Here is an 85,531-nt window from a genome sequence, read left to right on the forward strand (position 1 = left end):
CCGGCGGTGTCAGGAAGATGTTCACGCAACAGCTTTCGGAGGGTGGGTGGCCTGCCAGACCGCCATGACGGCGAAAAGCAGGAGGGAGATGACATTGAGCACGCCGCCGGCGACCCACGCGCCGTGGATGCCGGCGGCGTCGCCCAGGCCCAGCCGCAACAGCAGCGATGCCTGCAGCAGCACCGCCGGGACCCAGAACAGCTCGGTGTACGGCAGCGGCTTGCGCAACACGGCCGGCAGGATCACGGACGCGTGGGCCATGATCATGGAAATGGTGAAGCCGAGGAACACCGCGTGGAGCACCGCGTCATAGGCGGCGCCGTCCAGCGTCCGGTCATGGAGCGCCAGCACGACGCCGGCAATCGCCAACCAGCCGTAGCCCGCCAGCAGGCACGCGGCAATGTAGCGCGGCAGGCCCTGGCCGCGGATGGTCTTGCGGGCGGCGTCATAGCCCGCCAGCCAGGCCACGATGGCCAGCAGCGAGAGCCCGAAGAGCGGGTAACCTCCGGCGGGCCACAACAGCGTGGCCACCGTGGAGATGGTCATGGCGAACGCCAGCAGCGTCAGGATGGGTTCAGCCCGCGGACTGGTAATGCCGATCCTGGCCAGTTCCAGCCGTTCCCCGGCAATGGTAAGCACCACGAAGCCGATCAAAAACGGCAGCAGGACTGCGACGTCGGGCACGCGCACCCACAGCGCCGCCGCACCGACGGCCGCCACCCCGCCAAGGACCTGGATCAGCACCACGTTGTCGCGCTGGCGCCGCCACAGCGGGACATACACCAGCAGCATGGCGATGGTGCCGGCCAACAGCACCAGCTTGCCCACGGGCAGGGGCAGCGGGGAGATCATGAACAGCCCGGACAGGCCCAGCAGCGCCGGGGAGAGGTAGCCGGCGGCCCGGCCCAGCGCCACGGAGCGTTCCAGGGCAATCACGGTGCCCACAAAGCCCAGGACCAGCAGCATGCCGTGGATTTCCGGGAACCTGTCCAGCTTCAGCGGCGCGTCGGCACCCATCAGCTGCAGGCCGGCGTTCAACCCCACCAGCAAGGCCGCCCCGGCGGGCAGCAGGAAGAGCATCCTGAAGCCGGGCCGGCGCAGAAACGCCCGGGTCCGGCGTTCCCGGCCGGCCTTCGACTTTCGGGGTTTCGGCGGCCGGCTTCCCGGCGGCACAGCGGCGGGCACCGCGGCTCCGGTCTCCTGCGGGGCGCCCGGCCGGCGTCCGGCACTCACGTGGCGGCAGCCGACGGCAGGCGCAGGGTGCAGATCCCCGGGGCGGCAAAGGGGACCAGCTCAACCCCGTCCTCCGGGACGCCGCTGCCTTCCAACAGGCCCTTGACCAGCCCCAGGTGCACGGCACAGACCACGGCCGGGTTTTCCCGGGCCGCCGCCACGATGGGGCAGGTGGTCAGGGTGAAGTCGGTGGCGTCGGCATTGCCCTGGATGCCAAAGCCGGCATCCCGCAGCGATGCCGCAACGTTCAGGCGCGTCCTGCGCCGCCGGGCGGGACCGGGCACTGTGCGGCAGGTGCCGGCCGCGCCCGTTCCTGCAGATCCGGCAGATCCTGCAGTTCCGGCCCCGGCGCGGCCGGACAGGACATGGGCCCACTGCCTGCCGGCAAGGTCCCCGGCGGCGGCTGGGTCGTCGCTCGTGGAGGCAATGTGGCGGGCCAGCGCTGCGGCCAGGGCGGCGTAGCCGGCAGGCCGCTGCTCGGGCACGGCGGGGGCATAAAGGGAGGCGGGCCGCCCGCGGCCGGAACGGTGCGCCGTCGTCCTGGTGGCAAAGCCGGCGGCCACCAGGGCGTCCAGGTGCTCACGGGCCGTGTTGGGGTGCTGGCCGGTTTCGGCGGCCAGGGCGTCCACGGTGAGCGGGACGGCGGAGGAGCGGAGACGTTCGAGCACCGCTGCGCGCGCCTTGGAAATGGGGGCGACGGGCTCCGTGCCGCCCGGTTTGGGCCCGCGCAGCGGTGGTCCCGAAATATTATTTTCCACGGAATTTATTGTAGTAATATAAGCTCAGAATCGCCATTCCATCCACCGTCAAAAGGAAAAATGCCGTGAACAACCTGGTCCTTGCTTCCTCTTCCGCCGAGGCCGCCGCATTGGAAGAAGTCAACAACCGTCTGGCGGAAGCCGGTGGAACGCTGGGCACGCTGGGCAAAAACCTGCTGTCCGCCGCATCGAACGCGGGCGGTGAACTGGCCGGCGGGGACCAGGCAAAGCTGGTGGAATTCACCGAAACGGAACTGCAGCCGCTGGCCGCAGCCTTTGCACAGGCGCTCTCCGGCGCCACCGGCAAGGACGCCGTGGTGGCCACGCTGGCCGCCGGGCACAGTGCGCGGCTGGCCGAGGCCGCCAAGGCCCTGGAGGAACAGGATGCGCCGGCCCGGATCATCCACGCCGGTGCGCGCCTCCAGGAAGCCGGCGCGGCGTTCCTGGACCAGGCCACCGCGCTGGTGGTTCCGGCCCTGGCCCAAAACCCGGCATTCACCCTGTCCGGCATCCTCCCCGAGCGCGCCTCCGCACCTGCGGCCGCGGCACCGGCCACGGGCGGCTGCGCCTGCGGCGGCCATGACGAGCCCGGCCTGTCCGAGCTGGACACCCGGGTCATCCCGCACGCCATCCGCCACGCCACCATCTTTGGCGCACTTGAGGGCCTGTCCTCCGGCAAGGGCATCCTGCTCATTGCCAACCACAACCCGCTGCCGCTCCTGGCCCAGCTGGAACAGCGCGCCGCCGGCAAGTTCGCCGTCGACTATGTGGAGAACGGCCCGGAGACCTGGAAGCTGAGCATGGTCCGCAACTGACCCTCCAAGCCCCAACTAGGTCGCAGTTGTTACCGAAAAACCCCGGAAAATCGCGGGAAAACGGTAACAACTGCGACCTAGTTGCTGCTAGAGCGCCGCTTCGATCGCGGCCGCGGCGGCCGGGTCCGAATCGTTGAGGAACGTCGAGATGCGGGCGGCCTCGTCGGCCTCGCCAATGGCACCCGCGGCCCGTCCCAGCGCATAAAGCGCACGCAGGAAACCGCGGTTGCCCTCATGCGACCACGGCACGGGCCCGGTCCCACGCCAGCCGTTGCGGCGCAGCGCGTCCAGGCCGCGGTGGTAGCCCGTGCGCGCATAGGCGTAGGACTCGATGGTCCGGCCCTCCACGTAGGCCTCGTCGGCCAGGATGGCCCACAACAGCGACGACGTCGGATGGACGGCCGCGAGGTCAACCGCCTCATCCCCGGCATCCAGGCGCGCCTGGACATCCTCCTCGGCCGGGAGCAGCGTGGGCTCGGGGCCAAGGAGGTTTTTACGGAATGAATCAGACATCTACTTGAACGTCTTGCCGGCGGAACCGAGCTGCTGCGCGGCTTCCACCACACGGGCCGCCAGCCCCTTTTCGGCAGCGGCACCCCAGACACGGGGGTCGTAGGTCTTCTTGTTCCCGACGTCGCCGTCCACCTTGAGCACACCGTCATAGTTGGCAAACATGTGCCCGGCCACCGGGCGCGTGTACGCATACTGGGTGTCCGTGTCGATGTTCATCTTGATGACACCGTAGGAAACGGCATCGGCAATTTCCTGCGCGGAAGAGCCCGAACCGCCATGGAAAACGAGGTCGAACGGGCTGTCCTTGCCCACCTTCGCACCCACCGCGGCCTGGATTTCCTTCAGGATCTCCGGACGCAGCTTCACATTGCCCGGCTTGTAGACCCCATGCACATTGCCAAACGTCAGCGCCGTGATGTACCGGCCATTCTCACCGGAACCCAGCGCCTCCACCGTGGCCAGGCCATCGGCCACCGTGGAATACAGCTTGTCGTTGATGGCGTTCTCCACACCGTCCTCCTCGCCGCCCACGGCCCCGATCTCCACCTCGAGGATGATGTGCGCGGCGTGCGTGCGGGCCAGCAGCTCACGGCCGATCCGCAGGTTTTCCGCCAGCGTCTCCGCCGAACCGTCCCACATGTGCGAGTTGAAGATCGGGTCCCGGCCCGCCTTCACCTCCGCCTCCGACGCCGCCAGCAGAGGCAACACAAAACCGTCCAGCTTGTCCTTCGGGCAGTGGTCGGTGTGCAGTGCCACGTTGACCGGGTACTTCTTCGCCACCTCACGGGCGAACGCGGCAAACCCCAGCGAACCGGCCACCATGTCCTTCACCCCCGCGCCGGACCAATACGCGGCACCACCGGTGGAAACCTGGATAATGCCATCGGTGCCGGCATCGGCAAAACCCTGCAGCGTCGCATTCAACGTCTGCGAAGACGTCACGTTGACCGCAGGATAGGCAAACCCCCCAGCCTTCGCACGATCAATCATTTCGGCATACTTGTCCGGTGTTGCAATGGGCATGAAAAGCTCCTTGGGGCTATACGGTACAAGGTGGCAGCGCTGTTGGCCGCCTCCAGCATGGCTACCTCCATCTTAGCGATGGGCGCCATTGTGGCGAAGTAGATGAAGCCCTGTCTCTGCAGCGGACCCTTGACACGCACGACGGCGGGCCCTGGCCGGGTGCCGGACGCTGGCCGGTCGCCGGTTTCCTGTGGAATATCCGCAGGAAGTTGCTCAGGCCACGTGCTGGTTGAAGACGTGGCGGCGGATCCAGGCGTGCATGGCAATCCCGGCCGCCGCAGCCGCGTTGATGGAGCGGGTGGAGCCGAACTGCTCAATGGACAGGGTGGCCTGGGCCGCGGCGTGCACCTCGGCGCTCAGGCCCGGCCCCTCCTGGCCGAACACCAGCACGCAGTTGCGCGGCAGTTCAAACGTTTCCAGTTTCTGGGAGTCGGGGAAGATGTCGATCCCGATGATCGCCAGGCCCTCGTCCGTGGCCCACGCGACAAAGTCGTCCACGGTGGGGTGGTGGCGGACGTGTTGGTAGCGGTCGGTGACCATCGCACCCCGGCGGTTCCACCGGCGTCGTCCGATGATGTGCACTTCCTTGGCCAGGAACGCATTGGCGGTGCGCACCACGGTGCCGATGTTCATGTCGTGCTGCCAGTTTTCAATGGCGATGTGGAAGTCGTGCCGGCGCGTGTCCAGCTCGGCGACGATGGCGTCCATCTTCCAGTAGCGGTACTGGTCCAGGACGTTGCGCCGGTCGCCCGCGGCCAGCAGTTCCGGGTCCCAGTGCCCGCCGTCCGGCCATGCCCCCTCCCAGGGGCCGACGCCCACCTCGTGGTGCAGCTCCGGGTGGTCGGTGGATTCCGGGGCGGGGGCGTTGGCGGGAGTGGTCACCGTCCAATTTTAGCGGTCCGGCCGCGGCGGTGGGTGCCGCACGCCCACCGGCGCGCGCCCATCTGCCAGACTGAGACACGAAGGAACATCCAGCCCCAGGAGGCACTGTGACCAAGGCGACCCACCGCAAGCCCGCCGACATTGAATGCTGGCTCACCGACATGGACGGCGTGCTGGTCCATGAAAACCAGGCCGTGCCCGGCGCCGCCGAACTGATCCAGCGCTGGGTGGACACGTCCCGGCGCTTTTTGGTGCTGACCAACAATTCCATCTTCACCCCGCGGGACCTCGCCGCACGGCTGCGCGCCTCCGGGCTGGAGGTGCCGGAGGAAAACCTGTGGACGTCGGCCCTGGCCACGGCGCAGTTCCTGAAGTCGCAGATGCCCCACGGGCGGGCCTTTGTCATTGGCGAGGCGGGGCTGACGACGGCGCTGCACGAGGCCGGCTTCATCCTCACCGACCAGGACCCGGACTATGTGGTGCTCGGCGAAACACGCACGTATTCCTTCGAGGCCATCACGCGCGCCATCCGGCTCATCGGTGACGGCGCGCGCTTCATAGCCACCAACCCCGACGCCACCGGCCCGTCCGCCGAGGGCCCCCTGCCGGCCACCGGCGCCATTGCCGCACTGATCACGAAGGCCACGAACCGGGAACCGTATGTGGTGGGCAAGCCAAACCCGATGATGTTCCGTTCGGCCATGAACCGCATTGAGGCCCACTCGGAGACCACCGCGATGATCGGGGACCGCATGGACACCGACATCATCGCCGGCATGGAGGCCGGGCTGCACACCGTGCTGGTGTTCACCGGCATCACGCGGCCGGAGGACATTGACGCCTACCCGTTCCGCCCGGACCAGGCGCTGGGTTCCGTGGCGGACCTGCTGGAGCAGATCTAGCGCCCGGGCAGCCGGCCGCCGGAGGCTTCGAGGTAGCAGTTTCCGCACAGGGACTCGTACCAGACGTCGGCGCCGTCGATGGCGACCTGGTCGCCGTCGAACACGATGTCCGCCCCGACCCGGCGGGTGTTGAACAGCGCCTTCCGGCCGCACCGGCAGATGGTCTTCAGCTCTTCCAGGGAATGGGCCATCTCCAACAGCCGTGCCGCGCCCGGGAAGGCGCGGGTGCGGAAGTCGGTGCGCAGCCCGTACGCGATGACCGGCACGCGGTCCAGGACGGCGATGCGGAAGAGGCCGTCCACCTGGGCAGGGGTCAGGAACTGGGCCTCGTCCACGAGCAGGCAGGCCACCGGCGCCACCTGGACATGCTCCAGCAGGGCATCCGGGTCGTCGCCGGCGGCGTGGGCGGCAAAGACCGCGCGGGCGTCGTCGCCGGGCTGGATGAGGAAGTCAACGCTGCGCGTCATCCCCAGCCGGGACACAATTTCGCCGGCGCCCTTGGTGTCGATGCCCGGCTTGGCCAGCAGCACCCGCTGCCCGCGCTCCTCATAGTTGAACGCCACCTGCAGCAGGGCCGTGGACTTGCCGGAGTTCATGGCACCATGACGGAAGTAAAGCTTGGACAAAAGGGACCTTTCAAGAATTAAGGTGTCCGGCACCACGGCCGGCCGCAGGCGTCAGTCGAGGCCGAGCTCGTCCTTGCCGAAGGCGAACAGGTAGGGGACGCCGGCTTCGCTTTCGATGCGTTCCTTGGCGCCCGTGTCCCGGTCCACGATCACGGCGACGGCCTTGATGTTGCCACCGGCCCTGCGCACGCCTTCGACGGCGGTCAGCGCTGAGCCGCCCGTCGTGGAGGTGTCCTCCAGCACCACAACGTCGCGCCCGTCCACCCCGGGGCCTTCCACCTGGCGGCCCATGCCATAGGACTTTTGGGCCTTGCGCACCACGAACGCGTCGATGGCCCGGCCGGCGTCGGCGGCGGCATGCATGAGGGCGGTGCCGACGGGGTCCGCCCCCATGGTCAGGCCGCCGGCCGTCTCAAACTCAATCCCGGCGTCGTCCAGCATGGCCAGCATGACGCGGCCGGCCAGGCGGGAGGCCTCGTGGTGGAGCGTGATGCGGCGCAGGTCGATGTAGTAGTCGGCTTCCTTGCCGGAGGACAGGATCACCTTGCCGCGGACCACGGCCAGTTCCTTGATGAGTTCGAGCAGGCGGGCGCGGTCGGCAGCGGGAGTCTGGGTCATGGCCTCCATTCTAAATGCTTTGCCCGGCGTCCGGTTCTGCACACCTTCCGTTGGGCGCGGCGCTGCGCACCACCCCGGTGGGGTGGTGCGCAGTGCGGTACCGGCTGTGTCAGCCGTCGGCGCCGGCGGGCGTCGTGGTGGTGGCGAAGCCTTCGAGCTTGTTGGCCGCGAGGGCGTACTTGTTGGTGAAGGTGCCGGCAATGCTGACCTTGGAGGTGTCCACGCCGTTGCCCTTCTCCATGGCGAAGATGACCTTCGGGCCGCCGGCAGGCATGATCCCGTCCGGCAGGAACTGGCCCTTGTCGGTGGTCAGCCCGGCGATGTACTGGTCCTTGCTGATGGTGCTGTTCTGCACGTACGACGACGGCAGCTTGTTGGCGATGTCCGCTGCGGAGTGCGTGTTGATCCAGTGCATCGTCGCGACGAGCGCGTCCACCACCTTCTGGGCGGCGTCCTCGTGCGTCTTCACCCAGCTGGCGTTGGCCAGGACACCGGCTGCGGGCCAGTCGCCGCCGAGCGTCTTTGTGGCGCCGGCGGCCGTTGCCAGGTCGACGGCGGTGTAGGCGAGCTTTTTGCTTTCCAGCGCCCCGACGGTGGGCTGGGTGGTCATGACGCAGTCAGCGGACTTGCGCTGGATGGCGGCGATGGCGGTGGCCCCTGCCCCGACGGCGAGGGTGTGGTAGTCCTTCTTCGTGACGCCGGCCTGCGAGGCGACGAACTGGGTCAGCTCGTCGGTGCCGGAGCCAAGGTCGGTGACGCCCATCGTCTTGCCCTTGAAGTCCGCCGGCGAGTGGACCCCGCTGTCCGTGCCGCACATGATGCGTTCGCCCGGTGCACCGGAGAGCTGGACCAGGTTGATGACGTCCTTGCCCTTGGCCTGGAAGTCAACCGTGTGGACGTACCAGGCGCCGGCCATGTCGACCTGCCCGGAGGCCATGGCGTCCTCGGCTCCCACACCGCCGTTTTGCTCCGTGGAGAGCTGCATGTTCACGCCGTACTTCTTGTAGAAGCCCAGTTGTTGGGCCAGTTCGTAGGGCAGGTAGATTTGCTTGTCGATGCCGCCCACCATCATCGTGACGGTCGGCATGGACGCGGCGCCGCCATTGGCCCCGGCGCTGCTGCCGCTACCCGCGGTGCCAGTGCCCCCACAGGCTGCGAGGCTGAGGACGATGGCCCCGGTGGCCGCAGCCGCGTAGATCTTGTGCTTGATCATGATTTTTCCTTTTGTGTTTGTCCCGAAAACCGGGCGTTTGCCTAATTCAGTGAATGGAAGGAAGGTTCCTAGATGGCCTGTGCTTCCGAGCGGCTCGGCGGCCGCCACTTGAGCAGGGAGTGCTCCAGGAGGCTGATGAGGTATTCGGCGCCGAGGGTGACCACCGCGATGATCACCATGCAGGCGAAGACCGTATTCGGGTCGAAGGTCCCCTGCGCCTGGGTGATGATCAGCCCGACGCCGTGCTGGGCCCCGAGCACCTCTGCCACCAGCGCGCCGATGATCGCGAAGCCGAAGGCCGTGTGCAGGCTGGCGATGATCCAGGTCATCGCCGACGGGATGGTCACGTGCATGGCCACCTGAAGCGGTGAGGCCCCCAGGACCCGCACATTGGAGATGAGGTTCTGGTCCACCTCACGGACGCCCTGGAAGGCGTTGAAGAAGACCACGAAGAACACCAGGACTGCCGCGAGCAGCACCTTCGGGCCCATCCCGAGGCCGAAGGCCACGATGAAGATTGAGCCGAGCACGATGCGTGGAATGGAGTTGACGATCCGGATGTAGGGTCCCACCACGTCGGAGAGGTAGCGGTTTGACCCCAGGAGGATGCCGAGGATGACGCCGGCGAGCGTGCCGACCACGAATCCGCCCAGCGCCTCCTGCACCGTGATCCAGAGGTTTTCCCAGATGGTGCCGAAGGCGGTGCCTTCCGTGAAGAGCCGGACCAGGCTGTTCCAGACTTCCGTCGGCTGGCCGAAGAAGAACTTGTCCACGAGCCCGACGGCGGTGAACCACTGCCAGCCGCCGATGACGACGACGGCGAGCAGCGCCCGGCCGACCCAGATCCAGGTCTTGCGCAGCGTCATGGCTCGGTGCGCGTCGGCCTTGAGTTGGGCCTCCTCCTCGTGGACCAGCGGTGCCTTGTGCGTTATCGATGTCATGCCGGCACCCCTGCCGTCTGCTTGTAGGCCCGGGTGACTTCGTCCTTCAGGGAGGACCAGATCTGCCCCTGCAGTTCAAGGAAGCGTTCCTCGTGCCGGATTTGCTGGACGTCCCCGCGCGGCCTGGGCAGGTCGATGTCGAAGACGTTTTTGATGGAGCCGGGACTGCTGGTCATGATGACCACCTTGTCTGCGAGCGCCACGGCCTCGTCGAGGTCGTGGGTGATGAACAGGACCGAAGGCCGCAGGCCCTCCCAGAGCTGGAGCAGCTCGTTCTGCATGATGGCCTTGGTCTGCACATCAAGTGCACCGAACGGCTCATCCATGAGCAGGATCCGCGGGTTGTTGATCAGTGCCGCCGCCATGGCGACGCGCTTGCGCATGCCGCCGGAAAGCTGGTGGGGGTAGCGGTCCTCGAAGCCGGCCAGGCCCACGCGGCGCAGCCAGTCCATGGCGAGCTCGGTGGCCTCGCGCTTGGGCGTGCCGAGGAGGACGGGGCCGATCAGCACGTTGTTGAGCACGGTTTTCCAGGGGAACAGCGCGTCCGCCTGGAACATGTAGCTGACGCCGTTGGTGATGCCTTCGACGGTGCGGCCGCCAACGGTCACGGAGCCGGCACTCGGGTGTTCCAGTCCGGAGACCTGGGCCAGCGTGGTGGACTTGCCGCAGCCCGTCGGTCCCACGATCGCGCAAAACTGGCCCGGTTCGACGGTGAGCGACACGTCGCGGATGGCCGTGAACGTCTCGCCCTTCGGGGTGAGGTAGCGCTTGGTCAGGCCGTGGATTTCGATGCGTCCGCCGTTGTCTCCCCCACCTCCACCGTGGTCCGTGGGCGAGCCGCCCCTTCTGTGTAATTCTGACACCGTTGTCACTGTTTCCCTTCCTGGATTTGGTTCGCATGCGTGAGTCGGATCACATAAGCTAAGACGAGCTTAGAAAGTGACAGCCAGTGCCAAAAGACTTCAGTAAGTTGTGCAACTTAACCGCAAAAATGCACGTTTTGTGCGTTTTCTGCAATGGGCATCCGCACCGGTCCGGGGGCCGGGTCCGGTGAGCCGAATTCCGCCGGCACGCGCCCGCCGGGTGCGGCACCGGTCGATGACCCTGACCACGCAGATCCTGCTCAGCATGCTCTCCCTGCTGCTGCTCGCCGTGGTCCTGGGCGCGTTCCTGTTCACGGTTGTCAGCAACCAGACGCTGGACCGGCAGTACCAGCTCCGTGCGCTGGGCATCGCCACCACCACGGCCGCGATGCCCGAGGTGCGCTCCGCATTGGAGGCCAAGGACCCCCACCACACCATCGCGGCCCTGGCCAGGGAGATTGTGGCCACGGCCAATCCCTCCTACGTGGTGGTCACCGACCGCAACGGGATCCGCTACTCCCACCCGAACCCCGCCCTCATCGGCAAGAAGCTGGAGGAACCGGTGGCCGTCCTGGACGGGAAGACCCACCTTGGCTTTGACCCGGGCAGCCTGGGGCTGTCGGCCAACGCCAAGGCCCCGATCTTCTCCGCGGACGGCGCCGTGATCGGCGAGGTCTCGGTGGGCATCCTGGACACCCGGGAACGGGACGAACAGGCGGCGAACATTTGGCTCATTGCCGGCTTTTCGGCGCTGGTGCTGCTCCTGAGCATCGCCGGGTCACTGCTGCTGTCCCGGCGCATCAAGCGCGTCACGTTCAACCTGGAACCGTCGGAGATCGCCTTCCTGTTGCAGGAGCGGGAGGCGCTGCTTCACGGGATCCGGGAGGCCGTCATCGGACTTGACGACGACGGCCGGGTGACCGTCATCAACGAGGAGGCGCGGCGGCTGCTGAAGGTGGAAGGGACCGCCCTGGGCATGCCGGTGGCGGAACTGGTTCCCGACGGCCGGCTGCGCCAGCTGCTCACCGGCAGGCTCGACGGCGTCGACCAGGTGGCGCTGACGGAGGACGCCCTGCTGGTGGTCAACCGCATGCCCGTTTCCATTGGCGGGCGGAGCATCGGCTCGGTGGTGACGCTGCGGGACCGCACCGAGATCGAGGGGCTGGTGCGGGACCTGCATTCCGTCCAGGGCCTGATGGAGGCGATGCGGGCCCTGGAGCATGAATATGCCAACCGCCTGTACGTGGTGGACGGGCTGCTGGAGCTTGGCGATGTGGCCCAGGCCCGCACGTACGTCTCGCAAATCTCGGAGTCCTCGCGTTCCCTGGGCGAGGGGCTGCGTTCGCGGATTGCCCCGCCGGAACTGGCTGCGCTGCTGCTGGCCAAGATCACGGTCGCGGCCGAACAGGACGTGCAGATCAAGGTCACGGCCGAGTCCCGGCTGGAACGGCCCCTGGTGGACGCAGCCGAACTGCTCACCGTGGTGGGCAACCTCCTGGACAATGCCGTGGACGCCCTGGCCGGGTCTCCCCGGCCCCGCACTGTGACGGTCCAGCTGGACGACGCGGACGGGGTGTTCATCGCCGTCCGGGACAACGGCCCCGGCGTGCCGGCGGACAGGATCGACGCCGTGGTGGTTGACGGGTACTCCACGAAGGACACCCGGCCCGGGATGCGCCGCGGGATCGGCCTGGCCCTGGTGCGCCGGATCGTGCACCGGGCAGGGGGCACCCTCGACGTTTTCCCGGGTCCGGGAGGTAACTTTGAGGTGTGGCTGCCGGCGCAGGCAGACGTGGCGGGCACGTCGGGCACGGCAGGCACGGAAGCGAGGGACACGCAGTGATCAGGACGTTGGTGGTTGACGACGACTTCAGGGTGGCCCGCATCCATGCCGCCCGGGTGGCCCGGGTCGACGGCTTTGAATGCGTCGGCGAGGTGTACAGCGCCGCGTCCGCGCGGGAGGCCATTGCCCGGCTGTCCCCGGACCTGCTGCTGCTGGACGTGCACCTGCCGGACGAGGACGGGCTCTCGCTGCTGCGGTCGCTGCAGGCCGCCGGAACCGAGGTTGACTGCATCATCATCACCGCCGCCCGGGACCTGGCCACGGTGCGCTCGGCCATGAGCAGCGGCGCCGTCTATTACCTGGTCAAGCCCTTCAGCTTTGAGCAGCTGCGCACCCAGCTGGAGGCCTACCACCGCTGGCGGCAGGAACTTGACTCGGCGCCGTCGGCCAGCCAGGCCGTGGTGGACAGCCTGTACAACACCCGCTCCGCTGCCGTGCGTGCCGCGGCCCCCGCGCCCCGCCTGCAACCGACCATGCAGAAGGTGCTCGACGCCGTCAGGACCGCCGGCGGGCCCGTCGGCGCCGCGGAAATCGCCGACACCCTCGGCGTCAGCCGGCCCACGGCCCAGCGCTACCTCGGGGCGTTGGAGCGCAAGGGCCTGGTGGTCCTTGACCTCAGCTACGGGACCACGGGCCGCCCGCTGAACTCCTACACGATCGCCTAGCGCACAGGCCTAGCGGTCCGTCGCGCCGCTTTCCGTCGCGTCCAGGAGCCCCAGCTCGTGCCGTTGCGGCAGCCCCTCCCAGTCACCGGCGGTGCTCACGGCGAAGGCGCCCATCAAGGCCCCACGCCGCAGCCGCGCGGCAACATCACCGCCCTCAAGCAGCCCCGAGAGGTAGCCGGCCGAGAACGCGTCCCCGGCACCCACGGTGTCCACCGCATCCACGGCGACGGCCCCGGCACGGCTGGTCCCGGCCGCCGTGTACGCCTCGGCGCCCCGGGCACCCAGCTTGACGACGACGTCGCGCACGCCGAGCCCGAGCAGCTCCGCGGCCGTGCCGGCAACACCGTCCGTGGCGCGCCGCGGGACCAGCAGGTCCAGTTCGTCGTCCGAGGCGATGACGACGGCGGCATGCCGGGCCACCGGGGCAAGGGCCGCCCGGGCTTCCTCCCGGGACCACAGCTTGCCGCGGTAGTTCACGTCCAGAGACACCACAATGCCGCGCGCGGCGGCTGTTTCGGCGGCGAAGGCAAAGGCGTCCAGGGCCTTGGCCGAGAGCGCCGGCGTAATCCCGGTCAGGTGCAGGATCCGCGCCCCGTCCTCGAGCGGGCCTTCAACGTCCGCCCGGCTGAGGCCGGAGCCGGCCGAGCCGGAGCGGTAGTACCAGGCCCTGTTGACGTCGGCGGTGCGCCGCTCCAGGAACATCACGCCTGTGGGCCGTACGGGGTCGCGGCCCACTGCCAGGTCCACGCCCTCGGCGCGCAGCGCCCGTTCAACGAAGTCGCCGTGCGGGTCGCAGCCCAGGCGGCCGGCCCACCGCACCGGGTGGCCCAGGCGGGCCAGGCCCACGGCCACGTTCGACTCCGCGCCGGCCGCGTGCATGGCCAGGGAGCCGCCCTGGGCCAGCGGGCCTGCCGAGCGCAGGGACACCATGGTCTCGCCGAAGGTCAACACGTCCACGGAAACCATCCCGCGCTCAGCCCTGCCGGCGGGAATGGTCCGCCGCCGTGCGCAGGTAATCGCGGGCACGGGACCGCATCGCTGCCAGGTCCCCTCCGGCCGAGGCCGCGTCGCCCACCAGCGGGCTGCCGGGCCCGACGGCGGCGGCCCCGGCATCCCAGTAGTCGGCGGCGTCTGCCGCGCCCACCCCGCCGACCGCCACCAACGGGACGGCCGGGAACGGATCCAGCAGCGCCTTGAGGTAGCGCGGCCCGCCGATGAATGCCGGGAAGAGCTTGACCAGGGTGGCGCCGCGGTTCATGCCCTCGAGCACCTCGGTCGGTGTCAGGGCGCCCGCCAGGACCGGCAGGCCGCGCCCTGCCGCCACACGGATGGACTCCGCGAGGGCAGGGGTGACAATGAACTGGGCCCCTGCCGCTTCGACCTCCCTGACGTCGGCGGCGGTCAGCACCGTGCCCGCCCCCACCAGCGCACCAGGGGGCGCCGCGGCACGGACGGCCGCAATGGCACCGGGCGCGTCCGGCGTCGTCAGGGCCACCTCAACGTAGCGGAACCCCTCCTCCATCAGTGCCAGGGCGGCGGCCGCCGCGGCCGTGCTGCTGGTGCCGCGCACAATGGCGATGAGCTTGGCGGCCCGCACCCCGGCCAGGAACTCCTCCGGTGCCTGGTTCATGGCAGCCTCACCATTCCGCAAAGGAGCCGTCGGCGTGCCGCCACACGGGGCCGCGCCAGGCATGCCCGCGCTTGTCGGCCTCGCGCACGGCACGCTCGTCAATGTCGATGCCCAGGCCCGGGCCCGGCAGCCGCTCGAAGTGCCCGTCCACAAATTTCAGCGGGCCCTTGTCCAGCACATAGTCCAGCACCTCGGCCCCCTGGTTGTAGTGGATGCCGATGCTTTGCTCCTGGATCAGGTAGTTCGGGGTTGCGAACCCCACCTGCAGGCAGGCGGCGAGCGCCAGCGGACCGAGGGGGCAGTGCGGGGCCAGCTGGACATCGTAGACCTCGGCCAGGGCGGCGATCTTGCGCACCTCTGTGATGCCGCCGGCATGGGAAAGGTCCGGCTGCGCCACGGCAATGCCTGCCTGCAGCGCCGGCAGGAACTCCTGCCTGCAGTACAGCCGCTCCCCCGTGGAGACGGGCGTGGTGGTGGACCGGGTGAATTCACGCAGCAGGTGCGTGTTTTCCGGGACCACCGGTTCCTCGAGGAAAAACGGCCGGTACGGTTCCAGCAGCGGGGCCACACGGCGCGCATTGGCGAGCGTGAACCGGCCGTGGAAGTCGACGGCCACGTCGCGGTGCTCGCCGAGGACCTCGCGGGCGGCCGCCACGCGGCGCACCACGCCGTCGATCTCCGCGACGGACGCCACGGGGGGCATTCGCCCGCTGGCGTTCATCTTCACCGCCGTCAGCCCCACGTCCAGCTGGGCCTGGATGGACTCGGCCACCTCCCCCGGCTCGTCGCCGCCCACCCAGCCGTAGGCCCGGATGCGGTCGCGGACGGGCCCTCCGAGGAGTTGGTGGACAGGGGCGTTGAAGTGCTTGCCGGCTATGTCCCAGAGCGCCTGGTCCAGGCCGGACACTGCGCTGGCGAGGATGGGGCCGCCCCGGTAGAACGAGCCCTTGGTCATGACCTGCCAGTGGTCCTCAATGCGCAGCGCGTCGGCGCCGATGAGGACTTCGGAGAGTTGTTCGACGGCGGTGCGCACCGTTTCGCTCCGGCCCTCACAGGTGGCCTCCCCCCACCCCACAATCCCGCCGGCCGTCTCGATGCGCACAAACAGCCAGCGTGGCGGGACCAGGAAGGTTTCAACCTTGACAATACGGGTCATGACGGTGCGCCTATCCCTTGGTTGCGCCGGCAGTCATGCCGGAGACGATGTATTTTTGCGTGAACAGGGCAATGACCATGATGGGAACGGTGACCACGGTTGCCGCTGCCATGAGCCCGCCCCAGTCGATGCTGGCGTAGGAGACGAAGTCAAAAATGGCCACGGGCAGCGTCTTGGTGTCGGCGCCGGAGAGCACCAGGGCGAACATGAAGTTGTTCCAGGAAAAGATGAACGCCAGGATGCCTGCCGTGGCCATCCCGCCCGCGGAAAGCGGCAGCGTGATTTTCCGGAAGGCGCCGATGGGGGTCAGCCCGTCAACCTGCGCGGATTCCTCAAGCTCCAGCGGCATGGAATCGAAGTAGCTCATCATGATGTACACAATCAGCGGCAGCGCCACAAACATGTGGCTGAGGATCAGGACGGTGAAGCCGCCCACCATGTGCATGTTGGAGAACACGTAGTACCACGGCACCAGCAGGGAAATGCCGGGGATGACGCGGGCCATCAACACCACGAGGGCGGAACGGTGCATCGTGAACCGGCTCATGGCATAGGCGGCGGGGACACCCAGCACCAGGGACAGCACGGTGGAGACAAACGCCACCCAGAAGCTGTTGAAGATGTACACGAAGTAGTTGTTGCGGGTGATGACGTTGACGTAGTTCTCCAACGTGGGGGTGAAGATGATCGTCTTGGTGGCGTCGTAAATGTCCACATTGGTTTTCAGCGACGACGCGAAAAGCCAGGCCAGGGGTGCCAGCAGGGCCAGCACCACCACGGTGAGCGCAGCAAAGCGGAACCAGGTGTAGGCGCGCACGGACAGCGGCTTGCGGCGGGCCGGCACCGGGGCGTCCGACCGGGCCGCCCGGGCGGCCCCGGCGGGCAGAAGTGACGGGGTCATTGGCTTGCACCTTTCCTGCGGCGGGTCAGAATCCACATGAACGCGATGATGATGAGGAAGAAGATGATGAGCACGGCCGAGGCAAGGCCGTATTCGTTGTAATCGAAGCTGAGCCCGTACGCGTACACATTCAGCGTCTCCACTTCATGGAAGGACCCCCCGCCCTTGCCCTTCGTGGCGTAGAGGATGTCAAAGGTCTTCAACGCGTCAATGCTGCGCAGCAGGATGGCGACGATGACGGTGGGCATCATCAGCGGCAGGGTGATGTAAAAGAAGCGCTGCCAGGCGTTGGCCCCGTCAACGCGTGCGGCCTCGTCGGGTTCGTCGGACAGCGAGGTCAGCCCGGCCAGCAGGATCAGCACCACCATGGGCGTCCACTGCCAAATGTCCATGAAGATGGTGGTGGGCAGGGCCGTGTATTGCCCCGACAGCCACGGCTGCGGGGGGATGCCCACCCAGCCGAGCATCTGGTTGGCGAAGCCGATGTTGGGGTCAAAGATCAGCCGCCACATCATGCCGACGGCAACGGGCGTGGCCACGAGCGGCAGGAGAATGGCGACGCGGACCCACTTTTCGCCGCGGAACGGGCGCCACAGTAGCAGGGCGATGGCCATGCCCAGGACCATTTCGACGGCGAGCGCGGTGAACGTGAAGTACGCCGTCCGCCCCACGGCGGGCCAGAAGCGGTCGGTGTCCGAGAGCACCGTCAGGTAGTTTTTCAGCCCGATGAAGTCAGACGGCGCGCGCACCGACCCGTGGGAGTCGGTCAGGCTCAGGTAGACGGTCCAGGCGAGCGGGAAAATGATCAGCAGGCCCACAAAGATCATGGCCGGTGAGGCAAACAGCCATTTTCTGTGCTGGTTGGCCCAGTCGGAGAACGATCGTGGCGGGGGTGCCGTCCGGCGTACGGCCGGGGTCTTTACGGAAACAGACATGGTTCACCTAGGGAATCGAAAGGGGGCATTCTTCGCGCCGGAGCTGCACGCGGCCGGCGCGGCCGGGGACCGGGCGGCCGGGACGGCCGCTGCCGTCCCTGCCGCCCGGAAGGGGCATTACTTGTCGCTTGCCAGGAACTTTTGGAAGGCGTCGTTGGCTGCCGTGGCGGCCGCGGCGGAATCGCCGCCGGTGATGGCGGTGACAATCGGCCCGCCCACAATCTCCCGCGCCTTGCCCACGGCAATCACGAGGGGCCGGTCGTGGCCCACGCCGTGCTCGGCGCTGAAGGCAATGGCCTGGGCCAGGTCCTTCGGGTACGTCGAGGTGCCGTCGGCGTCCGCCCACACGGAACTGCGCGGGCCCGGGACACCGGCCTTCTGCGCCGCCAGGGTCCGTTCCTTGGACGTGGCCCACTGGATGAACTTCCAGGCGTTTTCCTGGTTGCCCGAGGCCGAGTTGATGGCAAGGCCCCATGACGGGATGTTGTAGGGCTTGGCGCCGGCGGGGCCTGCCGGCAGCGCTGCGAAGCCCACCTTGTCGGCAACCTTGGATTTCGCCGCGTCGGTGGCGTTCTTGTACAGGGAGTCGGCCTCGGTGTAGAAAGCCGCGTTGCCCTGCGTGAAGATGGCCATGGCCTCCGGCCAGCTCATGTCGGTGCTGACGTTGGCGGGGCCGTACTTGTTGATCAGGCCGCCGTAGAAGGCGTAGGCGGCCTTGGCTTCAGGCGTTGCGATGCTCGATTTGCCGGATTCGTCCATGAAATCCCCGCCGAAGCTGTACAGGAAGCTGGAGAACTGTGTGACGGCCGCGGACTTGTTGGTGCGGGCCACGAAGCCGGCAATGCCCTTGTTGGCCCCGGAAATCTTCTTGGCCGCCGCCTCGAGCTCCGCCATGGTCTTGGGAACCGCCACGCCGGCCGCTTCGAGCAGGTCCTTGCGGTAGTAGAGCACCTCGCGCTCGGTGATGATCGGCACGCCCACCACCTTGCCCTCAAAGGTGCTGGCCGTGACCGGTCCCGGCTGGAAGTCCTTCCAGTCCCAGGACGCGTCCGAGGTGACATGCGCGGTCAGGTCGGCCAGGTAGGTGTTTTTGGCAAACTGCTTGCCTTCCTGGAGCGGGCGGTACATCATCACGTCAATTTCGTCGCTGCCCGCGTTGAGCTTGACGTTGTACTGGTCGGAAAGCTGGTCTTCGCCAAGCTGGGTCAGCTCGACCTTGAGCCCCGACGCTTTTTCAAATTCAGGGATGGCAGCCTTGATGCCGTCGGTCCACACGTGGTTGGCGAGCGTGACGCGCACCGTGTTGGACGCCTTTCCCCCGCCGCCGCCACCGCAGGCCGCAACACCGAATGGAACCACTACTGCAACAGCCAGGAGCTGGAGTACTGAGCGTCGCTTCATTACGACTTCCTTTTCTTTTTGGCAGGAACCACAGGGTTCCGAATGACAATGCGGCACCGAAACACATATGCCGTATTGGAGATGCTAATCACATAAAACATACTTATCAATGGTTGAGACCAAATCGGTATGATGCATCCATGACCGCCTCCCGGACAGCTGGACCGCCGCCACCCGCCCCCGACCACGGCGCGGGCACCGCTGGCGGCGTGCCGTCCGCCGGCCTTCCGCGCGAGTACCTGCACTCCGCCCTCGTTGACAAACTCGGGCTGGCCGTTGTGACCAGGGAATTTCCGCCCCACGCCGTGCTGAGCATCGAGGAACTGGAAGTGCGCTATGGCGTTTCGCGCTCCGTCATCCGCGAGGTCATCCGGGTGCTGTCGTCGCTCGGGCTGCTCGCCTCAAGGCGTCGTTTGGGAACGGTCGTCCAGCCGGCCACCGCCTGGAACCTCTACGACCCCCATGTCATCCGATGGCGGCTCGCCTCGGACGACCGCATAGACCAGCTTCGCAGCCTCAGTGAGCTGCGCTCCGCCATCGAACCCCAGGCAGCAAAACTGGCGGCCCAACGCGCCAGCTTCGCCGACGCCAGTGAACTGGTGTACCTGTCCGCGCAGATGTGGGCCAGGGGCCATGATTCGGACATCGCCGAATTCCTCAAGCTCGATGTGCTCTTCCACGCGAAAATGCTCGAATGCTCCGGCAACGAAATGTTTGCCCAGCTCAACTCCCTCGTCACGGAGGTCCTCAAGGGCCGCATAGACCATGGGCTCATGCCGCGCAGCCCCAACCACGAGGCCATGCGGTTTCACGTGGACGTTGCCAACGCCATCCAGCGGCGCGACGGCGATGCGGCGCAGGCCGCCATGACACGGATCGTGGAACAGTCCATGGATGAGATGGGTGTCATCTGGGAAACCGGCCTCCCCAAACCGGCGCCGTAGCACCGGTCCGCGTAACACCCTTGTTACACCGAGGCGCTAGCCTTGGATCCATGCGCGAACTCCAGGCACAGATCATTGCAGAACTGGGCGTCAGGCCCACCATTGACCCGGCGGCGGAAATCACCCGCCGCGTGGAATTCCTCAAGGGCTACCTCAAGGCCACGGGCACGAGGGGCTATGTGCTGGGCATCAGCGGCGGCATCGACTCCACCCTCGCCGGCAGGCTGGCCCAGCTCGCCGTGGAAAGCCTGGCCCGGGAAGGCATTGAGGCCGACTTCATCGCCGTCCGCCTGCCCTATGGCATCCAGCACGACGAGGACGACGCACAGGCGGCCCTGGACTTCATCCGTGCCAAGACCGAACGCACCTTCAACATCGCCGCCGCCGTGGACGGCTTCGAGGCGGAGTTTGCCAGGACCGCCACGGAGGACGTCAGCGACTTCAACAAGGGCAACATCAAGGCCCGCTCCCGCATGATCGCCCAGTACGCGCTGGCCGGCCACGACAACCTGCTGGTGGTCGGCACCGACCACGCGGCCGAATCCGTGACGGGATTCTTCACCAAGTTCGGCGACGGCGGGGCGGACATCCTGCCGCTGTTCACGCTGAACAAGCGCCAAAACCGCCAACTGCTCCAGCACCTGGGCGCACCCGAAAAACTCTGGGCCAAGGTGCCCACCGCCGACCTGCTGGACGGCAGGCCGGGGCGCACCGACGAGGACGAGCTCGGCATCAGCTACGAGGAAATTGACGACTACCTGGAGGGCCGGGAGATCGGCGACGTCCCGGCGTCGGGCATCGAGCGGCGGTACCTGGCGACCCGGCACAAGCGCACCACGCCGGTGTCGCTGCTGGACACGTGGTGGAAGTAGGGCCCGGCCGCACCGCCGTCGCGTATATTTCACAGTGAGGCCTGTTGTTCCCCGGGCCGATCATCCTGGCAACGAAGCCGAAAGGTGGCCCCATGACCGTCACTGAAGAATTCCGTGAGGCACGCAACCGCCTGCTGGAGATGCGCCTGGACAACGCCCGCGCCCAGCGCGAATTCACCTGGCCGGCGTTCACCGAATTCAACTTTGCCCTGGACTGGATCGACCAAATCGCGCAGGACCCGGCCACCGGCAACAACCCGGCACTGGTGATCGTGGAACAGGACGGTTCCGCCACCCGCCGCAGCTTCAAGGACCTGTCCCTGCGTTCGAACCAGGTGGCGAACTGGCTGCGGCACAAGGGCATCCGCCGCGGCGACCACATGGTCATCATGCTCGGCAACCAGGTGGAGCTGTGGGAACTCATGCTCGCCTGCATCAAGCTCGGCGTGGTCATGATCCCCACCACCACCATGATGGGGCCGGCGGACCTCCGCGACCGGGTGGCGCGCGGCGCAGCCCGCTGGATCGGCGTGCGGGCGGACAACCTGGCCAAGTTTGCCGATGTCCCGGGCGACTACACACTGGTGGGCATCGGCCCCGATCCCGCGGCGGCCGCAGCTGCGGGCCGGCCCGTCCTCGACTACGCCGACGCGGACGGCGCCCCGGAGGACTTCACGCCGGACGCGCCCACCCGGGCGGATGAAACCATGCTGCTGTACTTCACCTCAGGCACCACCTCCAAGGCGAAGCTGGTGGAGCACACGCACACCTCCTACCCCGTGGGCCACCTCTCCACCATGTTCTGGATCGGCCTGGAGCCCGGTGACGTCCACCTCAACGTCGCCTCGCCGGGCTGGGCCAAGCACGCCTGGTCCAACGTGTTCACACCGTGGATCGCCGAGGCCTGTGTGTTCATCTACAACTACACGCGCTTCGACGCCAAGGCCCTCATGGCGCAGATGGATGCCGAGCATGTCACGAGCTTCTGCGCCCCGCCCACCGTGTGGCGCATGCTCATCCAGGCGGACCTCACGCTGCTGAAAAACCCGCCCACCAAGGTGGTTTCGGCCGGCGAGCCGCTCAACGCCGAGGTGATCGACCAGGTGGAGCGTGCCTGGGGACAGCTGATCCGGGACGGCTTCGGCCAGACGGAAACCACCGTCCAGGTCGCTAACACGCCGGGCCAGCCGATCAAGATCGGCTCCATGGGCCGGCCGCTGCCCGGCTACGACGTGGTCCTGTTGGACCTTGTGACCGGGGAGGAAACGGACGACGGCGAACTGTGCCTGCGCCTGGACCCCGCCCCCGTGGGGCTCACCAAGGGCTACTTCGGCGACCCCGCCAAGACGGCCGAGGCCTTCCGTGGCGGCTTCTACCACACGGGCGACGTGGCCAGCCGGGACGAAAACGGGGTCCTGACCTACGTGGGCCGCAGCGACGACGTGTTCAAGTCCTCCGACTACCGGCTCTCCCCCTTTGAGCTGGAAAGCGTGCTGATTGAACACCCGGCCGTGGCGGAGGCGGCCGTGGTGCCCTCCCCAGACGCCCTGCGCCTGAACGTGCCCAAGGCGTACGTGGTGCTGGCGGCGGCCTATGAGCCCAGCGACGAACTGGCCGGGGAGCTCTTTGCCTTCTGCCGCGAGCACCTGCCGGCGTACAAGCGGATCCGCCGCCTGGAATTTGCCGAGCTGCCCAAGACCATTTCCGGGAAAATCCGCCGCGTGGAGCTGCGGGCCAACGAGGAGGCACGCCACGGCGACGGTTCCGGCCAGGCGTCGGGCACCCCCGCCGCGGCCGGCCTGGGCCGCGAGTACGCCGATTCGGAGTTCCCCGCTGCCGACGCAGGCTGACCCGGGGCGCGGCGGCGCCGCCCTTTGCACGGCTTAACTTGATAGCTTGGGATACGTGAAGATAGCTACCTGGAATGTGAACTCGCTGCGCGCCCGTGCCGACCGCGTGGAGGACTGGCTGCACCGCGCCGGTGCCGACGTCCTGGCGATCCAGGAGACCAAGTGCAAGGACGAAAACTTTCCATGGGAGCTCTTTGAGAGCAACGGCTACGAGGTGGCGCACTTTGGTTTCAGCCAGTGGAACGGCGTGGCGATCGCCTCCAAGGTGGGGCTGACCGACGTCGAACGCACGTTTTCCGGCCAGCCGGCCTTTGGCAAGGGCGGCAAGGACCCCGTCCAGGAAGCCCGCGCCATTGCCGCCACCTGCAACGGGGTGCGGATCTGGAGCCTGTACGTGCCCAACGGCCGGGCCCTCGACGACGAGCACATGCCCTACAAGCTGCAGTGGCTGGCCGAGCTGAAGGACCAGGCGGCAGGCTGGCTGGCGGACGACCCCCAGGCGCAGATCGCGCTGATGGGCGACTGGAACATCGCACCCCGGGACGAGGACGTCTGGGACATGGACTTCTTCATCGAGCAGGGCCTGACCCACGTCAGCCCGCCCGAGCGCGCCGCCTTTGCAGCGTTTGAAAACGCAGGCTTCTCCGACGTCGTGCGCCCCCTGCACCCGGGGCCCGGCACCTACACCTACTGGGACTACACGCAGCTGCGCTTCCCGAAGAAGGAAGGGATGCGCATCGACTTTGTCATGGCCTCCCCGGCCCTGGCTGCGCGGGTGACGGGTGCGGAAATTGACCGTGAGGAGCGCAAGGGCAAGGGCGCCTCGGACCATGCACCGGTGATCGTGGAGCTGGGCTAGGCCATGCGCAACGGGCTGTATCTGGGCGGGCTCCAGCTGCCCTTCGTCTCCAGCCTGCGCGTTTACCTGCCGCGCGAGTCCTACACGGACGAACAGTTCAGCTACCTGCGCGGCCGTCTCGAGGAGGAGCAGAACCCGGTCACGGTTGATGCCCAGGAGCTGGCCGATTCGCTGGGGCGCGTCAGCCGCTCCTCCCCCAACCCGCTGCCGACGCCGGCCGTGGACCGGGTGCGCGTGTTCCAGGCCGGCGAGGGCGCCCCGCTGCTCTACGCCCCGAACCAGGTGGTGGCACGCTCCCTGTCCGCCACCACCGAACTGCTCAGCGGCCCGCTGGCCCCCCTCGCCCGGCTGGTGGTGCCGGACACCGAATGGGACCTCCACCTGGAAAAAATGGCGACGGTTCCGGTGCCCGGCACGACCCTGCAGACCCGCACGTCCACGTGGGGCATCCCGTTCAGCTGGTTCACCCTGGTTTACGCCAATGACCGCATGGAGGTGGTGGAGGCCAACGGCCGCGTGCTGACCGTGCGCATCCAGGTGCCGCTGCCCCTGGCGGTGGAACGGTCCGGGCAGACGCTGAAGATGCTGGCCGAGATGGCCCCCGAGCTGGACCTCTTTGAGGAACTCGACGAGCTGCACGGCTGGCTGGACGCCTTCAGCAACGAGGGCATGGTGGAACTTGACTACGGACCCGTGGCCAACCGCGTGCACCCCGACGACTCCCCGGCGGACGTCCACGCCGGCCTGCAATGCCTGGCCGAGGGCGACCTGACCGGCGCCGCGGCAGCCTACCGCCGGCTGGCCCGACGCTGGATGCCCATCCGCCAACTGGCCCGCGCGAACTAGCCGTGCAGCCCGGCCGCCGCCGCCGATTGAGCCTGCCGAAATCAAGCCTCGCGCGGCGGCGGGGCGGTGCTGCGCCGGACCTTCAGCTCGAACGGCATGGTCACATCCCGCACGGCGCCTGCGGTTCCGCCGAGTTCTGCCAGCAGCATGCCGGCCGCCGCACGGCCGTGCTCCCAGGGCTGCTGGGCGATGGTGGTCAGGCCGGCCGGGGCTGAAAAATCGTGGTCGTCGATCCCGATGAGCGAGAGCTCTTCCGGGATGCGGATCCCGCGGCGCTGCGCCTCAAACATGGCGCCCAGTGCCATTTCGTCGGAGCCGCAGAAAAGGGCCGTGGGCCGCTCGCCGGGCGCTTCAAATATCCGCGCCGCCGCCTGCATGCCGTCGGAAACGGTGAATTCCCCGGCCGCGTTCCACCCCGGGCGGGGCTCCAGCCCGGCGCGTGCCATGGCCGCCTCAAACGCCACCGTGCGAAGGGCGGGGACCCTGAAGGTCTGCTCATCCTGGACGCCGCCGCGCAGGTGCCCGATCCGGCGGTGCCCCAGCCCGATCAGATGGTCCATGGCGGCCGTGGCGGCGGCGACGTCGTCAATGTAGACGCCGCGGCAGCCGTTCACGGGACCACCCACCGAGAGCAGCGGGATGTCGGTGTGGTGGAGCTGGCGCAGTTCCTCCTCGGAGAGGCCCAGGGACAACACCAGCAGCGCGTCGATCTGCTTGCGCACCATGCTTTCGGTGAAGCTGCGTTTCTGGCCGTGGAGGTAGCCGCCCAGGCTGAACAGCAGCAGGTTGTAGCCGTTCTCCCGCAGCACCTGGTCAATCCCCTCAATGGCGTGCCCAAAGTACCAGCGGTCCACAAACGGCACCAACACCCCCACGGTCCGGGTGCGCCCGGTGGCGAGCCCGCTGGCCGAGCGCGACGGCACGTAGCCCAGCTCCGCAGCCACCGAGAACACCTTCGCCCGGGTCGCCTCGCTGACGCGCGGCAGCCCCCTGAGTGCACGTGACACGGTGGCCGTTGAAACGTGTGCCTGCGCGGCAACATCGTCAATGCTGACGCCCATGTTCGCTCTCTCCCCCCTTGGCTGCGCCTACGATTCTGCCGTGGCGCCCCTCAGCGGGGCCGCCGTGCGATGCGGGCCGGCAGTTTCCGGCGGAGCCGGACCATGCCCCAGAGCCCCAGCACCAGCGCCAACAGGCCCAGGGCCCACAGGAGCGCGGGCTGCCCGGTCACCTCCAGCCAGACGGTGATGCCAAGGACCACCAGCGCCCAGAACCCGAGGAAGCCGATGATCAGGTCAAAGTCCTCCGCACTGCGCTGCCGGGACGCGGGGGCGTGCAGCCCCGAACCCTTCGGTTGGCGGCCCCGCACCTACTTCACCGCCCCCGCCGTCAGGCCGGCCACGATCTTGCGCTGGAACACCAGCACCAGGATCACGAGCGGAATGGTCACCACGGTTCCGGCGGCCATGACGGCCGTGTACGGTTCCTGGTGCGGCTGCGAACCGGCAAAGTAGGCGATGGCCACCGTGACGGTCTTGGTGGCGTCGCTGGAGAGCTGGCTGGCGATCAGGAACTCGTTCCAGGCGCCGATGAAGGCCAGGATGGCCGTGGTGAAGACGGCCGGGGCGGCCAGCGGCATGATGACCTTGCGGAACGCCTCCCCCTGGGTGCAGCCGTCGATCCGGGCCGCCTCCTCCAGCTCCCACGGCATTTCGCGGAAGAAGGACGTCAGCGTGTAGACGGTCAGCGGCAGCACGAAGGAGATGTTCGGGATGATCAGCGCCTGGTAGGTGCCCATCCAGCCGATGTTGGTGAACAGCTGGAACAGCGGGGTGACGATGGCGACGCCGGGGAACATCGAGGCGCCGAGCACAAAGCCAAGCACCAGGAACTTGAAGCGGAACTCCAGCCGGGCCAGGGCATAGGCGGCAAACACGCCAAACAGCAGGGCCACGGCGGTGGTGACGCCGGAAACAATCAGCGAGTTCAGCAGGTTCTGCGCAAAGTGGTTGCCCAGGCTGGTGGAGAACACGGTGCTGAAGTTGTCCCAGGTGACGTGCGTGAACCAGGGCGTCGGGTCAAAGGTGTAGCCGACGTCCCGGAACGCCGTGACCAGCATCCAATAGAACGGCAGCAGGCACCAGATGAGGATGACGGCGGCACTGACGTAGGTGCGCGAGCTGACCCAGCGCTCGCGCCGCCGGGCCACGGACTTTGCAGCCGCCGGATCAAGGGTTGCAACGCTCATTTCACTTCGCCTTCCCCGAGTTGGTGGCCGATTCGACGGCGTTCGCCCCCAGGAAGCGGACAAAGATGAACGCCACAATGAAGATGATCAGGAACGTGATGGTGGACAGCGCGGCGGCCGAGTTGAAGCCGATCCGGATCTGGTTCACCACCAGGATCGAAAGCGTGGTGGTTCCGTTGGCGCCCGCCGTCATGATGGCCGGGAGGTCGTACATGCGCAAGGCGTCCAGGGTGCGGAACAGGATCGCCACCATCAGGGCCGGCTTGACCAGCGGCAGCGTGATCTGGGTGAACCGCTGCCAGGCCGTGGCACCGTCCACCTTGGCCGCCTCGTACACGTCGTCCGGGATCATCTGCAGCCCTGCCAGGATCAGCAGTGCCATGAACGGCGTCGTTTTCCAGACGTCGGCAATGATGATGGCCGTCCGCGCCGGGACTTCGGACCCCGTCCACAGGATCGAGGTGTGGAACAGCGTATTGGCGATGCCGTCGAAGGCAAAGATGAAGAACCACAGCTTGGCCGTCACCGCCGTCGGAATGGCCCACGGCACCAGCACGGCCGCGCGCAGTGCGCTGCGCCCGCGGAACGTGCGGGACATGATGATCGCCATCCAAAAGCCAATCACCGTCTCCAGCGCCACCGTGATGACGGTGAGCAGGAAGGTGGTCCCGGTGGCGGACCAGAACTGCGAGCCGAGCGTGCCGGCCGGGCAGGACGCCTGTCCGTTGGGCGTGTTGCACTGCTCGAAGATCCAGTGGATGTAGTTGTACAGCCCGGCAAAGCCGCCCGCCACGAAGGATCCCGTCACGGGGTCCAGGCCGGCGTCCTTTTGCAGCGACATGACGATGGCGTCGATGACGGGGTAGACAATCACGATGCCCAGCACAATCAGCGAGGGCACAATGAGCAGCAGCGCCACCTTGCCCTGCGTCTTCTGCTTCCGGTCCTGGCCCACTTCCTTGTTCTCAAGCCCCGCGCCTGTGCCCTTCTTGCCGCGGCGGGTCTGCGGCTCCACTTGCATTGACATTCCCTGGTCCTTTCCTCGGGTGTCGGCTGCATGGGTGTATGGCGGGGACGACGGCGGCCCGGGCACCCAGGTGCGCGGGCCGCCGTCGTCCGTGGTTGCCGTGGCCGGTGGCCGCGGCGGGGCCGGGCCTACTGGGAGCCGGCCGCCCCCAGGGCCGCCTGCATGTCGGTCAGGGCCTGGTCAACTGTCTTGTCACCCTTCAGGGCGGCGTAGGCGTTGACCTGCACGGCCTGGGTCACGGCCGGGTAGAACGGCGAGACCGGACGCGGCACGGCGTTCTTGATGGAGGTCAGCAGGACCGGCAGGTAGGGCAGCTGCTTGACGAGGTCGGCGTCGGCGTAGAGGTCGGCACGGACCGGTGCCAGCGAACCCTGCGTGGCGTAGAACTTCTCGGTTTCCTGGCTTGTCATGAACTTCATGAAGTCCATGGCCGTCGCCTTGTGCTTGCTGTAGACGCTCATGGCGATGTTGTGCCCGCCCAGGGAGGAGGCGCCGGGGCCGTCCTTGCCGGGCAGCGGGGCGATGCCGAACTTGTCCTTCACCACGGAGGAGCCGTCGGTCTTCGCCAGGTTGTACACGTAGGGCCAGTTGCGCAGGAACAGCAGCTTGCCGGCTTCAAACGACTGGCGGCCCTGCTCTTCCTGGTACGTGATGGCCTGCTTGGGGATGTTGCCGTCCTTGAATGCCTGGACCAGGTTGTTCAGCCCGGCCTTGGCTTCGGGGGTGTTGACGGCCGGCTTGCCGTCCTTGCCGACGATGACGCCGCCGGCGGTGTTGATGGCCTCGGCCGCGTTGACCGTCAGGCCCTCATACTGGGCAAACTGGCCTGCGTAGCAGTCCATGTTGTTCTTCTTGGCGATGGGGCACATGCCCATCATCTCGTCCCAGGTCTTGGGCGGGGTGGGGACCAGGTCCTTGCGGTAGTACAGGATGCCGCCGTCGGAGGTTTGCGGGGCCGCGTACAGCGTGTCCTTGTAGGTCGCCGTGGCGACGGTGGCCGGCAGGAAGCCGGTGGTGTCAAAGGCCGTCTTGCCCTTCAGCGGCTGCAGCCAGCCCTTGGCCGCAAACTCCGCCGTCCAGACAACGTCCACGTCGACGACGTCGTAGCTGGCGTTTTTGGCCTGGAAGTTCTGGACGAGGTCGTCGTGCTGCTGGTCCGCCTTGTCCGACTGCTCCTTGAAGGTGACCTTCTCATTCGGGTGCGACGCGTTCCACTTGTCCACGAGGGGCCGGACCACGTTCGAGTTGTCCTTGCCCTGGACGTAGGTGATGGGTCCGCGCGCGTCCAGGTTGGCGGCCGCATCGCCGCTGAGGCCGCCGGAGTTTCCGCCGCCACCGCCGCCGCTTCCCCCGCCGCCGCAGGCGGCCAATGTCATCGCCAGGACCGAGGCTGCCGCCAGGGCTGCAAACTTCCTTGAATGTTTCATTCCACGCTCTTTCCCGTCAGTGAAAACGTTCAATCATGAAGTTCAATCATGAAATTGGCGGGCCCAGGCATGCGCCGGGCCCTGTGGTGATGTGGATCACTCTAAGCAGGGACCGGGCCGGAGTGCAAGCGCTTACGCACGATTGTGACCATTTCCTTATCGAAAGCCCGGACAGCCGTTTCCGTGCCTCGGGGCGGGCAGGCAGCAAACAGGGAGGGTGGCCCGTCCAGAAACTGGACGGGCCACCCTCCCTTTTTACTGTCACGGAACGGTTCCGCGGCACCTCCCGGGCCGCGGCGCAGCGAGCTATTTGTCGTGCTTGAACAGGCCGGCGATCTTGGCGCCGAGCCCCTTGACGCTTTCCGAGGCGTCCTCGGCAAAGTGCTTGACGTTTTCCGAGGCGTCCTCGGCAAAGTGCTTGACGTTTTCCGAGGCGTCCTCCGCAAAGTGCTTGACGTTTTCGGCGGCCCCGCCGGCAAATTCCTTGAGGTTTTCACCGCCCTCGCCGGCAAATTCCTTCGCCTTGGCAGCCGCGTCGCCGGCCAGGTCCTTGGCCTTTTCTGCTGCGTCTGCGGCCAGGTCCTTGGCCGAATCCAGCGGGTTCCCCGAGTCGTTCTCACTCATGTGCTTCTCCCTTTCGCAGTGGTTGCGCGCCCCCAGGCGTGAATTGCACCCGTGGGTGATGGGACCCAAGACTAGCGGACGCGTTCGGCTTTCGTGAAGCGCGCCCTGGTCCCGGACCCGAGGCTGACAAGCACCGGGACCTGCACCCCGAGCAACGCATCCAGGGCATCCACGAGGGACGCGATGTCCGCGGCAACTTCGTGCGGTGCCACACCCTGCCGGGGCAGGACCCGGACCCTGACGGCCGGCTGGCCACGGAAGGCATAACTCGTCACAGAGACGCCCAGCAGGTCCCCGCGCTCCAGCAGCGCCGCCTTGAGTGACTGCTCCGCCACCGCGGTACTGAGCACCACCTTGCCCGCGGCACCGTCGTCGGCGGCAGTCCCCTGGCGCTGAAAGAGGACGTTGGTGCGCCCCTTGCCTTGGTTGGCCACCCACGACACCATGAAGATCACCAGCACCAGCAGGCAGGCGGCCACCACCAGCCAGATCCAGCTGCCGCCGCCGGGTGCCAGGCGCGTCCTGGCGGCAAGGCCGCTAAGGCGGCCCATCTGCGGGCCGGCCCAGTCCTGCCAGAGACGTCCGGCCGCGGGGACGACGGCCAGGGCTGCCAAGGCCGCGCCCAGTGCCAGCAGCACCAGGCCGGCGATGGCCAGCACCACCCTGTTCACTGCGCGGGGGGTGCCGTTCATACGCCAATCACCCCGGATCCGGACAGGTTGACGGTGACGTCCGGCGCCGGTTCCAGCGCCATCTGCTCCAATTCGTCTTCAACGGCGGCCCGGATGTGGGACTCGTCCAGGGGGATGCCCGACGTCGGGCGGACATTGACCTGCACCGCCTTGGTGGACACCACCACAATGACCTGCTCACGGGTCACGCCAGCCGCGAGCCGTGCACGGCGTGCCAAGGCCGAGGCGATGACTTCATCGTCCACCACAATGGCCAGGCGCGGATCGGCAATGGTGTGGCGGGCGCGGCGGCCGGGCAGGAATGCGTGCCCCAGGCAGACCAGCCCCAGCAAGGCCAGCAGGACGCCAATGGCGCCGAGCAGGACCGGCGAAATCCCCTCGGGCAGGCGCGCCAGGCGCCGGGCTGCCGTGAGCGGGTCAATCAGCCAGGGCCGCTGGCCCACCGCCCGCAGCACGGCCTCCAAGAGCCCGTAGACAGCCAGCAGCCCGATGACCATGGCGGCCGCAACAGACAACGGCGCCCTGGAGGAATGGCGCTCCCGCTTGAGGATGCGCCCGATCAGCTCGCTCATTGCACCCGCCCTTCATTGGTGGACTGGATGCCGGAGATCCGGACATCGACCCGGCTCAGCTGCGATCCCGTCAGGTGCTCCACCTGCTCCAGGATGCCCCGCTTGGCCGCCGTGGCACGGTCCGCCACCGTGCCCCCGGTGTTGGCAACGCGCCCTGGCTGCCGGCGCACCGCCGCCAGGGAGGGCACGCTGATGGGTGAGGAGACATTCAAGGCCAGGGATCCGGCGTCGTCCGACCAGGACACACGCACGGCGGCGGGTGCGACGCCAAAAACCGCGGCAGCGGCCGCCCGGGCCACGGACGTCAGTGCCTGGGTGCTGATGCGGGTATGTCCGGACAGCCCGCGCCCGGAGTCCACGGCGATATCCGTCACCGCGACGAACGCCGGCCGGTGAGGGCGTCGAGCACCCCGCGCCAGTCCAGCTTGCCTCCGGCGGCCCGGCCCACAAACGCGCCGATGGCGATGAACACGGCGCCAATGATGAAGCCCCAGAAGCCGAACCTAAAGGCCATGTAGGCCAGGAAGGCGCCAAATGCTGCACACACTACGGTCAGGTTCACGGCTGGCCCTTCTCATGGCCCACAGGGGCTGCGGACGGGTTCGGCGCTGCCGGGCGCACGGGCGCACCGAGGCGCTCGGACAGCTTGGTCCGGGGCTGCTGGCGCTCCGGTTCGGCGGACGGGATGAAGACGTCCGTAATTTCGATGTTCACCTCAATGACGTCGCGGCCCACCAGGCCCTCCACGGCACCGTAGACGGCGGCCCGGACGGCGTCTGCCAGCTGCTGGAGCGGGTAGCCGTAGATGGCCACCAGCACCAGGTCGACCGCCACCTGCGATTCCCCCACCTCGACGCGGACGCCCTGGGTCAGGTCCGTGGCACCCACCACGTCCCGGATGGCGCCAATGGACCGCGAGGCGCCGGAGCCCAGGGCATGGACCCCTGCCACCCCGCGGGCGGCAACGCCCACCACCTTGGCCACCGCGTTGTCAGAGATGACGGTGCGGCCCTGTGCCTGGTCCAGGGGCAGCCCTGGTGAGTGGATTGCCTGCGGCTGGTCTCGCCCGTCCATGAAAGCTCCTTGTCCCGTTATTACTTACGGTAAGCCTATGCACCGACAAGATGAGGGGCAACGCCATGACAGTTAAAGCAAAAACCCCTTATTGCTAAGGGGTTTTATGTGGTGGCTCCGACCGGCGTCGATCCGGTGACCTTTCGATTTTCAGTCGAACGCTCTACCAACTGAGCTACAGAGCCTTGGTGAACTGCACAAGCCTTTGTCACCAGATCCCCCGAAATGAATTTCAGGAAACCTAAGCGACCCTGACGGGACTTGAACCCGCGACCTCCGCCGTGACAGGGCGGCGCGCTAACCAACTGCGCTACAGGGCCATACTATTTTTTTATTCTTTCATTCTTATCGCGCATTCACGCGAAATTCACGAGTAATAGCTTACCAGCCTTTTCCGGCCGGAATTACCACTTTTCCCGCAAAGTACCCCCAACGGGATTCGAACCCGTGCCGCCGCCGTGAAAGGGCGGTGTCCTAGGCCGCTAGACGATGGGGGCATCGTCACTCACGTCCAGCCCACGGTTTCCCGCGCGCCGTCCGCAGTGGACTTGAAAAACTATAGGGCCTATTTGTCCAGAACACAAAACGGGGGCGGCGGCTGTGCGGCAGGACACACCGCGGCGGTTGGACACTAGGCTGGAGGGCATGAACCGCGACCCGCTGGCGTCCATTCCCTCCTTTGGCCCGTTCAGGATGGATGCGGCGGAATTTGATGCCGCCGTGGAGGCGGCCCTGGCCCGAATCCCCGCTGACATCAGGGCGCAAATGGACAATGTGGCGGTCTTTGTCGAGGACGACCATGTGCCGCGTGCGGGCGGGCATCCGGACACCGTGCTGCTGGGCCTGTACGAGGGGACGCCGTTGACCGAGCGTGGCTCCTGGTGGGGCTCCGGTTCCCTGCCCGACCGCATCACCATCTTCCGCCGGCCCATCCTGGGCATCTGCTCCACGCGCGAAGAGGTCATCCATGAAGTCGCCGTGACCGTGGTCCACGAGATTGCGCACCACTTCGGCATCAGCGACGAGAGGCTGCACGAATTGGGCTGGGGATGACCGCCGCGGCGTCCCTGCCCGGCATGTGGACCTGAACCGTGCCCGGGCGGCGCAAGCCGGATAAACACGGCCCGATAAACGCAGCCTGATCAGCAAAAGCCACTATTGCCTTGAAATAACACCGCTGTGGTTACAACTTTGTAGTTTATGTTGCTGGTGTTACTGGTGTTGCCAAAGAGATCAATGGGGCCGTAATGTCAGCTGTGCTGTGTAAATATGTGCGTCTTTATCGGCGCACCGGGCACGGACTCGCGCCCGAGATTTACCTAACCAAACTGCAATGAGGTCTTGAGGATGCGCATTCCCTTCCTGGTACGCGGGACGACCGCCTTCGCATGCGCGGCGTTGGCGACCACCGCCGTGCTCTCCCCTGCCGCCGCGGCACCCGCCCCCGGTGCGTTGACTGCCGGGCCTGTTCCGGCGTCGTTCCTTGGCCACCTGGCCACTGCCCCGGCCGTGCCCAGCACCGGCGACATCGCCAACGCCAAAAAATCCGAGGCCGCAACAAAGGCGGAGTCGGCCAAGATCGACGGCATGCTCAGCGCGGCCAACGAGCGCCTGCAAGGCTCCCTCACGGGCACGGTGAGCGCCAACAACGCCTATACCAACGCACTCGTCACCCTTGACAAGCGCAAGGCGGACGCGCAGACCGCCAAGGCCAAGGCGGACGCAGCCGCTGCCGAGTACAAGTCCGCCAAGTCGCAATTGGGCCAGCTTGCCGGCAATCTCTACAAAAACGGCGGGCTCAACCTGAGCGTGCAGGCCTTCCTCACCAGTTCCAACGCCAGCGACACCATGTACCAGGCCTCCACGCTGCAGGCGCTGTCCGACGAGCGGGCCAACACCTTTGACTCCGCTGCAGCAGCCTCCGCAACGTCCACGGCCCTTCAGGCGCAGGCCGCCGCGGCCCAGCAGGCGGCGGACCAGGCAGCAACGGCGGCCGAGGCCTCCCGGCAGGCAGCACAGTCCGCCACGGATGCCCTGACGGCCGTGGTCAAGGAAAACCAGGCCCAGCGCAGCACCCTCCTCCGACAGCTGGCCACCTTGCACAACACCACCGTGGCCCTGGAAGGAGCCCGCGTGGACGGCCTGGCGCGCCAGGCACGTGAAGCGGCCCTCGCCCAGGAAATCAGGAATTCGGCGGCCGCCCCTGCACCGGTGGTTCCGGCAGCCTCCTCGGTGACACCCTTGAACCCGGCCAGCCAGCCGCAGCAGCCTGCCGCCCCGGCACCGGCACCGATTGCAGCGCCTGCTCCCGCACCGGCGCCTGCCCCCGCACCGGTCCGACCGGCACCAGCTCCGGTCCCCGCACCTGCTCCCGCACCGGCACCAGCGCCAGCGCCAGCGCCAGCGCCTGCTCCGGCCCCGGCTCCGGCCCCCGCGCCTGCACCGGCACCGGCTCCTGCCCCGTCCGGGTCCTACATCCAGGTCATGGTCAACTACGCCATGGCCCAAAGCGGCAAGTCCTACCAGTGGGGCGGCACCGGAAATCCGGGCTTTGACTGCTCCGGGCTGGTCATGACCTCGTTTGCCGCTGCCGGCGTCTCCGTGCCGCGCACCGGAACGGCCCAATTCTGGGGGGCGCCGACCCGCGTGCCGCTGTCCCAGATGCGCTACGGTGACCTGCTCGTCTTCAACGAATCCCCCGCCGGCTCGGGCCAGTTCGAGCACATTGCCATTTACATCGGCAACGACCAGGTGGTGCAGGCCCTGGCCCCTGGCTATCCCGTCGGCGTCTATTCGCTCTCCGACATGGCGCTGGGCGGCATGCAGCTTTACCCGTACGCCGCCCGGTACTGACCACCGGAACTCCACGAACGTACGGCTCTGGCGGCTTCCCCGTGGGGGGAAGCCGCCAGAGCCGTACTCTCGAGCGGGCGGGGCGGGCCCGCGGTCCGGTGCCGGACCGGTCAGGCCTGCAGGAGCGGGCCGAACGCCGAACGGTCGTCCTGGCGGGGGTCTTCACGGTCCCGGACCACCATGATGGGCCCCTTGGCGTGGTGCCGCACGCCGTCTGTGGTGGAACCGAGCATCATGCCGGCGAAACCGCCGCGGCCGCGGGTGCCCATGACCAGCAGCTCCGACGTTTCCGAGGCCTTGACCAGGACATCCACGGCAGATCCCTCCACGAGCTTGACCTCAATGGGGAGCTGCGGAAAATGGTGCCTCAGCCACTTTTCACCGGCGTCGAGCTGTGTCTGGATCTCCGCGAACAGTTCCTCGCGGTCCACGGGGGCCGGCATCCATGACAGGGAGCCGGTGTACGGCTGGATGGCGCAGATGATGCGCAGGGCGGATCCGGACCGTTGGGCCTGCTCCGCGGCGACCAGAACCGCATAGCGGGCCTGGTCGGAGCCGTCGACGCCCACGGTGACAACCTTCTCGATCACGGGGGCCTGCGCTTCCCGGCCCGGGTCCTCGCCCAGGCGCGTGGCGCAGCTCAGCGGAACCGTGACCGTGGGGCACTTGGAGTGTGCCGGCAGGGCCGAACTCACGCTGCCGAGCAGCCGGCCGAGGAAACCGCCGCGGCCGCGCGTGCCAAAGACCAGCAGCTCGGCCGTCTCGCTCAACTCCAGCAGGACCCCGGCAGCGTCGCCGTTTTCCACCCGGGCATCGACTTCCACGTCCAGGTGCGCCACCTTGGCTGCCGCCTCGCGAAGGACGGCCTCCGCGCCCTGGCGGATGACGTCGTCGTCCACGGTGGCGTACCCGCCGTCGAGCCCGGAGGCGGCAAAGATGGGCACGGTGTAGGCGGTGACAAGGTGCAGGGGCGACCTGCGGAGCTTGGCCTCTCGGGCGGCCCACACCACGGCATAGTTGCTCTGGTCGGAACCGTCCACGCCCACAACAATTCCGGTCGGTGCGGGAATGGGGTCGGGCTGGGCAACCGGGGATGCTTGGTCAGGACTGCTCATGCTGCGCCTCCTTATATAGGTGGCCGCCAGGGGGCGTCGAGCACTGCTGCCCGCCTCCCCCTCGAGGCCTATACCTGTGACTATTGTCGTTCCCAGGTAGTGCGTCAAGTGACACGCGCGGGGGCGTGCCCAGGTTGCGGCGCAACCGCCCATGGGCGGCAAAATCCACTCCCAGGGGGCATTGGTGCAGGCACGGCAGGGCCCGAATGGCGGCTGCAGAAGCGCCGGCGGCGGCGACTGCACCGGGGAAGCCGCACCGGCCGGCCAGCCGGCGGCACCGGCACCGGACGGCCCCGGCGCGACGCAGGGCATTTTCTCCATTCGCAGGACTTTAGATGACCCTATCCATACCCTGCATTGTTCGGTAGGGTTCCAAAGGAAGCCGGATCACACCGCGTGTTTCACCGTGCCAACGAGGATCGTGTGCCCGGCCCCACCCTGACGACACCGCCCGCTCCCGGACTGTTGCCGCCTGAAAAATTTCTCCCACCGTTCGAGGAGGCATTGCCGTGACGGCTGCGCCACAAACCGCGCCCGCAAGCAGACCGGGCGCCGGGGCCGCCAGCCCCGGCGCACCGGGCATCGAAGCCACCAACACCGTTGTGATCGGTTCCGGCTTCTCTGGACTGGCCATGGCGGCGGAGCTCAACCGCCAGGGCATCAAGGCAATCGTGGTTGACTGCCCCGCCCCTCCCGCCAGCCAGGGCTCCCCCGCCACCGGCGGCGTCAGCCTGGACGCCATGGACCGCCGGACCGAAATCATGCGGCTTCTGGAGCACTATGCCCGCCGGCATGAACTGGACATCCGGCCGGCCACCGCCGCCCTCCACATTGAAAGCAAGGCCACCCCGGCGGGCCGGCTGTGGGAGATCCGGACGGCCACGGGCATCCTGACCGCACACAGCATTGTCTTCACCCGTGGCGCCCTGAACCAGCTGCGGCGCATGCTGCACGGTGTCGGCATCGGCACGGGCCAGGGCCTGGGCAGCGCCATGCAGGCGCTGGGCCTGTACCTGGTGGGCGTGGGAGAGCTGCTCACCCCTTCCACGCAGGAGATACTGCACCAGGCCAAGCATGCCGGCCAGTGCATCTCGGCCCGGGCGGCGTCGAGGCAGGCCGGCACCCTCCCCGGCCTCGCCTGAGGGACCCTTCGGCCAGGCGTCAGTCGGCCTGGTTGAGCCTGCGGCGCGCCAACACGACCATCGCGATGACCACGACCGCCAGGACGCCGATCAGGCCAAAGACGCTCCACGGAATGCCGCCGCTGTCCGCCGCGGGCTGCGCGGCGGCCTCGGTGACCTGCTGCGCCGAATGGGCCGGCCCGGCCACGGCGCCCGCGCTGGACCCGGCCCTTGCCGTGAACGTGAACGCCCCCTCCACAGGGTGCGAATCGGAGGAGACCAGCCGCCACTCCACGGTGTATTTCCCCGCCGGGGCCCCGGACTTCAGCGGCTGCGTTGCCACGTTGTCCAGCACGGAAACCGGACCCGAGGCCCAGTTGGTGCCGCCGGCATCCAGCACCTTGACCTCCGCCCCGATGGCTGCCGGCGTGTGGGACATGGCCAGCGTCACGGCCTGCGGCACCGCGGCCACCGTGGACCCCTGCACCGGCGAGGTGGCATCGAGCTGATCGTGTGCCTGCGCCGCGGCCGGTCCTCCCAGCAGGGCCAGAAGCACGACGGCGGCGCCCGCCAGGGCCCGCCAGGCGGCTCCGCGATGGCGGACCACGCGGACCGGTTTTTGCCCTGCGGCAAGTCCCCGCGGTGTCATGTTCGTCTCATCGGCACGCGGCGGGACAGGGGGAATCACGGTTCTGCTTCCTTAGGTCAGGGAAAGGGTGGTCCAGCCCACCTTAGTGCAGGATGGTGGGAGAATCCCTCGAGACTGCGGGAAATTTCCCCCAGCGGCCGGTGCGCCGAACACCTGCGGCGGGGAACGGCGTCGCACCTAATAAACGGGCCATAAACGGCCACATGCCCAGGACCCCGCCTCCCGAAAACCGGCTAGTATCGTCTCGACTGGATATCCCCCTTTTTCATCGCCCGGAGGGCCCCCTATGGCAACCACGACGGCTACCCGCCTGTCTGCGGTAGACAAATACTTCAAGATCACCGAACGCGGCTCGACCTACTCCCGCGAGATCCGCGGCGGCTTCGCCACGTTCTTCGCCATGAGCTACATCGTGGTCCTCAACCCGCTGATCCTCGGCGGCGCGGATTCGACCGGCGGCATCCTGGGCCCGGCCCGCGTGGCCGCCATGACCGCGCTCGTGGCAGGCCTGCTGACCATCATCATGGGCGCCTGGGCCAAGCACCCGTTCGCCCTGGCCACCGGACTGGGTGTCAACGCGTTCGTGGCCGTCACGGTGGCCTCCCACCCGGGCCTGACCTGGCCGGACATGATGGGCCTGGTGGTGCTCTCCGGCATCACGATGTTCATCCTGGTGCTGACGGGCTTCCGCACGGCCGTGTTCAACGCGGTGCCGGCGGGGCTGAAAACCGCCATCGTGGTGGGCATCGGGCTGTTCATTGCCCTGATCGGCCTGGTCAACGCCGGCTTTGTGCGCCGCATCCCCGACGTCGCCGGCACCACCGTCCCGGTGGGCCTTGGCTTTGACGGCAAGCTGCTCGGCTGGCCCACCCTGGTATTCGTCGCGGGCCTCGTGCTGACGATTGCCCTGGTGGTCCGCAAGGTCAAGGGCGCCATCCTCATCGGCATCATCGCCGCCACCGTTCTGGCCAACATCCTGCAGGCAGTGTTCAACATCGGCCCCAGCTTTGACGGCAAGACCGCCAACCCCGAAGGCTGGTCCCTCGTGGTCCCGCACTTCTCCGGGCTGACGCCGCCGGACCTTGGCCTGTTCGGCCGGTTCAACCTGTTCGGCGCCTTTGCGAACCTGGGCGGGCTGGCCGCAACGCTGCTGGCCTTCAGCATCCTGCTGAGCATCTTCTTCGACGCCATGGGCACCATGGTGGGCCTGGCCAACGAGGCCGGCACCGTTGACAAGGACGGCAACATCCCGAACGTGGACCGGGTGCTGCTCGTTGACGCATTCGGCGCCATCGCCGGCGGCGGCACCTCGGTGTCCTCCAACCAGATCTTTGTCGAGTCCGGCGCCGGCATCGGCGAGGGCGCCCGCACCGGCCTGGCGTCCATCGTCACCGGACTGCTGCTGATCGTGGCCATGTTCTTCACGCCCCTGATCTCCCTGGTCCCGTTTGAGGCCGTTGCGCCCGCACTCGTGGTGGTCGGCTTCATGATGGTCTCCCAGGTCGGCAAGATCGACTGGTCCGACTGGGGCATCGGCATCCCGGCGTTCCTGACGTTCACGCTCATGCCGTTCACGTACTCGATCGCCAACGGCCTGGGTGCCGGCTTCATCGCCTTCGTGCTGATCCGCCTGTTCCAGGGCCGCGCGAAGGACATCCACCCGCTCATGTGGGCCGTGGCCGCCGCGTTCGTCATCTTCTTCGGCATCGGCCCGATCGAGCAGCTCTTCGGCATCAAATAACACCCTCCCGGACGGGCACCTGGCGGCAATGTCGCACGGCATTGCCGCCAGGTGCCCGTTCGCGCGTTAAGGGGGCGGCGTCTGCCATGCCAGACGCCGCCTGTGCCCTGCGGCTGGCATTTGCGGCCCCGCTGCTGTTGTCTGGAAGCATGGACTTCACTTCCCTCACCGTTGACACTGCCCCTGCACCGTGGTCCGGAAGGGACGACGGCGACGGACCGGCCCACCGGCGCTGGTGGCAGGCGGTGGCCACTCCGCCGACGGCCGTGCCGGACTCCTCCGCGGCAGCCGCCGGCCCCGCCGCACTGCTGGGCTTCTGCTCCGACGAAGGCGTGCGGCGCAACAAGGGGCGCACCGGTGCCACGGCAGCCCCGGCCGCGATCCGCGCCGCACTCGGCTCGCTGGCCTTCCATGGCTCCCGCGCGGTCACGGACGTGGGCGACGTGGTGGTGGCCGGCGGGGCGCTGGAGGACGGCCAGGCGCGCGCCGGCCGCGCCCTCACGGCCATGCTCGACGCCGGACAGCTCACCTTTGTCCTGGGCGGCGGGCACGAGACCGCATTTGCCAGCTACCTGGGCGTTGCGGGCACCGCGGCCGTGTCGAACGGCGCCCGGCTGGGCGTGCTGAACCTGGACGCCCACTTTGACCTGCGCGAGGCCCCCGTGCCCAGCTCCGGAACACCGTTCCTGCAGATGGCCCGCGCGGAAGCCGCCGCGGGGCGCGAACTCAACTACGCCGTCGTCGGCATCAGTGAGCCGAACAACACCCGCACCCTCTTTGACACGGCGCACCAGCTGGACGTGAAGTACCTGCTGGATGAGGACTGCTCGGCGGAGCGCACGGCGGCGTTTGTCTCCGCCTTCCTGGAGACGGTGGACGTCGTCTACCTGACGATCGACCTGGATGTGCTGCCCGCCGCCGTGGCGCCCGGCGTCAGCGCCCCGGCCGCGTACGGCGTGCCGCTGCCGGTCATCGCGGGCGTGTGCCGGCAGGTGGCGGCGAGCGGCACGCTGTTCCACTTCGACGTCGCCGAGCTGAACCCGGAGTTCGACATCGACAACCGCACGGCCAAGGTCGCCGCCCGGCTCATCGACACGCTGCTGCGGTAGGTTCCGGCAGCCGGGCCGCGGGTCTCGCCACACTCGGCCACCGCCGGGCGCCGCCGGGCTGCCACGCCCGGCGGCGGGACCGTCAGTTCAGCGGGCCGGTGGCCTTCTCCGCCGCCGCGCGGATGGCGCCGGAGCCCACGAGGCGGTCGGCCTCCTCAAGTTCCGGCGAGAGGAAGCGGTCGCTGCCGGGACCCGGGACCGTGGCGCGGAGCAGCTCAAGCACGGCGGCGCCGGCCGGGCCGGGGACCAGTGCGCCGTCGGACAGGGACGTGCGCATGTCAATGGCGCGGGTGGCCGTGACCAGCTCGATGGCGAGGACGCGGCGCAGGTTTTCCACGGAGCGGCGCAGCTTGCGGGCGGCGTGCCAGCCCATGGACACGTGGTCCTCCTGCATGGCGGAGCTGGGGATGGAGTCCACGGAGGCGGGCACGGCCAGCCGCTTGGAGTCGGAGACGAGCCCGGCCTGCGTGTACTGGGCGATCATGAGGCCGGAGTCCACGCCCGGGTCGCCGGCCAGAAAGGCGGGCAGGCCGTGGCTGCGGGCGGGGTCGAGCATCCTGTCGGTGCGGCGTTCGGCGATGGAGGCGACGTCGGCGGACACGATGGCCAAAAAGTCCAGCACGTACGCCACGGGGGCGCCGTGGAAGTTGCCGTTGGAGGAGACGCGGCCGTCGGGCAGCACCACGGGGTTGTCAATGGCGGCGGCCAGCTCGCGGGTGGCCACCATCAGCGCGTGGTCCACGGTGTCGCGCGCGGCGCCGGCCACCTGCGGGGCGCAACGCAGCGAGTAGGCGTCCTGGACGCGGGAATCCCCCACCCGGTGCGAGGCCACAATGGGCGAGTTGGCGAGCACGCGCAGCATGTTGTCGGCGCTGAGGGCCTGGCCCGGGTGCGGGCGCAGCTCCATGTGCAGTTCGGGCAGGAACACCTGGTCGGTGCCCAGCAGGCCCTCCACGCTCAGCGCCGCGGTAATGTCCGCCGTCGTCAGCAAAAGACGAAGGTCTGCGATGGCCATGAGCAGCATCCCGAGCATGCCGTCGGTGCCGTTGACCAACGCCAGGCCCTCCTTCTCGGCGAGCTCAATGGGCGTGATGCCGGCCTCGGCGAGCAGTTCGGGCACGGGGCGGACGGTGCCGTCCGGGCCCGCCGCCTCGCCCTCGCCCATGAGCACGAGTGCGCAGTGCGAGAGGGGCGCAAGGTCGCCGGAGCAGCCGAGCGAGCCGAATTCGCGCACCACGGGGGTGATGCCGGCGTTGAGCACGTCCACCATGGTCTGCACGACGACGGGGCGCACGCCGGTCCGCCCGCTCGCCAGGGTCTTGGCGCGCAGGAACATCAGGGCGCGCACCACCTCGCGCTCCACGGCCGGGCCCATGCCGGCGGAGTGCGAGCGGATGAGCGACTTCTGCAGCTGCGTGCGCATGTCCTCGTGGATGTGCCGGTTCGCCAGGGCGCCGAAGCCCGTGGAGATGCCGTAGGCCGGGATGTCGGAGTGCGCCAGCTTTTCAATGTGTTCGCGCACGCGTTCGACGCCGGCCAGCGCCTCCGCGCTGAGCACCACCTTGGCATTGTGGCGGGCCACGGCGATGACGTCTTCGGGTTTTACCCCCGAGGAGGAGAGGAGTACTTCTTGGTTCAATACGGCGGTGCTCATGGCGGGTTCCTTTGCTGTGCAGTGGTCTCGCTTTCCACTATTCCGCTTAACGGCAGGGAAATCCGGCCCCCGGCCGCCGCAGTGTCCGGGATTCCAGACAGTCGGCCGGGGCCCCGGCGCGGGCCGGCTGCGGCGCCCGGTTCAGCCTTCGCGGCGGCCGTAGATCCGCACGGACAGTTCGCCGGCAACCTTGGTGACACGCCGGGCCAGGGCCGGCCACTCCCCCGGCGGCACCTTCTCGGCCAGGAACGTCACGGCCACGGCCGCCACGGGCCAGCCCACGTGGTCCGTCACGGCCGCGGCGACGGAGCCGAAGCCCTCGGTGATCTCGCCGTTTTCCGTCGAGTAGCCGCGCTGGCGGACCTGCTCCAGGTGGGCGGAGAGGGTGGAGTACTTGCCGATGGGGTCCGGGACCTCGGTGCGCGAGGTGAACGCGGCGGCGTTGGGGTACAGGGCCCGGACCTGCGACTTGGGCAGCGCCGCCAAAATGGCGCGGCCGCTGGCGGTGAGGTGGCTGGGGAGGCGGACGCCGACGTCGGTCACGAGGGACGGGCGGTGCTTGGCCCGCTCCTCCACGATGTACAGCACGTCGCGCCCGTGCAGCACGGCCAGGTGGGCGCTCTCGCCTATCCGGTCAACGAGCGCGGCCAGCAGCGGCCGGCCCAGCCGGGACAGCGGCTCCTGCCGCGAGTAGGCGCTGCTGAGCTCGAAGGCGGCAATGCCCAGGCCGTAGCGCTGTTCCTCCGGCAGGTGCATGACAAAGCCGGAGGCCTCCATGACCCCCAACAGGTGGTACACGCTGGAGCGCGGCAGGTCCAGGGTGGTGGCGATGGTGGATGCGGCCAGCGGCCCGCGTTTGGCGGAGAGCAGCTTGAGGATGCGCAGCGTGTTGTCCGCCGCGGGAACCTTGGAGGGGGACCGCCTGGTGGGCGGGGCCTGCATTGCATCTGTCATGGTTCCTCGCCGGCGATCTGCGTCCATTGCTTCCTCTACACTGGCCGATCCGGCCGGCGCAGCGGGGCCGCTGTGGAACATTCGAGTCTCTAATCCCAGATTACCGGCTTTTTGCGGGCGGTCTCCAATCCGAGACAGCAACACCTGGTGAGGCGCGTCACGGCGGCTCGCGGCGTGATGTGCTGGAGGCCACTCCTGGACCGCCAGGCCCCCACACCAAAGGTTTTTGCATGCAAAGCGCAGGCTTCTCGCTGACCCGCGGGCTCAACGCCCGCCACATCCGCTTCATGGCACTCGGCTCGGCCATCGGAACGGGCCTCTTTTACGGCTCCGCCTCCGCGATCCAAAAGGCCGGACCGGCCGTGCTGCTGGCCTACATCGTCGCCGGGGCGGCCGTTTTCATGGTGATGCGGGCCCTGGGCGAGATGGCCGTGCGCCATCCGGTCTCCGGCTCCTTTGGCCAGTACGCCGGCCGGTACCTGGGGCCCCTGGCCGGGTTCATCACCGGCTGGACGTACGTGTTTGAAATGGCCATTGTCGCCATTGCCGATGTCACCGCGTTCAGCATCTACATGGGATTCTGGTTCCACGGGGTGCCCCGCTGGATCTGGGTGCTGGCCATCATCTTCTTCCTGGCCGCCTTGAACCTGCTCAGCGTGAAGGTGTTCGGCGAACTGGAATTTTGGTTCTCGCTGATCAAGGTGGCGGCGATCATCGCCATGATCGCCGGCGGCGCCGCCATCATCGTCTTTGGCTTCCACGTCGAGGCCGCGCAGTCCGCCCCGGGCCTGGGGAACCTGGTGGCGCACGGCGGTTTTCTGCCGCACGGCTGGGGCGGGCTCATGGCCGCGTTCGCCGTCGTCATGTTTGCCTTCGGCGGGATCGAGACGATCGGGGTGACAGCCGGCGAGGCGGCGGACCCGGTTAGGTCCATCCCGTCGGCCGTGAACACCGTCCCGGTGCGCGTGCTGCTGTTCTACGTGCTGACCATCGGCGTGCTCATGAGCCTGTTCCCATGGGACCGCATCACGGGCGAGACCAGCCCGTTCGTGCAGATCTTCTCCTCCCTGGGCATCCCGGCGGCCGGCAACATCCTGAACGGCGTGGTCATCACCGCCGCCCTCTCCGCCGTCAACAGCGACATCTTTGGCGCCGGCCGCATCCTCTTCGGCCTGTCCCGCCAGGGCCACGCACCGGCCGTCTTCGGGCGGATTTCACGCACGGGCGTGCCGTGGATGACCGTGGTGATGATGACCGGCGTGCTGCTGGTGGGCGTGGTGCTCAACGCCGTCATCCCGCAGGAGGTGTTCGTGGTCATCGCCTCGATCGCCACCTTTGCCACCGTCTGGGTGTGGGTCATGATCCTGGCGTCGCACGTGGCGATGAAGCGCGAAATCGCCCGCGACTCCCTGGCCCCCTCCGCCTTCCCGGTTCCGCTCTGGCCCCTCGCCTCCGCCCTGACCATCGTGTTCATGGCAGCGATCGTGGTGGTGCTGGGCGCTTTCCCGGACACCCGCGTGGCCCTGTGGGTGGGCGGGGCCTGGCTGGCCGTGCTGGTCCTGGCGTTCCGCCTGTGGGTCCGCGGCGACGGACGACGCCGGACCCTCCTTCCCGACGAAACCGCGCCCGCCGCCGTGGCCGGCCTGGACGCGGGCACTGCCGCGTACCGCTAACGGCAGGGCCTGGTCCGCGTCACCCGGCGGCGTCGGTGAGGACCACGGAGCTGTGGCCGAATTGGCGCACCTGGGCGTCGTCCCAGAGCCGGGCGGGCATGGCGCCGCGCAGCAGGGCCCGGGGCAGGCCGGCACCGCCGCCCAGGGGTGCGTCGCTGCCGGCGATGATGATGTTGCCGGAGCGGCGGCCCTTGAGCATGGGCGGGTCCGCGATGATCGCCGTGTGGGCAAAGGCGGCCGCAATCGTGGCAGCCTCGCGCCGGGCCGTGGCGAGCGCCGGCGAGTCCCCGCAGTTGACCACGTAGACGCCACCGGGGCTAAGCACGTTTTTCGCTGCGGCGGTGAACTCGGCGGTGGTCAGGGCGTGCGGTGTTGTGGCTCCGGCAAACACGTCCCGGATGATGAGGTCCCGGCTGCCGGCCGTCAAGGATTCGGTGACCTGCCGGGCCTCGCCCACCCGGATCTTCAACAGCGGTGCCCGGGGCAGCCCAAACCAGTCGCGGACCAGGGCGGCCAGCTTCCCGTCAATCTCCACCACCACATTGCGGGAGCCCGGGTAGGCGGCCACCAGGAAGCGGGGCATGGAGCAGGCCGCGCCGCCAAGGCTCAGCGTCCGCAGCTTCGCCTCCGGGGGCCAGCGGTCCTGGACCAACGCCATGATCCAGCGCATGTACTCAAATTCCAGGCGCAGCGGGTCCGCCAGGTCCACGTGCGAGCTTTGCACGCCGTTGAGCATCAGCAGCCAGCCGTGGGGGTTGTCGCCGTCAGGGACCAGCTCCGCCGTACCGGTGTCGGTGGCATGCAGGCCCGCAACGGGCCCGGCCAGGGAGGCATCCACGGGGGCCGTTGCAGTGCGCGGGGCGCGCTTGCGGCCCATCAGCCCTCCACCGCGGGCCGGACCATGCGGATCTCGGAGAGGTGGTGCCAGTCGGCACCCAACACGTCGCGGGCGTCGTACGCCAGCACGGGGGCGCGTCCCTCCGCGATCGCCTTGCGGAGGTTGTCCACGCGCCCGGGCAGCGTCTGGCGGCGCCGGGCAAAGAACTCCGGCGGCAGGCGCCGGCCGTACGCCTCCTCGTGGCAGCGCAGGTGCAGGCGCATGGCAGCTTCGGCATCGTCGGTGGTGGCGGGGCGCAGCTCGATGCTCATTCTGCCAGCGTAGTGCAGCGGCTACTTCACCACGGCAATCGCGAAGCCGTCCCAGCCCTTCGAGCCCGCGGTCTGGATGGCGGTGGCCTCCAGGGACGCGTTGGCGCCCATGAAGTCGAGCGCGGCGCGGATGGCGGCGGCGTCCGGGTCATCGCCGGGGTCCAGGATGGTGCCCTCCCAGACGACGTTGTCCATGACGATGACGCTGCCGGGGCGGGTCAGCTTCAGCGCCCATTGCAAATACGCCGTGTCGTTGCCCTTGTCCGCGTCGATGAACACAAAATCGTACGGCTCCCCGCCCGCCAGCGTGGGCAGGGTCTCCAGCGCCGGGCCCACCCGGATGTCCACCATGGCGCCCACCCCGGCGGCGTCGAGGTTTTTGCGGGCCACGGCGGCGTGCCCGGGCAGGAACTCGCAGGTGGTGACGTGGCCGTCGGCGGGCAGCCCGCGGGCCAGCCAGATGGTGCTGAACCCGGCCAGCGTGCCGATCTCCAGCACGCGCCGGGCGCCCTGGATCCGGGCCAGCAGCATGAGCAGCTTCCCGGCCGTGGGCGCCACCTCGATCCGGGGCATGCCGGCGGCGTCGATGCTGGAAATCACCGCCTCCATGCCTTCGCCGCCCCGCACGAGCGTGGTGGACAGGTATTCCTCGACCTCGGCCCAGCCGGGGCCGCGCTGATGCTCAACCATGGTCCCAGCGTAGGCCCCCGGGCGCCGTTCGGACAGGTCCCGGCCGCTGCGGGACGGTCTGCGCCGGCTAGCCCCGCAGCGATCCCAGCGCGTTTTCCAGCCGCGCCACCTTGCCGGTGAGCTCGCCCGTGTGGCCGGGGCGGATGTCCGCCTTCAGCACCAGGGACACGCGGCTGCCGAAGCGGCCCGCCGCCTCGGTGGCGCGCTTGACCACGTCCATGACCTCGTCCCACTCCCCTTCGATCTCGGTGAACATCGAACTGGTGCGGTTGGGCAGGCCGGACTCACGCACCACCTTGACGGCGGCGGCCACGGCCGTGTGGACCGAGGCGTCATCGCCCGTGCCGGCCGGCGTGTCCCCTGGCGTGCCGCTGGGTGCCACTGAAAATGCCACGATCATGGGTTTCTCCTCAACATTGGGTGTTCCCTCCATTATTGCCCCGGCCGGCATCCGGCGCCCGTGTCCCAGGGCCGGGCCCTGCCTCAGGGCCAGCCGAGCAGCCGCAGCCCGGCGGCGGCCAGGCCGCCGACGATCACCACCACGAGGAACGGCGCCTTGAGCCACAGCGCCACGGCCGCCGCCACCAGCGCCCCCGCGCGCGCATCCAGGACGACGGCGGTCCCGCTCGCCGCCGCGTTGACCACGGTCAGCGACGCCAGCAGCCCGATGGTCAGGGTCCCCGCCACGCGCGACATCCGGGGGTTGGCCAGCACCTTGGCCGGCACCAGGTAGCCCAGGAGCTTGGTGGCATAGGCCAGGACAACGGCCACCAGCAGCCACAGCCACAGGTTCACTGCGCACCCCCTGCCCCGCCGGCCGGTTTGCCGGCCGCGAGCCCATCGCTTTCGCCACCACGGTTCGCGGCGTGCCGGTACGGCTCAATGTCCGGTTCCATGCCGTCGCCAACATGCCCTGGGGCATGGCCGGGGGTGCCCCCGCGCCGGAACCAGCCGATCAGCCCGGCCACCAGCGCCGCGACCAGGATCGGCACGCCCGGGGCAACAAACGGCACGGCCAGCAGCGTCACCACGGCGCAGACCGCCGCGATCGCCGCCGGCTGGAACGCGCGGATCCGCGGCCACAGCAGGCCCAGGAACGCCGCCACGGCGGCCCCGTCCAGGCCCCACTGCTTAGGGTCGCCGAGGGCGTCGCCCAGGAAGGCGCCCGCGGCCGTAAAGACATTCCATAGCAGGTATATGCCCAGACCGGCCACCCAGAAGCCGCGCCTTTGCTCCGCCGGATCACTTTGGCCGGTGGCGGTGGCCGTGGATTCGTCGATCGTGACCTGGGCGGCGGCAAAGCGGCGCCACCCGGTGGGGCGCATCAGCGCGTTCAGCTGCATGCCGTACACGCCGTTGCGGATGCCCAGCAGCGCGGAGGCGCTCATGGCCGCAAGGCCCGTGCCGCCGCCGGCCACGACCCCGATGAAGGCAAACTGCGAGCCGCCGCTGAACAGCAGCAGGCTCAGCGCCATGGTCTGCCAAAAGTCCAGCCCCGACGCCACCGACAATGCCCCGAAGGAGATGCCGTACAGCCCCGTGGCGATGGCAATGGACGCGCCGATCTTCGCGGCGGGTGAGTCCCTGAGCCTCATGGCCGGCGGACGCCCGGGGCCCTGTGCCCGGCGGCAGGGCGCCCAACAATTCTTTTTTTCACCGTTCCATGGTTACACGTCAGGACGCCGTCTCCTGCCGCGCCGGCGCCGGGCGGCCCGATTCCCGCGCGCCGTCGCCGCCATCGGACGCCATGCTCAGCTGCTCGGTGCCGTGCAGCGCATCGGCCGCCCGCACCAGCGCCAGGTGGGAGAAGGCCTGGGGGAAGTTCCCGGCCATCCGTCCGTCCTCCACCGAGTACTCCTCGCTCAACAGGCCCACCTCGTTGGCCAGGCCCACGAGCTTGTCCATGAGGGCCACGGCGTCGTCGTTCCGGCCGGAGTGTGCATACTGTTCCACGAGCCAGAACGAGCAGGCCAGGAAGGGGTGCTCCCCCGGGGCCAGTCCGTCCAGCCCAAACTTCGTCTCGTAGCGCAGGATCATCCCGTGGCTGTCCACGAGCTCCTTCTCCAACGCCGCCACGGTGCCGAGCATCTCCGGCGAATCGTAGGCCACAAACCCCACCTGCGGAATGACCAGCAGCGAGGCGTCGGTGGCCGTGCCGCCGTAGGTCTGGGTAAAGCTGTTGAGTTCGGCGTTGAAGCCGTTTTCCATGATTTCGGCCCGCAGCTGCCCGCAGAGTTCCTCCCACCGCTCCACGGGCCCCGTCAGCCCGTGGTCCCGGACGGCGCGGACGCCGCAGTCAAACGCCGCCCACATCATGACCCGTGAATGGGTGAAGTGCTGGAGGTCTCCGCGCATCTCCCAGATGCCATGGTCCTTGTCGGCCAGGTGCCGCTCCACAAACTTCAGCATGGCCAGTTGCAGGGGCCAGGAGAAGTGGTCCTCCTCGCCGCCGGCCCGCCGCAGCTTCTCCAGCGCCACCAGGACTTCACCGACGACGTCGGCCTGGTACTGCCCCACGGCCCCGTTGCCAATGCGGACGGGGCCGGCGCCCTCGTAGCCGGGCAGGTGGTCCAGGACCGCCTCGGGCAAGTCACGTTCCCCTCCCACCCCGTACATGATCTGCAGGTCCTCGGGGTCCCCGGCCACGGCGCGCAGCAGCCAGTCGCGCCACTTCAGGGCCACTTTTTCGTAGCCGTGCGTGAGCATGGCCTCCAGCGTCAGGGCGGCGTCGCGCAACCAGCAAAAACGGTAGTCCCAGTTGCGGGGCCCGCCAAAGTCCTCAGGAAGCGAGGTGGTGGGGGCCGCCACAATCCCGCCTGTGTCCTCGTGTGTCAGTGCCCGCAGCACCAGCATGGAACGTTTCACGAGGTGGGCATACTTGCCGTCCTGGTTGTACTTGGCCGCCCAGTCGTTCCAGTAGTCAAGCGTCGAGGCCAGGGCGGAGTCCAGGTTGATGTCACGCGGGACGGTCCGGTGGGAGGGGTACCAGACCAGTTCCTGCTCCACCCGTTCGCCGGCAACCACCGTGAAATTGCCGCCGTGCTTGTGGTCGACGGCGCGCGGCAGCTCCTGGCCGCGCAGCAGCAGTGCGTCCGGTCCGGCCACGGCAACGATGACGGAGCGGCCCGCGGCATGGTGGACGCGCCGCACCCAGGGCAACACCTTGCCGTAGCCCGGGCGGATGGTGATCTCCTGGGTGAATTCCACGGTCCCGGTGATGCCGTCGATCCGGCGCACCACGGAGGCGCGGCGGTCCCCGATCGGCATGAATTCGGTGACCACGGCGGTGCCGGTGGCGCTTTCCCACAGCGTTTCCAGCACAAAGGTGTTCTCCACATAGTGGCGCGAGACCACCCTGCCCTTCGTGGGGGCCAGCCGCCAGCGGCCGTTTTTTTCATCCCCCAGCAGGGCCGTGAACACCGCCGGGGAGTCAAAGCGCGGAAAGCACAGCCAGTCCAGGCTGCCGTCCCTTCCCACCAGGGCGCCGGTGTGGAGATCGGAAAGCAATGCGTAGTCTTCAATCCGTGAGGCCATGTGTCCATGCAACCACACGCGGCCCGGTTCAAACAGGGCGCCTGCCCCGGCTCAGGCGGTCTCGACCGCCCGCCCCAGCATGGCCCTCATTTCGGCCGGACGGTTGGTGGTCACCTCGGCCACGCCGGCTGCCAGGCACAGCCGGAGGTCCTCGGCGGAGTCCACGGTCCACACGCGCAGGGTCCGTCCCGCGGCCAGCCAGCGGGCCGCGTTTTCCGGGTTGGCGCGCAGGTAGTCCACGCCGGGCCCGGCCAGCCCGGCCGTGCCGTCGTCCAGCAGGCCCTCGCCCGCCGCCTGGGCACGGCCCAGGATGAAGGCCAGGGTGTGCCCGGCGATGGGGCCGACGTCGAGCTCCTCGCGCAGCTCAGCCACCTCCACTTCCTCCAGCAGCTGGCACAGCTGCGCCGCCGGGACCCGTTCGGCCAGGTACTTCACGGCCTCGGGATGAAAGCTCATGAAGGACACCTCCACGTTGCCGGCCACGGAATCCGTGGCGTTCCAGCCGCGGGCCGCCAGCCGGTCCAGGGCGGCGTCCACCAGGCCGGCGTCAAAGAACGCCCCGTACTTGAACTCTATGGCCAGCCGCACCGCCCGGCCGGCGCCCGCCAGGATGTCCAGCAGCTCGTCCAGCGTCAGCAGCTGCCCGGCGGTGCCACCGTATTCGGGCGGGATGGTGGCGCCCTTCCAGGAGGCAAAGTCCAGTTCGCGCAACTCCGCCAGCGTGCGGTCCGCCACGGGGCCGGTGCCGTTGGAGGTGCGGTCCAGATCGTCGTCGTGGATCAGCACCAAGGCGCCGTCGGCGGTGAGGTGGAGATCGCACTCCACCCCGTCGGCGCCGTCGGCCAGGGCCTGGAGGTAGGCGGCGCGGGTGTGTTCGGCATAGGTGCTGCTGGCTCCGCGGTGGGCAAATATCTTCACGTCCATGGCATCACGCTACGCTTGCAGCATGGCGCAAACACAACAGCCCGGCACGCTCCCGTCGCCGGTTCCGGACCCCGACGCAGTCAAGGCCGCCGCGCTGCGCCGGATGAAGAACATTGCCCTGGGGCTGCTGGTCGCCATGGCCGTGGTCTTTTGCCTGGCCTTCGCCTTCCGGCGCGACTACCCGTGGCTGGCGTATGTGCAGGCGGCCACCGAGGGCGGCATGGTGGGCGCCCTGGCCGACTGGTTTGCCGTCACCGCGCTGTTCAAGTACCCCATGGGCCTGAAGATCCCGCACACGGCCATCATCCCCAACCGCAAGGATGAGATCGGCGCGTCGCTGGGCGAATTCGTGGAGACAAACTTCCTCTCCGAATCCGTCGTGGCGGAGAAGCTGGCCAAGACGCAGATTGCCCAGAAGGCGGGCGCCTGGCTGTCCCGTCCCGCCAGCGCCCAGCGCGTGGCCACCGAGGGGGCGGCCGCGATGCGCGGCGCCATGGCCGTCCTGAAGGACGACGACGTCCGCGACATCATCGAATCCATGGTCCGCAAGCACCTGGTCGACCCGCCGTGGGGCCCGCCCATCGGGAAGGTCGCCGAGCGGGTCTTCGCCGACGGCCACCACCACGCCCTCGTGGACCTGCTCGTGGACCGCTCCACCCTGTGGATCCAGGCCAACCACGACACCATCGCCGGACTGGTCTCCGACCGGTCCCCCAGCTGGGTGCCGCAGTTCGTGGACGGGCTGGTGGGCGACAAGATCTACACCGAGCTGTACAAGTTTGCCCGGGCCGTCCAGCATGACCCCCACCACGACCTGCGCGTCCAGCTGGACAAGTACCTGGCCGAGCTCGCGCAGGAACTCCAGCACGATCCGGCCATGATCGCCCGGGCCGAAAACATCAAGGCGCAGGTGCTGGGCGATCCCGAGGTCCGCGACCTCGCCGGGCGCACGTGGGAGACCATCAAGACGGCCCTGTTTGACGCCGTCGAGGATCCGGCGTCGGAGCTGCGGTTGAAGTTCACCGCGGCCGTGCAGGAGTTCGGCACCCGCCTGGCCACCGACGAGGAACTGGCCGGCAAGGCCAACGCGTGGATTTCCGACGCCGCCTCCTACCTGGTGCGCACCTACAAGCACGAGATCGCCTCCATCATCACGGACACCGTGGAGCGCTGGGACGCGGTGGAAACCAGCGAGAAAATCGAGCTGCAGGTGGGCAAGGACCTGCAGTTCATCCGCATCAACGGCACCGTGGTGGGCTCCCTCGCGGGCCTGGCCATCTTCACCGTCGCGACCCTGGTTTTCCGCTGATCCAACTGGGTCGCAGTAGTTACAGAATTCGGGCCAGTGCAACCGTTTTCCGCCGCATTTACTGCGACCTGGTTGCCGGGACAGGCCGGCTGCGGCACGCGGGTCAGCGCCGGCGCAGGGCCTTCCGCGGCCTGCCGGTGTCGAGCTCGGCCAGCAGCCCTGCCGGGATTTCCAGCGGGGCGGGGCCGAACGCGCGCTCCGTGGACCGGATGACGGCCCGGCCCATCATGTAGTTGCCCGCCCCGCCCACGGCGGCGCCGATGCCAAACGGCAGGGCCTTGCCCACCACGGACGCGCCGCCCCTGACCGCGACCTTCTTCAGGAACTTCTTCTGCATCGAGGCGATGACCCCCTTGACGGCGGAGAGCGGCATGGACTTGCTGACCGCCCTGCCCCACGCCTGCATGGGCGTCTTGCCGTTGCCGAGGGCGTGGCCGGTCAGCCCGGAGAGCAGGGCCGTGCCCTCGTCGCCGAGGATGATCGCCATGACGGTCAGTTGCGCCCGTTCTGGGTCGGCGAGCCGGACCCCGTGGAGTTCGGCCACGGACTGGGCATACAGGGCGGTTGCCTCCAGGAACACCACGGTGGCCGCGGCGGAGATGGACAGCGCCGCCACGGTGCCCACGCCGGGGATGATGGCCGTGGCGCCGATGGCCGCGCCGCCCGCGCCGACCCCGTTGAGAAACTCCCGCCCGAGCCGCTGGCTGAGCTCATGGGCCGTGGCGTCCGGGTGCCTGGCGTGCAGCCGCCGCAGGTTGGCCAGCACGAGCGGCCGCTGGACCTCGACGGCCTTTAACAGCATCCCGTGCACGGCCGGGCGCGGCCTGCCCTTTGCATCAAAGGCGGCCGCCGCGGCCAGCCCGACGGCGGGATTCGGCTTCCCGTCGGAGCTGCCCCTTCCGGCGCTTTCCAGATCCTTGCGTGCCATGGGTTCCCCTGACTGTTGACGTGTTCCCAGCGTAGCCGCCCTTGCTTGGCGGACGTCGGGAACGGGCCGGACCGCCGCCCCGGCCGCCCCCTCGGGACTCAGCCTGCGAGCGCGGCGGGGGTTCCGGCGTCGTGCTTCACGGTGGCACCGGACAGGCGGCTGCGCAGGGCCGGGAACAGCAGCACCATGGCGGTGGGCAGGATGTGACCCAGGCACGCGGTGCCCGCGATGGCGGCGGAGACGGTTGCGGCGCCGTCGACCTGGAGCATGCCGTGGACCAGCGGCATGGCACAGGTCAGCACGGGCCCGGCGTTGTAGGTGGCGAAGAACCAGCTGAACAGGTGCGATCCGGACGGCGTGAACAGCTTCTCCAGGATGAGCACTGCCAGCAGCACGATGAAGCCAAGCGTGGGCAGGTGGGTGTGGACCACGGAAAGCTGCGTGAAGCCGGTGACGTCCTTCCCCATGGAGAATTCGCGGTAAAACAGGCCGGAGAGCATGCCGGGGACCAGGTCGGCGAACGATGCGTAAAAGAGCTTCTTCATGGGGGTGTCCTTTGCTGGAGGGCCCCTGGTCGGGCCTTTGCTTCCAGCCTTAGGAACGCGCCCGACGCCGGCCATCCACCTTTTGGTTGAGCCGCCGTGCCGCACACCCTACCCGCGGGGCACGAACGGGCCGGGGACGAGGCCGGCCAGGAACGCGGCGGCATCGCGGAGTTCCACGGGGCCGGTGTTGTGGCCCAGGCCGGGATAGTGCGCCTGGGAAAGCTCCGTGTTGGCGGCCAGCCATTCTGCCGTGAACGCCGTGGCGTCGGGGTTGATGACCAGCTCCGCCGTGTCCCTGGCCCAGTAAAACGGGACCTTCGGCTCGAGCGGTTCCAGCGCGCCGAGCAGTTCGTTGTGCAGCACAAAGCCGGAAAGCCCCACGCCGGCCGCGAACGCGGCAGGCCGCATCAGCGTGGTGGCCATGGCCATGCCCTGCGAAAAGCCCAGGAGGGAGACGGAACTGAAGCCGTGGGGGCATGGCATTGAAGAGCGCAGCCATGCGGGCCTCGCTGGAACCGCAGCCCTGGAGCATGAGCAGCAACGGCGTGCCGCCGCGCTCCGCTTCCGGCCGCGACCAGGCGGTTTCCGGCCGGGACGGGCAGGCGCCGTCTTTCATGGGGCCAGCCTACGCACTGCGCCTCCCGGCTGCCCGCTCCAGCAGCCGGATCCGCGAAGCAGGGGACAACCCGCGAGAAAGGGGTTGCTTCACACCTTCCTCACCGGTTGGCCCCTTCCTCGGCGGAAACGGCCCCGAGAAACCCGAATCTGTGTTTATGTGGTTTCATGTTGACAAACAAAGATGAACGCAGATAAAGTGATCTGAAACAACATCACGTGATGCCCGTCACGTGACAGGGAAGGGAAGAAGGAGCGCCATGTTTGCAGAAGAACGGCACCAGCGCATCGCCGAACTTGTCGACGAGCAGGGCCGCGTCGGCGTCAACGAGCTGGCCGGACTTTTTTCCATCACCCAGGAAACCGTCCGCCGCGACCTGGCCACCCTCGAGGACGGCCGCATCCTGCGGCGCGTGCACGGCGGCGCCGTGGCCCTGGACCGGCTCAGCCGCTCCGAATCCAGCCTCACCGAGCGCCAAAGCCGGCGGCTGGATGAAAAGCAGCGGATCGCGGACGCCGCCCTGGCCCTGATCCCCCACGCGGAGACCGTGTCCATCCTGCTGGATTCCGGCAGCACCACGGCAGCCCTGGCCGACAAGCTCGCCGGCTGGACCCCCGCCAACAGCGGCGACGAACTCCTGGCCATCACCAACTCGTTGCCCATCGCCACCACGCTGGGCAACAACAGCCACCTGCTGCTGGACATCCTCGGCGGCCGCGTCCGCGGGCTGACCAGCGCCGTGGTCGGGGCGCGTGCCACCGAACAGCTCGGCGCCCTCCGCCCCGACATCGCGTTCCTCGGCGCCAACGGCGTCCACGCCGACTTTGGCCTGAGCACGCCGGACCCCGTCGAGGCCGCCACGAAGACAGCCATGGTCCGGGCCGCGCGCCAAATTGTCATTCTCGCCGACGCGTCCAAGCTCGGCGCCGAAACCCTTGTCCGCTTTGCCACCCTTGAAGAGGTCGACACCCTGATCACCACAGCAGCCCCCGCCCCCGATCTCGCCGCGGCACTGGAAGCCGCCGGCGTCGAGGTGGTCGTGGCATGATTCTCACCCTGACCCCCAACCCCAGCCTGGACCGCACCATCGAACTTTCCGGCCGGCTCGAGCGCGGCGAGGTGCAGCGTGCCGTTGCCGCCTCATCGCACCCGGGCGGCAAGGGCGTGAACATTGTCCGCGCCCTGACCGTCTCCGGTGCCGACTCCCTGGCCCTGCTGCCGGGGGACGCGAGCGATGACGTGGTGCTGGCCCTGCTGCGGGAGGACATCCCGCACTTGTCGCTGCCCATCGGTGCGCCGCTGCGCAGCAACGTGGCCGTCACCGAGCCCGACGGCACCACCACGAAGGTCAATGAGCCGGGCCCGGCGCTCTCCGCCATCCAGCTCGCCTCGCTGCTGGACCTGGCCGTGGAGAAGTCCGACGGCGCCGCCTGGCTGGTGCTGGCCGGTTCCCTCCCGCCGGGGGCGCCCAGCGGTTTTTACGCCCAGGTGATTTCCGCCGTCCGTGCCCGGTACGGCGCAGCGGCGCCCCGCATCGCGGTGGACTCCTCCGGCGCACCGCTGGCGGACAGCGTGGCCGCGGCCCCCGACCTCCTCAAGCCCAACGCCGAGGAGCTGGCCGAACTGACAGGAATTGGCGACGGTCCGTCACTGGAGGAGGATCCCTCCCTGGCGGCCGCCGCCGCGCAAGCCCTCGTGGACCGCGGCACGGGCGCCGTGCTGGCCACACTGGGATCAAAGGGGGCCGTGCTGGTCACGGCCGCCGGCAGCTGGCTGGCCGCAGGGCCGGCAATCGTTGCCCGAAGCACCGTCGGCGCAGGCGATTCCGCCCTCGCCGGATATCTGTTGGGCACGCTGCGCGGGGACTCCCCCGAAGCATGCCTGCAGCAGGCAGTGGCCCATGGGGCGGCCGCTGCTTCCCTCCCCGGAACCCTGGTTCCCGCATTGCACCAAACCCACCCCGACGCCGTCACCGTGACGGCCCTGGACGCACGTCTTGGAGAACTCTCATGACCACATTGATCAACACCGACCTGGTGGTGCTGGACGCCAACCTCGGCGCCGACACCTCTGCCGTGATCCGCAACCTTGCCGGCATGGTGGCCGGCGCCGGCCGGGCCACCGGAGTCGACGGGCTGTACGCCGACGCCCTGGCCCGCGAACAAAAAACCGCCACGGGCGTGCCCGGCGGCATCGCCATCCCGCACTGCCGCTCCGAGTCCGTCCTGGAAGCCACCCTGGCCATGGCCCGGCTGGCCCCGGCCGTGGACTTCGGCGCCAAGGACGGCCCGGCGGACATCGTCTTCTTCATCGCCGCCCCCGCCGGCGCGGACAACGAACACCTCAAGCTGCTGTCCAAGCTGGCCCGCTCCCTCATTAAGAAGGACTTCACCGCGGCCCTGCGGGCGGCCGCCACCCCGGCCGAGATTGTGGCCCTCGTGGACGGCGCCCTGGCCGAGAAGCCGGCCGACGTCCCGGCGGCGGCCCCCGCAGCTGCCGCCGCCACCCCGGCACCGGCCGCCGCGGCACCCAAGCGCCTCGTCGCCGTGACGGCGTGCCCCACGGGCATCGCCCACACCTACATGGCCGCGGACTCGCTGGTCGAGGCGGCCAGGGAGGCCGGCATCGAACTGCAGGTGGAAACGCAGGGCTCCGGGGCCGTGACCCCGCTGGACCCGGCCGTGATCGCCGCGGCGGACGCCGTGATCTTCGCGGTGGACGTGGACGTGCGCGGCAAGGAGCGCTTTGCCGGCAAGCCCGTCATCAACGCCCCGGTCAAGCGCGGCATTGACGAACCCGCCAAGATGATCCAGGAAGCCCTCGCCGCCGCCACGGACCCGCACGCGCACCGTGTGCCGCACTTTGGCGCCGAAGAGGCAGCCGAGCACAATGCGGAAGTGGCCGGCGAACACCTGGGCACCAAGGTCAAGAAGGTCCTGCTGACCGGCGTCAGCTACATGATCCCGTTCGTGGCCGGCGGCGGGCTGCTGATCGCCCTCGGCTTCCTGCTGGGCGGCTACGGGCTGGGCCTGAACGGCCAGGCGGACCACATCCTGGCCAACAACACGCTGCTGAACCTGCCCGACGGCGGCAACCTCCTGTTGTATTTGGGTGCCGTGGCGTTCAAGATCGGCGGGCTCTCCATGGGCTTCCTGGTCCCGGCGCTGGCAGGCTACATCGCGTTCGGCATCGCAGACCGCCCCGGCATCGCACCAGGCTTCACCGCCGGTGCCGTGGCCGTGTTCATGGGCGCCGGCTTCCTCGGCGGCCTGGTGGGCGGCCTGCTGGCCGGCCTCGCCGCCTACTGGATCGGCACCTGGCAGGTGCCACGCTGGCTGCGCGGCCTCATGCCCGTGGTCATCATCCCGCTGCTGGGCTCCATCATCGCCTCCGGAGCCATGCTGTTGTTCCTCGGCGGCCCCATCGCCGCGCTCTCCAACGGCCTGAACCACTGGCTGACAGGCATGTCCGGCGCGTCCGCCGTCGTGCTGGGAATCATCCTGGGCCTCATGATGTGCTTCGACCTTGGCGGCCCGGTCAACAAGGTGGCCTACGCGTTCGCCGTCGCCGGACTGGGTGCCGGCTCGGCCCTGAACCACGCCCCGTGGGAGATCATGGCAGCCGTCATGGCCGCCGGCATGGTCCCGCCGCTGGCCATGGCCCTGGCCACGGTGCTGGACAAGAAGCGCTTCTCCCTGGCCGAGCGTGAAAACGGCAAGGCCGCCTGGCTGCTGGGCGCATCGTTCATCTCCGAAGGAGCCATCCCGTTTGCCGCCGCGGACCCGTTCCGCGTCATCCCGGCCACCATGCTCGGCGGTGCCGTCACCGGTGCCCTCTCCATGGCCTTCCACGTCACCTCGCAGGCGCCGCACGGCGGAATCTTCGTCTTCTTCGCCATCGGCAACGTGGGCATGTTCTTCGGCTCAATCCTGGTCGGCACGGTGGTTGCCGCCCTCGCCGTGGTGGCCCTCAAGCGCTGGGCAGTGCGCAAGCCCGTTGATAGTGTGGCCGCACCGGAGCTTGTGCGCCAGGGCAGCTACTAACCACTCGAAGGAGCAACTCATGCAGAGCTATGTTGGAGTCGGCGTCACCCCCGGCCGCGTGGTGGGGCCCGTGCGCCTCATGCCGCCGGCCCTGGCCGAGCCGCCCGCCGGGGAACGGCTGCCCGCCGCCGACGGGTCGGGCACCACTCCGGAGGAGGCTGCCGCCGCCGCGCTGAAGGGCGCGGCGGCCCAGGTCAAGGCCGAGCTGGCGGACCGCGCCTCGCGGGCCTCCGGCGACGGGAAGGCCGTGCTGGAGGCCACCGCGCAGATGGCCGCCGACCCCATGCTGCTCAAGGCCGCCGTGAAGCTGGTCAACGCCGGCTCCTCGGCGCAGCGGGCCATCTGGGACGCCGGCAACGACGTCGCGGCCATGCTCACCGGCCTGGGCGGCTACATGGCCGAACGCTCCCACGACGTCCTGGACGTGCGCTCCCGCATCGTCGCCGCCCTGCGCGGCGTCCCCGCCCCCGTCATCCCGGACTCCGCGGAACCGTTCATCCTGGTGGCGGAGGACCTGGCCCCCGCGGACACCGCCACCCTGGACCCGGCCAAGGTCATCGCCCTGGTCACGGCCGGCGGCGGGCCCCAGTCCCACACGGCCATCATTGCCCGCAACCTGGGGCTGCCAGCCGTGGTGGCCGCCGCCGGGGTGCAGGAACTGGCCGAGAACACGGTCGTCTACGTTGACGGGGCCAAGGGCCTGGTCAGCTCCGAGCCCGGCGACGCCGAGCACGCCGCGGCCGCCAAATGGCGGGAGCAGGCCTCCCTGCTGGACACGTTCGACGGCGTGGGGCAGCTGGGCGACGGCACGCGCCTTGACCTGTTGGCCAACGTGGGCGGCACCAAGGATGCCCAGGCCGCGGCTGCCGCCGGGGCCCAGGGCGTGGGACTGCTCCGCACCGAGTTTTGCTTCCTGGGCCACGACACCGAGCCCAGCCACGACGAACAGGTGGCCGCGTACAAGGGCGTGTTTGACGCCTTCCCCGGCAGGAAGGTGGTGGTCAGGACGCTGGACGCCGGCGCGGACAAGCCGCTGCCCTTCCTGACCGACTCCTCCGAGCCCAACCCCGCACTGGGCGTGCGCGGCTACCGCACGGACACCACCTCCCCCGGGGTGCTGGCCCGGCAGCTGGCCGCCATCGCCGACGCCGCGGCCGCCTCCGGGGCCAAGGTGTGGGTCATGGCCCCCATGATCGCCACGGCCGCCGAGGCTGCCGCCTTTGCCGCGCTGTGCGCCGATGCCGGGCTTCAGGTGCCGGGCGTCATGGTGGAGGTCCCCTCCGCCGCGCTCACCTCCCGGCACCTGCTGGACCGGGTCGAATTTGCCAGCCTGGGCACCAACGACCTCACCCAGTACACCATGGCCGCCGACCGGCAGCTGGGCCCGCTGGCCGCACTCAACGACCCCTGGCAGCCAGCCGTGCTGGCACTGGTCCAGGCCACCGTTGACGGCGCCGCGGCCCAGGCCTCGGCCGCGGGGACGGCGCCCAAGCCGGTGGGGGTGTGCGGCGAGTCGGCCGCGGACCCGGCCCTCGCCGTCGTCCTGGCCGGCCTGGGCGTCAGCAGCCTGTCCATGACGGCCCGCGCCCTCCCCGCCGTCAGCGCCGTGCTCCGCTCCGTAACCGCGGCGCAGGCCCGGGAACTGGCGGGCCGGGCCGTGGCCGCCTCCTCCGCCGCCGAGGCACGCGAACTGGTCCGCGCCGGGCTGCCCGTCCTGGCGGAACTGGGCCTGTAAACCCGGCTGAACGGGCGCGAGCACCCCTGATCGGGTCTGTCGGGACCACGGTTTCGGCAGGCCCGGCCAGCGCGCACAAAACCCTTGAAAGAACCCGCTTCCGGGGGCTAGAATGCCCCGTCTGCTAGAATTGACGGTCTGCCCGTAGCAACGACGCTAAAAGCCGCAAGCAAATGACCTCCGTAGGGAGCTGGACAAATGCCCATGGACCGAAGCATGATTCAACCGGAAAAAGGTGTTGAGGACACCGCAGAAGGACCGCAGGCCGCACCCAAAAGGCCCCGCCTGCCAAAACTCAAGCGACGCCGGCTCGACGTCGGCCACGTCAATGTCGTGGACACGCCAATGCTCAAAAAAGCACTTGGCGGCACCGTGGTCGGCAACACGATGGAATGGTACGACGTCGGCGTGTTCGGCTACCTGATCGCCACCATGGGACCGGTGTTCCTGCCCGAGGCCGATCCGGCCGTGCAGACACTGTTCCTGCTGGGCACCTTCGCCGCCACGTTCCTGGCCCGCCCGCTGGGCGGCGTCGTGTTTGGCTGGCTGGGTGACAGGATCGGCCGGCAGAAGGTGCTGGCCACAACACTGCTGATCATGGCCGCCTCCACGTTTGCCGTGGGCCTGCTGCCCGGCTACGCCCAGATCGGCATCTGGGCGGCCGTGCTGCTCGTGGTGCTCAAGCTCGTCCAGGGCTTCTCCACCGGCGGCGAGTATGCCGGCGCCACGACCTTCGTCAGCGAGTACGCCCCTGACAGCCGCCGCGGCTTCTTTGCCAGCATCCTTGACCTGGGCAGCTACCTCGGCTTTGCCATTGGAGCCGCACTGGTTTCCGTGCTGCAGCTGACCATCGGCCAGGACGCCATGGAACAGTGGGGCTGGCGCCTGCCGTTCCTGGCCGCCGGGCCGCTGGGCGCCATTGCCATCTACTTCCGGATGAAGATCGAGGAGTCGCCCCAGTTCCAGGCCACCCTCGACGCCAACGAGGAAAATGCCAAGTCCGCCGCAGCCGGCGACGAGGACACCGCCAACGGCCCGGTCCGCCTGGTCAAGGTGTACTGGCGCCAGATTGTGCTGGCCATGGTCCTGGTGGCCGCCGCCAACACCGTGGGCTACGCGCTGACGTCGTACATGCCGACCTACCTGACAGATTCCAAGGGCTACGATCCCGTCCACGGGACGCTGCTGACCATCCCGGTGCTGGTCATCATGGCCCTGTGCATCCCGCTGACCGGCAGGCTCTCCGACAAGGTGGGCCGCCGCCCCGTCCTCTGGGTGGGTGCGCTGAGCACCGTGGTGCTGTCCCTGCCTGCCTTCATGCTGATCGGCGTCGGCGCGATCTGGTCAACGCTCCTGGGCCTGGCCCTGATCGCCTTCCCGGTGACGTTCTACGTGGCCAACCTGGCCTCCTCGCTGCCCGCCCTGTTCCCCACCTCCAGCCGCTATGGCGGAATGGGCATTGCCTACAACTTCGCCGTGGCCATCTTTGGCGGCACCGCACCGTTCATCATCCAGGGCCTGATCACGCTGAGCGGCAATGACATGATGCCGGCCTATTACCTGATGTTCACCTCCGCCATCGGCGCGGTGGCCATCTACTTCCTGCGCGAATCGGCCCAGAAGCCGCTGCCCGGTTCGATGCCAAGCGTGGCAACCATCGAGGAGGCGCAGGAACTGGTGGCCACGCAGGATGAGAACCCGCTGCTGGACATGGACTACCTGCCGTTCGACGACTCCTACGAGCCGGCCACGCCGGGCACGGGCATTCCGATCACGGTGGGCCGCCCGGAATAGGGCGCCTGCCGCCCCCGCAAAAACCCCGCGGGATGCCGCCCCCGGGATGCCGTGGAGGCCGGTTCGGCCTCCACGGACACGGCTACCGGCCGCGGTTCCCGGCGGCCGCCGCCACCCGGTCCGGGACCAGGCGGCTGAGCGCGATGAGCGTGGAGTATCGCCGTGAGGGGATGGACACCGACTTGCCGCGGGCGGAGTCGGCCAGGCCTTCGCGCACCACCGGTTCCGGGTCCAGCCACATCCACTTCGGGATGCGCCCCATGTTGGCACCCATCCGCTGGTGGAATTCCGTGTGTACAAAGCCCGGGCAGACCGCCGTCACGTGGACGCCGCGCGGCCCGTACCGCAGGTTCGCGAAGCGGCTGAAACTGATGACCCACGCCTTGGCCGCACCGTAGGAGCCTCGCGGGATGAACCCTGCCACGCTCGCCACGTTGATGATCCGACCGCTGCCGCGTTCCAGCATCCCCTCAAGGGCCGCGTGCATCAGCTGCATGGGCGTGCGCACCAGGATCCGCAGCTGGTCCGTCTCCTCCTTCACGCTGCTGTGCTCAAACGCCGTCACCAGGCCAAAGCCGGCGTTGTTCACCAGCACGCCGACGGGCCGGGCGCGGTCCGCCAGCCGGGCACCCACGCGGGCAACGCCGTCGTCCGTCAACAGGTCCGCGGGCAGGACCTCCACGTCCACGCCAAAGTCCTGGCGCAGGCGGGCCGCCTTCGCCTCGAGCCGGGCAACGTCGCGTGCCACCAGGACCAGGCTGTGCCGGGAGCGGGCCAGCTGCTGGGCAAATTCCGCCCCCAGCCCGGATGTGGCTCCCGTGATGAGCGCGGTGGGCGGCACCTACAGCTCGGCGGGGAGGTCGGTGTACTGCGCGTAAAGATCCGGGTTCTTCTCCACGAACCGGGCCACGTACGGGCAGTGCGGAATGATGCGCTTGCCCGAGGCCACCACGTCGTCAAGCGCGTAGCGCACCAGCACCTTCGCCAGGCCGCGGCCGTCGAAGCCGGGCTGGGTTTCGGTGTGGATGAGGTCGATGTGCCCGGGCAGCTCGCGGAACATGATGATGACGGCCAGTTCCGCGCCAACGTGCAGCTCGTAACGGTGCCGCGCATCGTTGCGGACCATGGTCACATCTGCTTCAAATGCGTCGCCGCGCCCGGCAGTTTCATCGCTCATGAACTGAGCTTGGCACAATGCCGGGACGCTGGCAACAGATCCTTAGCCGGCAGCGCCGCCCTGCCACAGGGCGGTGAACGGGGCACCGGAAACCACCCGGTTCCGGATGCCTTCTGTGACAAACGCCTTGGCCGAGCGGGCCGCTTCCAACGGCGTGGCACCCTTGGCCAGCTCCGCCGTGACGGCCGCGGCGAGGGAGCACCCGGCCCCGGAGACAGCCACGTCGCCCACCTTCGGGGCGGAGAGGACCTCCAGCGTTTCACCGTCAAAGAAAACGTCGACGGCGTCCGCGCCTGACAGCCTCACCCCGCCCTTGGCGAGCACGGCGGCGCCGCTGATCCCGTGGATCCTGCGCGCCGCTGCCTTCAGGTCCCCAACGTTGTGGATTTCCATCCCGGAGAGTGATTCCGCCTCGAAGTGGTTGGGCGTGACAAAGGTGGCCAGGGGCAGGATCTGCGCCTTCAGTGCCTGGTCGGTGTCGAGGGCGTGGCCGGGCTCCTGGCCCTTGCAGATCAGCACCGGGTCCAGCACCACGTTCTTGAAGCCCGCCCCCTTCAAGGCGGTTTCCACCGTGGTGATGGTGGCGGGGCTGCCCAGCATGCCGATCTTCACCGTCTCCAGCACCGTGGTTGCCCCGGAACCGGCACCGTACGCTGCGGTGGTGGCTTCCAGCTGGTCCGCGATGACCTGCTGGTCCACCGGCACGAAACGGTGGTTCCAGTTGTCCCGGGGATCAAAGGAGACGATGCAGGTAAGGTTCACAATGCCGAAGACGCCCAGCTCCTGGAACGTCTTCAGGTCGGCCTGGGCGCCGGCGCCGCCGGTCGCCTCGGAGCCGGCAATGGCCAGGGCAAGGGCGGGTGCTGTTGAAGTCATGTCTCCATCCTGCCATCCGGGGCGGAAGAAGGCCCGGCAGCGGCCACTACCTCCATGACTTGCCATGACGGGCCATGTGGGTGCCTCCCCGTAGCATCGGCAGTTAACAGCACAGCGGAACCACTTCACCGCAAGCAAGGAGCACCGGAATGAAACGCAAGGCACCGTACTCGCAGCATGCACAGACCATGCTACGCACCACCCATGTCCTGTGGGGAGCAATACTGGACGCACTGGCGTTGTTCTTCCTTGTCCTCGGCCTGGGCGGCAGCTCCGCCGGGTGGCTTGTCCCTGCCGTGATTCTGGCCGCCATCGGCGTCCCCGTGCTGCTGACGGGCCTCAACGCCCGGCGCAGGGCAATGGCCTTCAATGAAACTGATTTTACGTACTCGCGCAGAATCGACGAGGAACTCTCAGCGCTGTCCATCCGCCCGCACGAATCGGCCTTCGGCACGGACTCCTCCTGCGTGAGCGTCCACGCCGCCAGCGTCGTTGAACTGGAACGCCATTTCGACCAGGAAACCTCCGGGGCCATCGTCGGCGGCCTGGAGCATGCCATGAAGATGTTCGCCCGCTCCACCAGCGTCGGCGCCGGGCACCTTGCCGGGTCCGGGAACATGATTGCCGGCAACGCCGCCACCATGCGGGGGTTCATCAACGGCGTTTCCAACGCCCACCTCACCATGAGCAGCACCACGCGCTCCAACCTCCTCGGGGACGCCTTGTTTTCGGTGCTGGAATTCACCGGCAGGGACGGCCACTCCGACACCATGCGCCTGGTCTCAATGTCGGGGCCCGCCGCAACGCAGTGGATGGGAGACCTCATCCAATGCGTCAGCCAATCCCTGGGCGGCCCTGCCACCCATGCGGGCCAGGCGGTGGCGCAGTGGATCCAGCCGCTGGTGGGCAACTACACGCCCCGGGACATCGCCTACACCACCGACCGGCTCAAGGCGATGGAGCGCCACCAGGACATGACCCTGCAGGTGGCGTCGGGGCAGCTGGTGGGCCGCAACGCCATGCTGGCCACCGAGATCCAATTCTCCGGCGGCACCGTCACCCGGTTGTTCCCGCACAAGTTCCCGACGATGTTCGGCGACTGCATCGGCCGGGCCACCAGGACCGCGCTCGAGCTGCCCGGGGCCGCCGTTGCGGCCGCCGTCAACGCCGGCGGCACGCCGCACCCCTGACGCGCGGCCGGGCGCGCCTGTGCTTCCTGCCGGGCCGGGAGGGTGCCACGGCGCGTGTTGGGGCGCGCCGGGCATAAAAAATCCCCGCCCCTGCCGTGCAGGAACGGGGATTTTTGTACTTGGTGGGCCCTGCGGGGCTCGAACCCGCGACCCACGGATTAAAAGTCCGATGCTCTACCAACTGAGCTAAAGGCCCGACCTGTTGACAACCTTCCCGCAGAAGGAAAAGTTCTCGGAATTCAGACTACCGCACGGCATGCGCCGGAATGCAATTTCGGCCGGGAATCCGGCGTGGAACGCATCCCGGACGCCCGTTCGGGCCCCCTCCGCGCCCGGGCCGGCGGCACGCTCCGCCGCCTCGGCGGCCCGGCACCGGACATTGGTTGGACGGCCGCCCGGGCCGCTTCCTCGACCGCGCCGCGCAGCTGGCGTAGTGTCAGATCATGAACGATGGACCAGGCAACCGAGCACCCCGACCGCACAAGCCACTGCCGTTTGCACCGGCAGACTTTGAGCCGTTCGCCGGCGGGACGGACCCGGCCCGCGTGTCCGAGGCGGCGCACCTTGCCGCCCGCGCGCTGGTCCGCGGCGGCCGGGAGAGCAACGACCCCGCCATCACCAAACGGCTGGTCAAGCTCGCTGACCGCCAGGGCCTGGAGGCCATTGCGGAGATGTGGGCCGCCAGCCCTGCCGGTTCCCTGCCCGGCGCCCTGTGGCGCCTCTATGCCCTGCGCGCCGCCACGCTGCGGGACCCGGAAGGCATCAGCGTCTTCTTCCGGGCCGGCCAGCACCGGGCGCAGGTTGCCAACGCCGTGGCCGGCGTCGCGGAGCCGCCCGGCGCGGAGGAAATCACCACCATGGCCGACGCCATCCTCTCCGGCGCGTTCGACGGCGACTTCGACGTGGCGCTGGAACGCTCCGCCGCGTTTTGCCGGGTGGTGGCGCTGGGACAGGCCGCCGTCGCCGTCGACCGGAAGGCCGCACATCCGGAGCACGCCCTGTCCCTGAACAAGAAGGCGCACCAGCTGGTGCGCACGGCCGAGGACCTCGAAGGCGCGGCCGTGGCGTGGCGGAAGGGCGAACTGGACTAAGGGCGCCCACGGCGTCCGGTTGACAGCAGGGACGCAACGTAGAACACTAAAAGTGGTGTCGAACCGCGGAACCCCCGGGCTCCATTTTATAGCCGCTTCGAGCGGCCCAGTGCCGAGAGGCGCTCCCGGTTCGACACCACTTTTATGCCCCCATAAACAAAGGCCCCAAACGTGAAGTTGCGCCTCTTCCCCCGTGAAAGTGCCGGTCTGGACAGCCTTGCACTCATGGCGGAGCAACTCGTCGCGGGCACCCAGACCCTGGCCGAACTGCTCGGCGCGCGCCGCGGCGACTTCCCCGCCCTCGCCGAAACCATGCGCCAGCACGAAGGCACCGCCACCGCCGCGTTTTCGACCCTGCTGACCACCATGCGCACCAGCTTCATCAACCCGCTCCCCCGCGAAGACCTGTACGCCCTGGGCCGGCTGCTGCACGAGGCGTGCGAGATGCTCACGGGCGCGGCCGAACTCGTTGAGCTGTACACGCTCGAGCGCATCCCGCCCCGCGGCGCGGACGTGCTGGAGATCCTGTCCCGCCAGGCCGAGCTGACGGCGTCGGCCATGAAGGCGTTGAACGATCTCGACTCGCTCGAGGACTACTGGCTGGAAATCCTGCGCCTGGCCAAGCGCGCGGACCACACGCACCGCATCCTGGTGGCCGAGCTGCTGGAGAACCACAGCCCCGCCAGTTTCGCCAGGTACCGTTCGGTGGCCGACCAGTTTGCCGCGGCCAGCACCAAGATGAAGGCGGTGGCCACGCAGGTGGGCAGCATCATCGTCAAGGAATCCTGACCTTGGTGCCGTTCCTGCTTGGCGCCGTGCTCGTTGCGGCGGCGGTTTTCGCCTTCCTGAACGGTTTCCGCGATGCCTCCACCGCCGTCGCACTTTCCGTGCGCACCCGGGCGCTGACACCCACCGTGGCCGTGCTCCTCGCCGGGCTGTTCAACTGCGTGGGCGCCGTGCTGAGCGTGTACGCGGTGGCTGTGTTTGCCGGCCACCTGTTCACGGTGCCGGCGGGCCGCACGGGGCTGATCATGCTGCTGGCGGGCTTGTCGGGCGCCTGCCTGTGGGGGCTGTACCAGTGGTGGCGGGGGTATCCGTCGTCGTCCACGCATGCGCTCATCAGCGGGCTGGTGGGGGCCTCGCTGGGCTCCGCGGCGCTGGGGCACCCTCCCCTGCAGGGCATCAACGGCACGTTGCTGACGCTGGTGGTGCTGCCGCTGCTGCTGTCCCCCGTGATCGCCTTTGTGCTGGGCTTCGCGGCCGTCCACCCCACGTCCTGGGCCTTCCGGAACACGACGCCGGGGCGGGCCTTCCGCCGCACCCGCCAGATCCAGTCCGTGGCCGGCGCTACCGTGGCCTTCGGGCACGGCCTGCAGGACGGCCAGCGCACGACGGCGGTTGTCCTGTTTGCGCTGTTGGCCGCCGGGGTGGGCGCGGAAGGCAATATTCCGCTGTGGGTGCCGGCCTTTACGGCAGTGGCGCTGACGGCCGGAACGCTGGCCGGCGGGTGGCGGATCTCCTACACGCTGGGCCACCGCCTGGTCCGGCTGGACCCGATGCGCGGCTTCGTGGCCGAGATCGTGGCCGCGGTGCTGTTGTTTGTCGGTGCGATCGGCCTGGCGCTGCCGCTGTCCACCACGCATACCGTCACCGCCGCGATTGCCGGCGCCGGGCGGAACCAGCGCTTTTCCGTGGCCAACGGCCGCATCCTGGGCCGGATCGTGTGGATGTGGGTGGCCACGCCCTTTGCCTGCGCCTTCCTGGGCGCGCTGTTCTTCCTGGCCCTCTCGCCGCTCGCCTGAGCGCGCCGCCGCTCGCCTGGGCGCCGCTCGCCTGGGCGCCGCTTGCCTGGGCGCCGCGGGCGCCTGTCCGAAGCGGGCGCCTATCCGAAGCGGCCGGAGACGTAGTCCTCGGTGGACTTCTGCGACGGGTTGTTGAAGATGGTGGCGGTCTCGGCAAACTCGATCAGCTTGCCCGGCTTGCCGGTGCCGGCAATGTTGAAGAACGCCGTCTTGTCGGAAACACGCGCGGCCTGCTGCATGTTGTGCGTGACGATCACCACCGTGTATTCGTCCTTGAGCTCGTTGATGAGGTCCTCAATGGCCAGCGTGGAGATGGGGTCCAGGGCCGAGCAGGGCTCGTCCATCAGGATCACCTCGGGTGAGACGGCAATGGCCCGGGCAATGCACAGGCGCTGCTGCTGGCCGCCGGACAGGCCGGAACCGGGCTTGCCCAGGCGGTCCTTGACCTCGTTCCACAGGTTGGCGCCGCGCAGGGACTTCTCCACGAGTTCGTCGGCATCGGACTTGGGCATGCGCCGGCTGTTCAGCTTCACGCCGGCCAGCACGTTGTCGCGGATGCTCATGGTGGGGAACGGGTTGGGGCGCTGGAACACCATGCCGATCTGGCTGCGGACGGTCACCGGGTCCACGCCGTCGGCATAGAGGTTGTCCCCGTCCAGCAGCACCTTGCCCTCTACCCGGGCGCCGGGGATGACCTCGTGCATGCGGTTCAGGGTGCGCAGGAACGTGGACTTCCCGCAGCCCGAGGGGCCGATGAAGGCGGTGACCGACTTGGCATCGAGGGTGATGTTGACATCCTCGACGGCCAGGAAGTCGCTGTAGTAGACGTTCAGGTCACTGACATCAATACGTTTGGACATGGTGAAGAATTTCCGTTTCTGGGTTGCTAAGGTACTAAGGTTCTACCGGCCGGTTTTCGGCGCAAAGATGCGGGCCACCAGGCGGGCGCCCAGGTTCAGGAGCATGACCAGCAGGATCAGCAGCAGGGCCGCGGCCCAGGCGCGCTGCGCCGACGGGTCCGGGTTGGACGGCGAGGTGGGCGTCATGATCTGCGTGTAGATGAACGTGGGCAGGGACGCCATCCAGCCGGCAAACACGTTCGAGTTGATCTGGGAGGCAAAGCCCGCCGTGACCAGCAGCGGCGCCGTCTCGCCGATGACCCGGGCAATGGCCAGGGTGACGCCGGAGGCAATGCCGGAGATCGCCGTCGGAATGACCACCTTGAGGATGGTGCGCCACTTGCGGACCCCGAGCGCGTAGGCGGCCTCGCGCAGTTCGTTGGGGACGATTTTCAGCATTTCCTCGCTGGAGCGCACCACGACGGGGATCATCAGCACCGAAAGGGCCACGGCGGCCACAAACCCCGTCTTGGTCCCCGGCCCCATGACCAGGCCGAAGAACGCTGCGGCAAACAGGCCCGCCACGATGGAAGGGATGCCGGTCATGACGTCCACCAGGAAGGTGATGACCTTGGAGAACTTGTTGTCCGCACTGTATTCCACCAGGTAGATGGAGGTCAGCAGGCCCACGGGCACGGATATGACGGTGGCCCACAGCGTGATCAGCACCGAACCCAGCATGGCATGGTAGACGCCGCCGAGCACCGGGGTGTGGTTGGCGACCGAGGCGTTGTCGACAGCACCCGTGACGCCGTTCATGGACGTGCCCAGGAAGCCCGGGGCCAGCAGGCCCGGGACGCCGTTGACCAATACGGTCCAGATCACCGAGACCAGCGGCAGCAGGGCCACCAGGAACGCACCCACCACTACGGAGGTGACCAGCTTGTCCACGGCCTTGCGGCGGCCTTCGACGATGGCGGAACTGGCGACGTTGCCCGCGGCAAACAGCACGGCGGAGAGCACGCCCCAGCCAAAGGCGTTGAAGCCGATGAGCGCCATCAGCGCCGCCGCCACCACAATGGCCGAGCCGGCCACCACATGGGGCGTGTAAGTGGGCAGGCGTCCGCGGGTGAGGGCGGAACGCTTCCGTTCGGTCATGGGCACGGCCATCAGTTGGCTCCCGAGAATTCTTTGTGGCGGCTGATGATCCAGCGGGCCACCATGTTCACCAGCAGGGTGATGAGGAACAGCACCAGGCCCGCGGCTATCAGTTCGCTGAGGCGCAGCCCAAACGCCTCGGGGAAGTCAAGGGCGATCTCGGCGGCGATGGTCTGGTTGCCGGAGCGGATCAGCGAGGCGATCAACGGTCCGGAGGAAAGGACCAGGGCCACTGCCATGGTCTCGCCCAAAGCCCGTCCCAATCCCAGCATGACGGCGCTGATGATGCCGCCGCGGGCAAAGGGAAGCACGGCCATCCGGATCATTTCCCAGCGGGTGGCACCCAGCGCCAGGGCAGCTTCCTGGTGCAGCATGGGCGCCTGGAGAAAGATCTCGCGGGCAAGGGAGGCAATGATGGGCAGGACCATGACCGCCAGCACGATGCCGGCCGTCAGGATCGTCTTGCCCGTCCCGGACGCCGGGCCGCCAAAAATGGGGATCCAGCCAAGGTTGTCCGCCAGCCACTGGTACGGCACCTTCAGCTGGGCCGCCAGAAACGTGGCACCCCAGGCGCCGTAGATGACTGACGGAATGGCTGCCAGGAGGTCCACCACATAACCCAGGCCCCGTGCCATGCCGCGCGGCGCATAATGCGAGATGAACAGTGCCACTGCAATGCCGATGGGCGTGGCGATGACCAGCGCAATGGCTGCTGCGATCAGCGTGCCGACGACAATCGGGAAAATGTAGGAGGCGAACCCCTTCCCTCCCGTGATATCGCCGGGTGCAGCGCTGAACGTCGGCAGGGCCTGGATGACCAGGAACATGGCGACGGCGAACAGCACCACCACAATCAGCACGCCGGCACCCAGCGCCGCGCCGGAGAACACCTTGTCCCCGGCACGGCCCGGGCCGGCCTGCCTTGTTCCCGCCTTGGGTGCGGGCTTGGTAATAATGGACAACCTGGTACCTTTTATGTTGCTTTGCCGCAGCCTACTTGGCGACGGTGATGGAATCGATCGCGGCCTTTGCCTTCGCGGCGAGGGCGGCGGACAACGGGGCGCTCTTGGCAGCGTCGGCGGCGGCCTTCTGGCCGGCGTCGCTGACCGCGTAGTTGCCGAAGGCCTTGACCACGTCGACGGTATTGGCATCCGCGTAGCTGCCGCAGAACACGGCGTAGGAGACCAGCACGGCGGGGTAGGCGCCGGCGGTCGTGGTGGTGCGGTCCAGCTTCAGCGAGAGGTCGTTGGCGTTGCGGCCCGGTACGGCCTTCGCCTCATCAACGGCCTTGGCGGCGGCCTCGGCGGTGACGGGCACGTATGCATCGCCCACCTTCAACTCAACCTTGCCCAGGGTGCCGGTGACGGCGGAGTCGTCGGCGTAGGTGACGGCGCCGGGCGTCTCAGTCACGGTCTTTACGACGCCGGAGGTTCCCTTGGCGTTTTCACCCGGCAGTGCGGAGGGCCAGTCGCCGGACTTCGCATCGGTCCAGACGCCCTTGGCGGCCTGCGCCAGGTAGTCGGTGAAGTTTTCGGTGGTGCCCGAGTTGTCCGAGCGGTGCACGGGCGTGATGGCCAGGTCCGGCAGCGTGGCGGAGGGGTTCGAGGCCTTGATGGCCGGGTCGTTCCAGTTCTTGATCCCGCCGCGGAAGATCTTGGCGACCGTGTCGGCGTCGAGCTTGAGGTCCTTCACACCAGGGACGTTGAAAGCCACGGCGATCGGGGAGATGTACCAGGGGACGTCGATGGCGCCGGCGGGACCGCACTTGGCCTTCGCGCTGGCGAGCTCGGCATCCTTCATGTACGCGTCTGAGCCGGCAAACTGCACGGCACCGGCGATGAGCGCCTTGCGGCCTGCGCCGGAACCTTCCGGCGAATACTGGACATGTGCGCCGGAGTTGGCTGACTCAAAGCCGGCCTTCCAGGCATCCATGGCGGCGGAAATGGAGGTGGCGCCCGTGCCGGTCAGCGTGCCGGTGACGGAGGTGCCGGCCGCGCTGGTGGAGGAGCCGCCGTTGCCGGGGGTCACGGCGTTGTCCGTGCCACAGGCAGTCAGTGCGAGTGCGCCGACGGTGAGAACTGCTGCCACGCGGCCAATGTGAAGTGCCTTCACGCGAATTACCTCTTCGATGGGTTTCAGGGGTTCCTTACCCCTTGAAGCTACGGCGGTGACATGACACAACGGTCCAACACAAGTGAACGGAAGGTTAACGCTGATGGGATTCTTGGTTTTTCGGATGCGACGCCGGACACATCCCCGGCTGCCCGGGGTACCTTGCGCGGCCCGCCCGGATGTGCCGGGGTGAGATGCAGCCCACGAAAGAATTGGTTGCTAACGGCAACCAATTCTTATATAGTTGTCATAAATCAACCGTTATTGATCCCACTCCTGGAGCACCCTTGTCGCAAACAGCCAAAACCAACAGACCGGATCCGGCATTGTCCGACTCCGGCATGACGCACCGTCAGGTGATCCAGTCCCTCACCGGACTCCTGATGGGCATGTTCGTCTCCATCCTCGCCGGCACCGTGGTGTCCACCTCGCTGCCCGTCATCCTCTCGGACCTGCACGGCGACCAGACCGCCTACACCTGGGTGGTGACGGCAACCTTGCTGGCCACCACCATTTCAACCCCGATCTGGGGCAAGCTCGCGGACCTTTCCAACCGCAAGGTCCTGCTGCAGCTGGCCCTGGTGGTCTTCGTGGTCGCCTCCGCAATTGCCGGCTTCTCGCAGGACACCTCGATGCTCATCACCATGCGCGTCTTTCAGGGACTGGGCGCCGGCGGCCTGACCGCCCTGAGCCAGATCGTCATGGCGGACATCATCTCCCCCCGTGAGCGCGGCAAGTACATGGGCCTGTTTGGTGCCGTCATGGCCCTGGGCACCGTGGGCGGCCCGCTGATCGGCGGCTTCATCACCGACGCCATCAACTGGCGCTGGAACTTCTTCGTGGCGCTCCCCTTCGCCGCCATCGCCATCATCCTGATCCAAAAAACGCTCCACCTGCCGGTCCAGGCCAAGCGCAAGGTGTCGATCGACTACGCGGGCATTGTCCTGCTTTCGGCCGGCGTCTCGCTGCTGCTTGTCTGGGTGTCCCTGGCCGGAACCCAGTTTGACTGGGCCAGCACCACCACCGCGCTGATGGTGGGCGGCGCGGCCGCCGCCCTCGTCGCCTTCGTCATCGTGGAGCTGAAGGCTTCCGAACCGATCATCCCGCTGGCCATGTTCAGGAACCGCACCTTCACCCTGTCCGTAGTCGCCTCAATTTCCGTCGGCGTCTCCATGTTCGGCACCTCGGTGTTCCTGGCCCAGTACATGCAGCTGGCCCGTGGCGCCAACGCCACCCAGTCCGGCCTGATGACCATCCCCATGATGGCCGGCCTGCTCATCGTCTCCACCATCGCCGGGGCCCTGATCTCCAAGTTTGGCAAATGGAAGATGGTCATGGTCCTCGGATCCGTCCTGCAGCTGGCGGGCCTGTTCATGCTGGGCACCATCCACTACGACACGAACTTTGTGCTGGTCTCCCTGTACATGTTCGTCCTCGGCGCCGGCCTGGGCATGGTCATGCAGAACCTGGTCCTGATCGTCCAGAACGCCGTCACCCCGGCGGAGATTGGCGTGGCAAGTTCCGGCATTGCCTTCTTCCGCTCCCTCGGCGGCACCATCGGCGTCTCCGTCCTCGGCGCACTCATGGCCACCAAGGTGGTGGATGTGCTCGGCGGCAAGGCGGCCGAGCTGCAGGCGGCCATCGCGGCACTCGGCGCACAGGGCAAGGCGCTGGGCGCAGCCCTGGCCGGCGGGAGCATTCCGGCCGTCCACAGCCTGCCCGACTCCGTCCGGTCCATCATTGAATCCAGTTACGGCGACTCGGTGGCCTTTGTATTCATGATTGCCGCACCCCTGAGCATCCTGACAATCCTCGCCATTGTTTTCCTGCCCAACCTGGAACTCAGCAGCCAGACGCGCGACCAGCGCGAGAAGAGCGACGCCGCGGCCACCGGGATCCTCGATCTGGAAAGCGCTGAGCAGAACCTTGCCGACGTCAGTGAAGCACTCGTGGCCGTGGCCCCCGGCACCGCGACCGGGAACCTGCCGGTGGTTCGGCGCTAAAATGGACTGCATGACCGACCCCTTTGCCGTGCCGCCGGAACTGCCGCCGGTGGCGCAGTCGGACGCCGTCGATCCCGCCCTGCAGGACGCCATCCGGGACGTCGAGCGGCAGTTCGGGATCATGATCATCAAGACCCGCAAGAGCATCATCAGCCGGGCGGCGGCGATCCACCCCGAACTGCAGCCCATGGGCTTCAAGGTGCTCACCATCCTCTCCCAGTCGGGCCCCATCCAACAGATCGCCCTGGCGCACAAGGTGGATGCCGACAAGGCCGCGATGAGCCGGTCCATCAAGCAGCTTGAGGAACTGGGCCTGGTGGCCCGCACCCCGGACCCCAGTGACGGGCGCGCCCACCTGGTGGCCATGACGGACCAGGCCCACACCCGCTTCGATGCGACCCAGGCGCAGGCCCGCAAGGTCCTCTACGACCGGCTCGCCGAATGGGACACGGGGGAAGTCAGGCGCTTCGCTGAACTGCTGGACAGGCTGAACGAAAACCGCGACTGAAGCCCGGCCCGCCCCACCTGCGCCAGCAGCGTCCGGGGCGGGCCGTTCCGCATAGACTGGGTCCCATGCCTGCGCCGGTCCGGTCTCCCAAGACCCTCACATTCCTGAAACGGCGTGCCCGCCTGGGCCTGCGCCGCAGCGCGAATTCCTCCCTCCAGGCGCTGCTGATCACCGTCTGCGCCGTGGGCGCGTACTATTTTTCCTCCCTGGTGCTGGGCCACCACGGCCCCCTGTTTGCCGCCACGAGTGCCATCATCGCCCTCGGATTTTCCCGGGACCCCCGGCTGCGGCGGGTCCTGGAGGTAGGGCTCGGGTGCACCATCGGGATCATCCTTGGCGACGCGCTGCTACACTGGCTGGGTTCGGGCATCTGGCAGGCGGCCGTGGTGGTCTTCCTGTCCATCCTGCTGGCCAGGTTCCTGGATTCAGGGGCCATCTTCACCACACAGCTCGCCCTGCAGTCTCTTCTGGTGGTCCTGCTCCCCCTCCCCGCCGGCGGGCCCTTCACGCGCAGCATTGACGCAGTCGTAGGCGGCTGCTTTGCCTTGGCCGCAACGCTCCTGGTGCCCCGGGACCCCCGCCGCGCACCCAAGGACGATCTCAAGGTCACGCTGGGGGAACCCTCCCTGGTGTTGCGCGAATGCGCCTCCGCCCTCTCCTACAACGACGCCACCACCGCCTGGCACGCCTTGGTGCGGGCCCGCAGCCAGCAGCCCCGCATCGACGCCATGCGCCAGGGCCTCCACGGCGCCGTGGAAATTGCCAGGCTCTCGCCGCTGTACCGGCGGCATTTGGAGGAGGTGGAGGGGATGGCGCGGCTGATGGAGCGGCTGGACTACGCCATGCGTTCCAGCCGTGTCCTGGCCCGCAGGCTGGCCAGCGCCATCACCAACGCCGCCCTGTCAGAGGCCGGCAGCATGCACCTGGCCGAAGTGCTTAGCGACTCGGCCGCCGCCCTCGACGAGCTGGGCGCGGCACTGGCCCACTCGCCGTCGAACCCCAGGCAGGCCTCCCTGGGCCACGCACGGGACACCCTGGCGGACATCGCCACCCGGCTGCACCCCGGCAAGCTGGAAATCACGCGGATGGAAGGCGAGGCCCTGGTGCTTCTCCTCCGCACGCTGATGGTGGACCTGCTGGAGACGGCGAAAATGGACCCGGCCGACGCCCGCTCACTGCTGCCCAAGCTGTAGTTCTCCACAGCCCTCCCCCTCACGGCACCGGGTGTCAGTGCCCGGCGCTAGGGTTGTTCCATGGCAACAAAGACTACGAAGGCACCCAAATCCACGGGGCAGAACTTCCGCTGCACCGAATGCGGGTGGACGGCCGTCAAGTGGGTGGGCCGCTGCGGCGAATGCCAGGAGTGGGGGACGCTGGAGGAAGTCGGCACCGTCACGGTCCGCACCACGGCGGCCACCACCGTGGTGCGCCCCGCCCAGCTGATCTCGGAAGTGGACGCGTCCAAGGCCGCCCACAACCTGACCGGGGTGCCCGAACTGGACCGCGTGCTGGGCGGCGGCATGGTGCCCGGCGCGGTCATCCTGCTGGCCGGCGAACCCGGCGTGGGCAAATCCACGCTGCTGCTGGACGTGGCGGCGAAATTTGCCCGCAACGAACACGGCCGGAAACCGCAAAAGGTGCTGTACCTGACCGGCGAGGAATCCGCCGCCCAGGTGAAGCTGCGCGCGGAGCGCATTGGTGCCGTCGCCGACACCCTCTACCTCGGCGCCGAAACCGACCTGGGCACGGCTCTGGGCCAGGTGGAGGCCGTGCAGCCGGTGCTGCTGATCGTGGACTCCGTGCAGACGTTCAGCAGCGCCATGGTGGACGGCAGCGCCGGCGGGGTGTCGCAGGTGCGCGAGGTGGCGGCGTCGCTCATTGCCGCGGCCAAGCGCCTGAACATGACCACGCTGCTGGTGGGCCACGTGACCAAGGACGGCTCCATCGCCGGGCCGCGCCTGCTGGAGCACCTGGTGGACGTGGTCTGCCAGTTCGACGGCGAGCGCCACTCCCGCCTGCGCCTGCTGCGCGCCATCAAGAACAGATACGGGCAAACGGACGAGGTGGGCTGCTTTGACCTGACCGACGACGGCATCGAGGGGCTGGCGGATCCCAGCGGGCTGTTCACCACCCGCACCAGCCATCCCGTTTCGGGCACCTGCATCTCGGTGACGATGGAAGGGCGGCGGCCGCTGCTCGCCGAGGTCCAGTCGCTGTTGACCACCTCCACCGGTTCGCAGCCACGCAGGACGGTCAGCGGGCTGGACTCCGCCCGCGTCGGGATGCTCCTGGCCGTGCTCCAGCAGCGGGCCGGACTGCGCCTGGATGGCGACGACAGCTACGTGGCAACCGTCGGCGGCGCCCGCCTGTCCGAGCCCGCCATGGACCTGGCGGTGGCCATGGCCATCGCCTCGGCCAAGATCAACCGGCCCATGCACCCCAAGCTGGTGGCCTTCGGCGAGGTGGGGCTGGCCGGCGAGGTACGCCCCGTGCCGGGCATCAACCAGCGCATCCAGGAGGCAGCCCGGTTGGGGTTCACGCACGCCCTGGTGCCGGCCAGTCCCGCCGGGCCCGGCACCATCCCGCCGAATTTCGTGGTCAAGCAGATCGAACACATTGCCGAAGCCACCGAAATCCTGCTTCAGCTGTAGGCGCACAACCCTGGGGATTCCGTTGCGAAACTATTAGAATATAATTTCTAGAAACTGTTACTTTTTTGCTGTTTATTAGGTATCATTGGAACATGGGCACGATGGACCGGCCCGGCAGCTACGGGAATTCCACCCCCGCCGGACCGCCTCTTCTGGATCAAACCCCCAGCCACCGGTTGGAGGACCAGGGGTACGCGCCACCGACCCCTGTCTCCTACGGCGACGTCACGGCCGAGGCGGCCCTGGCCGCGCTGATCGCCTCCGATCCCTACGCCGACGAAGCCGCCCCGGAAACCACCGACGCCGAGTGCGCACGTCAGCTGGCCATCCCCGACGATTCACCTGCCTGGCCCAGCGACGCGGACATCACACGGCTCATTGCGTCCATGCCCGACGACGGATGGCCCGGGACCAGTATGGGCGGCACGTGGCGGGGCGACGACGGATGGCCCGGGACCAGTATGGGCGGCACGTGGCTGGGCGGCGACGGAGGCGCGGCCAACTGCCGGCCCGGCTCCGGCACTCCCCAGTCCGCCCACGCCGAAGGTGGTCCCACCGTCCCGCCGTTTCCAGAACCGGCAGGCGCCCCATCGATGCTTACGGGACCACGGGACCTGGGCAGGGTCCGGGCCATCCGGGCGGCGGTCCCCGATTTGCCGGGCGCCCCAAGGCCGGACAACCCACGGGATGTCGCCTGGTCGCCGGTTTCCAGCGCCGACGCCCTGGCCGGCCTTGATCCACGCGGCCTTGGCGCGAACCATCTCCTGGACTACATTCACGCTGCCAACCGCCTGGCAGCCTTTGCGCGGGCGATGGAAGACGCAGCACTGGCCGAGTTCTCCAACCGCAGGCCTCCCCTGGCCAGCGAGCGGCCGGCAACGCGCCTGGAAGAGTTGGAGGAGGACTCCTACCGTTCCAAGTATGCCGTTGCGGAGATCATGGCACTGCACTGCGTCGGGGTGGGCACCGCCCATCTCATGCTGGACAATGCCGAGACCCTGGCGGACAACCTGCCCGGGACCATGGGCCTCTACCGCGAGGGCCTGCTCGATTCGACCCGGATCAAGGCCATCCTGGCGGGCGTGGAGAACGTCCCCGCGGAAATTCAAACGCTGATTGAGCCGATGTTCCTGCCTGGCGCGTCACGGACCAACCCAAGGGCATTGACCCGGAAGATCCGCAAGCTGGCACTCAAGCACAATCCTGAGCCCTTGGAGGAGCGGCACACCAGGGCCCGGACGGACCGTCGTGTCTGGTTCACACCGCTCCCGGACGGCATGGCCCAGCTCAGCGCGGTGCTGGATGCCGTTCCGGCAAAATCCCTTTTCGACTCCCTGGATTCCTGGGCCCGCCAGGCGCAGCGTGAGGGGGCCAAGCCGGGCGGGGAGCCCAGCACCGGGACCACTCCCACTGGCCGCCCGTCGCGGTCGCTGGACAACTACCGGGCCGATGCCTTCCTTGACCTCATCCACCAGGCATTCGTGCACCCGGCCGGTTACTGCCTCAAATGCGGCAGCAAGGCCGACCCAGGCGGCAGCGGCAGCGGGAGCGGCAGCGGGAGCGGCAGCGGGAGCGGCAGCACGGACATCCCAGGCACCCGCGGCAGCACGGACATCCCAGGCTGCGGCGGGAGCGCATCCCTTCCCGGCGGCAACGCCGGTGAAAATGCCGGAGACAACACCGGCCGCCCGGTGCCCGAGTCCTGGTTCACGCCCAGGATTCCGGCCAAGGTCTCGGTGGTCGTGCCTGCACTGACCCTCCTGGGGGCGTTGGACGAGCCGGGATACCTTGAAGGCTACGGCCCCATCCCGCCATCGGAAGCCCGGGAACTCGCCGCCGGTTCGTATTGGTGGGAACGCCTGCTGACCGACCCGGCCACCCAGGCCAGGCTGAGCGTGGGGCGGCAGCGCTACCACCCGCCGGCTGACATCGCGGCGGAAGTGCGCCGCAGGGACCCCGTTTGCACGGGGATTGGCTGCGACCACCCGGCAGCCACCTGCGAACTCGACCACACGGTGCCCTTTTGGCTGGACCGGTACGCCCCGAACGGCACCCTTCTGCCCAAGGGCGAGACCAGCGTGGAGAACCTGCGCCCCCGGGACCTGCTCTGCCATCAGCTCAAGGACGTGCCGGACACCGGCTGGACTGTCGAGCCGGACGGGCCCGGCAGGACGAAAACCACCACGCCAACGGGCCGCATCTACATCCATGTCCAAGCCGAGGAGCCGTGTCCCTTTTAGCGGGCCGCCAGGTTTCTGCGACGGCGCGTCGCCAGGCCGCGCTTCACACTATTATGGCAATGGAACTTGTGCGGATTCCCGCGCTCGAAATAAAGGATTCGTCAATGCTTCGCAGCCCCGAAGAGGCCCTGAAAGCCACTCTCGCCCGAGTTGCCCCGGGAACCCCGCTGCGCGACGGACTCGAACGGATTCTTCGGGGGCGCACCGGAGCCCTGATCGTCCTGGGTTCGGACAAAACCATTGACAGCCTGTGTTCCGGCGGGTTCGAGATTGGCATCGACTTCGCCCCGACCCGGTTGCGCGAACTGGCGAAAATGGACGGTGCCATCGTGTGTGACAAGGACGTCACCAGGATCCTGAGGGCCGCCGTCCAGCTGGTTCCGGACCCCAGCATCGAAACCCAGGAGTCGGGCACACGCCACCGCACCGCAGAGCGCGTTGCCATCCAAAGCGGTGTTCCGGTGGTTTCAGTCAGCCAGTCGATGCAGATCATCGCCCTGTACGTCGATGGCCTGCGCTACGTCCTCGAAGGCTCGGAAAAGGTGCTGGCCAGGGCCAACCAGGCCCTGGCCACCCTGGAACGCTACCGTGCACGCCTTGACCAGGTGACAAGCTCGTTGTCGGCGCTGGAAATTGAGGCAATGGTCACGGTGCGCGACGTGGCTGTGACGCTGCAGCGGCACGAAATGGTGCGGCGCATTTCCGAGGAAATTGCCCAATACGTGCTTGAACTCGGCGTTGACGGCCGCCTGCTGTCGCTGCAGCTCGACGAGTTGACGGCAACCCGCGGGTCGGGCGCCGACATGGTGATCCGCGACTACACCGACCCTGAGACGACCGATGTCGCCCAGGCGGTTGCCGCCCTGCAGGATATTGACCAGGCCGGCCTGATCAACCTCAACCTGATTGCGGGCGTGGTGGGCTTGTCCACCCTTGATTCACTCGAGTCGATCATCCAACCCCGGGGCTACCGGCTGGTCTCGGAACTCAAGGCCGTGCCAGGTGCTGTCGCCGGCCGCCTGGTGGACCACTTTGGCGGGCTGCAGAACCTGATGGCCGCCACGATTGACGACCTCATGGCGGTCGACGGCATTGGTGAATTGCGGGCCCGCACGGTGCGCGAGGGGCTGTCGCGCATTGCCGAGGCCAGCCTGCTGGATCGTTTCCTTTAGTTCCTGTAGTTCCTCTAGGCGCGGACTCCTATTGGAGGTCGAACCTGACGGGTTCGCTTGACCATTTGCCCAGGGTCGCCACAAACACGTAGGTGCCGGCCACGGGCGTCCCCGTGACCTTGGCACAGTTGGCAGTGCTCCGGTTCCGTTTCCAGGTGAACTTGGCCGTCTCGGATGCGCCCGGCATCAGGTTCTTGACCAGGTTGGACGCGTCGGCCTGGCAGTCCTTGGAATTGAAGACCATGTCAGCGCCACTCGTGACCTTGAATTCCATCTGGCTGGTTCCCACGTTGATGTCACAGGGCGCAGGGCCGGTGTTCGTAACCCGCAGGGACAGTGTCGGATCAACGCCGGCAGCGTATGACGTCTTGTCCACGGCTCCGCTGACCTTGATGCCCGCTTCATTGCACACGCCCGACGGCGGCGTGGCCGGTGGTGCAGCCGATGGGGCCGGGCTGGCGGCATCTGAAGTTGTACCAGTCGACGTGGTGTCCGAGGGCGCACTCGTGGATGAAACGGCGGCCGCCGGGTTTCCGGCGTCGGACGCACCGGCACCCCGAAAAAGGTTCGCGATCCCGATGCCGCCCACCACCAGCAGGGCGAGCACAATGAGCGCCAAAACACCCACCACCTGGCGGCGGCGCCGGTAGACCTTGGCCGACACCTTGGGCCGGCGGGCAGGCTGCGCCGCATTGCCGCCCTGCTTGTTCGTCCCTGATGTAGCCACGCATCAACCCTAGCGAAGGCTGGGCCGCCGCCGTGCCAACCACGCCGCTTTCGCTACAGTTGTACTGCTTACACACGCTGCAAAGGAGAGACGGTGCACCAGGAAATCCGGCAATGGTTCCGTGAAACGGCCCGGGACCTGCCGTGGCGCGGCGACTGCCAGCCGTGGGGGGTCCTGGTCAGTGAAATCATGCTCCAGCAGACGCCCGTGGTCCGCGTGCAGCCAGTCTGGGAAGAGTGGATGGCGCGCTGGCCAAGCCCCGCTGCCTTCGCCGCGGCGTCCCAGGCCGAAGTGCTGCGTGCCTGGGGCCGGCTGGGCTATCCGCGCCGGGCGCTGAGGTTGCATGCCGCTGCGGCACAGATTGTCCAAAGGCACGACGGCGCAGTCCCGGACACCTATGACGAACTTTTGGCACTTCCCGGCATTGGGACGTACACGGCTGCAGCCGTGGCCGCGTTTGCCTTTGGCCGGCGGGAAACAGTGGTGGACACCAACATCCGCCGCGTCCACGCACGGCTGGTCATTGGCCAGGCCCTGCCCGCCCCGTCGCTGACCGCCGCCGAGATGGCACTGGCCGCGGAGCTGCTGCCCGGGGATCCGGTCGAATCGGTCGAGTGGAATGCCGGCGTCATGGAGCTGGGCGCCCTGGTGTGCACGGCGCGCAGCCCCAAGTGCGGGCTCTGCCCCGTCATGGGCCAATGTGCCTGGATCGCCGCCGGCCAGCCGGAGCCCACCTACATTCCCAAGGGCCAGCCCTGGGCCGGGACTGACAGGCAGGTGCGCGGCGCCGTCATGGCGGTGCTTCGGGCATCGGACTCCCCCGTCCACGCCGAACTCCTCTGGGGCCCGGAGGCGGAGGTTGCAGCCGCAGCACCGCGGACGGGGCATCGGGACGAAGTCACGGCGGCCTTGGACAAACTGCACGGCCTGAACACCCATGCACCCCAGCTGCAACGGGCCCTGTCGGGCCTTGTCACCGACGGCCTGGCCCAGCTCTCGGAGGATGGCTACCACCTGCCGCACTGATGGGGTCAGTGCGACGGCGTGGGACGGGGGTTGGCGTTCCGGGCACCGGCCCCCATCATGTGGACCCGCGCAGGCTCCCGGTCTGCCTCAGCCTGTCAGCTGCGTGGACCTGCCGGTGCTCAAAGCTCGCCGAAGCCGTTTTCCACTTCGCTGCGGACCAGATCCACGGCGTGTTGCGCGTCGGGTCCCGTGGCAGTGACGTTCAGCTTGGTGCCCTTGCCGGCTCCCAAGGCCATGAGCAGGAACACCGATTGGGCGTCGGCACCGTTGATGGCAATGTCCACGTCCATGGCGCCCAGGGCGCCGGCCAGGATGGCCGCCGGGCGGGCGTGCAGCCCGAGCGGGTTGATCAGGGTCAAGACCGCTGTCACTGCGCCGTCCGGGGCCGCGCCCCCTGGCCCCGGTGCGCTACCGGCCGCGGATCGTGCGCCCACAGCACCCCCGCCCGCGGTCCCCGGGCCTGGTCCCCCGCCCATGGCCTCCCTGCCGCCGGCGGCCGCGACCCCCGCGACTGCACCACCGGGGGCACCACCGGACTGACCGCCTTCCATACTGGCGGCTGCCCCACCGGTGGCACCGGCAGCCGCGCCGTGCAGATTCAGCGCCGTCTCCGCAGCCTTCCGTACCACGGCAAGTGCGGCACCGGACTGGGCGGCCACGGCGGCCGCCACGGCACCTTCCACGAGCGGCGCGTCAGCAAGGACAACATTTCCCGGGTTGCCCATGAATTCCAGCGCAGATTCCGCCGTCATGACCGCCGATCCCAAGTCCGTCAGCACCACCACGCCGTCCCCTCCGTCCGCTTCACCCAGTGCGGACATGACCTTCTCCAGCGAGGTCCCAATGCCGCCGTCGTCGGTCCCACCTGCGGGGACCAGCACCACGTCGCGTGCCATTTGGGCTGCCAGCTCCACAACTCCCGCGGCCAGTTGGGAACTGTGCGAAACGATGACCAGCCCAACACTCATGCGCCGGCCTCGGACGCGGCCGGCGACGCAGCAGCCGCGGCATCGGCTGCTGCGCGCAGGATCAGGGCAGACGACGCCGCACCCGGATCCCGGTGCCCGATGGCGCGCTCTCCCAGGTAGCTGGCCCGGCCCTTGTGCGCAATGAGCGGGTCCGTGGCCGCGGCACCCGCCTCGGCTGCTTCCGCAGCGGCTGCCAGCACGGCCGCCGGACCACCGACGTCAGCACCGAAAGCGCCGTCGGAACCACTGCCTGCACCACCGTCGGCAGCACCGCCGGGTCCCCCAGCGCCGGCAAAGGGGCCTCCTGCGGCACCACCCATGTCAGCGGCTGCTGCGGCTGCGTCCACGGCGGGGGTCCAGGCGTCGATCATGGTTTTGTCGCCAAGTTCGGCCTTTCCGCGCGCCACCACGCCATCCCGTGCGGCCGTCAGCGCCGCAACCAGCAGTGCCGAATCCAGCACGGCGGCGTCGCCTACAGCGGTGCCGGCCCGCAGGAAGGCGGTGCCGTAAAGCGGACCGGCTGCCCCGCCCACCTTTGACATGAGCGTCAGGGCGGCCAATTTGAACGCCGCACCGGGTGTGGCCGGCAGTTCTTCGTCAAGCTTCGCCAAGATGGCCGTGAAGCCGCGGTCCAGGTTTTCGCCGTGGTCGCCGTCGCCGATGGCCCGGTCGAGCTCGATCAGCGCCACCCGGTTTTCCGCGACCACGGCCGCGCTGCGGCGCAGCCAGTCGATGGCCCAGGCCACATCCAGTGTTCCTGCCGTGCCGTTGTCCGCCATTTACATCCCCCATCGCAGGGCCGGCGTGTGGACGGGCGCGTCCCACAATTCGGTCATTTCGTCGTCCAGCCGCAGCACTGAGATGGAGCAGCCCTGCATTTCCAGGGAAGTGATGTAGTTGCCCACGAGTGACCGCTCCACCACCAGGCCCGCCGCTTCCAGCACCTTCACCGCGTGCCGGTAGACGATGTACAGCTCGCTGGACGGGGTGCCGCCCATGCCGTTGACGAACAAGAGGACCTTCTCGCCTGCCGCCGGCTTGAGGTCGGTGAGGACGGGCTCCAGCAGCCGCTCGGTGATGCCGTCGGCGTTTTCCATGGGGATCCTGTGCCGGCCCGGCTCGCCGTGGATGCCGATCCCAATCTCAATCTCGTCCCCGCCCAGCTCAAAGCTCGGCACGCCTGCGTGCGGGACTGTGCAGGCCGACAGCGCCACGCCCATGGTGCGAACATTGTCCACCACCCGCTGGCCGAGGGCGGCAACGGCGTCGAGCCCGTCGCCGCGTTCGGCCGCGGCGCCGGCGATCTTCTCCACGAGGACGGTGCCGCCCACGCCGCGCCGCCCGGCGGTGTACAGCGAGTCTTCCACGGCGACGTCATCGTTCACCAGGACCGTGCGCACCTCAATGCCGTCGGCCTGGGCCATCTCGGCGGCCGTTTCAAAGTTGAGGACGTCGCCGGTGTAGTTTTTCACGATGTGTACGACGCCGGCGCCCGAGTTTGCGGCGGCGGTCGCCGGAATGATGGCGTCCGGGGTGGGCGAGGTGAAAACAGCGCCGGGGACGGCGGCGTCGAGCATCCCAAAGCCGACATAGCCGGCGTGGAGGGGCTCGTGCCCGCTGCCGCCGCCGGACAGCAGCCCCACCTTGCCGGCCTTGGGCACCTTGCGCGAGACAAACAGCGGGTCGGGGTGGACCGTGACGAGGTGGGCGTGCGCCAGGCCAAACCCCTCCACCGATTCATCCACAACGTCCTTGGGATCATTGATGAGCTTTTTCATGACGGCATCCTCCGGGTCGAACGGTGAGCATAACCGGGCGGCGTGCGCAGCTGAAGTGCGGGTGCCCCCTGCCTTGAACACTACCCGGCCGGGTTGCCGCTTGGTAGGGGCAGGCGCGCCATGC

The 85,531-nt window shown here is 68.3% G+C and carries 86 protein-coding genes and 4 tRNA genes (1 of these 90 only partly in view); 32 read left to right on the top strand and 58 right to left on the bottom strand.

Annotation, left to right across the window (positions count from 1 at the left end; genetic code table 11):
• The 3 genes in view from G6035_RS01490 to G6035_RS01500 are tightly spaced (each overlapping or abutting the next) and all read right to left on the bottom strand, a layout consistent with a single transcriptional unit that may run on beyond the window.
• A protein-coding gene (locus tag G6035_RS01490) for a multicopper oxidase domain-containing protein (protein WP_371130773.1) crosses the window boundary here: on the bottom strand, positions 1-25 show its beginning. The gene continues 2,681 nt to the left of window position 1, outside the view; 25 of the gene's 2,706 nt are visible here — the first part of the coding sequence; its start codon is at positions 23-25; its stop codon lies beyond the left edge, outside the window.
• Entirely contained in the window at positions 22-1,233 is a 1,212-nt protein-coding gene (locus G6035_RS01495; protein WP_371130775.1) for a hypothetical protein, read from the bottom strand. The genes G6035_RS01490 and G6035_RS01495 overlap by 4 nt, the downstream gene beginning before the upstream one ends.
• A complete protein-coding gene (locus tag G6035_RS01500) occupies positions 1,230-1,991 on the bottom strand; it encodes a metalloregulator ArsR/SmtB family transcription factor (RefSeq protein WP_176615294.1) in 762 nt (253 codons plus the stop codon). The genes G6035_RS01495 and G6035_RS01500 overlap by 4 nt, the downstream gene beginning before the upstream one ends.
• Positions 1,992-2,056: 65 nt before the next feature.
• On the opposite strand from G6035_RS01500, the gene G6035_RS19875 reads away from it, so the two are divergent.
• Positions 2,057-2,806, top strand: coding sequence for a DUF2249 domain-containing protein (locus G6035_RS19875; protein WP_256882261.1), 750 nt, complete (start codon positions 2,057-2,059; stop codon positions 2,804-2,806).
• Positions 2,807-2,893: 87 nt separating this feature from the next.
• On the opposite strand, the gene G6035_RS01510 is transcribed toward G6035_RS19875, so the two are convergent.
• From G6035_RS01510 to G6035_RS01520, 3 genes are all read right to left on the bottom strand, one after another.
• The gene (locus G6035_RS01510) at positions 2,894-3,319 is read right to left on the bottom strand and encodes a DUF3151 domain-containing protein (RefSeq protein ID WP_176615295.1); all 426 of its coding nucleotides are present in this window, start codon (positions 3,317-3,319) and stop codon (positions 2,894-2,896) included.
• On the bottom strand, positions 3,320-4,342 hold the full coding sequence (gene fbaA / locus G6035_RS01515) for a class II fructose-bisphosphate aldolase (protein WP_176615296.1): 1,023 nt from the start codon (positions 4,340-4,342) through the stop codon (positions 3,320-3,322).
• Between the two features lie 213 nt (positions 4,343-4,555).
• On the bottom strand, positions 4,556-5,224 hold the full coding sequence (locus G6035_RS01520; RefSeq protein WP_176615297.1) for a TrmH family RNA methyltransferase: 669 nt from the start codon (positions 5,222-5,224) through the stop codon (positions 4,556-4,558).
• Positions 5,225-5,385: 161 nt separating this feature from the next.
• Here G6035_RS01520 and G6035_RS01525 point away from each other — a divergent pair, with 161 nt between their 5' ends.
• Complete coding sequence (locus G6035_RS01525) at positions 5,386-6,126, top strand: HAD-IIA family hydrolase (RefSeq protein ID WP_176615383.1); 741 nt, start codon at positions 5,386-5,388, stop codon at positions 6,124-6,126.
• On the opposite strand, the gene G6035_RS01530 is transcribed toward G6035_RS01525, so the two are convergent.
• The 5 genes from G6035_RS01530 to G6035_RS01550 form a co-directional block, all read right to left on the bottom strand.
• A complete protein-coding gene (locus G6035_RS01530; RefSeq protein ID WP_176615298.1) occupies positions 6,123-6,752 on the bottom strand; it encodes a thymidine kinase in 630 nt (209 codons plus the stop codon). The two genes, G6035_RS01525 and G6035_RS01530, sit on opposite strands and share 4 nt — an antisense overlap.
• A gap of 51 nt (positions 6,753-6,803) precedes the next feature.
• The gene (pyrE, locus tag G6035_RS01535; protein WP_371130782.1) at positions 6,804-7,370 is read right to left on the bottom strand and encodes an orotate phosphoribosyltransferase; all 567 of its coding nucleotides are present in this window, start codon (positions 7,368-7,370) and stop codon (positions 6,804-6,806) included.
• Positions 7,371-7,479: 109 nt separating this feature from the next.
• Positions 7,480-8,583 (bottom strand): ABC transporter substrate-binding protein, encoded by a 1,104-nt coding sequence (locus G6035_RS01540; RefSeq protein WP_176615300.1) that lies wholly within the window; start codon positions 8,581-8,583, stop codon positions 7,480-7,482.
• A 68-nt stretch (positions 8,584-8,651) separates the two neighbouring features.
• Positions 8,652-9,524, bottom strand: a complete 873-nt coding sequence (locus G6035_RS01545) for an ABC transporter permease (protein ID WP_176615301.1) — start codon at positions 9,522-9,524, stop codon at positions 8,652-8,654.
• Positions 9,521-10,387 (bottom strand): ABC transporter ATP-binding protein, encoded by an 867-nt coding sequence (locus G6035_RS01550; RefSeq protein ID WP_218062875.1) that lies wholly within the window; start codon positions 10,385-10,387, stop codon positions 9,521-9,523. The genes G6035_RS01545 and G6035_RS01550 overlap by 4 nt, the downstream gene beginning before the upstream one ends.
• A gap of 235 nt (positions 10,388-10,622) precedes the next feature.
• Between G6035_RS01550 and G6035_RS01555 the strand changes: the two genes are divergently transcribed.
• Both G6035_RS01555 and G6035_RS01560 read left to right on the top strand, forming a co-directional pair.
• Complete coding sequence (locus tag G6035_RS01555) at positions 10,623-12,230, top strand: sensor histidine kinase (protein ID WP_176615302.1); 1,608 nt, start codon at positions 10,623-10,625, stop codon at positions 12,228-12,230.
• Positions 12,227-12,895, top strand: a complete 669-nt coding sequence (locus G6035_RS01560; protein WP_176615303.1) for a response regulator — start codon at positions 12,227-12,229, stop codon at positions 12,893-12,895. The genes G6035_RS01555 and G6035_RS01560 overlap by 4 nt, the downstream gene beginning before the upstream one ends.
• Positions 12,896-12,904: 9 nt before the next feature.
• Here the strand turns inward: G6035_RS01560 and G6035_RS01565 are convergent, their stop codons facing one another.
• The 6 genes from G6035_RS01565 to G6035_RS01590 all read right to left on the bottom strand — a co-directional run bounded on the left by G6035_RS01565 (position 12,905) and on the right by G6035_RS01590 (position 18,918).
• Entirely contained in the window at positions 12,905-13,861 is a 957-nt protein-coding gene (locus tag G6035_RS01565; RefSeq protein ID WP_176615304.1) for a sugar kinase, read from the bottom strand.
• Between the two features lie 7 nt (positions 13,862-13,868).
• Positions 13,869-14,525 (bottom strand): bifunctional 4-hydroxy-2-oxoglutarate aldolase/2-dehydro-3-deoxy-phosphogluconate aldolase, encoded by a 657-nt coding sequence (locus tag G6035_RS01570; RefSeq protein ID WP_176615305.1) that lies wholly within the window; start codon positions 14,523-14,525, stop codon positions 13,869-13,871.
• 7 nt (positions 14,526-14,532) lie between these two features.
• On the bottom strand, positions 14,533-15,681 hold the full coding sequence (gene dgoD / locus G6035_RS01575) for a galactonate dehydratase (RefSeq protein ID WP_176615306.1): 1,149 nt from the start codon (positions 15,679-15,681) through the stop codon (positions 14,533-14,535).
• A gap of 10 nt (positions 15,682-15,691) precedes the next feature.
• A complete protein-coding gene (locus tag G6035_RS01580; RefSeq protein ID WP_176615307.1) occupies positions 15,692-16,582 on the bottom strand; it encodes a carbohydrate ABC transporter permease in 891 nt (296 codons plus the stop codon).
• On the bottom strand, positions 16,579-17,517 hold the full coding sequence (locus tag G6035_RS01585; protein WP_256127654.1) for a carbohydrate ABC transporter permease: 939 nt from the start codon (positions 17,515-17,517) through the stop codon (positions 16,579-16,581). Before G6035_RS01585 ends, G6035_RS01580 begins: the two co-directional genes overlap by 4 nt.
• Before the next feature lie 117 nt (positions 17,518-17,634).
• A complete protein-coding gene (locus G6035_RS01590) occupies positions 17,635-18,918 on the bottom strand; it encodes an ABC transporter substrate-binding protein (RefSeq protein ID WP_176615308.1) in 1,284 nt (427 codons plus the stop codon).
• A gap of 140 nt (positions 18,919-19,058) precedes the next feature.
• On the opposite strand from G6035_RS01590, the gene G6035_RS01595 reads away from it, so the two are divergent.
• The 5 genes from G6035_RS01595 (at position 19,059) to G6035_RS01615 (ending at position 24,289) form a co-directional block, all read left to right on the top strand.
• Positions 19,059-19,862, top strand: a complete 804-nt coding sequence (locus G6035_RS01595; RefSeq protein WP_176615309.1) for a FadR/GntR family transcriptional regulator — start codon at positions 19,059-19,061, stop codon at positions 19,860-19,862.
• Between the two features lie 50 nt (positions 19,863-19,912).
• Entirely contained in the window at positions 19,913-20,734 is an 822-nt protein-coding gene (nadE, locus tag G6035_RS01600) for an ammonia-dependent NAD(+) synthetase (protein ID WP_176615310.1), read from the top strand.
• 92 nt (positions 20,735-20,826) lie between these two features.
• Positions 20,827-22,584: an AMP-binding protein gene (locus G6035_RS01605; protein ID WP_176615311.1), complete on the top strand. Its 1,758-nt coding sequence runs from the start codon at positions 20,827-20,829 to the stop codon at positions 22,582-22,584.
• 55 nt (positions 22,585-22,639) lie between these two features.
• Entirely contained in the window at positions 22,640-23,443 is an 804-nt protein-coding gene (locus G6035_RS01610) for an exodeoxyribonuclease III (RefSeq protein ID WP_176615312.1), read from the top strand.
• Positions 23,444-23,446: 3 nt separating this feature from the next.
• Complete coding sequence (locus G6035_RS01615) at positions 23,447-24,289, top strand: hypothetical protein (protein ID WP_176615313.1); 843 nt, start codon at positions 23,447-23,449, stop codon at positions 24,287-24,289.
• A 41-nt stretch (positions 24,290-24,330) separates the two neighbouring features.
• Here G6035_RS01615 and G6035_RS01620 read toward each other — a convergent pair whose 3' ends face one another.
• From G6035_RS01620 to G6035_RS01685, 14 genes are all read right to left on the bottom strand, one after another.
• On the bottom strand, positions 24,331-25,350 hold the full coding sequence (locus tag G6035_RS01620; protein WP_176615314.1) for a LacI family DNA-binding transcriptional regulator: 1,020 nt from the start codon (positions 25,348-25,350) through the stop codon (positions 24,331-24,333).
• Between the two features lie 50 nt (positions 25,351-25,400).
• Positions 25,401-25,658 carry a hypothetical protein gene (locus G6035_RS01625; RefSeq protein WP_256882257.1) on the bottom strand — a complete coding sequence of 86 codons (258 nt, stop codon included), beginning with the start codon at positions 25,656-25,658 and terminating at the stop codon, positions 25,401-25,403.
• Positions 25,659-26,537, bottom strand: a complete 879-nt coding sequence (locus G6035_RS01630) for a carbohydrate ABC transporter permease (RefSeq protein WP_176615315.1) — start codon at positions 26,535-26,537, stop codon at positions 25,659-25,661.
• 1 nt (position 26,538) lies between these two features.
• On the bottom strand, positions 26,539-27,558 hold the full coding sequence (locus tag G6035_RS01635; protein ID WP_371130794.1) for a carbohydrate ABC transporter permease: 1,020 nt from the start codon (positions 27,556-27,558) through the stop codon (positions 26,539-26,541).
• 134 nt (positions 27,559-27,692) lie between these two features.
• Positions 27,693-28,991, bottom strand: coding sequence for an ABC transporter substrate-binding protein (locus G6035_RS01640; protein ID WP_176615317.1), 1,299 nt, complete (start codon positions 28,989-28,991; stop codon positions 27,693-27,695).
• A gap of 306 nt (positions 28,992-29,297) precedes the next feature.
• On the bottom strand, positions 29,298-29,615 hold the full coding sequence (locus G6035_RS01645; protein WP_176615318.1) for a hypothetical protein: 318 nt from the start codon (positions 29,613-29,615) through the stop codon (positions 29,298-29,300).
• A gap of 71 nt (positions 29,616-29,686) precedes the next feature.
• The gene (locus G6035_RS01650) at positions 29,687-30,307 is read right to left on the bottom strand and encodes a hypothetical protein (RefSeq protein ID WP_176615319.1); all 621 of its coding nucleotides are present in this window, start codon (positions 30,305-30,307) and stop codon (positions 29,687-29,689) included.
• The gene (locus tag G6035_RS01655) at positions 30,304-30,879 is read right to left on the bottom strand and encodes a DUF6286 domain-containing protein (protein WP_176615320.1); all 576 of its coding nucleotides are present in this window, start codon (positions 30,877-30,879) and stop codon (positions 30,304-30,306) included. The genes G6035_RS01650 and G6035_RS01655 overlap by 4 nt, the downstream gene beginning before the upstream one ends.
• Complete coding sequence (locus G6035_RS01660; protein WP_371130787.1) at positions 30,876-31,238, bottom strand: hypothetical protein; 363 nt, start codon at positions 31,236-31,238, stop codon at positions 30,876-30,878. The genes G6035_RS01655 and G6035_RS01660 overlap by 4 nt, the downstream gene beginning before the upstream one ends.
• Positions 31,239-31,249: 11 nt before the next feature.
• Entirely contained in the window at positions 31,250-31,441 is a 192-nt protein-coding gene (locus G6035_RS01665) for a hypothetical protein (protein WP_176615322.1), read from the bottom strand.
• Positions 31,438-31,953, bottom strand: a complete 516-nt coding sequence (locus G6035_RS01670) for an Asp23/Gls24 family envelope stress response protein (RefSeq protein WP_176615323.1) — start codon at positions 31,951-31,953, stop codon at positions 31,438-31,440. Before G6035_RS01670 ends, G6035_RS01665 begins: the two co-directional genes overlap by 4 nt.
• A 109-nt stretch (positions 31,954-32,062) precedes the next feature.
• Positions 32,063-32,138 (bottom strand) — tRNA-Phe (locus G6035_RS01675).
• 61 nt (positions 32,139-32,199) lie between these two features.
• A tRNA-Asp gene (locus tag G6035_RS01680) sits at positions 32,200-32,273 on the bottom strand.
• Positions 32,274-32,377: 104 nt separating this feature from the next.
• Positions 32,378-32,450: transfer RNA gene (locus tag G6035_RS01685), tRNA-Glu, on the bottom strand.
• 148 nt (positions 32,451-32,598) lie between these two features.
• On the opposite strand from G6035_RS01685, the gene G6035_RS01690 reads away from it, so the two are divergent.
• Both G6035_RS01690 and G6035_RS01695 read left to right on the top strand, forming a co-directional pair.
• Positions 32,599-33,006: a metallopeptidase family protein gene (locus G6035_RS01690; RefSeq protein ID WP_256127655.1), complete on the top strand. Its 408-nt coding sequence runs from the start codon at positions 32,599-32,601 to the stop codon at positions 33,004-33,006.
• Between the two features lie 294 nt (positions 33,007-33,300).
• Entirely contained in the window at positions 33,301-34,806 is a 1,506-nt protein-coding gene (locus G6035_RS01695) for an NlpC/P60 family protein (protein ID WP_176615324.1), read from the top strand.
• Between the two features lie 110 nt (positions 34,807-34,916).
• On the opposite strand, the gene G6035_RS01700 is transcribed toward G6035_RS01695, so the two are convergent.
• Positions 34,917-35,921 carry a universal stress protein gene (locus tag G6035_RS01700; protein WP_176615325.1) on the bottom strand — a complete coding sequence of 335 codons (1,005 nt, stop codon included), beginning with the start codon at positions 35,919-35,921 and terminating at the stop codon, positions 34,917-34,919.
• A 509-nt stretch (positions 35,922-36,430) separates the two neighbouring features.
• Between G6035_RS01700 and G6035_RS01705 the strand changes: the two genes are divergently transcribed.
• Positions 36,431-37,063 carry an FAD-binding protein gene (locus G6035_RS01705; RefSeq protein WP_218062877.1) on the top strand — a complete coding sequence of 211 codons (633 nt, stop codon included), beginning with the start codon at positions 36,431-36,433 and terminating at the stop codon, positions 37,061-37,063.
• A gap of 19 nt (positions 37,064-37,082) precedes the next feature.
• Here the strand turns inward: G6035_RS01705 and G6035_RS01710 are convergent, their stop codons facing one another.
• The gene (locus G6035_RS01710; protein WP_371130790.1) at positions 37,083-37,730 is read right to left on the bottom strand and encodes a copper resistance protein CopC; all 648 of its coding nucleotides are present in this window, start codon (positions 37,728-37,730) and stop codon (positions 37,083-37,085) included.
• Positions 37,731-37,977: 247 nt separating this feature from the next.
• On the opposite strand from G6035_RS01710, the gene G6035_RS01715 reads away from it, so the two are divergent.
• A complete protein-coding gene (locus G6035_RS01715) occupies positions 37,978-39,432 on the top strand; it encodes an NCS2 family permease (RefSeq protein ID WP_176615326.1) in 1,455 nt (484 codons plus the stop codon).
• Between the two features lie 149 nt (positions 39,433-39,581).
• Positions 39,582-40,541 (top strand): formimidoylglutamase, encoded by a 960-nt coding sequence (gene hutG / locus G6035_RS01720; RefSeq protein WP_176615327.1) that lies wholly within the window; start codon positions 39,582-39,584, stop codon positions 40,539-40,541.
• Between the two features lie 82 nt (positions 40,542-40,623).
• On the opposite strand, the gene hutH is transcribed toward hutG, so the two are convergent.
• Both hutH and G6035_RS01730 read right to left on the bottom strand, forming a co-directional pair.
• Entirely contained in the window at positions 40,624-42,195 is a 1,572-nt protein-coding gene (gene hutH, locus G6035_RS01725; protein WP_176615328.1) for a histidine ammonia-lyase, read from the bottom strand.
• A gap of 141 nt (positions 42,196-42,336) precedes the next feature.
• Positions 42,337-43,149, bottom strand: a complete 813-nt coding sequence (locus G6035_RS01730; protein ID WP_256127656.1) for an IclR family transcriptional regulator — start codon at positions 43,147-43,149, stop codon at positions 42,337-42,339.
• 230 nt (positions 43,150-43,379) lie between these two features.
• Here G6035_RS01730 and G6035_RS01735 point away from each other — a divergent pair, with 230 nt between their 5' ends.
• Positions 43,380-44,822, top strand: a complete 1,443-nt coding sequence (locus G6035_RS01735) for an amino acid permease (protein ID WP_176615329.1) — start codon at positions 43,380-43,382, stop codon at positions 44,820-44,822.
• A gap of 19 nt (positions 44,823-44,841) precedes the next feature.
• Here the strand turns inward: G6035_RS01735 and G6035_RS01740 are convergent, their stop codons facing one another.
• The 8 genes from G6035_RS01740 to G6035_RS01775 form a co-directional block, all read right to left on the bottom strand.
• Positions 44,842-45,699 (bottom strand): spermidine synthase, encoded by an 858-nt coding sequence (locus G6035_RS01740; RefSeq protein WP_176615330.1) that lies wholly within the window; start codon positions 45,697-45,699, stop codon positions 44,842-44,844.
• Complete coding sequence (locus G6035_RS01745) at positions 45,699-45,971, bottom strand: hypothetical protein (RefSeq protein ID WP_176615331.1); 273 nt, start codon at positions 45,969-45,971, stop codon at positions 45,699-45,701. The genes G6035_RS01740 and G6035_RS01745 overlap by 1 nt, the downstream gene beginning before the upstream one ends.
• 21 nt (positions 45,972-45,992) lie before the next feature.
• A complete protein-coding gene (locus G6035_RS01750) occupies positions 45,993-46,661 on the bottom strand; it encodes an O-methyltransferase (RefSeq protein ID WP_176615332.1) in 669 nt (222 codons plus the stop codon).
• 67 nt (positions 46,662-46,728) lie between these two features.
• Positions 46,729-47,061, bottom strand: coding sequence for a thiamine-binding protein (locus G6035_RS01755; RefSeq protein WP_176615333.1), 333 nt, complete (start codon positions 47,059-47,061; stop codon positions 46,729-46,731).
• Positions 47,062-47,144: 83 nt separating this feature from the next.
• The gene (locus G6035_RS01760) at positions 47,145-47,456 is read right to left on the bottom strand and encodes an AzlD domain-containing protein (protein WP_176615334.1); all 312 of its coding nucleotides are present in this window, start codon (positions 47,454-47,456) and stop codon (positions 47,145-47,147) included.
• Entirely contained in the window at positions 47,453-48,256 is an 804-nt protein-coding gene (locus G6035_RS01765) for an AzlC family ABC transporter permease (RefSeq protein ID WP_176615335.1), read from the bottom strand. The genes G6035_RS01760 and G6035_RS01765 overlap by 4 nt, the downstream gene beginning before the upstream one ends.
• A gap of 79 nt (positions 48,257-48,335) precedes the next feature.
• Positions 48,336-50,213 carry a glycoside hydrolase family 15 protein gene (locus tag G6035_RS01770; RefSeq protein ID WP_256882245.1) on the bottom strand — a complete coding sequence of 626 codons (1,878 nt, stop codon included), beginning with the start codon at positions 50,211-50,213 and terminating at the stop codon, positions 48,336-48,338.
• A gap of 33 nt (positions 50,214-50,246) precedes the next feature.
• Positions 50,247-51,119: a glycerophosphodiester phosphodiesterase family protein gene (locus tag G6035_RS01775; RefSeq protein WP_176615337.1), complete on the bottom strand. Its 873-nt coding sequence runs from the start codon at positions 51,117-51,119 to the stop codon at positions 50,247-50,249.
• Positions 51,120-51,141: 22 nt separating this feature from the next.
• Between G6035_RS01775 and G6035_RS01780 the strand changes: the two genes are divergently transcribed.
• The gene (locus G6035_RS01780; RefSeq protein WP_176615338.1) at positions 51,142-52,428 is read left to right on the top strand and encodes a DUF445 domain-containing protein; all 1,287 of its coding nucleotides are present in this window, start codon (positions 51,142-51,144) and stop codon (positions 52,426-52,428) included.
• A 103-nt stretch (positions 52,429-52,531) separates the two neighbouring features.
• On the opposite strand, the gene G6035_RS01785 is transcribed toward G6035_RS01780, so the two are convergent.
• From G6035_RS01785 to G6035_RS01795, 3 genes are all read right to left on the bottom strand, one after another.
• Positions 52,532-53,356: a hypothetical protein gene (locus tag G6035_RS01785; protein WP_256127657.1), complete on the bottom strand. Its 825-nt coding sequence runs from the start codon at positions 53,354-53,356 to the stop codon at positions 52,532-52,534.
• 98 nt (positions 53,357-53,454) lie between these two features.
• On the bottom strand, positions 53,455-53,901 hold the full coding sequence (locus G6035_RS01790) for a DUF2871 domain-containing protein (RefSeq protein WP_176615339.1): 447 nt from the start codon (positions 53,899-53,901) through the stop codon (positions 53,455-53,457).
• Between the two features lie 108 nt (positions 53,902-54,009).
• A complete protein-coding gene (locus G6035_RS01795) occupies positions 54,010-54,384 on the bottom strand; it encodes an alpha/beta hydrolase (protein ID WP_371130791.1) in 375 nt (124 codons plus the stop codon).
• 392 nt (positions 54,385-54,776) lie between these two features.
• On the opposite strand from G6035_RS01795, the gene G6035_RS01800 reads away from it, so the two are divergent.
• The 5 genes from G6035_RS01800 (at position 54,777) to G6035_RS01820 (ending at position 62,089) form a co-directional block, all read left to right on the top strand.
• Positions 54,777-55,565 carry a DeoR/GlpR family DNA-binding transcription regulator gene (locus G6035_RS01800; RefSeq protein WP_176615340.1) on the top strand — a complete coding sequence of 263 codons (789 nt, stop codon included), beginning with the start codon at positions 54,777-54,779 and terminating at the stop codon, positions 55,563-55,565.
• On the top strand, positions 55,562-56,530 hold the full coding sequence (locus tag G6035_RS01805) for a 1-phosphofructokinase family hexose kinase (protein ID WP_176615341.1): 969 nt from the start codon (positions 55,562-55,564) through the stop codon (positions 56,528-56,530). Before G6035_RS01800 ends, G6035_RS01805 begins: the two co-directional genes overlap by 4 nt.
• Positions 56,527-58,560, top strand: a complete 2,034-nt coding sequence (locus tag G6035_RS01810; RefSeq protein WP_176615342.1) for a fructose-specific PTS transporter subunit EIIC — start codon at positions 56,527-56,529, stop codon at positions 58,558-58,560. Before G6035_RS01805 ends, G6035_RS01810 begins: the two co-directional genes overlap by 4 nt.
• Before the next feature lie 19 nt (positions 58,561-58,579).
• Positions 58,580-60,295, top strand: coding sequence for a putative PEP-binding protein (locus G6035_RS01815; RefSeq protein ID WP_176615343.1), 1,716 nt, complete (start codon positions 58,580-58,582; stop codon positions 60,293-60,295).
• A 198-nt stretch (positions 60,296-60,493) separates the two neighbouring features.
• Positions 60,494-62,089: an MFS transporter gene (locus G6035_RS01820; RefSeq protein ID WP_176615344.1), complete on the top strand. Its 1,596-nt coding sequence runs from the start codon at positions 60,494-60,496 to the stop codon at positions 62,087-62,089.
• Positions 62,090-62,171: 82 nt separating this feature from the next.
• Here the strand turns inward: G6035_RS01820 and G6035_RS01825 are convergent, their stop codons facing one another.
• From G6035_RS01825 to G6035_RS01835, 3 genes are read right to left on the bottom strand one after another with little or no spacing between them, the layout of a single operon-like run.
• Positions 62,172-62,930: an SDR family oxidoreductase gene (locus G6035_RS01825; RefSeq protein WP_176615345.1), complete on the bottom strand. Its 759-nt coding sequence runs from the start codon at positions 62,928-62,930 to the stop codon at positions 62,172-62,174.
• Positions 62,931-63,266: a GNAT family N-acetyltransferase gene (locus G6035_RS01830; RefSeq protein WP_176615346.1), complete on the bottom strand. Its 336-nt coding sequence runs from the start codon at positions 63,264-63,266 to the stop codon at positions 62,931-62,933.
• Between the two features lie 42 nt (positions 63,267-63,308).
• Positions 63,309-64,142: a hydroxymethylpyrimidine/phosphomethylpyrimidine kinase gene (locus G6035_RS01835; RefSeq protein WP_176615347.1), complete on the bottom strand. Its 834-nt coding sequence runs from the start codon at positions 64,140-64,142 to the stop codon at positions 63,309-63,311.
• Between the two features lie 149 nt (positions 64,143-64,291).
• Between G6035_RS01835 and G6035_RS01840 the strand changes: the two genes are divergently transcribed.
• Entirely contained in the window at positions 64,292-65,332 is a 1,041-nt protein-coding gene (locus G6035_RS01840) for a hypothetical protein (protein WP_176615348.1), read from the top strand.
• A gap of 120 nt (positions 65,333-65,452) precedes the next feature.
• Here G6035_RS01840 and G6035_RS01845 read toward each other — a convergent pair.
• Positions 65,453-65,528, bottom strand: a tRNA-Lys gene (locus G6035_RS01845).
• A 247-nt stretch (positions 65,529-65,775) separates the two neighbouring features.
• On the opposite strand from G6035_RS01845, the gene G6035_RS01850 reads away from it, so the two are divergent.
• The 3 genes from G6035_RS01850 (at position 65,776) to G6035_RS01860 (ending at position 68,225) form a co-directional block, all read left to right on the top strand.
• Positions 65,776-66,423 (top strand): hypothetical protein, encoded by a 648-nt coding sequence (locus G6035_RS01850; RefSeq protein WP_176615349.1) that lies wholly within the window; start codon positions 65,776-65,778, stop codon positions 66,421-66,423.
• 225 nt (positions 66,424-66,648) lie between these two features.
• A complete protein-coding gene (locus G6035_RS01855; protein WP_218062878.1) occupies positions 66,649-67,212 on the top strand; it encodes a DUF47 domain-containing protein in 564 nt (187 codons plus the stop codon).
• 5 nt (positions 67,213-67,217) lie between these two features.
• Positions 67,218-68,225 (top strand): anion permease, encoded by a 1,008-nt coding sequence (locus tag G6035_RS01860; RefSeq protein ID WP_371130795.1) that lies wholly within the window; start codon positions 67,218-67,220, stop codon positions 68,223-68,225.
• An 80-nt stretch (positions 68,226-68,305) separates the two neighbouring features.
• Here G6035_RS01860 and pstB read toward each other — a convergent pair whose 3' ends face one another.
• Genes pstB through pstS form a run of 4 tightly spaced genes read right to left on the bottom strand, consistent with a single transcriptional unit; the run spans position 68,306 to position 72,334 of the window.
• Entirely contained in the window at positions 68,306-69,085 is a 780-nt protein-coding gene (gene pstB, locus G6035_RS01865; RefSeq protein WP_176615352.1) for a phosphate ABC transporter ATP-binding protein PstB, read from the bottom strand.
• Positions 69,086-69,127: 42 nt separating this feature from the next.
• The gene (pstA, locus tag G6035_RS01870; RefSeq protein ID WP_371130792.1) at positions 69,128-70,222 is read right to left on the bottom strand and encodes a phosphate ABC transporter permease PstA; all 1,095 of its coding nucleotides are present in this window, start codon (positions 70,220-70,222) and stop codon (positions 69,128-69,130) included.
• Positions 70,223-70,233: 11 nt separating this feature from the next.
• Positions 70,234-71,178, bottom strand: coding sequence for a phosphate ABC transporter permease subunit PstC (pstC, locus tag G6035_RS01875; protein ID WP_256882397.1), 945 nt, complete (start codon positions 71,176-71,178; stop codon positions 70,234-70,236).
• A gap of 37 nt (positions 71,179-71,215) precedes the next feature.
• On the bottom strand, positions 71,216-72,334 hold the full coding sequence (gene pstS / locus G6035_RS19880; protein ID WP_371130793.1) for a phosphate ABC transporter substrate-binding protein PstS: 1,119 nt from the start codon (positions 72,332-72,334) through the stop codon (positions 71,216-71,218).
• Between the two features lie 341 nt (positions 72,335-72,675).
• Between pstS and G6035_RS01880 the strand changes: the two genes are divergently transcribed.
• The 6 genes from G6035_RS01880 to disA all read left to right on the top strand — a co-directional run bounded on the left by G6035_RS01880 (position 72,676) and on the right by disA (position 80,908).
• Positions 72,676-74,337, top strand: coding sequence for an MDR family MFS transporter (locus G6035_RS01880; RefSeq protein WP_176615355.1), 1,662 nt, complete (start codon positions 72,676-72,678; stop codon positions 74,335-74,337).
• Between the two features lie 10 nt (positions 74,338-74,347).
• Positions 74,348-74,845 (top strand): MarR family winged helix-turn-helix transcriptional regulator, encoded by a 498-nt coding sequence (locus tag G6035_RS01885; protein WP_176615356.1) that lies wholly within the window; start codon positions 74,348-74,350, stop codon positions 74,843-74,845.
• Positions 74,846-74,910: 65 nt separating this feature from the next.
• On the top strand, positions 74,911-76,038 hold the full coding sequence (locus G6035_RS01890) for an aromatic acid exporter family protein (protein WP_176615357.1): 1,128 nt from the start codon (positions 74,911-74,913) through the stop codon (positions 76,036-76,038).
• 60 nt (positions 76,039-76,098) lie between these two features.
• The gene (radA, locus tag G6035_RS01895) at positions 76,099-77,496 is read left to right on the top strand and encodes a DNA repair protein RadA (protein WP_176615358.1); all 1,398 of its coding nucleotides are present in this window, start codon (positions 76,099-76,101) and stop codon (positions 77,494-77,496) included.
• Positions 77,497-77,588: 92 nt separating this feature from the next.
• Positions 77,589-79,736, top strand: coding sequence for a DUF222 domain-containing protein (locus G6035_RS01900; protein WP_176615359.1), 2,148 nt, complete (start codon positions 77,589-77,591; stop codon positions 79,734-79,736).
• Positions 79,737-79,840: 104 nt separating this feature from the next.
• Positions 79,841-80,908 carry a DNA integrity scanning diadenylate cyclase DisA gene (gene disA, locus G6035_RS01905; RefSeq protein ID WP_176615360.1) on the top strand — a complete coding sequence of 356 codons (1,068 nt, stop codon included), beginning with the start codon at positions 79,841-79,843 and terminating at the stop codon, positions 80,906-80,908.
• 28 nt (positions 80,909-80,936) lie between these two features.
• Here the strand turns inward: disA and G6035_RS01910 are convergent, their stop codons facing one another.
• Positions 80,937-81,635: a hypothetical protein gene (locus G6035_RS01910; RefSeq protein ID WP_176615361.1), complete on the bottom strand. Its 699-nt coding sequence runs from the start codon at positions 81,633-81,635 to the stop codon at positions 80,937-80,939.
• 93 nt (positions 81,636-81,728) lie between these two features.
• Here G6035_RS01910 and G6035_RS01915 point away from each other — a divergent pair, with 93 nt between their 5' ends.
• Positions 81,729-82,661: an A/G-specific adenine glycosylase gene (locus tag G6035_RS01915; RefSeq protein ID WP_176615362.1), complete on the top strand. Its 933-nt coding sequence runs from the start codon at positions 81,729-81,731 to the stop codon at positions 82,659-82,661.
• A gap of 119 nt (positions 82,662-82,780) precedes the next feature.
• Here G6035_RS01915 and dhaM read toward each other — a convergent pair whose 3' ends face one another.
• The 3 genes from dhaM to dhaK are packed head-to-tail and all read right to left on the bottom strand — an operon-like array spanning position 82,781 to position 85,407.
• Entirely contained in the window at positions 82,781-83,629 is an 849-nt protein-coding gene (gene dhaM / locus G6035_RS01920; RefSeq protein WP_176615363.1) for a dihydroxyacetone kinase phosphoryl donor subunit DhaM, read from the bottom strand.
• On the bottom strand, positions 83,626-84,408 hold the full coding sequence (gene dhaL / locus G6035_RS01925; RefSeq protein ID WP_176615364.1) for a dihydroxyacetone kinase subunit DhaL: 783 nt from the start codon (positions 84,406-84,408) through the stop codon (positions 83,626-83,628). Before dhaL ends, dhaM begins: the two co-directional genes overlap by 4 nt.
• The gene (dhaK, locus tag G6035_RS01930) at positions 84,409-85,407 is read right to left on the bottom strand and encodes a dihydroxyacetone kinase subunit DhaK (RefSeq protein WP_176615365.1); all 999 of its coding nucleotides are present in this window, start codon (positions 85,405-85,407) and stop codon (positions 84,409-84,411) included.
• Positions 85,408-85,531: the final 124 nt, after the last annotated feature.

Source organism: Arthrobacter sp. SDTb3-6, assembly GCF_013376095.1.
Taxonomy (GTDB): domain Bacteria; phylum Actinomycetota; class Actinomycetes; order Actinomycetales; family Micrococcaceae; genus Specibacter.

Coding starts and splice junctions, on each gene's coding strand:
- G6035_RS01700 (WP_176615325.1), bottom strand. CDS start 35,921: ATGAGCAGTCCTGACCAAGCATCCCCGGTTGCCCAGCCCGACCCCATT.
- G6035_RS01780 (WP_176615338.1), top strand. CDS start 51,142: ATGGCGCAAACACAACAGCCCGGCACGCTCCCGTCGCCGGTTCCGGAC.
- G6035_RS01790 (WP_176615339.1), bottom strand. CDS start 53,901: ATGAAGAAGCTCTTTTACGCATCGTTCGCCGACCTGGTCCCCGGCATG.
- dgoD (WP_176615306.1), bottom strand. CDS start 15,681: ATGACCCGTATTGTCAAGGTTGAAACCTTCCTGGTCCCGCCACGCTGG.
- G6035_RS01810 (WP_176615342.1), top strand. CDS start 56,527: ATGACCACATTGATCAACACCGACCTGGTGGTGCTGGACGCCAACCTC.
- G6035_RS01640 (WP_176615317.1), bottom strand. CDS start 28,991: ATGAAACATTCAAGGAAGTTTGCAGCCCTGGCGGCAGCCTCGGTCCTG.
- G6035_RS01820 (WP_176615344.1), top strand. CDS start 60,494: ATGCCCATGGACCGAAGCATGATTCAACCGGAAAAAGGTGTTGAGGAC.
- G6035_RS01615 (WP_176615313.1), top strand. CDS start 23,447: ATGCGCAACGGGCTGTATCTGGGCGGGCTCCAGCTGCCCTTCGTCTCC.
- fbaA (WP_176615296.1), bottom strand. CDS start 4,342: ATGCCCATTGCAACACCGGACAAGTATGCCGAAATGATTGATCGTGCG.
- G6035_RS01750 (WP_176615332.1), bottom strand. CDS start 46,661: ATGGTTGAGCATCAGCGCGGCCCCGGCTGGGCCGAGGTCGAGGAATAC.
- G6035_RS01795 (WP_371130791.1), bottom strand. CDS start 54,384: ATGCCATGCCCCCACGGCTTCAGTTCCGTCTCCCTCCTGGGCTTTTCG.
- dhaK (WP_176615365.1), bottom strand. CDS start 85,407: ATGAAAAAGCTCATCAATGATCCCAAGGACGTTGTGGATGAATCGGTG.
- G6035_RS01735 (WP_176615329.1), top strand. CDS start 43,380: ATGCAAAGCGCAGGCTTCTCGCTGACCCGCGGGCTCAACGCCCGCCAC.
- hutG (WP_176615327.1), top strand. CDS start 39,582: ATGGACTTCACTTCCCTCACCGTTGACACTGCCCCTGCACCGTGGTCC.
- G6035_RS01555 (WP_176615302.1), top strand. CDS start 10,623: ATGACCCTGACCACGCAGATCCTGCTCAGCATGCTCTCCCTGCTGCTG.
- G6035_RS01840 (WP_176615348.1), top strand. CDS start 64,292: ATGAAACGCAAGGCACCGTACTCGCAGCATGCACAGACCATGCTACGC.
- G6035_RS01900 (WP_176615359.1), top strand. CDS start 77,589: ATGGGCACGATGGACCGGCCCGGCAGCTACGGGAATTCCACCCCCGCC.
- G6035_RS01655 (WP_176615320.1), bottom strand. CDS start 30,879: ATGAGCGAGCTGATCGGGCGCATCCTCAAGCGGGAGCGCCATTCCTCC.
- dhaL (WP_176615364.1), bottom strand. CDS start 84,408: ATGGCGGACAACGGCACGGCAGGAACACTGGATGTGGCCTGGGCCATC.
- pstB (WP_176615352.1), bottom strand. CDS start 69,085: ATGTCCAAACGTATTGATGTCAGTGACCTGAACGTCTACTACAGCGAC.
- G6035_RS01565 (WP_176615304.1), bottom strand. CDS start 13,861: ATGGTTTCCGTGGACGTGTTGACCTTCGGCGAGACCATGGTGTCCCTG.
- G6035_RS01745 (WP_176615331.1), bottom strand. CDS start 45,971: ATGAGCATCGAGCTGCGCCCCGCCACCACCGACGATGCCGAAGCTGCC.
- G6035_RS01635 (WP_371130794.1), bottom strand. CDS start 27,558: ATGCAAGTGGAGCCGCAGACCCGCCGCGGCAAGAAGGGCACAGGCGCG.
- pyrE (WP_371130782.1), bottom strand. CDS start 7,370: ATGACCCAGACTCCCGCTGCCGACCGCGCCCGCCTGCTCGAACTCATC.
- G6035_RS01800 (WP_176615340.1), top strand. CDS start 54,777: ATGTTTGCAGAAGAACGGCACCAGCGCATCGCCGAACTTGTCGACGAG.
- G6035_RS01590 (WP_176615308.1), bottom strand. CDS start 18,918: ATGAAGCGACGCTCAGTACTCCAGCTCCTGGCTGTTGCAGTAGTGGTT.
- G6035_RS01510 (WP_176615295.1), bottom strand. CDS start 3,319: ATGTCTGATTCATTCCGTAAAAACCTCCTTGGCCCCGAGCCCACGCTG.
- G6035_RS01605 (WP_176615311.1), top strand. CDS start 20,827: ATGACCGTCACTGAAGAATTCCGTGAGGCACGCAACCGCCTGCTGGAG.
- G6035_RS01620 (WP_176615314.1), bottom strand. CDS start 25,350: ATGGGCGTCAGCATTGACGATGTTGCCGCGCAGGCACACGTTTCAACG.
- G6035_RS01690 (WP_256127655.1), top strand. CDS start 32,599: ATGAACCGCGACCCGCTGGCGTCCATTCCCTCCTTTGGCCCGTTCAGG.
- G6035_RS01775 (WP_176615337.1), bottom strand. CDS start 51,119: ATGGACGTGAAGATATTTGCCCACCGCGGAGCCAGCAGCACCTATGCC.
- G6035_RS01540 (WP_176615300.1), bottom strand. CDS start 8,583: ATGATCAAGCACAAGATCTACGCGGCTGCGGCCACCGGGGCCATCGTC.
- hutH (WP_176615328.1), bottom strand. CDS start 42,195: ATGAGCACCGCCGTATTGAACCAAGAAGTACTCCTCTCCTCCTCGGGG.
- G6035_RS01545 (WP_176615301.1), bottom strand. CDS start 9,524: ATGACATCGATAACGCACAAGGCACCGCTGGTCCACGAGGAGGAGGCC.
- G6035_RS01715 (WP_176615326.1), top strand. CDS start 37,978: ATGGCAACCACGACGGCTACCCGCCTGTCTGCGGTAGACAAATACTTC.
- G6035_RS01805 (WP_176615341.1), top strand. CDS start 55,562: ATGATTCTCACCCTGACCCCCAACCCCAGCCTGGACCGCACCATCGAA.
- G6035_RS01695 (WP_176615324.1), top strand. CDS start 33,301: ATGCGCATTCCCTTCCTGGTACGCGGGACGACCGCCTTCGCATGCGCG.
- G6035_RS01730 (WP_256127656.1), bottom strand. CDS start 43,149: ATGACAGATGCAATGCAGGCCCCGCCCACCAGGCGGTCCCCCTCCAAG.
- G6035_RS01785 (WP_256127657.1), bottom strand. CDS start 53,356: ATGGCACGCAAGGATCTGGAAAGCGCCGGAAGGGGCAGCTCCGACGGG.
- radA (WP_176615358.1), top strand. CDS start 76,099: ATGGCAACAAAGACTACGAAGGCACCCAAATCCACGGGGCAGAACTTC.
- disA (WP_176615360.1), top strand. CDS start 79,841: ATGCTTCGCAGCCCCGAAGAGGCCCTGAAAGCCACTCTCGCCCGAGTT.
- G6035_RS01830 (WP_176615346.1), bottom strand. CDS start 63,266: ATGAGCGATGAAACTGCCGGGCGCGGCGACGCATTTGAAGCAGATGTG.
- G6035_RS01755 (WP_176615333.1), bottom strand. CDS start 47,061: ATGATCGTGGCATTTTCAGTGGCACCCAGCGGCACGCCAGGGGACACG.
- G6035_RS01835 (WP_176615347.1), bottom strand. CDS start 64,142: ATGACTTCAACAGCACCCGCCCTTGCCCTGGCCATTGCCGGCTCCGAG.
- G6035_RS01890 (WP_176615357.1), top strand. CDS start 74,911: ATGCCTGCGCCGGTCCGGTCTCCCAAGACCCTCACATTCCTGAAACGG.
- G6035_RS01595 (WP_176615309.1), top strand. CDS start 19,059: ATGACCGCCTCCCGGACAGCTGGACCGCCGCCACCCGCCCCCGACCAC.
- G6035_RS01670 (WP_176615323.1), bottom strand. CDS start 31,953: ATGGACGGGCGAGACCAGCCGCAGGCAATCCACTCACCAGGGCTGCCC.
- G6035_RS01885 (WP_176615356.1), top strand. CDS start 74,348: ATGACCGACCCCTTTGCCGTGCCGCCGGAACTGCCGCCGGTGGCGCAG.
- G6035_RS01585 (WP_256127654.1), bottom strand. CDS start 17,517: ATGTCTGTTTCCGTAAAGACCCCGGCCGTACGCCGGACGGCACCCCCG.
- G6035_RS01740 (WP_176615330.1), bottom strand. CDS start 45,699: ATGGGCCGCAAGCGCGCCCCGCGCACTGCAACGGCCCCCGTGGATGCC.
- G6035_RS01525 (WP_176615383.1), top strand. CDS start 5,386: ATGGACGGCGTGCTGGTCCATGAAAACCAGGCCGTGCCCGGCGCCGCC.
- G6035_RS01650 (WP_176615319.1), bottom strand. CDS start 30,307: ATGAACGGCACCCCCCGCGCAGTGAACAGGGTGGTGCTGGCCATCGCC.
- G6035_RS01580 (WP_176615307.1), bottom strand. CDS start 16,582: ATGACCCCGTCACTTCTGCCCGCCGGGGCCGCCCGGGCGGCCCGGTCG.
- G6035_RS01855 (WP_218062878.1), top strand. CDS start 66,649: ATGGCGGAGCAACTCGTCGCGGGCACCCAGACCCTGGCCGAACTGCTC.
- G6035_RS01765 (WP_176615335.1), bottom strand. CDS start 48,256: ATGAGGCTCAGGGACTCACCCGCCGCGAAGATCGGCGCGTCCATTGCC.
- G6035_RS01570 (WP_176615305.1), bottom strand. CDS start 14,525: ATGAACCAGGCACCGGAGGAGTTCCTGGCCGGGGTGCGGGCCGCCAAG.
- G6035_RS01815 (WP_176615343.1), top strand. CDS start 58,580: ATGCAGAGCTATGTTGGAGTCGGCGTCACCCCCGGCCGCGTGGTGGGG.
- G6035_RS01880 (WP_176615355.1), top strand. CDS start 72,676: ATGACGCACCGTCAGGTGATCCAGTCCCTCACCGGACTCCTGATGGGC.
- G6035_RS01630 (WP_176615315.1), bottom strand. CDS start 26,537: ATGAGCGTTGCAACCCTTGATCCGGCGGCTGCAAAGTCCGTGGCCCGG.
- pstA (WP_371130792.1), bottom strand. CDS start 70,222: ATGACCGAACGGAAGCGTTCCGCCCTCACCCGCGGACGCCTGCCCACT.
- dhaM (WP_176615363.1), bottom strand. CDS start 83,629: ATGAGTGTTGGGCTGGTCATCGTTTCGCACAGTTCCCAACTGGCCGCG.
- G6035_RS01645 (WP_176615318.1), bottom strand. CDS start 29,615: ATGAGTGAGAACGACTCGGGGAACCCGCTGGATTCGGCCAAGGACCTG.
- nadE (WP_176615310.1), top strand. CDS start 19,913: ATGCGCGAACTCCAGGCACAGATCATTGCAGAACTGGGCGTCAGGCCC.
- G6035_RS01850 (WP_176615349.1), top strand. CDS start 65,776: ATGAACGATGGACCAGGCAACCGAGCACCCCGACCGCACAAGCCACTG.